Here is a 115,343-nt window from a genome sequence, read left to right as displayed (position 1 = left end):
AAAGCATTCACTCTGTTTGTTTCTGTCGCTTCAAAATGACCAATACTAAGGGCACTGTACAGTTTAGTGAAACCTTTATAAGGTTGCCTTGCCATAAAGTAACTTCCATCAAGCTCATGCGTATTTGGCATAGTTTGCTTGCCAACATCAGCAGAATACTCCCCGTACACAAGGGTTGGCAAACCGTAACTCAGTCCTGCTTCACCCGCCTGATTAGTAAAAACAATTACGCCCAAATCTTTATCTTTTGAAAAGGTAAAATTACTCGAAAAACTATCTGTATTTCCCGCATGTTCAAACACTTCAACTGTGTATAGCCCTTTCCAAAAACCATGTGCATTACGTGGTACGCCATCGTCATAAACATCACTTGTCGTCAGCATTTCATCTAATGTACGGTTATCTTGAAACAACGGGCTGTTCTCGCCGTCTGCCGGCATAAGGGCCAACATGAATTTAGCTGCATCCTCGATTGTTCCAATTGCACTTCCGGCGGGATATAAACCGATAAAGATTCGTTCATTTTTAGAAATAGTAAATTCATCTTTGCTGCTCATAATATATCCATAAATGTCATCTCTTTTTACTTTTACATTTTCGTTATCTTCCTGTGTCGGATGAATCGTTGTGTCCTTCATACCTAAAACAGAAAATATATGATCGTTTACATAATCATAAAAAGGCTGTTCTGTAAGCTGTTCCACAATAAAGCCTGCGAGTGCTACACCATAGTTTGAATAGGCAACTACACTTCCTGGTTCGCGCACCTGATAAGGCTCAGTAATTTGAAGCATTTCTTCTAAAGGCTTTATTTCGTTTGCTGACATATAGAATAGATCTGTAAATTTTTCTTCCCAGCCAGCATTATGGTGCATCAGGTTTAACATTGTGATAGGGGTATCATGCCGTATTTTTGTCAAAAATCCTTCCGGTAAATACGCACGAATATCTTCATCTAATTTCAATTTCCCTTGCTCTACAAGCTGCATCACACTGGTCCACACAAGAAGCTTCGTAACGGAACCCCATTCAAAAACAGTATCCGTTGTGACTTTTACCTGATTTTCAACATCAGCAAAGCCATATGCCGTATTCAAGAAAATTTCTCCGTCCTTTATAATCAGTACATTGGCTCCAACTGTAGAAGTCCCGATGTATTTCGAAGCATATTCATTCACACGGTCCTTTAGCTCGGTATAAGCAATCCCTGAAGGTGTAGACATAAGTTCTTTTGCAGAAACAACGGGTACAAAACTTAGCACCAGTACAACTACCGATAAAATTATTTTTCTTATTATTTCTCCCCTCCTCTTATATCAATACATACTAAACAATTGAAATATTACAATTTAAAGAAATTACCTATGTTTTTAAGCGAAGCTATCTCTATACAAATAGTAATTTTTCTAATATTCTTAATACAATATAGATGATGGGGTGAAGTTAGTGAAAACGATAAGAATCAATCAATTTGGTACTTCAGAAAATTTAGTAGTAGAGCAGGCCAAATTGGATACGCCAGCTGAAAATGAAGTACTGATAAACCTTCATGCAGCAGGTGTGAATCCAAGTGATGTTTATACTTCTACAGGTACATATGCGATAAAACCGACTCTTCCGTATACGCCAGGCCTAGACGGTGCTGGGATTGTGGAAGAGATCGGCGAGCACGTGACAAACGTAAAAGTAGGGGACCGAGTATTTATCGCGAGCTTGCCGAATGGTAAGGCGACTGGTACATTAGCACAACAGATTGTTTGTGAAAGCCGCTTTGTTCATCCGATTCCACAGCATATTTCGTTTGAACAGGGAGCAGCATTAGGAGTTCCGGCATTGACTGCATACAGAGCAGTATTTGGAAGAGCAAACGTGCAGTCAGGGCAAACAGTTTTCATTCATGGAGCTAGTGGCGCTGTAGGTTTACAGGCTGTTCAAATCGCAAAAGCTTTAGGTGCAAAAGTGATTGGTACAGCAAGCCGTGATTCCGGGAAACAACTGGTAAAGGAAGCAGGCGCGGATGTCGTGCTTGATCATATTAAAGAAGAAACAATCGAAACTGTACTTGATGCCAATGACGGCAAAGGTCCGGATGTCATTATCGAATTTCTGGCAAACGAAAATCTGCAAACTGATTTGCAGATACTTGCCAAACACGGTGTCATCGTAATTGTCGGGAACCGCGGGGAAATTGAAATTAATCCCCGTCTAGTGATGCAAAAAGAATGTGATATACGTGGGATGGTACTGTTTAATGTATCGGCAGAAGAACACCAGGAACTGATATACGGTGTGTCAAAGCTGCTTGAAACAGAACAGCTAAAACCTGTTGTAGGTTACAGTTATCCATTGGAACAGGCTGGCAAGGCATTTGATGCAGTGATCAATGGGGAGCATAACGGGAAAGTAGTTATAAAAACTCAATAATTCATTTTGGGACTAGTATTTTTACTAGTCCTTTTTATCTGACTATTCTCATAAATAAAATAAATACTTGTGATATTATTTTATTAGTTTGCAACTATTTAACAAATAGTTAACAAAAGTTGTTATGATAGTTGTATAGAAACGAGAGGGATAGGTAGCAAGTAAATGGGATTTAAAGAGGAATTTAGGCGGGAAATGCGCAATGCTCAAAATGATATTGCAAATGAGGTAGAAAAGCAATGGGTCCTGGAGTTTGAAGGTCATCAAATAGAAGTCATGAATGGCATGATGGAAGAAGTGTTAAAGGTAGATGGCCAAATAATTGCACAAAATGTACGGAAATCAATCTGGTCGCATATAATACCATTTTCAACAATGAAAGGAACTTTTCAGTCAAAAAGCGGTAAGACACATAAAGTGGATGTGAAAATAGGCGGCTTTGTTAAATTGAATATAACGGTGAAAGTGGATGGAAAACAGCTGCTCCATGAAGCGATGAAACTGCAATTTTTACCATGGGCAAATAAGGAGTTTATAGTTCCGTTCCTTGAAGAGCAATTCAAGCAAAATCAGCAGCTTATAACAAAAGATTTGCCGGATGACGGGTTTTTATATGATGAGCATCATCCGAAATTAGCGCCAGGTTTTGCAGACCAGCTTCATCAGGAGGCAGTAACACCATTTTATACAAAAAAGCTTATAAAGTTATTTTTGGAACAAGTCATAAATCCGAGTGATCGAACGCGGAAATCAACGTACGAAAAAATTAAAGATGAAAAGGTCATCAGCTATTTCCATGAATTTCTGGAGCTGTTTTCTGAAGCTGATAAAGATGAAGACCGAGTGAAAAACGAGGCGATTTGGCTGCTTGAACATGCAGCACATCGCGAAGTTGTGAAATTCGCGCTTCTCGTGTTAGGAACAGTTAAATGTGAAAAGTATAAGGAACGCTTGAAAGTGATTGCCTTGCATGAAGAATTCACCGGAGTAGCCTTATTTACGTTAACAAACGGCACAACAAACAGTAATGAAACGGTGTGGCATATTGCGCAAAATGTTTCGGACTGGGGTAAACTTGAAGCACTGAATTTCCTGGATGCCTCAAATGAAGAAATCCGACAGTGGATATTGCAAGAAGGACTGAATAATACCGTACCGGGTAATGCGTCAGCATTAATGTGTGCTGAAAAAGGAAAGCTTGATATCGAACTGCACGAGAAAATTATTTCCGGGAAAATATTTGACAGTGCAGGGTCAATAATATTAGCTCTTTTATACGAAGGGGCTTATCAAACGTTGGATGAATATGAGTATTCAGGTCAAGTACTGATGCGCTATACACATCATGCAAAAACACATTGCCTGACATTCAATCAATTTTTTGTTTTGACACAAATTAATGAGTACTTGCAATATGATGAAGAAACATGGGAAGATCGTTTTTCTTCTAACTGGAAACCGCATGAAAAGCGTACAGTAGAAGAAAACATCGAAGAAATTGCCCAAAACCCGTTATGGCTGCAGGAAGCGTTGGAAATACTGCAAAATGACCAAGTGAATGAGGAAAAAGCGTTAGCAGTAGCCAAATTTTATAAAGCAGATATTACGGACATCGTATTCGAAAAATTAAAGAATAATCCGGAAAACGTACAATATTATTATTCATTATTTGCCTCGAAGGATTCGCAAATTATCGAGCAGCTAATAGAAATTACGTATACTTTTGGAGATTTCAATGAACTGACGAACGATCAGAAAGTTGTTGTTTTATCGCTTATTGAAGAATTGGATCAGTATAATGGGGTTGGTATGGATTTCATTGGGCAAGCACTAAAAACTACTGACGACCATTTGCAGTATATGGCGATTCAGACATTGCATTCATTCGAGCGTTCACATTGGCAAGGTACGGAAATCGAACAGCTTGTTGTGCGTTATGCAAAAGAATCAAAAGATCCGGATGTGAAGGAAATCGCAAAGCAACTACTTGCAACAAATGAATAGAAAATGCTGTTTGAAAATTCGAAGTGCTACAACAGGCTTCGAATTTTTTTGCTTTAATAGTGAACTTCAAATGTTTACTGACAAGCACAGAGGGAATATTTTTAAGTAAGTCGATTTATAAAGGAGTTTGATTATGCTAAATCATACAAAACAATACATCAATGGGGAATGGATTGATTCTACTGGAACAGATACAATTGAAGTAATTAACCCTGCGACAGAGGAAGTGGTTGGTAAGATTAGCAGCGGAACTAAAGAAGATGTGAATCGAGCAGTCAAGGCGGCGAAGGAGGCATTTCCTTCCTTTTCAAAAATGTCAGTGGACGAGCGAATAAAGCTTTTGGAAGCTATTGCTGAAGAATATAAAAATCGTAAAGACGATTTAGTGAAAATAATGACCGCTGAATTAGGTGCGCCTATTACGAAATCGGAGGAAATCCATTATAAGATGGGGCTAACGCACTTTAAAGAAGCGGCAGAACAATTGAAAACATTTAAGTTTACTGAAGAACGAGAGAAGTCATATATTCAAAAAGAACCGATTGGTGTAGCGGGACTTATTACACCATGGAATTTCCCGACAAATCAAATTTCCACGAAGCTTGCCAGTGCATTGGCAGCCGGTTGTACAATGGTAGTAAAACCTGCTTCCCAAACACCATTTGCAGCAGTCATTCTGGCGGAAATTTTGGATAAAGCGGGTGTTCCAAAAGGTGTCTTTAATCTTGTCAACGGTTCGGGTTCAACAGTAGGTGAGGCAATCAGTACTCATCCGGATGTGGACATTGTATCGTTTACCGGTTCAGGTGAAGTTGGCAGCGGATTAATGAAGAATGCTGCAGAAGATATTAAAAATATTTCATTAGAACTTGGCGGCAAATCGCCTTTCGTTATTTTAAAAGATGCGGATGTAAAAGAAGCAGCGAAAACAGCATTAGGTCAAATCGCTATGAATACAGGGCAAGTATGTTCAGCTGCAACACGCATGATTGTACCGGAAGAAATGCATGATGAATTCATAGAAGCAATGAAAGGAATAGTCACGGAATTTCCGGTAGGGGATCCACAGGACGAAAATACATTTATGGGTCCTCAAGTTTCAAAAGACCAATGGGAGACCGTTCAATCCTACATTAAAAAAGGTAAAGAAGAAGGTGCAACCATTGTGATCGGAGGCCCAGGCAGACCAGATGGAATCGATAAAGGATTCTTCTCCAAAATTACGGTATTCACCAATGTGAAAAACGATATGACAATTGCACAGGAGGAAATCTTTGGTCCGGTTATGTCGGTCATCACTTATAAAGATTTAGACGAAGCAATCGATATAGCCAACGATACGATTTATGGACTTGCCGGTTATGTATTCGGAAATGATAAAGAAGAACTGAAGAAAGTCGCTTTATCTATCCGAGCAGGGCAAATCCGTATTAACAATAGTGAAACGGATCGTTCGGCACCATTTGGCGGCTTTAAACACTCTGGTATTGGCCGCGAATGGGGCGATTATGGTATCGAGGAATTTCTTGAGCCAAAAGCGATTATGGGAATGCCACTTTAATTGGAAAGCTGTCCAAGTATTAGGAACTTGGACAGCTTTTTTATGTATTGGTGGAGCGGCGCTTGGATTTTATTAGAACAATTAGGAAGTATATTAGAAAAAGTGCGCTGGTTATTTGAAGATCTGAGTGGGATTTTAGAAAAGTAGACCCTCTTATTAGAAGAAACATGAAATATATTTGAACTTCAAGAATTTATTAGAACAAATAAAAATATATTAGCAGATTTCCGGATTTATTAAAAAATCGGGACCCGACTCATTCGCCATATCGCAAAATATTATAAGTTATCCACAAGTAAGTAACCATTTTTAGAATTATTGCGCGGGAAATTTTTGAATTATCAGATATTAGATGAAAGGTTATTCGTATTTTGCAGTTCTGCATCTCTTCTATATAAAAGGCATCGAGATTATATTTCTCGATGCCTTAGCTAATTATAATACTATTCTTTTGCAGCTAAATCTTCAATGGAATCAATATCCATATATGCCGGGACAACAAAACCAAGTCGTGCACCTTTTAAGTTTTCCCCTAAATCAATAAAGTCATCTTTGTGCTTTTCATAAAAGGACTCATGTGTAATCGGCAGCCAAGGGGCTAATGAAATATCACCATTTCCTGTTGAAATAGCCTGGAACATAATCGCCGGGTCAACAGGAGTGATTTCGGCTTCATAACCATGCTGTTCCAAAATGGCTTCAATGACATGTGATGAAGCATCCTCTGTGTCCCAAGGAGTAGAAATAATACTAATTTTTTCTCCGTTACCTTTCTCAACTCCAGAAGTCCATTCTGCGATCGTTTCCGAATTTTCCTCAACCCATTTGTTTGCAGCATCACTAAAATCCGAATTTTGGGCATCTGTCATGACCGTTTCCATATCTTCGGGCTCCCAATAAAAGCGGTCCACTATTGTGTAGGCATTCGGTAAATCTTCTTTAAAACCTTTACGAACAATCGTATTAATATTTTCGATTTCACCTAATGATTTTTTAGGATCCTCTAAATATTTCAAATCATATTTTGCAAACATCCAGTGAGGGTTCCAGCCTGTAATAATAATCGGTTCTTCATTTTTAAAAGCCTTATCTAATTCACCTAACATACCGGCTGTTGAACTTTCTGTAAGGTCCCAGTTATTTAGATTTTCATAATCTTGTAAAGCATTGTTTGCCAATTCCATTGTGCCGCTTCCCGGTTCAATGCCATTGATCGTGTAATTTAATTTTTCTTCAATTGTAGCACTGCTTTCCTCCTGGCTATTACAACCAACTAAAAGTAGGCCCGTTACTGCTACTGAAAATAATCCCATTTTTTTAAAATGCATAGTACTCTCCTTTTATCTCTATTATAAAGAGACAACTCATTAAATTTTTGAAGTTGTTACTTATTTTATAAATTATTAACTAAATCTTTATTTTTGTCAATTCAACATTTACTTAAAAAGGTATTTGCATAAAAAGAATTTACACTATATTTCAAAATAGGTGTTTTTTATTCTTTTGGGAATAATTTGAAATAATCGTCTTAATAACTGCTATTGTTTTCGAAAAGAGGTAAAAGGGAGGAATTAATTTTTTATGTTATTGATAAAACGATTAGACATATGGCTGATCGGCATTGGAGATTTATAATATTAAGTTAAAATATTACATATTATGAAACTTATTGTAGTTGTAATTCGTAATATGTAAGTGTAAACAGTTGTTTTACGAAAAAGAGATAGGGGGATGAAGAGTGGTAACTTTAAAAAAGGCGGGTGCCATGTTAACTGCAACAGCGCTGTCTGTTGGGTTATTAGCACCAATTGCTAATGCTTCAACAATTGGAAATGAACGGATGGAGACATTGCCGATTCAAGTTGCACAAACGAATACAACGGTAACAAAAGATGATTTAATGAAGCGTTTCCGAGCATTATTTCCAAATGAGTTCTTACATGTATCTGAAAAAGATTTTCGTACTGGTACAGGATATTCACATCCTACAGACTCTACGGTGCGTTATGAACTTTATTTCTCAAAGAATATTGATGACCAATATGAACATGGAAGCTTTGTTTTTGCGGGAGATACGTTGGAGTTAGAACAATTCTACTATCAACCAGTAAACACAAAGGATGTTTTGTTCCCGGCAAAATATTCAAAAGAAGAAGCGCAAAAATCAGCGGATAAATTTATGGAAAAGTTCAATAAAGGCGAGGGGTATGAGCTTGTGCCAAACGCACAAGATTATTACTCACCATCTATTTTAACGCGGCCTGTTGAATACTCATTTATTTATGAGAAGAAAAATTCAGGGATTCCAATTTCAGATCAAACTATTAATATTCGTGTGTTAGGGGATGGCACAGTATCATCATTTTATAGAACAACCTCTCCAAAAAATAATTTCACGTATGATGATCCGTCCAAAAAACAAGATGAATCTTCCATTGCTAACCGCGTGCAGGATGCTTTAAAAGCACAATTGTCCTATACAATTATACCGGATTATTCAACAGGGGATCACAAGGTTAAGCTTGTTTATGAACCAAATAGCCAGATTATTTCAGGTATCCATGCACAAACAGGGGATTGGTTAACTTTGGACGGACTCTCTTCAACATTATCCGCTAAATCAATTACACCGATTGTTTCTGCACCATTAGCGGCAAAACAGCCAAACATGACAGCTGATCAGGCGCGAGCATTGGCTGAGAAATTGCTTGCAACAGATATAAAAGGTGTTCAACTGGAGATTGGAGCGGTTGAAGAAACGACATCGGAGACTGGTAAAGAAGTCTTCAACATTCAATATATGTATAACTATCGTAATGGTGGAACAGGAACTGTGCTAACAATTGATAAAGCAACAGGGGAATTCATTCATTACAGTGATATTAAAAGTCATCTTGAAGAAGATAATAATGACGCCGAGGCAGAAGTGAAATTAACACAGAAACAGGCATTGGATAAAGCGATCGCTCTTGTAAAAGAATGGATACCATCATCTGCTCATAAGTATGCATTGCCAGTTAATGAAGGCTACCACGAAACTTACAATAATAGTTATAACTTTACGTTCCCACGCATCGTGAACGGCTTATCAGTAGTGGGAGACAACATTTCAGTAGGTGTCGATGCTAAAACTGGTGCTTTATTGAGCTTGTATATGAGCGATTATGGTGATTTGGAGTGGCCAGCAGCAACTGATCTTTTATCTGAACAGGAAGCAACAAAAATGTTGAAAGATGAGTTGAAACTGAAGCTGCAATATGTGAATCATCCAAAGGTCGGGAATGAGCAGCATTACAGTTTAGCATACCAACCAGTCTTCAAAGAAGGGGCTTCCGCGGGCATTGATGCCAAAACAGGTGAATGGTTAGATTCTTATGGAATGGCCAATTCGGACAAGCCGAAAATCGAGCATCCAAAAGCTGCTGAAGAATTAAATTATTTAATTCATGCGGGTATTTTAGAAGTGAATGAAAAGTTTAACCCAGATGCCCCTATTACTAAAGAGGAAGCATTAAAAGTATTACTTAAATCGGTAACATACATGTATTATAGCTCTAGTTACAATGAGTTTGAAACGGCGGCCGAATCATTTACTGATATAACGCCAGACGATGCCTCATATGCATTTGTCACACGTGCATTACAAATGGGAATGCTTGATGCATCTACTAAAACATTTAATCCGAAGACAGCTCTTACAAATCAGGAACTGGCAAAATGGGTAATTGGTACATTAAAACTAAATAAACCTGCACAACTGAGTGATATATATGAATTGAAATACAGTGATGCCGCACTTGTGGATAAGGAATTACGTGGTCACGTGGCATTAGCATATGCAATGGGATTACTTGAAGCTGAAAATAATCAGCTGAAGCCAACTAGTGAAGTTACGTATGCACAATTAGCTCAAGTAACAATTCGTTTAGCTCATAAAATGAACGAATATCAGATTAATAATTATTAATAGCAGGTTTGTTTTTAACACATTGATTTAATGAAATATCCCTTGCCATTTAAACGGCAAGGGTTTTCATATTTAAATTTAGTTGCACGATTCATCCGTTGTGAAAACCGGATGACTAATACATAAAAGCATTTATACAAATGAAGAAGTCAAATATAACTAGGTGGCATTAAGGAATCTTATATTGAAAATAGAAAATCAGATTGTCCACCGAATTATGCAATTTGCTTAAATTTATTGTTTTACGAAAGGGGTAGTAATATGTTTCCAAAATTAGAAACCGAACGACTCGTTTTAAGAGAAATTCTACCTGCCGATGTAGAAGCGATCTATTCAATTTTTTCAAGCGATGAGGTAACAAAATACTATGGATTGGACACATTTAAAACAATGGAGCAGGCAGAAATGTTAATACAGGCATTTACTAATAATTTTCAATCTGAAAAAGGAATACGCTGGGGAATTGAGAGGAAGGGCGTTCAGGGGTTAATCGGTACAATTGGCTTTAACTCATGGTCAAAAGCACATCGACGTGCAGAAGTAGGATATGAAATTCATCCAGAATTTTGGCGTAATGGCTATGCATCAGAAGCAGTAGCTAAAATCGTTGAACATGGATTTCAAGAGATGGAGTTAACAAGAATCGGTGCCATCGTTTTTGTTGAAAATGATGGTTCCAGTCAATTATTGATGAAACAGGGATTTGAAAAGGAAGGCATTTTAAGAGAGTATATGTACCAAAATAACGAGGCTTTCGATGTAATTATGTTAGCAAAGTTTAATCGGCAAAATGGAGGAGATGAATAATGGATATTAATCGAAATGAAATTTACTTTAGAAAGTTGAAATTAGAAGACTTCAATGCTGTAGTTGATTGGAGTAGGGATGAGCATTTTTGTGAAGCAAATGGATGGCAGAAAAATAGAGATCATATGGAATTATTTAAATGGTGGGAACGTTGTGTAGCCAACCAAGAAAAAGATATGATCCGTTTGGGAATTGAATATAAAAATAGACTTATCGGTTATGCTGATTTAGCCGAAATTAAAAATAATAGTGCTGAAATTGGTATTGCTATAGGAGACAGTACTCTTTGGAATGTTGGTATTGGGACACAAATGGTAAAAAAATTAATGGATTATGCGAATGAACAATTCGGAATTACCACATTTTACGGAGAGACACACGAAACAAATCATCGCTCCAGAAAAATGATGAAGAAGATCGGATTCACTGAAGAGAGCCGTGAAGGAACTGAATTATACATAGGTAAAGAAGTTAAGTTAGTACAATATAAGTTGTTTTTGAAAGATAGATAAGTTTTTTTTCATAAAATGATTTCATGTACCGGAACAATAGCTATTTGAAAGCACCATAATACATAAGAACGAAAAAAAGGGTGGTACGAATCAAAATGCATTCGTACCACTTTTTATGTAATATCTATTTATTGTTTTCCTTCTTATTCGCTTTTGAACCCCAATATGTAGCAAGAATCGGTCCCGAAATATTGTGCCAGAAACTGAAGATCGCACTCGGAACGGCTGATACTGGGTCGAAGTGGGCCATCGCTAATTGCGCTCCTAAACCTGAATTCTGCATCCCAACTTCAATCGATACTGCTTTTTGATCATCGTATTTCAGTTTAAATAGTTTTGCTACTAAAAATCCTAGTAAGTAACCTAAACCATTATGTAAAATAACAATGGCAAAAATGATTAATCCTGTTTCTAAAATTTTATCGCGGCTTCCGCTTACTACAGCAGCAACGATCATCACGATTGCCACAACTGATACTGTAGGAAGAATATCAACACTTTTTTCTACAAGTGGTCTAAATAAGAACTGTGCAAGAATCCCTAAAATAATCGGAATTAACACAACTTTAATTACTGACATAAACATGGCCATAAATGAAACTGGTAACCATTCACTTGCTAATAAGTAGATTAGTGCAGGTGTTACAAAAGGTGCTAATAATGTTGTGCATGATGTAATCGTAACAGATAATGCCGTATTTCCTTTTGCGAGGAATGTCATAACGTTTGATGACGTACCCCCTGGACAACAACCTACTAATATAACGCCAACCGCAATTTCTGGCGGTAAATTGAAAACTTTGGCTAACGCAAATGCAAGTAACGGCATAATGACAAACTGGGAAACGATCCCGATAATAACACCTTTCGGATGTTGAAGAATTAGTTTAAAATCATCTAATTTTAATGTCATCCCCATACCAAACATGACAATTCCTAATAATATGGTGATGTAACTGCCAATCCATGTGAAATATTCAGGTATCCAAATCGCTAAACCAGCTGCAACCAGTACCCAAATCGCAAATGTATTTCCTGCAAACTTACCTATCTTCTGTAAAACTCCCATGATGATGTAACCTCAGCTTTCTATTGAATTCATGTTATTGTAATTTATTAAATTTCTAATTGCAATAATTTTCAGAATTTTAAGCAATTTCTTTATTATTCTAGTTAATAGAGTCGAAAAGTTATGGGTAAATGGGGAAAAGTAAATTTCATAAAAAATGGGTTGTGCAGCAAAATACTGCTCAACCCATTAACTAACAATTTATCTATTCTTTAATATTGCTACTTCCTCACGTACAATTGGTGCAACTTTCGTACCTAACAGTTCGATGGCATGCAGCACTTGGTCGTGTGGCATAGAACCGACCGGCACATGTAGGAAAAATCTTGAAATGCCGACATGTTCGTAAAGATAAATGATTTTCTTAGCAACCGTGTCAACATCGCCTACATAAAGAGCGCCTTCCAAGCTTCGGGCCTCATCAAATGCTTCGCGTGTGTACGGAGCCCATCCGCGTTCACGGCCAAGTTTTGTCATTGCCGCTGCTGTTGAAGGGAAAAATTGTTCTGCTGCAAGTTCTGTCGTATCCGCAATAAAACCATGTGAATGGGAAGCGACACGCAGCTTCGAAATATCATGGCCTGCTTTTTTCGCTACATCATAATACAGTTGAACGATGCGTGCGAAATACAGTGGACTTCCTCCGATAATGGCCAATGTTAACGGCAAGCCCAATGTGGCAGCACGGATGGCAGATTGTGGTGTACCGCCGCTCGCCACCCAAATCGGTAATTTTTCCTGCACAGGGCGCGGGTAGATGCCGCGTCCTGGAATAGATGGACGGAAATGGCCAGTTGATGATACAATCTCATTTTCCTGAAGATTTAATAATAGATCGAGTTTTTCTTCAAAAAGTGCATCATAATCATTCAAGTTATTGCCGAACAGCGGGAAGGACTCAATGAATGAACCGCGTCCAGCCATAATTTCGGCGCGGCCGTTCGATAGTCCGTCAAGTGTTGCGAATTGCTGGAAGACACGTACAGGATCGTCAGATGAGAGTACCGTTACAGCGCTCGTCAATCGAATTTGTTTTGTTTGCATAGCAGCTGCCGCGAGTACGACAGAAGGAACTGATGCTGCATAATCTTCGCGGTGATGCTCTCCGACACCATACACATCCAGTCCTACCGAATCCGCCAGCTTAATTTCTTCGACGATTTGTCGCAGTCGCTCGGCATGACTTACTGTTTCACCTGTTAACGCATCCGGTGTAGTTTCTGCAAAAGTTGAAATACCTATTTCCATGTGATGACCTCCAAATAATTAATGGCTCGTTTCCTTTTCTTACTATCATTACCATAAGGATTATTTTAGTGCACATCGGTTGGAAATGAAAGAATTGTATCTTTCGTAAAAAGCTTGTGAAATCAAACTTCAATTAATGCGGTATCTTTTATCTCTATAATTCTTGTAGCCACTTGCTTCACAAAATAGTCATCATGGGAGACAAAAAGAATAGTGCCGTCATAGCCTTGGATAAAGTTTGCCAATGCCTCTTTTGTAGCTATATCAAGGAAGTTGGTCGGCTCATCAAGCAGGAGAATATTATATTGACCTAAAAACAGCTGACTTAAAAGCAATCGAATCCGTTCACCGCCGCTTAAAACAGTGATCCGCTTTTGTAAATCATTCTGTTCAAACTGCATTTGATGCAAAATAGTACGAATAAACGCATCGCTGTATTCGCTTCGTGTTTTTATAAAATCCCAAACGGTCTCATGCGGTAAGTTTTGATAAGCAAGCTGTGAGAAGTGACCGATTTTTACTTTCGGTGAAAGATCTATATTTGGATGCTTTCCGATAATCGCCTGAAGCAATGTTGATTTTCCGCTGCCGTTCGGACCTGTTATAGCTATTTTTTCCTGTAGCCGAATTTGAAGTTGGCATTGATTTAAAAGGATCTTCTTTCCGATTGCTAAAGTAAGATCTTGCATCATAATCGGCACTTTATTATGAAGTTCCAGAGCTTTCGATTGTTTGAAGTGAAGTGGCGCGTTTTCTTTTACTTTTTCGACAACGGAAAGCTGTTCAATCCGTTTTTCCATTGCTTTAGCCGAGCGGTAAACCGATTTTTGACTCGTTCCTTTAGATTTTGTTTCAAACATACGATTCGCTTTGGCTTTCGTTTCTTTTTTCGACATCTTCTTTGCCTCGGTAATTTTTTCGGCCTTCTTCATTTTTTCAGCAACAGCCTTCTCCAGGTGAGCCTTTTCGCGAACATATTTTTCATGGGCAGCAGCTTGCTCCTGTTTTTCCCGTTCTTTTTGCGCTGCATAATCGGAATAATTCCCGCTATAGACCGAAACATGCCCATCATTGACTTCCCAGATTGTCGTAACAATATTATCCAGCAAGTTCCGATCATGACTGACTATAACGACTGCTCCGTAATAATAGCGGAGTTGCTCCTGCAAAAATCGGATGCCGTCCTGATCTAAATGAGTTGTCGGTTCATCAAAAAGCATTGCCTCGTAGTAATGGCTGAATGCCTGTGATAACTTCAACCTTGTTTGTTCACCACCGCTATGTGGATCGACTGCCTTCAATTTATGGCCAAGCGCGATATTAATATTGTCTTGTTTGATGACAGGGGATGTTTGTTCAAAATAGAAATAATCAACAAGTGCATTTACATTCCCTTGTTGTGGAATGAGCTGACCGGTTAATAATTTTAATAAAGTGCTTTTACCGGCACCGTTTTTACCAACAATCCCAATGCGGTCAAATTGATAAATTGCCAATTGCGGGATTGTAAGTACATCCTTATCTAAAAATTGCACGTGTATATTTTTTAGTTCAAAGCTTAAGTTTTCCATTATTGCTACCTCCGAAATATAAATTTCGTACCGATAGCTTATCGATACGAGCGGTTTGTATAATCCGCCCGTATTAAAAGAATAGAAGCATCTGCATTGTTTTAGCCCTCCAATTTATACGTGAGTCTAAAACGCAATAAAAAAGCAGACATATGTATGCCTGCGCCGAAAAAATATAGAATTCTCCCGTTTAAAGAGGAATTTCTATGGTTTCATCGTTTACAAGCATGACAAAAAAGCCCATCGAATGGGTTTGCTTTTTTATTGCCAGCTTAGCGTAAACGAAGTAAAAACATAGAAAAATCCCTCCTTCTCATAAATTAATGCCATCATAATTGATTTCCGGAAATAAATCAATAATGGAATTTACTAGGTAAATTTTAAAAGTGATTGAAGATTAATAAATATTCAAATATAATTATATTTATAAAACGGACGTAAGAAGGAATTTTTCTTGGAAGACGTGGTCGAATGAGTTTATATTTTGCGTATGTCATGATTGGCCTTGCCATTGCAATGCCCGTTGGTGCCATTACAGTCGAAATGACGAAACAGGGTTTGAAAAATGGGTTTATGCACGGTTGGGCAGTAGGGCTTGGCGGAATGACAATTGATCTAGCTTTAATCATTGCCTTGTATTTGGGGGTGGCTAAATTTTTGTCGCTGGCTTATATTCAGCTACCGCTTTGGTTAATAGGAGCCGCCTTTTTATTTATTTTGGCTTTCGATTCAATTAAAAATGCTGATAAAGATATTGCGTTAGCTGGTGAGAAAGCGAATAAATCCTTTCTGTCAACATACCGCAATGGTTTATTAGTTGCTGTTTCACCAGGTAATCTCGTTTTCTGGATTTCTGTTTTTGGAGCAGTTTTGGCCGACTCTTATGCAGGAAAAGGGGCCAATCAATTTTTGATTGTTGCACTAGGCATTTTATCGGGTATTTTACTGCATGATATTGGTCTTTTAACAATTGTTTCACTTACAAGGAAAGTCATGAACCGAGCGATGATTAAATGGACTTCCATTATTGCAGGCTTATTATTATTCGGGTTTGGCTGTTACTTTATATATGAATTTATTCATGATTTAAAAGCATTAATTTAACTATTAGAACGGGTGATTCCAGAGTACATATGGTTTTGCCTGTTTGTTTTTATATTTGCATGTATTAGGAAGAGGCCATGCTGAAAATGCTCTGACATATCGCTTTTTGCATAGACATACACTGCTATAAAATTAAAAGTTTTGCGATAGAGGCAACATTTGTGAAGAGAGGACGTTCTATTCTAAAGAAGAACATACATAATAATGGCATGTTTTCACAAATTCTATTGTGAATCAGTCAAAGTTTTTGTATGCTAAGTGAATGTAGAAGTGGACTTTGGAGTTAATATCGGTTTTTTCGATTTTAACTTTGGATATTGCAAATGATTGGAGTTGTTTTTGTTGTTAGATACAATCATTCTATCAATGATTGAGTTTTTTAAAGGGTTTGGCTATTTTGGTGTACTGTTGGCACTTTGCTTTGAGTTTATCCCAGCAGAAGTTATATTACCGATGGCAGGATTTTGGATTGCTCAAGGGGAGTATAAATATTGGTTAATGGTGCTTGCCGGAACGGTAGGCGGAACAATTGGACCGTTGACATTATATGCGGTAGGGCGTTATGGTGGTCGCCCAATCGTCCTGAAATACGGGAAGTTCTTCTTGATTAATGAAAAGCAAGTGAATGCATCGGACAAGTTTTTCGCAAAATATGGTGCGGGTGTCGCATTTTTCGGCCGCTTTATGCCGATTGTTCGTACCGCAATTTCGGTTCCGTGCGGGATGACGAAAATGAATGTATGGAAGTTTACAATCTATACATTTTTAGCGATGTTCCCAATTACTGCGCTTTATGTTTATTTAGGCATTAAGCTAGGGGAAAACTGGGAGCAGGCAGGAGAACTGTTTAAACAGTACTTGCAGCCGTTTGTCATCATCATCATTATTTTGGCAGTAATTTATGCGATTTATAAATACCGCGTAAAGTTATTAGAGCGTAAAATGAACTTACCTAATAAAAAATAAATTCAAAGGGCAGCCGTGTTTAACAGGTTGCCCTTTTTAATTTGCTCTATATTATTTAACGATTAAATTACTTTTAATTTCCTTCTCCAACATTTTCACTAGTTCTGCTTGTTCTAAATGTTGAAGTAGCGTTAAACCCTTTTCAATAAAACCTTCATCTGCTCCGTTTAAATTATTTAGGCAAACGCCTTTTCTCACGTAACAGATCGACAGGTTAATAAAAAGCTGCTCCGATTTACACTTACTGCTTGCATCATTCAACAGATGTAGTGCGGTTTCAAAGTCTTTTCCTTTAATATTAATAAGCGACAAATTGATCAGAAAGTTTATTTTTAACTTATTAATATTTTGAAATCCGTTGTACTTATCGATATGGCGAAATGCAAATTCTTTTATTTCGGTTGCAGTAGAAATCGGAAAAACAAATAAAATGGCATTCAGCAAATAAATATCAGGTAAGTACAGTGTATTTCGCTGCGAGAGATCGTTCCATATAGGAGATATTGTTTCAGAAGCCAGTACAAAATCACTGGATTTTGCCAAAACGAGCATGCCTTCCATTACAGTTTGAATATTCATGATTAAATTGTCATTCGGATTTTGCTGTAAATAAGCTGAGCATTCTTTAATCATTAGGAGCAGGGCATTTTCGGAATTATATGTTTGATTGTAAAACTTCTTCATAATCCTTTGACGGTCATGCATTTCATAATTATTGCTTATGTATTCAAACTCTTCATAGGACATTTCAAGACGCCCCAAAAATTCCTTTAATATCGAAAACTTAATTTCTCTGTTTTCTCCTTTTTCAAACTTTGAGTAGTTGCCCTGTGAGCATATTTTTTCGCTGACATACTGTTGTGAATACCCTTTACCAACCCTGATTTCTTTTATAACATGCCCGTAATTATTCATTTCATCACCTAAATTATTCTTTTAGGCATATTATACACTTTTTGTCGGAAAGTTTGTAAAATTAATACAAAGGAGGGGGCAAAATGGTAGAATTATTAATTACAACTTTAGAACTGTGGATTATTGGAACTGGTGGAGGATAAGTTAGAAAATTAAAAGATTCATATATATAGCAATCAGGCTTTGGAATAGGAACAGCGGAGGAATCAATGATGAAAAAATTTAAATTGTTAAGTTTAAGTTTATTTGCAGCAATTTCTTTAAATGTATCCGTAAATATTTCAAGTATACAAGCAGCTGAAAGTTTGACACCTGAAGTTTCTGTCACATCCGATACACTTTGGTATTCAAAAGAAGTGCCCTATACAACGACACAATCGATGTGGGTAACGGTTACTCAAAACGGTAAAACGTATTCTGGTTATTTGTATAATCGTGGCTATGCTGTAGGGAAGCCGGGGTATTCCTTCTTTTCAGGCACGCTTAAAACAGGACCATATGCACCGCTTAGTAACGCAGAGCAGGAGTAATGGGGAAATCTGAATCTGATAATTTTCATATCCTCTTTGAAAAGGATAAGCCTCCGTTTTTTGGCAAATCTGCTCAAAGAGGAATTTATATTTTCAGCATACTAACAGGGTAAGGGGGAGGAATGATGTATGAAGTGATTCGTTTTCTTGTGAAAGGCTTGTTAAAAAGCAAATATATTTTTATATTACCTGTTGCAATTATTGTACTTGTCGGGACGATATTCGTTATTAATAGTACGCAATCGGGTGCTACCAAGCATGAACTGCAGGAAACGTTCAACAATCGAAAAGATACAGTACATTTGCTGATTACAAGTACATTAACTAAAGAACGGGTTATAGGTCTCACTCCGGAAGAACAGCAATCATTGGGAAGTCTTCTATTAAAAGAACAATATATAGACGATATTTTAAAGAAATTAGACGAGAACGATTTACAGGTTGCCGACCAGCAGCTTGCCTATTTAAACGAATATGAAAACTACATAGCATTCAAAGCAATTCCTTATCTTGGTGAACATACAGTGGCAGTTGAAAGGGAGAAAGCGGAAGCCATCATTGATCATCAGTTGGGCTATACCGAACAAGATACGCCATTTAAAACAGCCTTATTTACAAAGCAATTATTCCAAATTCTATTTAGCCCCGTTACGGCCTTTCTTCTATTATTAGTTTTTTGCTATAAATATATATTTGACCGGGAAAATCGGACATTCGATTTCTTTAAAATCAATTCATTGTCCAGTACAGCCATTTATTTTGGATACTTGATTCCTTTATTGATGGTCGTCCTGTGTTACATCGTTATTGCAAGTGTTGTGTCGTTACTGCCGCCACTATTAACAGGGAATCTCAACACAATTTACTATCCTGTTGAAGTGGCATTGAGTTCCGAAATCATTTTAGTCCCAATATGGAAATGGCTTGTGTTTATCCCGATTGGCTGGGGGATTTTTAGTGCGTTATTATTGCTGCTGTTTACTTGTCTGATTAAACAGCAAGCAAAATTAGGTTTACTATTCTCGCTGATCAGTTTACCGGTTTTAATCAGCTATATGATTTCATTGAAGACCGGGTTTCAGATGTATAACCCGATTCACTTGATTGTTTCGTATGAACAGCTATTACTGGATTCGAATCGTTTTGTCCCTTATTTAATCATCATGTTAATACTAGTAGTGATAGGTACCGGAATTACTTTTGCTGTCATTAATATGAAAAATGTCAGTTTTGGAGTGCCTGAATTTACAGCATCGAAAAAACAGTATATACCAAACAGGAAATTTAAATTATTACAATTTGAGCATCTAAAGAAGAAGCGGAAAGGCCATATTCTTATAACTGTTATTTTGCTGTTTGGAATAATTGGCGGTACGGTCATTGTAGTGAATGAGCAGTACCGAACATTTCCTGACAAAGCACTGAAAATAATTGAGCGTTCCCAAAATACGATTATCCAGGATCAAACACATTGGAAACTCGTCGCAGATGAATTTGAAATGGAGCAGGAATTGCAACGACGGATGGCTGAGGAAACGGGTGAAGAGCTGGAAATGCTTGATCAAAATCCTTATCAGTCAATGATTAAACAATTAGAAATGCGATTTGAGGCGTTGGAACATCTGAAGGCTGATATTCACTCTCCTACATTTGCCGAGACATTTCGCGATGTGATGAACTCATTTGAACCTGGTACTTATAGAGAAAATGATAATACACTTTGGACATTGACTGACATGGCATCAGAAGAGCAGGAAATTATTCTGGATGGCAAAAGGTTAACCCCGTGGCCGCTTGGACATAAATGGGTATCTAATTTTGATGATCCGAGTCAGGCTTTAGATCAAGAACATTATGAACGTTTAAAGCTGTTCCAGGAACAAAATACAAAATACGGGGACAGCAGCTCGTTTGCAATCTACAGGTTCTTGGAATGGAACATGATGTGGTTCGTCCTGTTTTTATTTGTATTATTGTTATGGACAACGATGGCCGATGAATATAGGCTGAATCCATCGATGAGCTTTTTAGCAACAAAGCCAATTCGATTCTCTTCTATTTATGTATCGAAATGGATCTATAATTTAACGGTTGCCTGCAGTTTGTTGCTCATTACGGGTACTATTGTTTTCCTGATCGCTACATTTATTGGTGGAGTAGGTGACATGGATTATCCAATATTGATTTATGCAACAGAACGGCTGGAGGAGCACTTTTTCTTTTCAACTGCGAACAATGCCTATTTTTATTTTGAAAATTTGATGGCGCTGCTTGTCAAAAGTGGAGTGCTTATATTCATGCAGCTCTTCTTTTTAAATAGCTTGTTCAGCTTTATCGGGAAATTGATGAAAAATCATTATGCAGCGATTATCGTTACATCCATACTTGTCATTGCCGGGTACTTTGCAGGGAACCATTATATTAATCTAACAAGTAGTGTGTATAATCCGTTTGTCTATTTTGATACATGGAATATTGTAGATGGCTGGAAATCGATTGAGGCAAACAACGGAAAAGTGAACTTCCTGACAGGCGCGGTCATTTTACTAATCAGCGGAACCCTATTGTTCGGCATAGGGCTTCTATTTAAAAGGAAGGTGACATCATAATGGTATTGCAGGTGAACGAACTTGAAATGAAATACAAAAGTAAACAGGTGCTGGATAATATTACGTTTTCTATTGGTACAGGTGAAATAATAGGTATTGTAGGGCCGAATGGGGCAGGGAAATCTTCATTAATGCGCTCGGTATTAGGATTGGAAAAGATTAATAAGGGCACTGTCCATATAAACAATATTTCCAACAGCAACCCTGAATTCTTTAAATATATTTCCTTCTTGCCAAGTGATAATTACTTGTATATGCAGTTAACCGGTTATGATCATCTGTCGTTTGTGGCTAATATTTACCATATACAGCAAAAAGAAATAGAAGATGTCATAGAGTTGATCGGTATCCGCTCGTATTTGCATCAGCCCGTCAAATCCTATTCTTACGGGATGCGGCAGCATTTGCTGATCGCGTTAAGTATATTGACAAAGCCGCTCATTATTTTAATGGATGAACCTTTTAATGGACTGGACCCGACGAGCATTATTGAATTAAAACAATTGATTGAAGTGCTACATGCAAAAGGGATCAGTATCGTCATTTCGACGCATAACCTGGATTTACTGGAAGATTTGACGGAGACAATCTGGTTCATTAAAGAAGGAAAGCTTTACACAAATCCATTGCATTCAAATAAGGAAGTACAATACGAAATTAAGTATTCATATCATAGTGATCTTCCCCAAGTAATGAAAAAGAGCCATCTTCCTTATAAAATTAAAGGTGATTTACTCATTACAGATGCTGCATTTGCGATTGAAACCTATCTTCAATGGTTATTAAAAAATAGTGTGCAAATCCAATCTGTGAATCCGATCAACCGGAACTTGGAAGAACTGTATCGTGATTTTTATAATCTATAATAGAAACAAGCCGTTGTCATAAAGTATGACAACGGCTTTATTTTTAGTTGAAATCGATAAACTAAACAGTAAGAGAGCCTCTAAATCCTCGGGCACCATAGTACGAGTCAGCACCGTTATGATACATGAAAATTGTCTCGTATCGACGATCGCAGAAAATCGCTCCGCCAAGTTTACGGATATCCGGTGGTGTCAAAACCCAGCTTGATGTTTTTAAATCGAATTTCCCAAGTTGCTGCAATGAGCGGTATTCGACTTCCGTTAAAATTTCAATTCCCATTGAAGACGCCATATTCATTGCACTGTCTTCCGGTTTGTTCTTTTTACGCGCATCCAATGCTTCCTGGTCATAACAAATACTTCTGCGTCCTTTAGGGCTTTCAGCAGAGCAGTCCATAAATGTGTATGTGTCCGTATCATGGTTATATGCAACGACATCAGGTTCACCTTCTGTACGTTCCATTTCATTAAGAGACCACAGTTTTACCGGATTTGCTTCGAGCTTTGTCTGCACATTTTCCCAATCGATATTCGGATGACGCTCCATATGCTGTAAAAAGCGTGCTTTCAATGTTGTAAGAAGCTGTTCTTGCTGTTCGTTTGTTAATACTTTTTTAGCTGCCATAATATTGAACACCTCGTTAAGTAGTTGATGCCTTTAATGATACTTTAGTTATGAGAATAATGTCTACTAATGGTTAATTTTCATAATAAATAAATCTACTAAAAAACATAGAGTGCATCAAAATTATATTTGCACGAAAATGAATTGTTTCATATGCATAGACAAATGAATTAATATGGTATATACTAATGTTAATAAGAAATGTTACAAGACAACAATAAATTCACCTATTACAATATGTATTCGTGTTTTATTTAGTACTTATTGTAATATGTGAATTTTTTTCTTTATGAGGAATTGTGATCTTATTAAATTTAATTAAATGGAGGTCATTTAAATGACACAAGGTACAGTAAAATGGTTTAACGCAGAAAAAGGTTTTGGATTTATCGAAGTTGAAGGCGGAAACGACGTATTCGCTCACTTCTCAGCAATCCAAGGCGACGGTTTCAAATCTTTAGACGAAGGTCAAAAAGTTGAATTTGAAATCGAAGACGGTCAACGTGGCCCACAAGCTACAAACATCGTAAAACTTTAATTTTAAAGCTGCAACGATAAACTGCATCCCAAATATGGGGTGCAGTTTTTTTGTGGCTAAAATTAAGAAACAGAAAGAAGTATAGTTTACTGGTGAGTGGGATCTTTTCGTTAGGAAAGTTATACCAAAGGAGAATTTAATGGTAAACTCTAATGAAAAGGGGGGGTATTCATTTGTTTAATGAATTGAACGCTGTTATTGATCAATTAGAAGGCAAAGAACGGAAAGCCTTATTAATGCAAATCTTTTTACGGATGCAAGTAGTCGAAGAAAGAAATGGTTATTCAGAGGAGCAATTCTTTTTAGATATTAAAAATACATATAACAACCTGTTGGAGTACAAAAAGAATCAAGCAAACGTTGAGCCTGTACAATATCAAGCAACACATATTGTCTTCGGGGACTCGCCATCAGGCAGCCTGAAATTTGCTTTAAAAAAGTTAGGGCTAAGTCATCAGGAAAGGATTATTACGTTTTCCGATTTGTTTTCTATTGGTCCCATTTGGAACTTACATAACTTACATGGTATTACGAATCGATCTAAATGGTTTAGAAATCATATCATTATTGATGATGAGGATCTCTATCATCACGAAGAACATTTTAAACAAACGATTGTAGACCTTCAACAAACGCCAAATGATTACCCAATTATTATTTGGGCGGGGGAAAATGCACATGAACAAACAGGTTTACGGTTTGTACTTTATTTATTAAAAGAGAAGGCAAACGATATCCATATCATTCATACTAATGAAGCATATAAAACTTATTTTGATCGACCCGATATCGATTTTACGCCGTTAAATATGGGGGAACTGTCATCAGATCAATTAATGGAAATTTACGAAAACGAGAAAAAGGGTCATCTATTGACGCAAGCGGAACGTAAAACATTAGACGATGAATGGAAGCAGCTTTGTCAAACTAATGATGTTTTACGAATCTGGGAAAATCAAATGATAAAAAGTGTTCCTGAAAATTTTTATGATACTTACATTATCAATACAGTGAAGAAACTTCATCAAAATAAACAGAATAAGGACTTTATAAAATCAGCCAGAATTATCGGAGAAGTAATGGGTCATTTAGATCAATATATTGGTGACCATTTTTTGGAATATCGTGTCAGACGTTTAGTTGTCGATGGTGTATTTGATTTGAAAGGTGTACCAAAGGGAATGCGTTACTATAGCATAAAAATTCGGTGAAGGTACTATATGTAAATTTAGCAACACTTCAAAACATCCAGTATAAGAGCAGGGGAGTATATGAAAAAAATTAATATACCGATCATATTGAATGTAGCCGCACTTATCTTTATAATGGCGACCTTTTATTGGGGATTTGAACAATTATTTATGACGAGACTGGTGTTAATTTTCTTTGCACTTGTCTGCTTATTATTTGAAATAAAAAAGGATTACATTTCTAGAAATAAGATGTTATTTATCATTTTTAGTGTCGTTAGTCTAATCGCAATAGTGATAAGTATTCTTGCAGATAATAGCTCATTAAATCACGCAATCAATAATACGGATTATTTTATTCCTTTGTTTACGTATGTCCTGATAGTCATTATGTATAAAGAGCTGTATACGGAAAGTGGATAAAGGATCAGAGGAATAATCGATTGAAAAAGATGCTTAGCCAAATCAGGCAAAGCATCTTTTTAGATTGTTGCGGTATTTATAAAATCAAACCAAATTTAGTTTAAAAGCGCCTCACGTACCTCATCACGAAAATCTGCATCGTTCAAAAGCTTTCTTTCAAATGAATTTCGGTTATTTCTCAACAGGAAATGCTCATGAAATTTCAGGTTATTAAGTAAAATAACAAATTCGTACTGATCTCCCTTAAGGTTTTCAACATACATCGCGTTGTTTAAGACGAACAGTGTAGAGCCGCCCTTTGAGCCAATATGTGTATATTTCTTATAATTTTGTTCATTTAATTGCATCGGCCACTCCATTAGATCCCGGATTGTTTCAGCTGCATTTGATGGCAGCTCGTCATTGGAAATAAGGGCGAGCAGTTTCCCGTAATCATTTGCAGAAGCGCCAATTAACCGATCTGACCAAACTCTTTGTACGGCAGGGGATGAGTCAAATGTAGTCGCACTTACATTAATTTCTCCTGTTTTCATTTGCAGGCTTATCGATTGAGCTAACTTGCGATAGTCGTCCATTGATAACTTTTGGAGCGCCTTGATTAATTCTTTTTCGGACATCCCATCTTTTTGGATAGATTCAGGAATGAGGAGCGCACTGCCAATTGGATAAATGTCTTCGTGCTGTGTTAAGCCTAACGCTGTTTTACGCTGATTTATCGCATCAATACCGAGCAGATTAATTAAATAATCTGTATTGGCATTTGAGCTATACGTAATCATTCCTTTTGCAACATCATGCAAAGTGACTTCATTATTTTGGATGCCCCGATCTTGTTTCACAGCTTCTAACCATGCTTCATGACCGCCCCCATCAGTATTTTTCCAATAAAAACGGTTCAAGTCGCCCAAAGGTATTGACTGGTCTTTTTGAATTTTATTTTCTTCGACCTGCATGGCATATTCAACTGCAATAAGGATTTTTACTGTACTTGCTAATGGCCGTATAACAGTTGACTGGTAAGTAATGACAGGTTCGCCGTTTTCAGCAAAATAAAAGGAGCTGGATTCCGGATTTCCCTTTAAATGTTGAATAACATAATTGGGATTGTCCCGAAGTAGAGCATATGCTGCAATTCCTGTAATTAAAGTAATGACCCCATAAATCGTTAACCTCTTTTTTGTATAGGTTTTACGATCAAACAAAATCATAGCCAGAACACCAAATAGGAAAGCAATGAGGAAATTTATATTGGAAACTAAAACGGCAATAATAATTCCGGATATAATTCCAATCGTTACAATGGCTTTCTGAACTTCTTCACGAGTTCTTTGCGCCTTATTTAAAAAGGGAATTAAAGTAAAGAAAATAATACCGAGCAGACCAATCCAACCATAAATATTCATATATGACCTTTCCTCCTTCTTATCCAATCCCTAAAGCAAAGTGGGTAATTCCATAAATTGTTATTACTGTTATTTACGGAGGGAAGCAGTAAAAGTTTCATTTCTTTTTGGTTTGTCTATGTATGTAATCTCCTTGAAAAGCCAAAATGAAAAGAAAACGCTACAAATTTGTAGCGCTTCCTTCTCTTTAATTATTGTTGGTTGTTTGAATTGCCGCGTAATTGCTGCTCTGCCATTTGAACTAGGCGTTTCGTAATTTCGCCACCTACAGAGCCGTTAGCACGAGCTGAAGCGTCTGGTCCTAATTGAACACCAAACTCTTGTGCAATTTCGTACTTCATTTGGTCAACTGCTTGTTGTGCACCAGGTACACGTAATTTGTTTGAGCTATTGTTGTTTGCCATTGTTATCGCCTCCTTATGACATTAGAATGCACAGGGAAGAAAGTTTCATACCATATCAGAATTAGGTAATTTACAGTTCAATTGGTAACGTTTTTATAATATGGTGTTTTTATAATAACCAATTATCATCGATAAACACTAAATCACACAGGATAGCTCGCACCGCAACTAAAACAAATTAGAAAAATTGTCGGATTGTAACATATGGAATAAAGTGGTTTAATTGGGACATGCAGTAAAGATCCGTCATCGTTACAGAAAGGAATGACTTTTTTGAATACAATTATCGAAAACAATAAAAAAAGCTGGGATATTGTAGCAAAGCATTTTGCTGGAGGAGATGCGTTGCCAAGCTACGGACCATTAGCACAAACCGAAGAGGAACTGAATTTAATCGGAAGTGTTGCCGGCAAAACAGTGCTGGAAGTTGGATTTGGGAGCGGTCATTCTCTTTTATATATGAATAACAATGGTGCAAAGGAGCTTTGGGGGGTTGATTTTTCGAGTGCCCAAATGGACCTGGCACAGAAAACGTTATACGGCATTGAGGCAAGCTTATTTACGGCTCCAATGGAAGAAGAAATCGGTCTGCCGAAAAATTATTTTGATTTAGTATATTCCATTTATGCGATTGGCTGGTCAAGTGATCTTCCAGCAACGTTTAAGTTAATTTACAGCTACTTAAAAGAAGGAGGCGAATTTATTTTCAGCTGGGAACACCCTTTCTATAATCAAATCAAATGCCGAGATCATCAGTTTAGTTTAACGGATTCCTACCAGCGTGAAGGATATATCGAAACAACGACATTTAAAGGGGAAGATGCGCCAATGCAAATACCGAAATATAAAATGGCGACATTTATAAATGCACTTTTAAAAGTAGGCTTTGAACTTGTAGAAATTATTGAAAGTGATATTCCGGTACATGCAAAAGGTGAAGAAATTCCGTATTCCGAAAAATATTATTCTCTACATAAAGCAAGCCACTTTCCAACAACCTTTATCGTAAAAGCTCGTAAACGAACTATATAGGAGGCAACTATAATGATTCGAAAGTTAACAAACGAAGACCTTGAAACTACATTGGCACTTGTACATAAAAAGCCGGCGGAAAATTTATTTATCATCGGTGATATTGAAGCGTATGGGATGGAATCGGATATCCAGGATTTATGGGGGCAATTTGAAGGTGATCAGCTAAAAGCGATTTTACTGCGTTATGATCAAAACTATATCCCGTATAGTGAAGGAAATTATGATACCGAGGGATTTGCCAAAATCATTAGCGAAAATCGAGGTCAGATAGAACTATCAGGGCTTCAGCATTTAGTCGCTCCATTAAAGAAATGGATTGACCGCGGTATTCGTCGGGACAGCGAAACGTATTATGCAAAATGTACAGAATTGACCGTTCCCACATCTGATTTGGATTTTTCAAATGTGACGTATTTACAGCCAAGTGAATACGAAGAAAATATTGACATGCTCAGATCGATTCCGGAATTTTCAACAGGGACATTTAGTGTAGAAGGAAGAGAGCGCGCAGAAAAATTTAAAACGGGGCGTACTTATATTATTCGTGACGAACAGGGTGTGATGGTCTCTTCAGCATCAACAACAGCGGAAAATTCTCAGTCCGCGATGATTGTAGGCGTCGGAACGAGACCGGGATACGGGAAAAAAGGATATGCGACACATTGTATGTTGAAACTTTGCCGAGACCTGCTCGCTGAAAGAAAATCAATTTGTCTGTTTTATGATAATCCGGCTGCTGGACGCATTTATAAGCGGATTGGGTTTGAAGATATCGGTTATTGGACTATGGTTCGTTATGAAGAGGGGAAATAAGGGGGAGACAAATTGTGAGAACATTATTAGCAGAACAACCGATTCAAATAAACGCCTATGATATCGATGCAATGGGCATTGTTAGTAATATTGTGTATGTAAGGTGGTTTGAGGATTTACGTATGGCTTTTTTAAATGAGCATTACTCATTGGCGGAAATGATGGCAGTGCAAATCTCCCCGATCTTGATGAAAACAGAGATTGAATACAAAGCCCCTTTAACAATTTTCGATAAACCGGTCGGACGTTGCTGGATGGTGAAAATCGGGCAATCTAGTTGGGAAATGGAACTGGAAATTACAACGGAAAAGCATATCCATTGCATCGGAAAACAATCAGGATGCTTTTTCAATTTAGAAAAGAAAAGAGTTGCGAAAATTCCTGAGCCATTAAAAAAACTTTTTGAAATAGCGCAATAAAAAAGGAGCAATTTAATTGGTGATGAAAGAACATTTAGAAGGAATAGTAAATAAATCGATTAATCTGGATTTAATTGATTTTAATGAATTAATCGAATTTATGCTGAAAAATATAGGAAATACGGATGGCTATTTACGTGACAACTTAATTTATCGGGGATTTTGCGAATTAATTCTGAATGAGCAATTTACTGAAGAACAATTAGTTTTAATATTAAAAATATGTTCGGATGATGAGCACCTTTATTTAAATATTACACAGAGCAATCCTTCTGATGATGTATTTACAAGATCGTTTTCGGCACTCGTTATCACCCTCATTTTAGGGATAGATCGTGAAAAAAGAAGTTTGCCTGAAGAACTTGTTGTTGAGGCTATTCACCGAAGTATTCATTATTTATTTCTTGAGAAGGATTTCCGGGGATTCGACACTACAAAGGGCTGGGCACATGCGGTTGCACATGGAAGTGACTTATTAACAGAAGCAATTAGACATCCGTTGATGAAGGAATCTCAATTATTATGTAATGCATTACAAAGTTTAAAAAGCTGTCTTCATACTGAATATGCTTTAATTGATGAGGAAGAAGAGCGTATGTTACCGGTCATTGATGCGTTACTGGATAAGGGACTGACGGATGAGCGATTGGTAACGTGGCTAAAAGGATTGCATTACATAGAAGTAGAGGATTGGCATAAGAAATACCGGTATGAATGGAACGTAAAGAAATTTGAGGCAACATTATTAAAACATTTATTAAAATCGACCAAATGTACAAAAACAGCCGATTGGATTATTTTTGGAAATTCAACTTTTGTTTAGTAAGGAGTTGAAAAATTGAGACGTATTTTTTTAATGATACTGCCATTCATTTTATACATAACAGGCCTACTCGCATATTATTTTGATAAGATTAACGGTTATCAATTTATTATTTTTATTATAGTGGGCCTGGGTATTTCAATTTTCGGATTCTTTGTTTACCGGAACCAGAAGAAGTTGAAAGCAGCTTTTTTAGGGATTTTTTATATACTAGCCCTATTAGCTGTCTTTGAAAGCCGACTGATTGATTATGAAAAATATACTTATTTTCTTATGTCATATAACGAGCCTTTTGAAATAGTGAAAGACTCAGGAATCAATGTATTGGCAGTCGAAGTGATTGAGATCCCATATATAACGGACTTGAACTACTTAATTCATACTATGGAATTTTCAACTAATAAAGAAGTTTTGGATGCGGAAGTTGTTACGAATAAAATCCGGTAACGTTCGAAAAATGAAGAATTACTTAGTTATGTACGTCCCACGGAGAAACATTTTGAGACGATGAAGGAAAATGTCATTGCTTATTTACCAGAAAACGCTTTTGCTATTAATCAATTTTTATAAAGAGAAGATATAGAAGGTGACAGTGCAGGACTTGCCACTGTATTAAGTGCTCTTATCGAAAATGGTGACGTTAACAATAATATTCCGATTGCCGTAACTGGAGCGATTGATAGCAAAGGAAATGTGAAGGAAATCGGTTCAATAAAAGCGAAAACTTTGATTGCCGAACAAAGCGGTTTTTCTCATATAATTCTACCTGTAGAAAATGAAGAAGAGGCGAAGAGAGTAAAAAAAGATGAGCAACTTAATATAGAAATTATCGCTGTGGCATCTATAGAAAATGCTGTAACTGATATAAAAAAACTAAATGAAATAGGGTCATTAAATAAATAAAATGAAAAACAGAAAATAAACAACCTTTGTTAATTAAGATAGGAAATTAATGTGCAAAGGACCGAAATAATGAAGGAACAATGCTTTATCTTCACTGAAAAAAACTGATATCATAATAATTGTTCTATCATTTTTTAATAGACTATGTTATTTTTATAATAATTTAATAATTTGCAATTTAAATAAGTGCTTACAGAATTTTGTAAGGTAAAAGGGAAATTAGTGAAAGACTAATGCAGCCCCCGCTACTGTAATAGCTGATGAAATCACAATGAATCACTGTCGTAAAGATGGGAAGATGTGAAAGTAAAAGGAAGCTTAAGCCAGGAAACCTGCTTATTTAAACGATACTTACTTTTCGGAGGGAGAAGTATAGGCGAAACAAGTAATTGTTTTTGTGTTTTTCTATACTTTTTTAGTATTAATTTCACATGCCCGTACCTCTTTCTAACGAGAGGTGCGGGCTTTTTTTATTTCTTAGTGGATAAGCAATACTAGTTTTTAATGAAATCCACATAAGAAAAATTATCATCACGTCCTATTTGGTGCGAGATGTATTTTTCTAATAGGGAGGGTGTTTACATGCAAAAAGGAAAGATCTTTGTTGTAGGGTTCGGACCTGGTGATCGGGAACATATAACAAAACGTGCAGTCGATGCACTGCAGCAAAGTGATCACATTATGGGTTACAAAACGTATGTTGAACTGATTGAGCACTTAGTGAAGGCGAAAACTATCGTCAGTACGGGAATGACAGAAGAAGTTTCACGTGCGCAAGAAGCTGTAAAACAGGCTGAAGCCGGCCATATAGTTGCTGTTATTTCAAGTGGTGATGCAGGTGTTTACGGAATGGCGGGCCTCGTATATGAAGTATTAATCGAAAAGGGATGGACTGCAAAAGAAGGAATTGAAGTAGAAGTCGTTCCGGGTATATCAGCGATTAACTCCTGTGCAAGTTTACTTGGCGCTCCTGTTATGCATGATTCGTGCACAATTAGTTTAAGTGATCATTTAACACCATGGACGGTCATCGAAAAACGGATTGAGGCAGCGGCAATGGCAGACTTTGTCGTTGCGTTTTACAATCCTAAATCCGGCAGACGGACAAGACAAATTGTGGAAGCACAACGAATATTGCTTAAGTATCGTTCACCTGATACACCTGTCGGATTAGTAAAAGCTGCCTATCGGGATACGCAGGACATTGTGTTAACAACACTAGAAGATATGCTCGAACATGATATCGGAATGCTGACAACGGTCGTCGTTGGGAATTCCTCAACATTTTACTACGATAATAAAATCATTACACCGCGTGGTTATCAGAGAAAATATACTTTAGGGCAAGAAAAACAACTATTAAAACCGCACCAACGTTTGAAAAAAGAAGCGGAACCTTGGGCGTTGGATCAGGAAACGGGTGAAGCAAAGACCGGGTATGAAAAAATTGAAGCTATAGAGAAAAAAATAGTTGAACCAGCAGCCATTAAAACAACCGCATTACAGCTTGCAAATGAAGCATTAGCGCTCGTACATAAAGAAACGTCAGCAGTAAAAGTTGAAGAAAATCCTTTTTTAGTGCAGCAAGAAGTGGAATCCATATTTGAGTTTGCTGTATCACCAGGTGTTGCCAATAAAATGATTACACCTGCACAAATGATTACATTGGCAGAGGTTGTAGGAGAACGGGGTACGATGGAGTATACGCCTGATCACCGTCTCGTGTTGAAGGTACCAACCGATTCACCTCAAAGAATCGTAGAAACGGTAGAAAAAACGGGTTTACTTGTTCAACCTGTCGGCGACGTAGTAATCGTCAAGGCGTGTGATTTCTGTTACGGCGAAAAAGCCGAATCCATTCCATATGCTGAAGAGATTATGGAAACACTTGGTGGCATTAAAATGCCGAAAGAACTACATGTCGGTTTTAACGGTTGCGGAATGGCATGTTATCGCGCGGTTTTTGATGATATCGGCATTGTTTACCGCAAGAAAAAGTTTGATTTGTTTATCGGTTCCAAACCAGTTGGACGAACAGCACATGCAGCACAACCTGTCCTTGAAGGGATCGATCCCGAAAAATTGATTCCTTTACTAACAGAAATCGTTGCGGACTATAAAGAAAATGCACATCCGAATGAACGTTTTTTCAAATATTTTAAACGTGTAAAAAAAATCCTGAATTTCAATTATATTGATATGTCATGCAAAATTAAAGTGGAAGAGGCCCCTTGTGGAGATTAGGTGAAATGATGATTTTATTTTTAGCTGGAACAAGTGATGCAAGAGAGCTGGCTGTTCAATTAATGCAAGCGGGACAAGAATTGGTGGCGACTGTCGTGACGGAATCTGCTGCAGCGAGTCTACAGGAAGCGAATGTTCCGTACCATGTCGGTCGTTTAACAGAACAGCAAATGAAGGAACTAATTGAAGAACGGCGGGTAACAATGGTTATCGATGCCAGTCATCCATATGCGGAAGAGGCTTCCAAAACAGCGATGGCCGCTGCAAATTTAACGGGTATTCCCTATATTCGATATGAACGTCCGCAGCAAAGTTATGTACATCCGCTCGTTACGGAAGTGGAAACGTATAAAGAGGCGGCAATTGCTGCATCCGCACATTCAGGAACTATTATGCTGACAACAGGCAGTAAAACGCTTGCCGTTTTTACGGAGCAATTATTACATAGCGAAAATATTCGTCTAGTATGCCGGATGCTGCCAAATAAAGAGAATATGGATAAATGCAATACGCTTGGTGTGAAGCAGCGCGATATTATCGCAATCCAAGGACCGTTTTCTAAAGAATTGAATAAAGCGCTTTACGAACAGTTCAGCACAACACTTATTATTACAAAGGAAAGCGGGAAAGTCGGTTCGGTAGACGAAAAGATGGATGCGGCTCTGGAAATTGGTATTCCAGTAATCTTAATTAAAAGACCAGAAATACAATATGAAAACTTATGCACTTCATTTGAAGAAGTGTATGAAAAATTAGGAGGGAAATAACAATGGCAAATATGAATTTTAATACAGACTTCGTACCACTAACAGTAGACCCGGACAAAATTTATGACTATAGTTTTGCGATGATTAAAGAAGAAATGGGCGAGCATCCATTTACGGATGAACAATGGCTTGTTGTTCGCCGCGTTATCCATGCTTCAGCAGACTTCGAACTGGGCCGCAGCATGATTTTTACGGATGATGCGATTGAAGCAGGAATTCAGTCAATTTTAGCTGGACGCCATGTTGTTGCCGATGTTCAGATGATTGAAAGTGGATCAGGGCGTAAACGATTCCAAAAACATGGCGGGGATTTACATTGTTATATCGCAGATGAAGATGTATCAATCGAAGCAAAAAAACTGGGAACAACTCGTGCCATTATTTCGATGCAAAAGGCGACGCAACTACAAGAAGGAGGAATTTATGCAATTGGGAATGCTCCAACAGCTCTACTTGAATTAATTCGTCTGATTAAGGAAGGCCTTGCAAAGCCGGATTTAATTATTGGGATGCCTGTTGGGTTCGTTTCGGCAGCAGAATCGAAAGCGGAATTAGCAATTTTACAAGGAATTCCTTTTATTACGAATGTAGGAAGAAAAGGTGGCAGTACTGTAACCGTCGCAGCACTAAATGCCATCTCAATCATGGCAGATGAACGAGCAAAAGAAGCGAAATAAAAAAGATCCGTCGGAAATGCGTCACGGCTACACAACAGGAGCTTGTGCAACTGCGATGACAAAAGCTGCCTTGTACGCACTTGTGACCGGAGAAGTTCCTGAACATGTAACGATTCATTTACCTGTAGGAAAGGATGCCACATTTACGGTGGTATCTTTTGCAGTAAAGGAAAATGAAGTGATGTGTGAAACGATTAAGGATGCAGGGGATGATCCGGATGCAACACATAAAGCACGTATTCAAAGTACGGTTCGTTTTATAGAGAAAAGCGGTGTTCACTTAGATGGTGGAATCGGTGTTGGTCGTGTAACAAAAGCAGGACTGCCCGTGCCTGTCGGAGAAGCGGCAATTAACCCTGTTCCGAGAAAAATGCTTCATGGTGTTGTCGAAGAAGCGATTCAACTTTTCCAAATTGACAAAGGAATCGAAGTGATCATTTCCGTTCCGGACGGTGAGGAAATCGCGAAGAAGACATTAAATGCAAGGCTGGGAATACTGGGTGGAATTTCCATATTAGGTACGCGCGGAACGGTCGTACCCTTTTCAAGTTCTGCCTATATGGCTAGTATCGTGCAGGCAATTAGTGTTGCAAAAGAGGCAGGCTGTGACCATCTTGTCATTACAACCGGCGGACGCAGTGAAAAATATGCAATGAAGCAATATCCGCATTTACCGGAAGAAGCATTTATAGAGATGGGGGATTTCGTCGGTTTTACGTTAAAGCATATCGCCCGTAAAGAGATTCCCCAAGTGTCACTTGTGGGGATGATGGGGAAATTTTCAAAGGTAGCACAGGGTGTCATGATGGTGCATTCAAAAAGTGCGCCGATCAGTTTCCCATTTTTGGCTGAAGTTGCGAAAAAAGCCGGAGCTGATCCAAAAATAATCGAGCAAATATTACATGCGAATACGGCATCACAAGTAGGAGAAATCATGCAGGGGAATGACCAATTTTTTGAAGCGCTTTGTAAAAACTGCTGTTACTTTGCACTGGATCATATGAAAGCGAAATTACGTGTTTCCACATCGCTGTATGCAATGAACGGGGACATGCTAGGAAAGGCTGAGAATATTGAACAATTGGATGAAAATGATTGGTATCGGGGATAACGGATCAGCAAGTTTACTCCCTCAATATATCGCTTGGATTGAATCAAGTGAAGTACTAGTTGGTGGTGAGCGTCATCTAGACTTTTTCCCGGATTACACTGGCGAAAAGATCATTATAAAAGGTGGACTATCACAATTAGTGGAAAAGCTGCAAGAAGAAAAAAGAAACATCGTTATTCTAGTATCGGGTGACCCGCTATTTTACGGACTAGGCGGTGTTTTGGCGAAGAAGCTCCCGTTAGAAATTTATCCTTATGCCAGCTCTGTTCAATTAGCATTTACAAGAATGCAGGAAAGCTGGCAGGATGCCTATTTAACGAGTGTTCATGGCCGGTCAATGAAGGGGCTTGCCCAAAAAATCGATGGCCGGAAAAAAATAGCGATATTGACCGATGAAGAAAATTCACCGAATGCACTTGCCCGCTATTTAAATGCGTTCGGCATGACCGAATACGATGCGTTTGTAGCAGAAAACTTGGAAGGTCCAACTGAACGATGTCGTCATCTTTCTTTGGATGAAATGGAGAAGGCCGAATTCTCACCATTGAATGTCGTTATTTTAAAGCAGCGTGAAGCTGTTGAGCGTGCGTCAATCGGTATTGATGATGACAAGTTTATTCAGCGGAAACCTGATAAAGGGCTCATCACAAAAAAGGAGATCCGAGTTCTTTGTTTACAAGCGCTGCAATTAAAAGAAATGAGTATCGCATGGGACATTGGGACATGCACAGGCTCAGTTGCCATTGAGATGTCCAAAATTGCGCGCGAAGGTCAAGTATTTGCGATAGAAAAAAATGAAGCCGATTTAGAAAACTGTCTTCAAAACCAGCATATTCATCGTACAGATTTTACAGCTGTTTTAGGAAAAGCTCCGGAAAGATTAGAAGAATTTCCTGATCCGGACGCCATTTTCATCGGTGGCAACGGCGGTAATATGGAGCAGTTGCTGCAACTATGTGTGAATCGATTAAAGCCAAATGGCCGCATTGTTATGAACATCGCAACAATTGAGAACTTAGCAGAAGCTATGGGGCATTTTAAAAAGTTCAATTGTGATGTTTCTGTACTGCAGGCACAAATCTCAAAAAGTAAGCCAATTTTAAATTTAACGCGTTTTGAACCGTTAAATCCAATTTTTATCGTAACAGCACAGAAAGGGTTGGAATTATGACAATCGGTACATTAATCGGATTAGGTGTTGGACCAGGTGATCCGGAACTTATTACAGTAAAAGCGTTTAGAATGTTGAAAGAATGCCCGGTCATTGCGTATCCACAAAAATTGCGCGGCAGTAAATCGTATGCCCAACGAATAATCGATGTGTACGTTAATCCGGCGGAAAAAGAAATGCTAGGGCTTGTATTTCCGATGACGAAGGACGAGGAGACGTTGCAGGAAGCATGGTCAAAATCCGCAGAGAAAATCTATGCACATTTGAAAGAAGGCCGAGATGTCGCATTTGTAACGGAAGGCGATCCGATGCTTTTTAGTACATATATACACTTGATGAAATTAATGAAGGAAATGTATCCCGACGTTCCAATGAAATCGATTGCAGGGATATCTTCATTTAATGGAACTGCCAATCGTTTAGGAATCCCATTGGCAGACGGCGATGATCATGTAGCAATGATTCCGGCGACTTCGGATATGGCAGAGATGCGTCGCGTTATTGAGACCCATGACGGGATTGTGTTCATTAAAGTAGCGAAAGTATTGGATGACATGCTCGATTTACTCAAAGAGATGAACTTACTTGAAAAAACGCATGTTGTGACAAAAGTAACTTCAGATGAAGAAATTATTTGGAAAACGAATGAATTGCGTGGAGCTGAGCTCAATTATTTATCATGTATGGTGGTGCGAAAATAATGAAGAAAATTTGGATTATAGGTGCTGGCCCCGGCGACCCGGATTTAATTACCGTAAAAGGCCTTAAACTTCTTCAACAGGCGGATGTTGTCATGTATACAGATTCGTTAGTTAGTGAAACGCTAGTTGCCGAAGCCCGAGCGGATGCAGAAGTAATCCGTACAGCAGGCATGCATTTACAGGAGATGGTTGATTGCATCGTTGAACGTGTTAATGCAGGGAAAATGGTTGTGCGTTTACATACGGGTGACCCGGCCATGTACGGGGCAACAATGGAACAAGTGGCATTGTTGAAAAAACATAATATTGGCTATGACGTTATTCCAGGTGTGAGTTCCGTATTTGCTGCCGCTGCAGCCGTAGGAGCAGAACTAACGGTTCCTGATTTAACGCAAACGTTGATCTTAACACGAGCAGAAGGACGTACACCGGTACCTGAGCGTGAAAAACTGCAAGCATTGGCAAGCCATCATTGCACAATTGCGATGTTTTTAAGTGCCACATTAACGAAAAAAATTACAAAGGAACTACAGGCTGCGGGCTGGTCGGACGATACACCGGTTGCCGTTATTCAACGGGCTTCATGGCCAGATCAAAAAATCGTTCGCACGACAATTGCTGAACTGGATGAAGCGATGCGGACAAATGGCATTCGTAAACATGCGATGATTTTAGCCGGCTGGGCACTTGATCCGAACATTCATGAAAAAGATTACCGTTCAAAATTGTATGATGCTACATTTACACATGGTTTTCGTAAAGGTGTGAAAGTCGATGATTAATTTACGTGAAGGGGAAATACCGGAAGTTCGTGTGACAAAACCTTATGCACTTGTAGCCATTACAAAGCACGGTGTGGCGAATGCGCGAAAGTATGCGGAGAAGTTTCCGTATGTCGATGTATATTATATGAAGAAATTTGAGCAGGGCGATGAGGCTGAAAAAAATATTCAATTATTTGACGGGACGGTGCGCCTGTTACTACCTGCACTATTTAAAGCATATAAGTCGATGATATTGATTATTTCCCTTGGTGCAGTCGTTCGGATGATTGCCCCAATTTTAGTAGATAAAAAGAAAGATCCGGGTGTTCTTGTTGTTGATGATAAAGGACAATATGTCGTAAGTGTTTTATCCGGACATATCGGTGGTGCGAATGCCCTGACAAATGAGTTTGCACAAGCAATCGATGCGACTCCGATTGTAACTACAGCATCCGATGTTCAAAAAACAATCGCAGTTGATTTATTTGGTGCACGGTATGGATGGGTTTGGGACAGTGAAGAGAAATTAACGCCTGTCAGTGCTTCAGTAGTGAATGAGGAACAGGTTGCGATTGTTCAGGAAACCGGTGAAAAAAAATGGTGGCTGCATGAAACACCGATGCCTGATACTTTGAAAATTTACCGGACAACAGGGGAAGCAATCGCTGCAAAACCACATGCCACATTGCTCATTACTGATCGGATTATCGAAAAAGAGGAAGAAATATTACTTGAAAACGGTGTAATTTACCGACCGAAATCAATTGTTTTAGGAATGGGCTGTAATCGCGGAACATCTGCTGAAGAAATTGAACAATTAATTGATGAAACGCTTGAAGAACTAAAGCTGAGCAAAAAAAGCGTCAAAGCAATCGCCACAATCGATTTGAAAAAAGATGAACAAGGTTTCCTGCAAGTAACGGCTAGAAACAACTGGCAGTTTATAACGTATACACCCGCAGAGCTAAATGAAATGCCGCTGCAAAATCCATCGGAAACTGTTTTTAAATTTACAGGGGCATACGGTGTTAGTGAACCTGCTGCATTACGGTGTGCCAATGCGACAGACTGGCTGTTGGAAAAAAAGAAAAGCGGCAATGCAACCATTTCCATTGCCCGGATTACATTTGATGAGGAGGAAATCGAATGAATCGTTTCGTATTAGCCGGAACAGGCAGTGGCGTAGGAAAAACAACATTTACAATTGGCATTATGCGTGCACTGATGAAGCGCGGCTTAACTGTTCAAGGATTTAAATGCGGTCCGGATTATATCGATCCGACGTATCATACAGCGGTAACGAGAAGGTCTTCACGCAATATTGACAGTTTCATGATGACCGAAGATGTCGTACGCACAATTGTTGCGAGAAACAGCATTGATTCAGATGTGTCTATTATTGAAGGTGTCATGGGATTTTATGACGGGAAGTCGCCATTATCGAATGAAGGATCGGCGGCACATATTAGTGAAATTACAGACAGTCCGGTAATTTTAATTGTTAATGCAGCAAGTATGGCCCGAAGCGTCGCTGCTATAGTAAAAGGATTCCAGCAGTTGGACAAGAACGCCAATATTGTGGGGGTTATTGCCAATCAGCTTGGGAGTAAAGGTCACTTTGAAATTATTAAAACAGCGATCGAACATGAATGTAACATCCCCGTTCTCGGCTACCTGCAAAAAGGTGCGGTACCAGCGTTGCCGAGCCGTCATTTAGGTTTAGTACCGGCTATTGAACGAGGAGAGCTCGATCCATATTTCGATGAGCTTGCAGCTGCTATTGAAGCAACTGTTGATCTGGATTTATTGTTACAAGTCACAAAAGCGTCCGAATTGGAGCAAACTTCAAAGATTTTCGAAATACAAGAAAATACGCAAGAAATTCATTTGGCTGTAGCAAAAGATGCAGCATTTAACTTTTATTATGAAGAGAATTTTGAATTACTGAAAGCAAACGGTGCAAAACTCCATTTCTTCTCGCCACTTGAAAATGAACCGGTTCCTGAACTGGCACAAGGTTTGTATATTGGAGGAGGGTTCCCTGAAGAATTTGCTGAGAAACTTGCACAGAATGAACAGGCAAAAAATTCGATAAAACAAGCGATTGAAAAGGGAATCCCGACACTTGCGGAATGTGGCGGCTTCATGTATTTAACAGAAGAAATTTTCAACCGTGAAGGAAATGGCTACAAAATGCTTGGTGTCATTCCGGGAAGCGTTCGTATGCAAGATAAGTTAGCGGCGTTAGGTTACAGAGAAATTACCGGTGTGGAGGGCAACTTTTTAATTGGTAAACAGGAGCTGGCTAAAGGTCACGAATTCCATTATTCCGTATACGAAGGAAATCATGAAACACCTGCTTATTTTACAAAAGGGCGCTTTGGAGCGAAACAGGAAGGGTACTCACATGGGAATCTAGTTGCTGGATATACACATTTTCATTTCGCATCCAATCCACAACTAGTGAAAAATTGGCTTGCAGCTTGTTTGGGGGGAAGAATATGAATTATTTTCCGTTAATGGTCAATATAGATTTTAAAAAAGTGGTGATCGTTGGTGGAGGCCATGTAGCACGTCAAAAAGTGGAAGCATTATTACCTACGAATGCCCAGATTACCGTTGTCAGTCCAACAGTAACGGATAAGTTAAAAAACTATTTAAATGAAGGCAGAGCAGTCTGGAAACAAAAACTTTTTGAACCGGCTGATTTAGACGGTGCAGCCCTTATTTTTGCGGCAACGAATGATGAAGCAGTAAATGATGCTGTGGAAGAAGCAACGCAGCATTGGCAATTATTAAATCGTGCAGATGCTTTAGGTCGTATGGATTTTATGAATCCTGCGGTTGTCCGTCGTGGAGATTTTGTTGTAACGGTGTCGACAACTGGCGCAAGTCCGGCGCTTACTAGAAAAGTAAAAGCGGACTTAGAGGAACAATACGATGAAAGTTATTCGGAATATGTTGCTTTTTTAAAGGAAGCCCGTTTGCTTGTTCTTAATAATTATGAAGGCGATACAAAAAAAGCAGCGCTCGCTCAACTGCTTGAACCTGAAATACTCGATTGGATTCAGCAAAAGAATGAGGAAAAATGTGCACAGTTTTTACGTCAGATTGAAGCGGGAGAAGTCAATTGAGCGGATTTGTTTATATAGTTGGTGCTGGACCGGGTGACCCGAAATTACTGACAATACGTGCATTAGAGTGCATTCAGATAGCTGAAGTCATTTTATATGACAGATTAGTAAACCCCCAAATTTTAAAACACGCACCAGCCCATTGCGAATTAATTTATTGTGGCAAAGAACCGGGAAAGCATGGCCTCATACAAGACGAAATTCATCGTGTGCTCGTTGAAAAAGCACAGCAGAACAAGCAGGTTGTCCGTCTAAAAGGTGGCGACCCATTTGTCTTTGGACGAGGCGCAGAAGAAGCAGCTGTTCTTCGCAATGAAAATATTGAATTTGAAATTGTCCCAGGGATCACAGCAGGAATAGCGGCACCGGCATATGCAGGCATACCCGTTACACATCGTGATTATGCAACAAGCTTTGCGATTGTTACCGGGCATGGCCGTGAAGAAAAGGGTCAGGATTTTTTAAGCTGGGCAAGTCTCGCACAAATCGATACGATTGCGTTTTATATGAGTATCGGTAATATCGATCATATTACGAAAAGTCTAATCAGACACGGAAAGAAACCGACAACCCCGGTTGCAGTAATTGAATGGGGAACAACAAGTAATCAGCGTACGATTACAGGTCAATTAGAGACGATTTCCGAAAAAATTCAGCAGGAGAAAATGGTCAACCCTTCGATGATTCTAGTTGGGGATGTTGTAGGAATTCGTGAAGAAATTGCCTGGTTCAATGAAAGGATTGAGACAACATGTTAGAAGCATTAAAAAAACGACGGGCGGTTCGTCAATTTTTACCTAAGGAAGTAGAACAGGAAAAAATTGAACAATTATTGGAAGCAGCAACTTATGCACCGAATGACCGTATGCGCGAGCCTTGGCAATTTTATGTGCTGCAAGGAGATAGTTTAAAACGTTTTGAACAAGTAGCATTCAATTATTTACAGCAGCGCTTCCCGACAAAACCAAACTTAGTGGAAAGCTCCATGCAGGCCGTTACAAAAACACCGCTTATCATTGTCGTTACTTCTGCTGTAGTCGAAGGTGATGAAGGGGCGACGCTGGACAATAAATTTGCTGTCAGCAGTGCAATCATGTCGATGTGGCTGATGGCTGAAGTGCTTGGTTTAGGCATGGTGTGGCGGACACGCGGAGTCGGTCTTGTACATGAAACAGCTTTGCATGAATTTATCGGAGCGACGGATTCTGAACACCTCGTAGGTACGTTATGTATTGGCTATCCGGAGGAACCAGTTACAACGGAGAAAAAACGTACACCATTTTCAGAAAAAACTACTTGGGTATAGGGAGGTACTAACATGGCGAGAAAAGGAATGCTGCTCGTATATACGGGTGAAGGAAAAGGCAAAACAACCGCTTCATTAGGTGTAACCTTACGTGCAATTGGCCGTGGGATGACGGTGAAGTATTTTCAGTTTATTAAATCACCGGAACGTACATATGGAGAACAAATTGCACTTCGGAAATTAGGTGTTGAAACCGTTCAGCTCGGCATTGGCTTTACGTGGACAAAAACACCGGAAGAACACAGGGAAGCGTTAAGAAAGGCTTGGCAAATTGTAAAAAAGGAATTGCAGGATGAAACGACGGATTTACTAGTTTTGGATGAATTAAATAATGCATTGGCAATTTCAAAATTCCCAATCGATGATATTTTGCCTTTAGAGGAAGTACTTGAAGCAATTCGGAGTCGACCTGCCACAATGCATTTAGTCGTCACAGGACGTTCGGCACATCCGGATCTTATTGCGATGGCTGATCTGGTTTCAACCGTTGATGCAACGAAACATTATTACAGCGAGCAGGATGTCACAGCTATGAAGGGGCTGGAGTTTTAGTGCAGGCAATCATGATTCAGGGCACAGCATCCGATGTGGGAAAAAGTGTACTATGTACAGCATTATGTCGCATCTTAGTTAATGACGGTTACCGGGTTGCTCCGTTCAAATCACAAAATATGGCGCTGAATTCGTATATTACAAAAGATGGCGGAGAAATTGGGCGTGCTCAAGGGGTCCAGGCAGAAGCGGCAAAAATTGATGCAACGACAGATATGAACCCGATTTTACTGAAGCCTAAAGGGGATATGGTATCAGAAGTGATTTTGCACGGTAAACATTTTGCAAACATGGATGCGGTCAGTTATCGTGAACAATTTGTAGAAGATGTCATGCCTGAAGTACGTACATCGCTTGAACGTTTATCGGATAACTACGATGTTCTTATTTTGGAAGGTGCTGGAAGTCCTGCGGAAATTAACTTGAAAAGTCGTGATATTGCCAATATGCGAATGGCACATGAGACCGACGCATCAGTGATTTTAGTGGCGGACATTGAACGCGGTGGTGTTTTTGCTTCACTCGTCGGAACGTTAATGTTATTGGATGATGCGGAAAAAGCACGTGTAAAAGGAATTATTATTAATAAGTTTCGCGGCATGAAAGAACTGCTGACAAGTGGAATCGATTGGCTGGAGGAATATACAGGTATTCCTGTACTTGGTGTCATACCGTATTTCGATATTCAAATTGAGGCAGAAGATTCGATGGCCCTATCCAGCCTGCGCTTAAAGAAGCCACAGCAGCATGAATTTGCGGTTGATGTCACCGTTATCCGTTTACCGCGTATATCTAATTTTACTGATTTGGATCCATTGTTTGAAGAACCGGGTGTAGGCGTGCGCTTTGTCTCAATGCTTAGTGATTTAAAAAATCCGGATGTCGTAATTTTACCAGGTACTAAAAACACGGTAGAAGATTTTTTATGGCTTCAGCAAACCGGGCTGATGCAAGGTATTTTACAGTTAGCGAATCAAAATGTCCGCATTATTGGTATTTGTGGAGGTTATCAGATGCTTGGTGAGATTATCCGTGACGAACAGGCGGTTGAAAGCACTGGCGGAACGTATTTGACATTAGGTCTGCTGCCGATCGAGACAACATTTATCAATAGTAAGCAAACGGTTCAAGTTTCGGGAAGAAGCTGCACAGGTCATGAGATTGAAGGCTATGAAATTCATTTAGGCCGCAGTGTTGCGACTAAACCGTTGAAGCCTTTCATCCAATTTTATGACGGCCGGACAGACGGTGTCTATACTGACCAAGTATTTGGTACATATGTTCATGGGATTTTCCAAAATCGCCTATTTACACGCGATTATTTTAATACAATCCGTGTGGAAAAAGGAATGGAGCCAATTACAGGAGAAGTGTTATCCGATTTTGAACGTCGCGAACAAGCCTATGAAATGCTGGACCGCCATGTTCGTGGGCATTTGGATATGGAGAAGATTTATTCGTTTATTTCGGAAGCCAAGTTTGAAAAGAGGTGAAGTTGATGGCTGTTTTACATGGGCCACTTGCAATTGATTTTGAGCAGCTCTGGAAGGAAGGGATGCTGGACTGGCATGGAAATATGCCGGAACGGATGAAAAATGATGCATTGGAGGAAGCATTTTGGGCCCAATCGATGCAAAAAAAATCCTTTAAACAAACGGATGAACATGCCATTCCGATTTATGAAAAAATTCGTCAATACATACCACAGGGTGCAAGCTGTCTGGAAATGGGACCAGGTTGGGGGAATTATACATTTCCTTTAAGAGAAGATGTCGGAAAACTTACATTGGTTGATGGCTCAAAAAGTGTTTTAAACTACTTGGAGCAGTATTTCATGGAAGACGATGCGGTAAATTTTGTTCATGCGAAGTGGGAAGAAGCAGATGTTGAACAGCATGATATAGTAATCGGGGTCAATTGCTATTACCGAATATATGAGATGAATGATGCACTGCTGAAAATGAATAATTGCGCAAAGAAAAGAGCAATCATCGGTTTAACAACAGGTCCAATTCAACCACATTATGATGTTTTAGCGAAAGAATATCACTATCAGATTAAATATCCCAGGAGAGACTATATTGAAATCTTAAATATGCTGTACCAATTAGGAATTTATGCAGATTGCGAAATGCTGCCATTGGAACGTGTTTATTACTATGACAGTTATGAAGCGCTCTATGAAGCACAAAGTAAAAAAATATTATCGAATCCGTTTGATTTAGAGCATGTTAAAGAGGCACTTGCCCGATTCGTTAATGTGAAGGAAGGCAAGATTGTTTACCGTCATAAATTTTATGCAGCGATCATTAGTTGGGAGCCGGTAAACTTTTATGAATAAAAAAAAACTTTGGCTATGGATGCCTATTTTAATCATTGTGCTCGTCATATCGATTATTGGTGCAATCATGGTAGGTTCTGTAGGAATCACACCCCAGTTAATTATTGAGGTTTTACTTTTTAAAACAGGAATTTTAAGTGAAACAAACGCTTCTAAGGCGCAGCAAATAATTATTTGGGAAATCCGGGTGCCACGTGTACTATTGGCACTTCTAGTCGGAGCATCATTGGCAATATCGGGTGCCGCAATACAGGCTCTGGTAAAGAATTCCATTGCAGATCCTTACATACTCGGTGTTTCGTCGGGAGCATCTGTCGGGGCAACTTCAGTAATTTTATTCGGTGCATTTAGCTTTTTCGGAGTGTTTGCTTTATCGCTTGCCGCTTTTTTTGGTGCAATATTTGCCGTAATGATTGTATTTATGCTTGCCCGGGTGAACGGGAAAACTTCGATGATTCGATTATTGCTGTCGGGGATTGCGGTTTCCATGGTGTTAGGTGCGATGACCAACTTTATGTTGATGATTTCGAAAGAACAGGGCGGTGTTCAGGCAGTCATGTTTTGGATGCTTGGCAGTTTAGGCGGGGCAAAGTGGTCAAATCTCGGAATACCTCTAGTTACTTTTTGTATCGTATTTCCATTATTACTACTAAGCTATCGTCAACTGAACGCACTGTTACTAGGTGAAGAAACAGCATCGACTTTAGGGATCCATATTGAACGATTCAGGCTGTTCATTATTATCATTGTATCTTTACTAACCGGCGTCGTAGTTGCTGTAAGCGGGAGTATCGGATTTGTCGGTCTCATTGTCCCGCATATTGTACGGATGATTGTCGGGTCCAATTATAAAGTAGTTTTACCGCTAAGTGCGCTGCTTGGAGCCATTATTATTATTTGGGCTGATATGGGTGCACGTATTGCAATTGCACCAGAAGAGATGCCAATCGGAATTATTACCGCATTATTTGGCAGCCCTTTCTTTATTTGGATGCTTCGTCGGGAGCGCTATGCATTTGGGGAAGGAGAATGAGATGATCCAGCTACAACAAGTTGAATATTCGGTGGATGATAAGGAGATTTTGAAAAGCATTTCTCTGGAAATCGTCGAAGGGAAATTTATAGGGATTATTGGTCCAAACGGCAGTGGTAAATCAACAATGCTTAAGATTTTGTACCGTCACCTGAAACAATCATCGGGAAAAGTAACTTTGCATGAACAGGAAGTCTGGGATATTTCCCCGAAAAAACTGGCAAGACAAATGGCGGTCGTTAGTCAAGAGTCCGCTATATTATTTGATTTTACAGTAAAAGATTTGGTAATGATGGGACGCACCCCTTATAAAGGCTGGCTCAGTTCTGAAAACTCAGAAGATATGTCAATCGTGGACAGAAGCATGAAATTAGCAAATATTGCTCATTTAGCCAATCGAACATTAAGTAATTTATCAGGTGGCGAAAAAAAACGAGTAATGCTCGCACGTGCATTGGCACAGCAGGCAAGTATTCTCATATTGGATGAACCGACAAATCATTTGGATATTGAACACCAGCTCCATTTAATGGATTTAGTCAAAGATTTACCGATTACGATCATTGCGGCGTTACATGATTTAAATTTAGCTGCAGCCTATTGTGATGAGTTAATTGTTATGAACGATGGAACATTACATATTCAAGGTTCACCGGAACATGTATTGACGACCCCAATGTTAAAAGAAGTATTTCATATAGATGCAGGGATTTCTAAAAATCCGTTCACAGGGAAAATGCATCTATTTTTTTATACGAATACACGAATAGATAATATAGGAGATTAACAATGAAGATACGTAAAAGTCTATGGGCTTCGTTTGCCCTAACCTCAGCATTAATTTTAGGAGCATGTTCGGGTAATGAACAAAGTATAAAACAGGCGACAGCAGATTCGGATGAAACAGTTCAGGCAGTAACAATTGAAAATGAAGGCATGTCCATTACATATGAAGAAGCTCCAAAAAAAGCGATTTCCATAAATCAGCATGTAACAGAAGTAATGCTTGCACTCGGCTTGGAAGATTCGATGGTAGGTACAGCTTACTTGGACGACCAGATTTATCCTTCGTTACAAGAAGCGTATGACCAGGTTCCGTTACTGGCTGAACAATATCCTTCGAAAGAACAGGTTATTTCAACAGAAGCCGATTTCATTTACGGTGGCTGGGCAAGTGCCTTTAATGAGAAAAACTTAATGTCACGCGAAGAAATGGAACAATTGGGAATCGGCAGTTACCTGCAGTCTTCCTCAGTAAAAGTGGCTCCGGAGTTAGAGGATATTTACACGGATATCCGTAATATCGCAAAAATCTTTCGTGTTGAAGAGCGCGGAGAAACATTGATAGAAGAAATGAACGCTGATATTGGAAAAATTAAAGAAAAAGTTCCTACTGTGGACAAACCAATTGATGTTCTAGTATTTGATAGTGGTGATAAAGATGTATTTACAGCCACTCAAAACTTTATGAACACTCTCGTGAAAATGGCGGGAGCAAATAATATTTTTGGTGATATCGAGAAAAACTGGGCAACGGTTTCAAAAGAAGATGCTGTAGAACGTAATCCGGAAGCTATTATTGTAATTGATTATGGTTCTACTACAGCAGAAGAGAAAATTAATTTCCTGAAAAATGATCCGGCACTGAGCCAAACACCGGCAGTACAAAATGAGCGTTTTGTTGTTTTACCATTATCGGCAGCATCAGAAGGTGTTCGTGTGGCAGAAGCGCTTGAAATTATTGTAAAAGGTCTTTACCCTGATTCATTCTAATCTTTCAAAATCAAAGGGATTCCACCAGTCGACACAAGTGCGTAATTGATGAATGGGAGCGGTGTATACATGCAAGAATATGCTAAGAAAAATTTTGAAAAGGCGTTGCAGCTGCCGATGCCGAACAAGACGTTTGCAAAATTAAAAGCAACGGATGACTATGTAGCATTAATTGTACGACCAGGGTTAATAAACAAACATTTAACAAGTGATCAGCTGATTGTGTTAGCAAATCTTGAAAAATTTGGCGCTGTAAAATATTCTGCCGGCCATAGTTTTATTGTTACTGTCCATTGTTCACATATTGAGCAGGCAATGGAAAAATTAACGGAAGTGAATTTGTATGTGGCATCCCAAACACCAAGTGCTTTATTTAAATGTTGCGACTTTTGTGATGGGGATTTGTTAGACGGTTTACCACTTGCAAAGGACTTACTAGAACAAGTTGAACAAATGCCATTAAAAAATAGGGTACGCATCGGCTTTAATGCATGCACCCAAGCATGCTATAACGCGGTTCAGGATGACTTGGCACTCATTTTTCATAATGGCAAAGTTGATATTTACGGAGGTGCGATTCCAATGGGGAGACGTGCCAGTTCCGGGCATCTATTATTAAAAAAAGTACCGGAAAATCAAGTGATCGATCTTGTAAAAAATATATTAGGAAAGTACAATGCATCATCAATCGATAAGTTTTCGGCGTTCGTGCGCAAAAATAAAACTTACTTTGATCAACTACAAGAAGGAGGACTCTATGACAACTTGGAATTTAAATCAAATGCAGCGCCATCTGTTAATTTGTAATGGGGCTACCTGTATGGGTGCAGGTGCAGAAGAAGTAACAAAGCAAATCCGGGATGAAATTCGTAAAAATCGTTTAGATGAAACGATTCATACATCACGTACCCGTTGTAATGGTCGATGTAAAGATAAATGTGTTGTCATCGATTATCCGAAAGGGACATGGTATTCCGTTCAAAACGAGGAAACTTCTCGTGCAATAGTTCAGGATACTGCTGAAGAATCATCCATTATTTATTCGGTGGAACATGGGGAAAGAATCCGACGTGAAAATCGAATTAAAGGGATCGATAAATATAAAAAAGGAAGAGGACCATTGAAAAAAGCAGTATTATTTGTTGGGCATGGTAGTAGATTAGAGGCTGGAAATGAGGAAGTACGTCAGTTTGTCGAGCAGACGAAAACGTATATTGATCCAGCACTACTAGTTGAAACTTGTTTTCTGGAATTTGCTTCACCGAATATAGAAGATGGGATTCAGCTTTGTGTTGAAAGAGGCGCGGATGAAGTCCATGTAATCCCCATCATCTTATTACACGCAGGACACTCAAAAATGCACATCCCGGCCGAAATCGAACATGCAAGAGAGCATTTTCCGGATGTTCGCTTTACATATGGTCAAACAATTGGGATTCATGAAGAAATTTTCGAAATTCTTAAGTCGCGATTAACAGAAGTAGGCTTCAATCCTGATGAAAAACATGACGACACAGCTATTTTACTTATTGCTCGCGGCGGCAGTGATCCATATGCAAATGGCGATTTCTATAAAATTACCCGTTTATTATGGGAAAAACTAGACGTTCCTATAGTAGAAAGTGCATTTATGGGCGTAACGACCCCATCAGTAGAACAAGGGATTGAACGCTGTATAAGACTTGGAGCAAAAAAAATTGTGATGCTTCCATACTTCTTGTTTACAGGGGTGTTGATGGAACGAATGGCTAAAATGGTCCAGCAGTTTACAGAGCAATATGAAGATGTAGATTTTTTACTTGCAAATTATTTCGGCTACCATCCGAATTTAAAGAAAGTATTGCTCGAGCGCATGGACCAGGCTTTAGACGGTACATCAACAGGGATGATCGATTTAGAGAATTTCCGCAAATATGCAGAAGAACATGGATATGAACATCACCACCATCATTAATGTTAAAGTATATCCAGAGCATCGAATATGCTCTGGAATTTTCATTTCATATCAAACGAAAATAAAGGAGCGAGGGGCACGATATATTTTATTATTTGTGTAATCGCAGTACTCATCGATTGCATTGTTGGGGATCCGAAAAAATGGACACATCCTGTTATATATATCGGAAACATGATTTCTTTTTTCGAAAAGAAATGGAATCATGGCAGTAGAAGACGGATCAATGGATTACTAACAGTTTTTCTCACGATAAGTATTACAACGGGCTCGGTTTTCTTAATTGTCTTTCTTGCAATAAAAATACATCTTCTTCTTTGGCTTGTAGTCGAAATCTTTTTGATTAGTTTAGCTCTTGCCCAGAAATCATTAAAAGAAGCGGCGATGCTCGTTTGCGATTCCTTGAAAGCGAATGATTTACCCGAAGCAAGAAAATATTTAAGCTGGATTGTAGGCCGTGAAACGAATCATCTGGATGAACCTGAAATTGTACGGGGTGTCGTTGAAACGGTTTCAGAAAATACGAGTGACGGTGTGACGGCTCCGCTTATGTATGCGTTATGTTTTGGTGCAACCGGTGCATGGTGCTATAAAGCGATTAATACGCTGGATTCGATGATTGGGTATAAAAATGAACGGTATGCTGATTTTGGGTTTGCTGCAGCTAAATTGGATGATGTTGCGAACTATCTGCCCAGCAGAATTTCCGGGTGGTTCCTTATTATATTTACAAAATGTGAGACGGCAAAACCTTTCAAACACCGCTATAAAAACTGGCTAAAGGATGCTAAAAAACATCCAAGCCCGAATAGTGGATATTTGGAGGCCGCTACTGCTGTTCAGTTAGGAATTCGTTTAGGCGGGTTTAATCGTTATGGCGGGGTGGAATCCTTCCGTGCTTATATGGGTGAACCGTACGAAACGATGCAAAGAATACATATTAAAAAAGCGATCCGGCACATGTATGTTTGTACATGGTGTGTTGTGATAACAGGGGGAATATTGTATGCAATTGCCTGCACATGGGGCTAATGCGGCAGCATTATATAAAGCAATGAATTTAAAAATGCCGGATCAATTCATCGATGTGAGCGAAAATGTCAATCATCTGGGGGTACCGAAGCAAGTAAAGCAACAGTGGCCAAACCTGTTAGAAAAAATTACTGGCTACCCGGATGAGCAAGCAGAACCATTTCGATCGCAAGCGGCAGCTGTTCACCAAGTAGCAGCCGATCAAGTTATCGTCACAAACGGTGCGGCAGAGGGCTTAATGGCTTTGGCACAGCTTTTCAATGGACAGGAAATTGCTTTGTTACAGCCAACATTTTCGGAGTATGCGAGAACACTAAAACAGCAGAATTGTGTCATTCATTCTATTTTAGCTGACGATATTGAAACATATCGATTTAATGAGGAAATATTGGAGAAACAGCTAAAAGATGTCCATGCCTGCTATATTTGCAATCCGAATAATCCTACAGGCATATTATTGAAAAAACATTGGATTGAACAGTTGATTAAAAAGTATCCGCACTGCAATTTTGTAGTCGATGAAGCGTTTATGGACTGGACCGATGAATCGGAGAGCATTGTTTCATTGGTAAACAGCTATTCCAATTTATTTGTCGTACGATCCATGACAAAAATGTATGCACTGGCAGGGGTTCGTCTCGGTTATGTCATCGGTCAACAGGCAGAAGAAATCCGTCATTATTTGCCGCATTGGAATGTGAGCGCGATTGCAAATGAAATCGGCTGTCTCTGTTTACAGGACAAGGATTTTGTGAAGGAGTCTCGTGAAAAGAGCAGTAGATTACGAAGTCAGATGGTGAAGGACTTAAAATTAATTGGTTGTAAAGTATCTAACAGTGCAGCGAATTTCTTATTGTTTCAATTACCAAAACAATATAATCCGGATGATTTTTTTACATATTTATTAGAACGGGGTATCGTATTACGCCATACAAAAAACTATGTCGGCCTGGACGGCGCATGGTTTCGAATCGCTGTCAAAAGTGAAGAAATCTGGACTAAATGCAAGGATGAAATAATGGATTATGTCAAAAATTATTAACTACTACCGTCATGGAGAAACTGTATGGAATAAAGAAGGGCGTCTGCAAGGGTGGCTTGACTCGGAATTAACGACAAAAGGAATCGATCAGGCAACGTCCGTTAACTGGAATCCGGAGATCGTTTTCTCCAGTGACCTGAAGCGTGCAGTGCAAACAGCCCGTCTCATGTTTCCGGACCACACCATTCATAAAAACGAAAGTTTGCGTGAAATTAACTTGGGGCATTGGCAAGGCAGCTACATTAAGGACCTTCAACAGGATGAACAGTATTGTTGCTATTTGAATACACCGCATTTATTTATGAATACGACACAAGAAACCTTTGAAGACGTAACGAACCGAATGATTGCATTTCACGAGTATTTGTTACAGTTACCGTATGAGAGAATCGCTGTCGTTTCACACGGTGTTGCCATTGCCTGTCTGATGTCCGCGCTTTATAAACAGCCTTACAATGAGTTATGGGCTTATTTGTTGGATGGTGCTGGGTGTTTTTCAATAGAAGGGCACAGTGATCAATTACATAGCATTATTAAATAGAAGAAAAACGCTATACCAATGTTTGGTGTAGCGTTTTTCTTTTATCAAAATTGTAATGGGGTCAAATTAATTAAATCGATCGAACTTTATGGTAATTATCCCCTGAAGTATTTTTTTAGAAAAATTGATTAAAATTTAAAGCCAAATTACATGTACAATCGTTTTATAGTCAAGTGAGGTGAAGAAATGGAATTTGAACGACTTGTTAATACATATACGAATTATTTATTAAAGTTAAGCTTTCTCTACGTTAAAGATCGACAAGCAGCCGAAGATATTGTGCAGGATGTTTGGATAAAAGTAATGCTTTCAAAGAATGAAATAACAAGTGAAAAGAGTTATTTAGTACAAATAACGGTGAATCAATGTAAAGATTATTTGAAAAGCTGGCGTTATAGAAAAGTGCGCATAATCGATGTACTTGGTATTGAAAAAGATACTTCACAACGAGACGGAATGGTAATATCGGAAGAAAAAAGTACAATTGGCAAGGCTGTTTGGCAATTACCATTCAAGTACCGGGAAATTATTATCCTTTATTATTATGATTCACAAACTGTTCGAGATATTGCTTTTACATTAAAACTTGCGGAAGGTACGGTGAAAACTAGGTTAATTAAAGCAAGAAAGATTTTAAAGGAACAATTAAATGAAACGGACTGGGAGGTGTTGAACAGTGAAGGATGAATTAGAAAATTTAACAGGACCAATGCATGATGAAACAAAACGTGTACAGCAGAAAGCACTGGAACAATACTACGCTCATAGGAATGGCAGGAAAAAGTTCAAATGGGGCTATCCGGTTGTAATCGTTCTCTTTTTATGTATGGTAGTATTCATATTTCCACTGCAAAAACCTGAAGAAACAACAAGTAACCTTTATATAGAACCGATAGATAAACAGTTTTTTTTGCTTGCTGTTTATTCCGATCAGTATAACCAAGGTCAATTTATGACAAAATCAGATGCCATAGAGCATAATTTATTTTTTGCTATTGAACGCAGTGCGCTACTAACATATGCAAAGTACGAAAATATTAAAATCGACAAAGAGTCAGTCTTAAAAAATGCGAAACAGTCTTTTTCTTATATAGAAGGTAATCCACTGTCGAAACTTAAACATGAAAAAATGCTTCAGGCATTAGGTTTATCGAACGATGAATATAAAGATATTCTTATAAAGAATGCGACAGTTAATTCGGTGATTGAAAGCTTCATTAAAGAGCGTGGATTAAAAGGTCCAAAAGGTAAATATATAGGTCAAATTCATAAGGAGGCAAGGGAATTTTATTATAAGCATGCAGCAAGGGAAATTGAAAAGTTTGAGACAGAGCAACGATCGAAGGTTACAGAGAAGCCACCATTAATAGAAGTACAGACTCCGGATACATTTAGGTTTGCAGAAAAAGAACATTTAGCGCTGGACCTGGGTTTGAATGATCAGCAGCAATATGAGTTTATAAATGTAAATATGACGTTTGATTATATTAGAGAGACATATGGATCATTAATTTATGAGGCTGCACCAATCAAAGAATATCCGTTTCACTTTGAGCCGTTGTTTTATATGGATTATAAACGAAATATTGAACAGATGATCCTACAACCGAAATGGCGTGAAGAAGCATTGGAGGTACTTGAACTTTTAGAGATATTTGAACGCAGCTATATTGACGATTATCCATTTTTACAATAAGAAAGAATCGATATAATTTGAAACAAACGCTACGGCACAAATTGGCCATAGCGTTTTAATTTTAAAATTTAAACGTATCATCAGTAATAGGGGCCACTTTAGCAACCGCATAAGTCGCTCCTTTTTGACTGAAGAAATCATAGGTTGACCCAGTATTGGAGATCCCGTTCATCACAATAGGGTTCACTTCCTCGTCAGGGAACATCGTATCGAGCCCCAAGTTCATAAGCGCTTTATTCGCATTATAGCGCACGTATTTTTTCACTTCAGGGGAAAGACCTGTTTCTGCATATAAATCATCGGTATACTTCATTTCATTCTGATATAAATCGAGTAAATATTCATAGCCCCATAAAGTAAGCTCCTGCTGTTTTTCTGCAGTGAACGTTTTGAAAATGTTCTGCGCGAAAAAGCCGACAGCTACCCCGTGAATGGATTCGTCACGCAAGATTAAACTAATCACTTCCGCACTATTTCTTAAAACACCTTGTCCTCCTAAATAAAGAGGGTAGAAGAAGCCGGAATAGAATAAGAAGCTTTCCAGCATAACTGAAGCGAACATTGCTTTCCATAAGCTTTCCGGGTCATCTTCTTTTATAGCAGTGTATACTTCACCAATGCGGTTTGCCTTATATTGAAGAAACTCATTTTTTTGCACCCATTCGAACACTTCGTCGATTTCCGTGTTTGTGCATAATGTTGTAAAAATATACGAATAAGACTTTGCATGGATTGCTTCAAACGATCCGAAAACCGTTAATACCGCTTTCTCCTGAAAATCGGGCGTGTATTTGGCAATTTCATTCATGCCGATGTTCGTTTGTACCGTATCAAGCAAAGTTAGGCCGCCGAACACTTTTTTGTATGTATCCTGGTGCTCGAATTCCTTCCATTGTTTGACGTCTTTACTGACTGCAATTTCTTCGGGGAACCATATTTGTTTCCATTGCTGGTCCCAAAAAATACGAGCGAGTTCACTCGTCGGGGTATTCCAGTTGACCGCTTTATACGTTAAATTTGACATGCGACACACTCCTCAATTGTAAGTAAACGCTGGCGTACGTAATAAACGGTTTTAATGCCTTTCGTCCACGCATAAATATAAGCTTTTGCCAATTGTTCTGTGTTCCACTGGTCCGTCACGTATAGTGTCATGGAAATCCCCTGGTCGACATGCTTTTGCGCGGCTGCGTAAAGGTCGATCAGTTCATTCGGGTTTACTTCATAGGCTTCGGTATAAAGTTCTTGGTTATCATTCGTTAAAAACGGCATCGGATAAATTGTTCGACTATCCGCATAGTCACGTACTTCCACACGTTCCGTAACAGGGGAGATGGAAGCCGTACAGCTGCGGATGTAGGAAATACTGCCTGTCCTTAATACCCTCAGTTTCCTGATATTTAAAAGGGAGTAGACTATACAATATAGGCTTTTGCCTACCAAGTATTATAGTCGTTGAACCTTCACCTCATAGAAAGATGCTTGGCTGCTGATTACCGATTGTATTGGCACTTAGGACATAATTAGCGAGAATTAACCTCACAAAATATGCTTTTTTTCACCTTATGCTATCCAAAAATTTTTTTCTGCTTTCGCAACGTTCACGTTTATCGTTTCCAATTACGTTGTCGTATTTTTGGCTTTACGGCTTTCCAGCAATTTCACTTGTTTTGACACTGTTTTACAACAATGAAAGCCCTAGTCAGTTAAGGCGCGATTGCCAGTCGATAGCTATGGAATAATCCATATTTCTGAACTTGTTTTTTTAATTTATCCCACATATTTTGATTAATAATCGGTGTACCCCCAAGTGCTTTAATCACTTCAGGTGTAAGTTCTTTTTCTTCTTTATTTACGTAAGATTCAAAGTAAACCCCGCTCGCATAATCACTTTCCTCAAATCGATAAAACGTTTCGTTCTTCTCCTTCGCGATTTCCATTGATGCTTTTAACGAGTAATAGTTCAGTGCTTCCATAAACGCATCGATAAATTCAATCGACTCTTTGGAACCATAACGGATTCCGCTTTGTACAAGGTGTCCATGCAAGTTCATAACACCCAATCCGACAGAGTGCATCACTTTGTTGGCTTTGGATACAGAAGGGACGTTGACGATATCTGTCATCGTAGAAACATTCGTTAAAAGACGCATTGCCGTATCGACAAGCTGGCCGAAGTCCTGAACTTTCGTTGCTTCGTGAATGTCGATTGAACCTAAGTTACAAGAAACGTCGAGGCCGTATTCATTCGGCTCGTTTTGATCGGTAACAACGCTTGTTTGTTGATACTGAAGAATTTCGGTGCATAGATTCGACATCTTCACACGCCCGATTTCCTTTAATGGGTGGATGTTATTGACATTATCATCGAATATTTCGAACGGGTAACCCGATTCAAATTGCGCCTTTTTAATTTCCGTATACAATTTACGGGCGTTTAAACGTTTCAGTTTACGGATGTTTGGATTATCCAAAAATTCGTAGTACATTTCCGTAATCGAAATTTCCGACATGCGTTTGCCGTATTCTTTGAAAATATCATAAGAACTAAACAATACGATATCTTTATCGCGGCGCATTAATTCAAAGAAAATATCGGGAAGAATAATCCCTGTAGATAATGTAGCTAATCGGATTTTATCGTCGGCATTTGGTTTCTTGGAAGAGATAAACGCTTCAATATCACCGTGAAAAACATTTAGATAGACGACTCCGGAACCATTTCTTTGGCCAAGCTGATTCGAATACGAGAACGAATTTTCTAGCAGTTTCGCAACAGGCATAACCCCGCTCGCACGGTTTAAAATTCCTTTAATCGGATCTCCTAACGGACGCAGATCGGTCAAGTTTACCCCGACACCGCCGCCTAAGCGGGAAAGTTCAAGACAATAGCCGATATTCTCAGCGATTGAGTTCATCGTATCGTCCATCGTTAGTTTAAAACATGAGACTAGCTCACCGCGCGCTTTTTTCCCGCTGTTTAGGGCAGTTGGGGTTGCCGGCTGGTAGGCAGTCATTACCGCTTCGATGGCCTTTTCAGCCAATGCTTCATCGCCTTGTGCTAAATACAGGGCGATAATGACGATTCGGTCTTCATACTTTTCCAGAATTTCTTTTCCATCCCGGCTTTTCATCGCATAGCTTTCGTAGAACTTCGAAGCACTCATGAATGAAGGAAACCGGAACTTGTAGGAATAGGCTTTTTTGTACATTTGTTTAATAAAGTCCATCGAGTACAATTCCAAAAACTCTTTTTCGTAATAGCCTTCATCGACTAAATAACGCACTTTTTCCTCGATATCGATAAAGTAGCGTAAACGGACATTCACGTCTTCCAGGAAATAGCGGCGTGTTGCTTCTTTGTCTTTCGCCAGATCCAATTCACCGGTAGCACGGTAACGGTTTAGAATATCGTTATTTAATTTTAAATATTGTTTCATATCGATGCCTCTTTCCAAATGGAGTAGTAGTAATCTGTAATCGCTTCATAATTCGCCGGAGTTCCTCGCATTTCCACTTTTTCGATTAACGGAATTCCGTATTGTGCAGCTAAAAGGTCACCTGCACGGCCGAAAAAAGCATGACCAAAATTACGGTTTCCGCTTACGATAATTCCTTTGCATAGATCAGAGTTCGCAGTCATGAACTGGTCGACGATAGGGGGAACAGAGCCTAATCCATCCGTATACGTAAATAGAAGATACGGTTCATCCATTTTCTCTACTTCCGCCAGATCCTTTGCGGGCAAGCCGAGTTTTTGCACAATGGATCGTACATTACCAGTTCGTGAAGCAAATATGATCATGCGGTCATTTCAGAAATGCGATCGATAATTGACGTCGGCTCTGCGATAAATTCACCGTTGATTTCAAATAACGGCACAGACAAAAAACCTGCATCGAGTACTATTTGTTTTGCGCTCTCATCATGGTCAATATTAATAACCTCGACCTCCAAGTTGGCAGCATCGAGCTCCGATTTTACCCATAGGCATTTTGGACAAATTGTTTTCGTATAAAGTTTCATAATAGAACCCCTCGCTATTTAAATATTACTAGTAATTGTGGTGCACATGTCATGGAGAAAAAACAAAAAAAGCTATCCCGGAAAACAGGATAGCTTGAAATGGAAACGAGTAAAAGAGCGCCTCCATTTCCTATTCCCCGAAGAAATGTACGTAGTTTTAACGCGGCAGGTCTCCTGGCTTTGCTTCATCCGTCAGACATACCTTCCCATGCATTGCACAGTGGTCTATTCGTCTTCAGTCAGCATTTACAGTTGCGGGGACAGCGTTGGATTCACACCAAACTTCCCTTTTAAACTACATTTAGTAGTACCGTGATAAAAAAACACAATATATAGTTGAATTGAGTATAAGCTTTAACAACATAAAAGTAAAGAGCCTAAAGAAAGATAACATAAATCCATTAAGAATTCTAGAAAACTCCCTATTGAAAATATAGAAAAAATATGGTTTTGTTATAACTGCATGTAAATAGATTTTATTAATGAGAAAGTTGGTTGAATATGTCGATTCAATTAAAAATTAAGAAAACCCACCCGAATGCTGTATTGCCGAAACAGGCACGTGAAGGGGATGCGGGGATGGATTTAAGTGCGGTTGAAGAAAAAGTTTTACTGCCTGGGGAATACGGATTAATTAAAACCGGTCTTCAAATCGAACTGCAGGAAGGAACAGAAGCGCAAGTACGTCCTCGAAGCGGATTGGCATTGAAACATGGAATTACGGTGTTAAATAGTCCAGGTACGATTGATGCAGGCTATCGCGGTGAAATCGGGGTTATTCTAATTAATCATGGAAAAGAACCGTTTACGATTGAAAAGGGGATGCGCATTGCCCAGCTAGTCGTTCAATATGTCCCGCAAGTCTTTATTGAAGATACGGACGAACTGTCGGATTCGGAGCGCGGTGATAAGGGTTTTGGATCGAGTGGAGTGAAATAATGAAAAACGCCTGAGTCGAGATAAATGAACTCAGGCGTTTTAATCTTCTTCTTTTTTCCACTTTATATAATTGTACGAAGTTTGAATACCAAATAATACTATGAAAAAGAGGGAGAAAAATATAAAGAGATTAGTGAATCCTTCCACCCAATAAATAATGGCCAACGCTACGATACAAATGGGAATGGAATAGAGGTTGCGCAAGAATTTACGACGGTAGGAAAGGCCATGATAGGCAAATTTCAACCCTTTATCCACTTTCGGTTTTTTCCGGTAGTAGATAGATAATACAAGTGGCGTAATTAAAACCATAATTAAGATGAATGCCAAAACAATTGAAAAATCTAACTCAACCATATTAGCCTCCTTTCTCGTCTTTTGTCAGTATATCGATTTGCGTCACAAATCGGTAGATACGTTAATTCACAATGATAACGCCCATCAGGGAAGTCTTTGTAGGTACTGGACTTAATATTGTAAACTTTATCTTCAATCATCACTTCAGTCGTATCAATACTTCTCCCATGCCCGTTTACAAAAGTAATTTCACAAATCCCTCCAGCAGTTTTCTGATCGCTTGTTTGCAGATGATAAAAATCATAGCTGTAAATTCCTGAAACAATCAGCATAAAAAGCGTCAGCACGCCAAGCATAATTGTATTCAAGTTAAAGGGAGATACTTTCTTTTTTACAAACTCCCGGATAAAAAAGAAAGCAGCAATGATAAATAATAAAGTGAAAATGATAAGAGCACTGTAAAATCCGGTAAGCATGAACATTCCCCCTCTAAATTCATTACCAAATTTACGATTAAGTCGGAAAAAAGTTTCAGAATATATTGAATTCACTGATGGGATTTTTCTAACGGGTACTCAGTTTGCATATGCATAAGTGGAAACGTTTTACCATTTAGAAGGGGATCAATCGATTTTAGTCGAATTGATAACAATGGGAAATTGTAAAAATTGGATGTGAGCTAAAGGGAGGCATTGTATGCGAAGCGTGCATAGTGTGTTGTTTGAGAAGTTTTTAATACTGCGCGGAACAAAGAAGAAATTTATGGATTTACGCTTGCTCGATAATTTTATTGCAATGAAACATAATGAGAAACCGTATGAGCTGGATGCTAAATTCAAAGAGCAGCACCAAATACAAAAAGACGAACTGAATGGCATGCCCTATTACACAATCAATGAACAGCAGACACCGGAAAAGGTCATCTATTATTTTCACGGCGGTGCCTATATTAATGATCCACTGATTTTTCATTGGCGCTATTTAGTGAAGCTTGCACAGGAATCAAACTTCACGATTATCGTGCCGATTTATCCGAAGCTACCTAAACATTCACATAAAGCGTGCTTTGATGCCATTCACGATTTATATGATCATCTCGTTTTAAAATATGATGCACCATTTATTTTTATGGGGGATTCCGCAGGTGGCGGGCTGGCATTGGCGTTGGCGCAGGATGTAAAACGATATTCCAAAAAGCAGCCGCAGCATATTGTTCTACATTCCGCATGGCTCGATGTGCGGGGGGAAGATCCGCGTTACAAAGAACTTGAAAAACTTGACCCGATGCTTGGAGTAGTTGGCGCACAGGAGCTTGGCAGGTTATGGGCAGACGGATTGGATTTAACAGATTACAAAATAAGTCCCGTCCATGGAGAATTGAAAGACATCGGTCAAATTACCGCATTTGTCGGGACGGGTGAGCTACTGCTTGTCGATGCAAAAATGCTTCTCGATAAAGCAAAAGAACAAGGTGTAGCAGTCCATTACTTTGAATACCCGAAAATGAATCATGTCTTTCCGGTATTTCCCATTCCGGAAGCGAAGAAAGCAATGAAGCAATTACTCAAGATCATCAAAAATTAGCATGAATGAACTAGGAGCATTTACAGTATGAAATTATATATTATCCGACACGCCGAATCGGAGGGACAAGATCCGAAGGCTAAGTTAACAGTAGCTGGTAAAGAGGAAAGTGAGCAGCTGGCAAATTTTTTGGAACAATACCCGATTGAACTTGTCATATCAAGTCCATTTACAAGAGCATTACATACAATAGAACCATTTGTCCGGAAAAACAAAATTCCTTTCAAAATTGATCATCGGTTGAGGGAACGATTATTAAGTGACGAAAATCTTCCGGATTGGCTGGAAAAATTGAAACAAACGTATGTGGATAAGGATTTAAAATTTACTGGCGGGGAATCAAGTAATGAAGCGATACATCGTATCAATGAATTAGTAGAAGAATTAAAACAAAGTGCTCATATGTCAGTGGTAATCGTTACACACGGCAATATAATGTCTTTACTACTCAACCATTTTCAACGGCATTTTGGATTTGACGATTGGAAGCAACTGTCGAATCCGGATGTCTTTGAAATAGAGTTTAGCAATGAACAAACAGTTGTAAATCGTGTATGGCGGTAAGTAATGTAAAATAGGTTGTAGAAAAGCAGGTGCAATATGAAAAATTATTTTATTATCAGTGATATCCACGGCCAGTATAAAGCATTTGAAAAGTTATTAACGTATTGGAATCAAAAGGATAGCCTTGTTTTACTCGGAGATTTAATCGATCGGGGTCCACGGTCTTATGAGGTCGTGCAAAAAGTAATGGACTTAAAGCGGCAATACGGGGAACAGGTTATATTTTGTAAAGGGAATCATGAAATGATGCTGTTGGACTTTCTCGAAAACCCTGGGCAAAAACATGCCTTTTACTACAAATACGGTGGACGGGAAACAATGGCTTCATTTTTAAAGTATTTACCGGGTGAAGTAAGTGAACTTGACCCGATTGAACAAGCGCAAGTCGTTAAAGAGAAGTTTGCGGAGGAATTGGATTTTTTAAGTAAAGGCAAATTGTATGAAATCGTAGGGAATCTGTTATTAACACATGCAGGATTTGATTCGAGTTTTGCAACAGTTGAGGAAACGGAGGATGAAAATTTCCTATGGATTCGCCAGCATTATACAAATGAAAATAAAACACCGTATATCAATGTTTTTGGTCATACACCATTACAACATATTCATGGTTGCAATGACATTTGGATTAGTAAAGACCAAAAATATATTGGAATAGACGGTGGGTGTTATTTTACAGGTCAATTGAATGGTATCGTACTTTCGGAAGAGGGCCAAATCATTCACATATATGCCGTTACTTCGGACAAAACCGAGAACTATGATAATTGACACGTGTCGTTTAGACTGAGCAAAGTTATAATTATATAATATTTTTTCTTGAATGTATGTTTTCCCCCGATTTTTTGGTATACTACTTTTAACGATATGTAAAAGAGGTTATCCCGTTCGATTTTGTGCGGGGTAGCCTCTTTCGTGTTTAAAGAAGTTTTTCAGGGAGGAAACATTTTGGAGCAATATACAAATTTACGAGCGGGCGAAAAAGGTGCCTATTTATCGATTTTTGCCTACATATTTTTAAGCGCGCTTAAGTTAGCAGCAGGCTATTTAGGAGATTCAGAAGCGTTAAAGGCAGATGGATTAAACAATACAACAGATATTATTGCTTCAGTAGCCGTTTTGATCGGACTCAGAATTTCCCAGCGCCCGCCTGATGATGACCATCGATACGGCCATTTTCGTGCAGAAACAATCGCATCACTTGTTGCATCATTTATTATGATTTATGTCGGGATCGAAGTACTTATATCGGCGGGTGAAAAAATCGCCAATCCGATCGATCAGAATCCTTCCATTTTAACAATTATTGTAGCCGTGTTTAGTGCAGCAGTCATGTTTGCAGTATATAAATATAATTTAAACCTCTCAAAAAGAATTAACAGTTCTGCTGTTAAAGCGGCAGCCTATGACAACCGCTCTGATGCTTTTGTCAGCATCGGGACAGCAATCGGTATTACCGCAGCGATATTAGGTTTCCCGATTGTCGATACGATTACTGCCTTTATTATCGGTTTAATCATTATTAAAACAGCGATCGAAATCTTTAAAGAAGCGGTGTTCTCGTTAACGGACGGATTTGACACGGAATTGATCAGTTCGATTGAACAGCGTGTTTCAAAAATTCCGCGTGTCCGTGATGTTACTGATGTACGCGGCAGACAGCACGGCAGCTTAATTCTTGTGGATATTACAGTAAGTGTAAATCCTAATCTTAATGTACGTGATTCACATGCCATTACGGAGCAAATTGAAAATGAAGTGAAGCAGTTGAATCCTTATGCGACAACACTTGTTCATATTGAACCGTATGACCCGAAAGAGCTGGTTATTTGCGAAGATGATTTCCATTTCTAATGGATAGCCCTATAAAGATTTTACTCTTCGTAAAGTAGCAGAGGGCAATACATTAATTTGTTAAGAGTAATTGGGTATATACTTCAAGAATTTCACAGGTAGTTTTAGAATAGAACTGAATCCGCTTCTAACGATTCGATTAAGTCACACTCATTTTGAGTTGTGGCTTTTTCTTATTGCAATATTTTTTGTTTGTTGAGGCATGATATGAAGAAGAAATATTATTTACAAGGAGGAAAATAGTTGGACGTTTTATTAGGTCAAATTCGTGAAGGTCTGGATTATCTGGCTATACAAGGTAAGAAGGTAAATAAAATTAAAATGAATCCAAATTTATTTGGAAAGATGACTGACAAACATATGGACGTTGAGGTAAGTGCCGATGCTATTACTGTATTCGGAATTACGATCGAAGCTGATGAAAACATTGAAATATATGCTTTTGTAATGGATGAAGCCACTTAATTTTAAGTGGCTTTTTATTATACCCTCATTATCTGTGAATACTTGCGCACCACTTTATTTAACGGAAAATGAGAATGACATTTTACTGTGAATGAATCAAAATAACCCATCTTCTGTTAAAATGTATGTACTTACGGGCAAGCATATTAGTGGAGGTTATTATATGAAAAAAGTAGTTGCAGTCATTGCCGTTTTAATCATTGTATCAATCCCAATCTTTGAGTGGTTGTTAACGAACCCCTCCAATTCATTGGAACTGATGCTAACTTTAAGGAATTCTGAAAATCCGGAATCGCTGTTTATGGATGAAAAAAATTTCGATGCCAAGATTGTTGATTACATACAGGAAGAGTTTAGTCCAAATATGGTGCAGCAGTTTACAATACTGGAGTTTGATGAGAAAAGTTTCTTGATTCAAACAACTCCTGGTACTACTAAGTTGGATATTATTAATATAGAAGAACTGCCAGAGGAAATGAGAAATTATTTCCTTTCACAGGAATGACCGTACAATGATTCAAAATTTAAAAAAAGAAAGAGGAATACTATTGCATACTACAATCGGGATTGTCGCTCATGTTGATTCTGGAAAAACAACTTTTTGCGAACAATTGCTTTATCATACAAATGCCATTAAAAAGCGCGGACGGGTCGATCACCAAGATGCATATTTAGATAATCATGCCATTGAACGGCAGCGCGGGATTACGATTTTTGCTGAGCAGGGGCGAATCGATTATAACGGGCAAGTGTATACGCTGATCGATACACCAGGACACATCGATTTCGCACCCGAAATGGAGCGTGCGATTCATGTGATGGATGCTGCCATTGTCATTATCAGTGCGGTCGATGGAATTGAAGGGCATACGGAAACGGTTTGGCATTTGCTGCGGGAGCACCATGTTCCGACATTTATCTTCATAAATAAAGTAGATCGTGAAGGAGCAGATGTTGATGCAGTAATGGCTGCGATTAAAAAAGACTTATCCCCAAATGCATTACTGTTTAATAATGGAATTGATACTTTTGCAAAAGAGTGGATTGCGGAACGTGACGAGCAGATGATGGAAAGATACTTCGCAGACGATTTAAAGGAGCACGATTGTACCGTAAAACTGCAGCAGATGATTCAAAAGGAACAGGCATTTATTTGTATGTCGGGCTCTGCTTTAAAAGATGAAGGGGTACTGGATTTTTTCGAAACGATTACAAAACTGACTGAAACAACATTTGATGTGAACGGACCATTTGAAGGTAAGATCTATAAAATTCGTCATGACAATCAGCAGCGTCTCACATTTATGAAAGCATTATCGGGCGTTTTAAAAGTACGTGATGAATTTACATTCGGTGAAACGACAGAAAAGGTAACGGAAATCCGGCTATACAACGGCAGCAGTTTTACGACGGTTCAACAAGTGCAGGCGGGTGATATTTTTGCGGTGAAGGGACTGGCGACGCCGATTATCGGTAATGTAATTGGGGCTACGAAAACAAATCCTGCGCAATTTGAAATGATTCCAACATTGCAGGCAAAAGTGATATATGAAGGTGCGTTACATATTAAAGAACTTCACCGGATTTTTCGTGAAATTGAAGCTGAGGAACCGAGTTTACGGGTCATATGGAATGAGAAATTCCAGGAAATTTCGGTTCATGTTATGGGGACAATTCAGCTGGAAGTATTAACCGAACTGGTGAAGGACCGCTTCGGAATTGACGTGCACTTCGGCAAGCCGCAAATTCTTTATAAAGAAACGATTGCTGCCCCTGCAGTCGGCTATGGCCATTTTGAACCATTAAAGCATTATGCGGAAGTACATCTGAAAATGGAACCGAACACGCGTGGTGCAGGTAACACATTTTCGAACCAGTGTCATGCCGATGACTTATCTGTAGGGCATCAGCGGTTAATAGAAAAGCATCTATTTGAGCGGGACCATCACGGATTACTTACAGGTTTTCCGGTAACTGATATTCATTTTACGCTACTGACAGGACGGGTACATAATAAGCACACAGAAGGCGGAGATTTCCGTGAAGCATCGTTTAGAGCATTGCGGCAAGGGCTTGAACAAGTGGTAAATGTACTGTTGGAGCCTTATTACCGATTTAAGATGAAAGCGTCAAACAACCATATTGGCCGGATGATGTCAGATATCCAACAGGCAAGCGGAACATTTGAAGCACCGATTTTAACAGAAGATACCGTGACATTATACGGGCGGGCTCCAGTAGCAACTTTTATGGATTATTCCACGCAATTTGCCGCTTATACAAATGGGAAAGGTGCGTTAACAATGCAATTTGATGGCTATGATGTATGCCATAACAGCGATGAAATTATTGAACAAGTTGGCTACAATAAAAACGCCGACCCTGAATATACATCTTCCAGCATTTTTTGTACAAAGGGAAAGGGTTACAGTGTGCCTTGGCATGAAGCGAAAGACGCGATGCATTGTGAAGTAAAGGAAATCGAATAATAAAGGAAAGAAGGATTTTGCAGGAGGATAAAAGAAGTAAGTATAAGTGTTTAGAAAAAAGGAGGCACTTCTAATGGCATATATTTTACAGGTAGATTTCAAAATGGATGGTCCATTCGGCGAAGAAATGGCTGCCGGGTTTAAAGGATTGGCAGAGAGTATTAACGAAGAAGAAGGCATGCTCTGGAAAATTTGGACAGAGGATGCGGAAGCTGGCGAAGCGGGTGGTATTTACTTATTTGAAACAAAGGAAACTGCTGCAGCTTACTTGGAAATGCATTCAAAGCGTCTCAATGGCTTCGGTATTATAGCAATCAACAGCAAAATTTTTGCAGTCAACGAGTCGTTAACGAATATTAACAAAGGTCCGGTTAATGTATAAATAAAAGAGCATTATAGGTTTTGAGAGACACAATGGTGGTGTACCAAACGTAAGATCCGAGCAAATTATTAAAGCTATCAAACGATGGTTTTGGAACGTTTGGAATTTAACGTATAATATAATATACCCCAAAATTGAAGGGAGGAGGTTAGCGTTTTATGGAAACATTAGTTCCTTTATCTTTAATAGGTATTCCACTATTCTCGATCTTGCTTTGTGTCAATCTTATCAGTTTGCTAAAAATTATAATCCATAACCCAGAACAATCTGTGAAAAAACAGACTTTTCTAGTTAGTATCAGCGTTGCTTACATACTATTTTCATTTTTATGTATATTAATCGTCATTGCCGATTCAGTTTGGGGAGTGTCTATATAAACGATTCCTATTACCATATTGGAATTAAAAGCCTGATAATACCAATAAAAAACATTTATGTTATTATTATGATATATAATGATATTTTATGGGGTGAAAGGGTTGAAGAAATATATTTACATAAGTATTTTATTTGGAGTGTTTGCTTTATCAGGTTGTGCTGTTGAAGGAACTGAAAGTGAAGAAATTATAGAAGAAGTCTCACCATCTCTTTTAAATTTATCGCAAGAGCAAAAAGAAGATTATTATCAAAAATATGTAGCAGTCATAGAGGATATTAATAAAGAGCATGACACTGATCTCAAGTTAGAACCTATCACTGCATTTTCGGATGACTATTGGGTTGAGGTAGAAACATTTAAAAAGCGGACAAAAGAGCGAGCTGATATATCAGTTGTTGTTTCAGATAATAATGAACGCTATCATCCAGCTTCAGTCCCAAAGACAGTGACGTTAGAAATCGGTCCGAATAAAGAGCGCATTATATTTGAAGGAGCTTTTGATACACAATTAAACGAAAATACCTCAAAAGGAAGACAATTATTTTCTGTATTTAATGGTATTTCTTCAGAAGCAGAAAATTCTGATGGAAGTTGGACTCAAGTAGGGTACACAAATTCGTTGTTGGAAAATGGAACACTATATGTTATCGAGGTTACAGGGAAATACTCACTAAACGGTATACTTTCTACACATAACATATCTTTAGAATTTGATTGTAATAAAAATGGTGGAGTTAGTTAGAGCTATTAATGTTCCCAAACATTGAATAACTCTGACTAATAATAAAAAGACAAAAGACTTTCTATGTAAGAGTTTTTTGTCTTTTTTAACGTATACGCTCATTTAATTTTTTTTTGCTTTAACCAAAAATCAGGAGGCATATAAGAAATTAATGAATAATCAATTTCATCCCCTGATTGAGTTGTTAATTGAACAAGTAAAGGTTCTTCTTTATTAGATGGATTTATTGCCCTTGTTTTAATTGTAATCACCTGAACACCAGTTCTTATTGGGTGACCGACAACAACGACCTGATTTCCTAGTGTATAAACATCTGTAATTTCCGTCTGAAATGCAACGATATAAAGATCCAAATCATTTTCATTTTGAAACATGGGAATAGATAATCCCATGTTGTGTTCGAAATCATACCAACCAGAGATTCCAATATCATAATTAGTAAATAATCGGTGTAGGGCATAATGAACTCTACTAGGAATATAGCTCCATCTTCCGGTCGTGCTATACCAGTGCTCCTCATAAGCAGGTCTTTTATATTCTGGTTTATTTACTATTACATCAAATGAAATTTTAGTTCCATTTTTAATCACTTCTGAAATTTGGACCATATTTGATGGGAAAGGTTGCTCTTTCCAAGGAGGATCAGAAATATTTTCGGGTTTGGAAGGTTCAAGTTTCTGAAGCCGATTTTCCGCTTCTTTTAATTGTGCTTTAAGGTCTAAAATTTTTTTCTCCAAACTTTTAGCATCATTTGGTTCTTCTGCATAATAAAGCGGAGCAATACTTATATTAAACATCACTACACAAATAATAAATAAAGTAAGTCTTTTGGGAGTTACCATAGAAACACCTCAGGATTATTCTGCTCTATTGATGCAGAAATATGTTTTATAATTTTTATTTCTCTAATTACGGGTGCTTTAGTACGATAAGGATTTTAAAAGTATGCATATACGTTCCCAAATAATCGGCAGCTAAGACTAATACACTATCTTAGCTGCTTTTTACTTTAATTAGGTTACCAAACGTTACAGGGTAGTAGTTTACAGGGGGAAGTATCTATAGACAAAAACGTTATAATAACATTAGTATTAGCACACGATAAATTCGATGAAAACACCAAAAAAGAAGTACAACAGTTTGCAGCTGACGTTATTAAAAAATGTAATTTTGAAACTGAAATACAATTTAACATAACAAGTTATTATAATTCTTAAGTACTAAAAGACGAAATTATGGAAGATACTTGTTCAACTAGCGGGTATACTACTGCAACAAACCAATTTGAAATAACCCCACACGTTGCTTTGGGGACGATATAACTTTTGGTTATTAATTTGCCGTTATTTAGTTTAATATTTAATTAAAAACATATAGAAAGTGGCGTTATAATGAGCCTTTGTCGATATTTTGCTTCAAAAAACCCTTTACCAATTATTAAAAACTCTTTCGCAACTTTAGAAGATTATGCTTTAGAAACACAGTTTGAGATTCTTCCTTGTCGAAAGAATCCTCCGATTGCAGCAGCAGGACAAATCCAAAAGCCTTTTGTTTACAAGGTGAGAGGGAATGGAAAGCCTCTAGATCAACTTGTTGACTATATTAAAGAAAATGTTAAAGAACAAGATCGAGTAGAATTTTGGTCGATATGGCACAGTGAAAAAGTACCTTCGAACAATATGTATCGACTTAATCCACAACAAATAACACCTGAAGATTTACGGTTCTTGCATGACAATCAAAATTGTTGCATTAGATTTTTTCAATAAAATAAAAAGTAGCCTTCTTGAAATTCAAAATGAGGGATAGATGTTCCAAAACATCGCCTTGGTAGCTTTTTTTCTCTAAATACCGTTTTAATAATTATTTATTTCTGAAAATTAAGATATAATTAAAATAATTTTATTTTGAAAGGATTGATTAATATGAAACAGGTAACAAAGGGGATTGAAAAGTAGTCTACATACTTACTCTTTTCAATTCACAAGACGATGAAAAGAAATTTATTTGAAAAGAGGAACTATAACTTGTATAAAGATCAAAACTTAATAATCCGTCCAATAGAAGAAACGGATTTACATCGTATTTGGGAATTAGAATTTAATGAAAAAAAACCTGAATGGAAAAAATGGAATGCACCGTATTACCCGCATGAAACAAAGTCTTTCGATGAATTTTTACCTATTGGCAGAGAGTGGATGAGTCAACAAAACGTTTGGGTAGTTGAAGTAGATGGTATTTTGTGTGGAACAGTATCTTATTATTGGGAACATGAAGCCTCGAAATGGTTAGAGATGGGCATTCTTTTTTACGAAGTCGGAAAATGGGGAAAAGGGCTTGGCACTCGTACTTTAAAACTCTGGATTGATCATTTATTCAATACAATGCCGTTAGTTCGTGTTGGCTTTACTACATGGTCTGGAAATGAACGGATGATTCGTGTAGGTGAAAAATTAGGGATGCAATTAGAAGGACGCATTCGTAAAGTTCGTTATTATGAAGGGAATTACTACGATTCGATTAGAATGGGAATTTTACGAGAAGAATGGGAAATGCAGAAAGATTAATCCTTTATAGCCATGCACAAACAACTGAAATAACGTTAACAAATGAAACTTTGGGAGCCAACATCCTCTATTCTATTGAATAGAGGATGTTTCGGCTGTTTATGGACAGTAAGTCTCCAAATGAAACTTTAATTAATGGGCTTGTTTTATTAAATCTGCAATTAAATTGAAAACTTCTTTGTCTTGCATGAGATATTTGTCTGCTAATTTCTTATCAATAGCGAATACTTCTAAAATACTATTTTTAGTATTTTCATCTTGACCAACAAAAAGTATAAGATTATCCGCAACCGTTGATTCTAAATCAATAATATAGTAATCAAGTTCATTTAAATCTTTTAAATCTTTGGGTTTAATACCTGTTACCTTTGTGTTTTCTAATTGATTCAGTAAGTTTGCTATCATTTCTGTTGAAAGTGTTATTTTTTTGCCTTTTGTAATATCTTTGGGAATATAATTAATCATTCCAGTAGTATACAGCTCTTTCGAATAATTCGATTCAGCAATTTTTAATACTTCAGATACTTTAGATTCCCCATACTTAGCTGAATTAATATTATATATGTAACCTGAAATAAGTACTCCTATAATGATAAGCCAAGTCCATCTTTTCAAAAACTCACCCCCTTCTTTGTAATTATATATTACTTAATTATTCTGAAATATATTTTCGGAACTGAAATCACTCAAAATATCACAATAGGGGTATCCCATCGTCACCTATTAACATGGGTGAAACAATATGAACATAACGGTGTAGAGACCTTTCTAGAAAAATATACTATTACAAAACAAAGCGGATAAGGAAAAATAAAAAGGCATGAGCCCGATACAATATCAAACTCTTGACCAAATGGTTGCCTGAAATTATTGTGTCTAACTTTAAGGGATCACTTCAATGACACTTTGTGGGCGTTAGATTATTTCAACCATACATTTTGAAAGGTAGGTATTTAATTTGGAAAATAAAGAAATAATACTTAGCATTTTAAATGACCTTAAAAATGGACGTACACCTAGTCATACAGATTACAAATTACATTTAGATATATGGGCAGAATTTATCGAATACTTGGATGATGTTAAGTACATTAAAGAGGTTACTATCTACTGGTTTGGCGATGATGATGAATATTATGACGAAAGAGTACACTCTGTTGACCTAAGCAAAGCCAAGCTAACACATTTTGGAGAGAATTTTTTAGCCGAACAAATGAATTAAACATACATAATAAACTTGAAAAACGTTCCCAAATCAAAGTTGGGAATAAACGAAAAGCAGAAACATTGTTAAGTCAACGTTTCTGCTTTTTCTATAGGTTTATTCTTTATGCATTTATTTATCCACTTCTACTAAAAGCCAATATTGACAACGGTTTGAACGTACAAGGGGTTTGCAATGTCATCGGTTTTCTTGCATCCCATAATCAATTCAGCGATTATTTCACAAAAATATGTGCATCACAATAACAAAGACCTTTGCAGCTTGGGCAATCAACTTGATAGGGCTCGAAATAGCGCGGCATATAAATAAATGGTTCAAAACCCTGTGCTGCAAATTGCCGCTCAGCTGCCCAGCGGTTAGTATCGGATTGAACCCATCCAACCGTAACAATCGTTTTTGCAACCGGCTGTACGGCATCGAGGTAAGCACGTACTAGTTTTGTTCCAATTCCTTTTTTTCGCTCGTTTGGATGGACGACAAAATGACTTGTATAATAACTGATCCCTGATGTGACCAGTTCCTTTAACGACTGAAGCTCTTCAAGAAAATAGGGGAATTCCTTGTTGAAATCTTTTATTTCATAACCCGCAATATAACCGACAACTTCATCAAACTCATTAACGGCTATATAACGAATGCCTCCAGCCTGATCAACGGTATCGGTCGTTTCTGGTTCAAATGGTAAAAAATCATTGAGCAGTGTTGCAATTTGCACTGCATATTTCTTTTCATAAGGGTAAATATTCATCGGTGGACCTGCCTTATATTGTATATGGTTATTATTGTAACATAGTAAAGGGAAATAAGGGTATTTTTGATAATTGTAAATAGGGAACATTTGTTCTATAATGGAGTTAAGAAAGGTGGAAAGTTAATGAAAGAACAATTGCAAAAGGCATTGCAACACAATCAAATTTTGGATATTGTGTATTTCGCCAAAGACAAGTCAATAACAAAGCGTCGAATAAAGCTAATTAAAATCTCCGGAGAACATGTGCAAGCGTATTGTTTTTTCCGTCATGCAAAACGAAATTTTATTGTAGATAATATTTTAGCTGTACATCCGGTAAATAAAAAAGCGAGAGGGTTACAAGCATAGAATATATATAAGTATTATCATTTTTTTGATAATTATGTGGAATTTTCTGACTATTTGTGTTATATTAAGTTTAGGGAGGTGAATAAGTGATGCAAGCTTTAAAAAGAATGGGGGCAACAAACTTTTTTGTGAATAATGTGAAGAGTAAACCAAGATTAAACAAATTAAAAAGTATGTATTTAACAAGAAAGGAAATTTCGGATTATGTTAAAACAAAATAAATAAAACCCTCCACTTTTAATTGTGGAGGGTTATTTTTTTAGCACAGAATTAAGTATATTTCTGTGAAGGTATTCTTTAGAAGATTTTGTTTTGCCACCGGATAAAAACCAACCAGCGATTGCGATTAACACTCTAAAAAATATTAATTTCCACTCAAGGGAGTGGGCAAACTCGCTGCAATTTCTAGTCCAGATTTAGATTCAAGAAGTTTCACAAAGAAGTTTGCAGCAAACCTCATAATAATTAATCCGATTAATCCCCCTGCAAATATGACAAGGAACTTTCCGCCGTCCATGCGCTATATCCGCTAATTCAACTTTTATAACCGTACCCCAAAATCCAGATTTTTTTGTTCCTTTTCCTTTTTTGATCCTTTATTTTTAAAGTATAGTTTCCTTACAATGTGATTGATCGTTATAAATAATAGATATAGAGGACCAATAGTCTGAACCTGCCATACATCTACAAGAAACGTTATGATATATAAAGAAGCAAAACGGAAAATGAAGGCACTTTGGTGAGAGATTCATAGTAATAAGATAAGGTGGGATAGTAGTGTTAAAAAAGGGTTTTTACAAAACAAACACATAGTTCATTGGTATTCAATGAACTATGTACAAGTAATAGATCGATATTTACTCAAATTCAATTAGAAGCAAAACAATATGTAAGCCTTCTTTTTAATTAAGCGGCAATATCTGAATACTTATTAAGTAATTCATCCAGTTCCTGACTGCAATTCACGACTTCCGGATGAGTGAATCCTAAATCATTTGCTTTTTTGTACATAAGTTTTCTTTTTGTCTCAATTCGTAGTTTTAGTAGCTTTTTTAATAGTAAAAATTTCATCGATAAATTTCCCTTCAGTAGTAGTTGGTAGGTTTAAACTTTTGTTGAAATAAAATGACAACTGTTTCATCCTATCTTATTTCGGACAAGATATATGTCGAAACATGCTAAAAAAGCATAATTCAATAATTTGTAAAAAATATAAACTTTATACATAAATAGGGTGCTTTATATTTGACTTAATTTAAAATGTATGGATATTTGTTGGGTTCTTGAAAATGTCGGAAATCGGTGAAATCCAATTTTTGTACAACTGGTAATATCATTGATATAATGAGCGATGTGAATACATATAAACAGAAAGAGGTTATGAAAAATGACAAATGCTTATGATGAATATATGCGTCAAGTAACACAGCCAATGCGTACGGAACTTGAGAGTGCAGGCTTTGCACAATTAACTACGGCAGATAGTGTACACGAATTTATGGCTGAAACAAAAGGGACGGCTTTAGTTGTAATCAATTCAGTTTGTGGTTGTGCTGCAGGTCTAGCACGTCCGGCTGCTCGTGAAGCAGTAGCAGATGTAAAACCGGATCAGCTTGTAACGGTATTTGCTGGTCAAGACCCGGAAGCGACTGCAGCAATGCGCGGATACTTTGATGAAGTGCCACCAAGCTCACCATCAATGGCGATTTTAAAAGATGGTCAATTAGCTTACTTCATTCCACGTGATCAAATCGAAGGTCATCCAATGGAACAAATCCGTGATCATTTATCAGATGTGTTAAAACAAGTATGTGCCGAGTAACAATTGTCACAACTGCAGGCAGACCGGACGAGCAATCGCTTCAGTTAGCTGAATTTGCTAGTAAGGAGCTGCAGGCAAAAATTGTTCCGCGCCAAAAACGTTCGGTACGTAAGCTTTCCGAAGTGTACGATGCCAATGTCATAGTTGCGGGAAAAAATCGATTTGAATACTATGCGAAAGGTGCCGAGGCGCCTTTCTTTTTTCATCCAAATTCTGCCGCATTTCGTTTGAAACGTGTCGCTCGCGGTGAAGACGAGCCATTGCTTACTGCTTGTGCACTGCAAAAAGGGGATACGTTTTTGGATTGCACACTAGGCTTAGGGGCCGACAGCTTGTTGGCTGCTTATGTTGTAGGTGAAAAAGGCAAAGTGATTGGTGTAGAAGCAAACAAAAATGTGTCGTTTATTGTAAAAACAGGGATGAAAACTTATGATACGACTGAACTTCCATTGACGGCATCTATGCGAAATATCGAAGTGGTTCATTCTACGGCACTGGAATATTTAAAGCAGCAAGAAAATGAAAGCTTTGATGTCGTATACATGGATCCGATGTTCGAGGAAGTCATTGAAGAATCAACGAATTTTGAAGCGCTGCGCTATGCCGGAAAGCATCTGACACTAACGGATGAATGGGTAGCTGAAGCAAAACGTGTGGCGAAAAAGCGTGTCGTGTTAAAGGCCCATTATAAATCGGACTGGTTTGAAAAGTACCAGTTTCAGCGAGATGTGCGATTAACAGCCAAGTTTCACTATGGTGTGTTTGAAAAATAAAGCGTTGAAGTTCTTTTTAAGAAGAGCTTCAGCGTTTTTCTTAACGCTTTACATACCCCTCATAGGTATGGTAATCTTGAAATCAAGTAAGGGGGATTGATTGAATGATACATGAAAACGATAGTCTACTGGAAGCACATGAAGAAAGCTGTCGTAAAAGTCATCATCCTGAACCGATAAAAAAAGATTTAACGACGAGATTGAATCGGATCGAAGGGCAAATTCGCGGAATTAAGGGTATGATTGATAAAGACGTGTATTGTGATGATATTATTACACAATTATCGGCAACACAATCGGCTTTAAACAGTGTCGCGAAGATTTTGCTTGAAGGTCATTTAAAAGGCTGTGTTGTGGATCGTCTGAATGAAGGCGATACGGAAGTTTTAGACGAGCTTGTCGTAACTATTCAAAAAATGATGAAAAAATAAGGAGTGTTCAAGTATGGTAAATGTAACGTTAAATGTTAATGGTATGTCTTGCGGTCATTGTGTAAAATCTGTGGAAACTAGTGTTGGCGCATTAGCTGGTGTACAGGAAGTTAAAGTGGATCTTGCTGAGAAAAAGGTATCGGTTGCGTATAACGAAGATGCTGTTACTGTTGAGCAGATCAAAGAAACGATTGATGAACAAGGGTATGACGTTGTTTAAGTATTGTGGTATTGATTCAGGTTCTCTACTATAGAGAACCTCTCTTTTTACAAAATTTTATACCCCCTTGAGGTATAAAGAGGTGAGAATATGACGAAAGAACTTACATTGCAAGTTACAGGTATGACGTGTGCGGCATGTTCGGCAAGGATTGAAAAAGGGCTGAATCGTATGGATGGGGTCCAATCGGCGAACGTCAATCTAGCGGTTGAAAAAGCGGCGATTCGATATGATGAAACCGTTGTTAAAGCACAGGATATTGAGCAAAAGATTCAGGCACTTGGCTATGATGTCGTCAAAGAGAAAGCGGATTTCACAATTGATGGAATGACGTGCGCGGCATGTTCGGCAAGAATCGAAAAGGTGCTTGGAAAAATGGACGGGATTGCTTCGGCAAACGTGAACTTGGCGTTGGAAAAAGCGACGATAGAATTTAATCCGTCACAAGTTTCGGTGTCCGATATTATTGCGCGTATCGAAAAAATCGGTTATGGGGCTCAACCAGTAGTTGAAGGTAATCCTGTTGATCATCGGGAAAAGGCAATTCAGCGGCAAACAGTTAAATTTATCTCGGCGGCCATTTTATCATTGCCGCTTTTATGGACGATGGTTGCCCATTTTTCATTTACGAGCTTTTTATATGTGCCTGACATTCTTATGAATCCTTGGGTACAGTTAGCATTAGCAACACCTGTTCAATTTATTATTGGCTGGCAATTCTACGTGGGAGCATATAAATCATTGCGCAGTGGTGCTGCAAATATGGATGTGCTCGTTGTAATGGGAACGAGTGCGGCCTATTTTTATAGTATTTATCAAATGCTCGCACATCCTAGCGGTCATATGCCGCACCTGTATTTTGAAACGAGCGCAGTGCTTATTACACTGATTTTATTAGGGAAACTGTTTGAAGCACGTGCAAAAGGTAAATCATCCCAGGCGATCAAGCAGTTGATGGGGATGCAGGCAAAATCAGCACTAGTAATCCGTGATGGCGTCGAGCAGTCTGTTCCGCTTGAAGAAGTCCGCATTAATGATATTGTCCGAGTGAAGCCAGGTGAAAAAATTCCTGTTGATGGGGAAGTCGTTTCCGGAACTTCAGCCGTGGATGAATCAATGCTGACAGGCGAAAGTTTGCCGGTGGAAAAAAACATTGGCGATTTCGTTTACGGTGCAACACTGAATAAAAATGGTGCACTGGAAATGAAGGCATTAAAGGTTGGCAGTGAAACAGCATTGTCACAAATCATTAAAATCGTCGAGTCGGCTCAAGGTTCTAAAGCACCGATTCAGCGTCTTGCCGATAAAATTTCCAATATTTTTGTACCAATCGTTGTAGGGATTGCCGTTGTGACATTCCTTTTATGGTGGCTAATTGGCGGAGAATTTATCCAGGCATTTGAAGCGACAATTGCAGTACTTGTCATTGCATGCCCATGTGCGCTTGGCTTGGCGACACCAACGTCGATTATGGCGGGTTCAGGACGTGCGGCACAGTTTGGTATTTTATTTAAAGGCGGGGAACACCTTGAACAGACTGGTTTTGTCGATACTGTCGTTGTCGATAAAACAGGAACGGTTACAAACGGGAAACCGGTTTTGACAGATGTTGTATTGTTCAGTGATTTAGAAGAAAATAATGTCCTGCGCATTGTTGCTTCTGCAGAAAAACAGTCCGAGCATCCATTGGCAGAAGCAATTGTTGAAGGTGTATTAGAGCGCGGGATTAAGCTATCGGCTGTTTCAAGCTTCCAGGCACTACCAGGGCTTGGTATTGAAGCACAAGTGGATAATGTAGAAGTAGCTGTAGGTACGAGAAAACTGATGCGGGATCGACAAATTAGTATTGAAGAATCGATCGAACAGCAATTGATTTCATTGGAACAGCAAGGGAAAACGGCGATGCTAGTAGCAATTAACACCCAATTCGCTGCAATTATTGCCGTTGCAGATACGGTAAAAGAAACATCTGCTGAAGCGGTAAGACGTCTGCATGCACTTGGTCTGAAAGTGATTATGCTTACAGGTGATAATGAACGAACGGCAAAAGCGATTGCAGCGGAAGTAGGCATTGACGAAGTAATTGCAGAAGTGCTGCCGGAACAAAAGGCACAGCAAATCGAAAACTTAAAAGAACAAGGTCGTAATGTTGCAATGGTTGGTGACGGGATCAACGATGCACCGGCACTTGCGGTAGCTGATATCGGGATGGCAATCGGTACGGGTACAGATGTAGCGATGGAAGCAGCGGACATTACATTAATTCGCGGGGATCTGAACAGTATTGCAGATGCGATTTTAATGAGCCGTAAAACGATGAAGAACATTAAACAAAACCTGTTTTGGGCATTTGCCTATAATGTCATCGGCATTCCGATTGCCGCACTCGGTTTCCTCGCTCCATGGGTAGCAGGCGCAGCAATGGCTTTCAGTTCCGTTTCGGTTGTATTAAATGCATTAAGACTGCAGCGTGTGAAATTGTAAAACAACCGGTATTCTGGATAAAGAATGCTAATGAGTTTGACGGAAAATGCGCAAGGATGACAATCAATATTGAAGTTTAAATTTTATAAGAATATTCCAACATAGTCATACAGCATTTGTTTTAAAAATTATTGTTGTGGAAACGTACAATGGAAGTGTTAAATCGTTTAAAAAAAATAGCACTCTAATTTCTTATAATGATTGGGGCCAATAATATGAATGAAGATTCAAAGGTATATGATGTCACGATTATCGGTGGAGGTCCTGCAGGGATGTTTACGGCATTCTATGGAGGCATGCGCCAGCTTGAAGTTAAGTTAATTGAAAGTCTGCCACAATTAGGCGGGCAGCTTGCAGCACTTTATCCGGAAAAATATATTTATGATATTGCAGGATTCCCAAAAATCCGTGCACAGGAACTTGTAAATAATCTGAAAGAACAAATGTCAGCCTTTGAGCAGGAAATCGTAACTGGTCAAAGCGTTGAAGCCATTGATAAGTTGGAAGACGGAACATTTAAGCTTACAACTAACAAAGAAATACATTATTCAAAAACAATTATCATTACAGCAGGTCTTGGTGCATTCCAGCCAAGACAATTGGAAGTTGAAGGAGCCGATTATTACGAGGGTAAAAACCTTCATTATTTCATCAACAATATAAGTGAATTCAAAGGTAAAAATGTTATCATTTTCGGTGGCGGAGATTCAGCTATTGACTGGTCGCTTATGCTTGAACCGATTGCTAAGAAAGTTACGCTTGTGCATAGACGAGATCAGTTCCGGGCGCATGAGCATAGTGTTGAAAAACTGTTTAATTCAAGTGTTGAAATAAAAACGCCTTATATGCCTGATGAGTTGTATGGCGATGAAAGTGGCATTAAACAAATTGTCATCCGTAATGCAGAAGGAGAAAAGGAAACACTTGAAGTTGACGAAATCATTGTAAACTATGGATTTAAATCCTCTTTAGGACCAATTAAAGAATGGGGTTTGGAAATTGAGAGAAACTCCATTATCGTAAACCCTAAAATGGAAACCAATATCGAAGGAATCTATGCGGTTGGTGACGTCACAACATACGATGGAAAAGTGAAATTGATTGCAACGGGATTCGGTGAAGCGCCGGTCGCCATTAGTGCAGCACGGTTGTATATTGACCCAACAGCCAAGAAGCATGTACCGCACAGCACGGACCTTTTTAAAGGGGAATTGTAGCGGGTTTATCGGTATGAATGGAATATTTAACAGGGAAGTGGAGACACAATTCACATATGAATTTGTGTCTCTTTTTTTATTGCTATGTTTAAACTGATACAAATTGTTATTTCCTGTTTTAGGGACAATGGGGAATTATAGATTGTGACATTTATACTTTCACTGCGTGACAGGCAATTCTACGACAAAGTTGGTTCCGCGATTTTCAATACTGTCCACATGGATTAATCCACCATGTAAAGTAACAATGGCAGCCACTATTGATAGTCCCAGTCCTGTCCCATCAACTGAACGTGTCCGTGCGGTATCTACTCGATAAAAGCGGTCAAAAATTCTTTCTTTCTCTTTATCATTCATTCCTATACCCGTATCTTCAAAAATTACCAATACCGATTTTCCTTGTTCTTCGATTGATATTTCAATCATGCCGTTCGGTTTATTATATTTGATGGCGTTGGTTAACAGATTGTCCCAAACCGCATTTAGTAAGGACGGATCTCCGATGATTTCTACATCCGGTAATGTGAACCCGAGCGTAATCCCTTTTTCACCTATTTGCCATTGATTGTTCCGTACTAGTTCCTTAATCTGCTTTCCGATATTAACTGTTTTTCTTTTCAAAATATCCTCATCGTGATCCAAAGAAGCGAGGAGCAATAATTGTTTTGTTAATGTAGAGAGTCTTTCGATTTCCGCATTGATGATTATAATGTAATTACTTTTATCCTCAGGACTCGTTGAATCACTTTTTAATAGGTTTGTATATCCTTTAATATTGGATAGAGGTGACTGAATATCATGAGAAATGTTTGAAATAAACTCTTTTCTCATTGCATCTAATTGTTCCAGTCTACTGGCCATTCGTAAAAAACTAAGTGAAAGTTCTCCTAATTCATCATGACGGGTAGTATCAAGATCAACATTGTAATTTCCGTTTGAGAGCGTTTTAGTTGCGGATGTAAGCTTTGAGATTGGATTAACTAAATATTTTGTAATAAAAATTACCATTATAATGCTCAGCATAATCGTCAAAGCTAGCAGCCACCCGAATAAAATATGCATTTCGTTAAATAGAAGCTTAATATCCGGTCTTAGAAAGAGGGCATACTTTTCCTCGTTATGTGTCAATGGAACACCAATCGTATTCTTTAATTCGTTCGCAAAAAATCCTGTTACAAATGTTTCCTGGGGAAAATTTGATATACCATGAAAAATATTGCCATTAAGTACTTGTTCTTTAGTTGAATTGGATAAAGTATTTTCCCTGAAAGGTGCACCAAAATAAAGTTCATTTCCTGAATTGTCAACGAGGAAAATTTGATAACCTATTGAAGAAATATTTTCAAGATAATCTATAAGATTTAAATCAGCTTGATTACCGGTAAATTCAGCAATTTCCAACGCAATTTTAGTGTTTTTTTGGTCATTAAATGGTTTTAATTTTTGCTGATAATACGTATTCGAAATTAAAAAGGCAAATATACCACTAAAAATCATAATTCCAATGGTGAACACAACAAATTTCACATAAAGAGATTTCATTTGCGGTTTGCCTCCAGTGAATAGCCAACCCCACGCACAGTCTTAATATGAAAATCGTCCGTCAATTTAGAAAAACGTTCCCTTAATCTTTTTACATGAACATCTATTGTCCGCTCATCTCCTTCAAAATCTACACCCCAGATGTGTTGTATTAGTTGAGCTCGAGAAAATACTTGCATAGAATTTGTAGCCAGGAAGTACAGCAGTTCAAATTCCTTTAAGGGTAACAGAATCGTCCGTTCTCCAATCTGAACCTCATAGCTTTTTTTATTTATAGTTGTACTACCTAAATGAATAACAGTTTCATCGGATTGCTTATCATATCGTCGTAGTAAGGCTTCTATTCTAAATTGTAATTCTTTTGGTTCAAACGGCTTGACTAGATAATCATCTGTGCCAGATTTATATCCTTCTTCCTTATCTTCAATTTGATTCTTAGCCGTTAAAAGGATGACTGGAATATCATATTTCTTTCGAATAACCTTTGTTAATGCATACCCATCCATAAAAGGCATCATCACATCGATTACTGCTAAATCACATACTTCTCTATTAAGAACTGCTAATGCTTGAGTCCCGTCTTTTGCTTGAACAACTTTGAATCCTGTCTCGGCTAAATGGATTTTTACAAGCTGTAATATATTGATGTCGTCATCTACAATTAGAATTGTTGTCATTCTTGTACTCCTGTTTTATAAAAATTTTTTATCTGCTTTAAACCATATCAAATGAACAGCCATGCAATGTCCAGGCTGTTCATTAATATTCTGCTTATATTAATCCTGCTTTAAAATTTGCAGAACTTACTCTTCACTTTGCAAAACCATTCCATCGCTCATTTTTATCACATGGTCTACATATGAAAGCAATTCTTCATCATGTGTAACCATTAATGTAGCAATATTTAACGTTTTAGTTAACTCTTGAATCAATAACATAACATCTCTAGACTTCCATGAATCTAGGCTGGCTGTTGGTTCATCTGCGAAGAGAACTTTCGGTTTATGGATAATGGCTCGGGCAATGGCGATCCGTTGTTTTTCCCCACCTGATAATGAAGAGGGGTAGGCCTGTCTTCTATGATCCATTTCAACAAGTTGCAGAATCTTACGAACTTCAGCTATTTTTGATTGTTTGCTTAAGTTAGATTCAGAAACATCCAGCATCAAAATTAATTGCTCTTCAACTGTGAGAAAAGGAACAAGATGAGCAAACTGAAAGACAAACCCAAATTTACTGGCCCGTATTTTTCGAACCTGTTCAGAACTCATTGCAGTCATATTGTTTCCGTCGAAAATAACTTGCCCATTTGATGCGGGTTGTAATCCAGCAGCTATAGTAAGGAGCGTACTTTTACCGGAACCTGATGCGCCTACTAATGCTGTTATCTCTCCTTCTTTAAGAGTAAGGTTAATTCCTCTAAGTATTTCTTCTTCTATTTCCCCCGAAGTAAATGTTTTTCTTACATCTTCAATTGAAAATATTGTCATATTAAGCCTCTCCTTGTTGTATCGCATGTAATGGTTCGATTTTTTTGATTTGTATTCCAGAGAGTGTAGCTCCGATAAAACCGATGAATAGGAAAACTAAAGATAATTGTATGGTTGTTTCAAATGTTAAATGGAAAGGCATACCTTCAGGTGCAATCATATTAAATACTTGGCTGAATGAAATGGACAAAATAAGAGAAATTATCGTAATGAAAAGCATTTGTGACCACATAATTTTGAATAACCTGCTTGTTTTCATGCCAATTGCCTTTAAAATACCATATAAACCGACTTTTTGAATGTTCATCATGTAGAAAAAGATGGCAAACAACATGCCGCTAATGACAACTAAAAACCAGACAATCATATTTAAAGACATTTGTTCTGCATTATAGCTTGGAATTGTATTAAGGAAATCCTTGTTCGAAAAAGATTGCAGGCCCATGAATTGTTCTGAAGATTCTCCACCTGGTATGAATAACAATTGCATTTCCATAACTCGATAGATTTCCTTATAATTCTTCATATTTATATATGCAATAGGGGCATGACTGAATTTCTTCTGTTCAACAAAACCTTTAACTTTAAATTCACCACTAAATTGATTATTCGTTAAGACATCTCCAACCTTTATCCCTTTATCCTCCATTGACTGGTCTAATATAATCTCCCCGTCTTCAACGTTTTCAAATAGCTCTGAATCAGTGGAAGTAACAAAGGCAACGCTATGCTGTTTGTCAGTTTCGCTATTTAAAAAACCCATTTGAATTGAGAATGCCACTGCATCTTTTTGTTTATTTATTATTTCATCCTGTATATCACTGTCTATTTTTGAAAGATTGTAAGTTTCATCTCCCTCTTTATTCATATAAAATTGACCTTCTGGTAAATCTTTGATCAACGAAGCATTGTCTTGTGATAATCCATTCGCCAAACCCGATATTATAAAGGTCAATAAACTAACAAGAAAAATAATTGAACCTAAAATTAAAAATCTCACTTTGTTTTTCTTTATTTCTTTCCATGCAATATTCATTTGTAATTTCCTCCGATCTCTTCTTTACATCCATAGTTTATCGATTGAATATGAACGGGAGATGAACAGTAAATTACATTTCGAGTTCATTCGAAATATTTATAAATGAACAGTACACAATTATTAGGCACTAGATTATTTAATTTGCAGAAAGTATCAGAATGAAAAAGTAACAGAGAATGCGGAAACAACTGAATATAGTAGAGGGGATAGCAGTATTACAAACTCGGTTAAATCAACAGTCCTATCTATAACATGTCCTTACGAAGGAAAACCCGAGTTATAAAGGTATTGGGGCAAATCTTTAATCTTTTCGTACTTATTAATTTCTGAAAATTCCATACTTTGTTATAATATATTTAGTAAATAAATAGAGATACAATGGGAGTGCCTAAACTATGGAATATATCACGCTTAATAATGGAGTAAAAATGCCGATCGTTGGTACTGGTACAAATACGTATGGTAAACAAAATAATGACTATAACGGTGAATTAACAAATGAAATTCCTGAACTTGTATCAGCACTTGAGCTGGGATATCGCTCAATAGATGCAGCTATTAGTTATCGAAACGAAGCAATTGTCGGGGGAATTTTAGCAGAAAGCACAGTGCCTCGAGAAGAGTTGTTCATTACGACAAAAGTTCCTGCAAGAGAAGAATATGTTTCTTCAAAGGAATCGACAAGAGCAGCAATCGATAATAGTCTAAAAAATTTTAAAACAGACTATTTGGACCTGCTTTTGATTCATGCTCCGATCGAAGACAAAGAGCAGCTAAGAAATACTTGGGAAATTTTTGAAGAATATTATGAGGCGGGCAAACTTAAAGCAATCGGCGTTTCGAACTTTAAGAAAAATCATCTGGATGAATTGAAAGAATTCGCGAAAGTGAAGCCGGCCGTTAATCAAATTCAAATTAATTTAAAAGAAAAGAACAAAGAACTTCTTGATACATTACAAGAAGAGGGGATTACACCTGTAGCGTGGGGTCCGATGAAAACGGAAGAACATCAAAATGAAGTGTTGGATGAGATCGGTAAAGCGTATGGGAAATCTGGTGCTCAAGTTTTATTGAAATACCAAATCGAGCGCGGTGTGGTCGTCATCCCGAAATCACACAACCGTGAAAACCAAGCAGCTAATCTGGATCTTTTCGATTTCGAACTGACTGCGGCGGATGTAGAAAAAATTGAAAACCTATAGTTGGTAACTAACTGGGCGTCTCCTATTTTGGAGACGCTTGTTTAATATCTGCCTTTGTTAACAGGCCACTTATCAAAATAAAAGCACCAATGAAAAACATTGCAATAAACAATATGACCATCACGCCCATTCCTCCAGAGCCCTTTTCGGCAAAAATAGCAAAACAAATCCCAATAATAAGCCAGGAACATGATTCCCCATTATTGAGCGAAAGATTATAATTTTATGCTTATTAAAGACAAAGTGAGAAATATCAGTTTAATGTTAGTAATAGGTTGGAATAGTGAGCAGACAGAAATGAAAGCGGTGGGCTTTAATGCTTCCACAGGGGAATATAGGATTCAAGGGTGAAAGCATAATATTTATAGATTACAGATTATTTGGTAGATAGAAAGGAAGTCATCCATTGTCAAAAGGGCTTATACATCATATTGAACTATATGTTTCTGATTTAAAAAGTTCCATCAACTTTTGGGGTTGGTTTTTAGAAGAATTGGGATATGAATCTTTTCAATCGTGGGAAAGCGGACATAGTTGGAAAATCGGAGAGACCTATATCGTTTTTGTGCAAGCAGAAGAACGGTATATGGATGTACCTTATCATAGATGTAGAGTTGGTCTAAACCATTTGGCCTTCCATGCAAGCTCCCGTCAACAAGTAGATGATATGACAAGAATGTTAGAAAGGAAGGGTGTTAAGATCCTTTATACTGATAAACATCCCTATGCGGGAGGGGAAGATTATTACGCGGTATTTTTTGAAGATCCAGATAGAATTAAGGTTGAGTTGGTAGCACCATGACCTTGCCTGTTTAAATGTTTTTTCTTCTATATGAAATTAAAAATGGAACACCTAATGAATTGTAGGTGTTCCGTTACACATATTCTATACAAAAGAACCTATTCCTTCCGCATAATAAAGCTCAAATGTCTGCCTGTTGAGCGGTCTTGGCGGTGGGAGAATCCATCATCGTCCATAAATGTGCACATACGGTCAATCGTAATATTTTCATCAGGCACACCTGCAAGCATGCACTGCTTTTTCACTGTTAACTGGTTGTCGATATGAAATTTGCCCGTTTCTTCATTCCAGTACATAAATTCGTCCGCATAGCCGAGTGCTTTGAATTTTTCCTGTACATCGGCATCTACTTCAAATTTTTCCTGACTGATTGCAGGGCCGATCATTACTTTCAAATCACGTAAATCGCAATTTTCTTGTTGTTGTAAATACTGCAGTAACTTCAATGTAATTTCTTTAATCGTCCCTTGCCACCCGGAATGAACAGCCCCGATGACATTTGTTTTTTCATTATAAAATAAGACCGGTACACAATCTGCGGTAAAGCTTGAGATCACGACGTTCGGTTCATACGTATACAGTGCGTCGGTATCGGGAACTGCAGTTGCGTTGTCGGTTGCTCCTTTACCGATTTCAGATTTTTCCACACGGAAGAAGTTTGCACTATGTGTTTGATTGGCACATACAAACTTAGATAAATCCGTTTGCAGCAGTGAGGCAAGCTGTTGGCGGTTTTTGATAATAGCAGCTTCGTTTTTGCAAACATGGAGTGCCATATTATTGTCCTCGGCAAAGGCTGAATCCTTCAATGTAATGCCCAGTACATGTTTTTCATTATTTTCATAAAATTTTATTTTCATTTTATCACCCCCTGTACTATACCCGCAAAAGCGAATTTTGTATAGGCAAATGGTGTTTGGTATAATGATGAAAAATAGGGGGTATGTGATGAAGAGTTGGCAAATCATTTTAACGGGTCTTTTACCTTATGTCATGGCGGTCATTGCCTTTATCGCATTTTCATTGCCTTATGTGAATCAAATGATTACATTCGGAACTGCCGCGGCCTTTACTTTTTATGTTTTACCGATTTATTTTTTTGTCGTGATTCCCTGGTATTATGTGCTGTACTTCATGCGTAAAAATTACAGCAAACGGGCACTTTACTTAACAAGCTTTATTTTTTGTATTCTGCAGCCAATCGTATTCGGATACTTTATGAAAGCACCGATCGGCAGCGCGTATTTTTTATTTTTTGTATCACCACCGTTTATAGTTGGCATAATGGTTAGTACATTGTGTATTAACTGGTTTTATAAAGAAGATTTGAAGCAGACGACAAATGGAAGGGGAGAGCCGATTGGAATTGACGATTGAATGGCAATACATTACTAAGTCAAAGCAGGAAATCACATGGCGAAGTGAGGCAATTCCTGCAGCGCATGCCTACACGCTCGTGCTGGATATGGAAAATACGGGTCGCACAAAAAATATTGTGATGACAGATGAACATGACAGTACATGGACATTAAAAGAGCTGAAAAAATATTTGAAATCTCTTGAAACAGAACCTACCGAAGTGGAATTGTATTTCGATGGCGGATTTAATAGAGAAGAAAAGCTGGCCGGTTTAGGGATTGTCGTCTATTATAAACAGAATGGGAAAAACTATCGCTTGCGGACGAATCAGCTGGCGGAGTATTTAACATCAAACAATGAAGCGGAGTATGCGGCATTGAATCTTGCGGTCGAACAGCTTGAGGAAATGGGTGTCCATCATCAAAAAATAAAGATTTACGGCGATTCGCAAGTCGTCATTAATGAAATGAACGGCGAATGGGCAGTAACTGATAGCGTTCTGACAACGTGGGCGGATAAAATCGATGCGAAGCTCAAGAAGCTTGGCATTCGACCGGAATATCAATATATTGACCGCAAACTAAACGGAGAAGCGGATCAGCTTGCTAATCAGGCACTTCAGGATGTCGAAATATACGCGGATATAGATATACGAAAAAGTAAGAAAAAATAGATGAAGGGGGATCTTTATGATTCGTTCTGTTGGTACAGGGAGTTCAAGTTTAAATAATCAGACACGTCCCCGAAATTTACAGCAACAAACAATAGCCTTCCCGAAAATCGGAGAAGAACAAGGAGTCGCACGAGAGCAGGAAAAACTGCGAACGGATGAGGCCGAAAAAGGACCAATAATGGTTGGGGTCAAACCGAAAGCACAGCTGAAATCCATTTTTGATGAACCAAATGGTGTCGTGAAGCTTAATGCGGACGGCGACAAATTGGAAGTCAGCAAGCGTGCGATTTCACTTGCAAAAGAAGTGCTCTATACTTAAAGAAAAAAGCTCCGCCGGGAATATCTCGGCGGAGCTTTCATGTTAAATTTTATTGTTGTTTTTCAAATGCTCGTTCACCAGCAATACCTGGTTGCGTTAATTCGAATGGATTTAAAATAATATCCAGCTGCTCAAGCGTGAAATAGTTGTACATTAAGCAAAGTTCGCGTACAGATTTGCCGCTATGCAGAGCTTCACGTGCAATTTGACTTGAACGTTCATAGCCTAAATGTGGGGCAAGTGCTGTAATTACACCGATTGAACGTTCAACAAAATCATGCAGGCGTGCTTCATTTGCTTCGATATGATCCAGGCAGTATTTTGTAAATACTGTGAAGCCGTTTGTCATAATTTCAATCGACTGTAGCAGATTAAATACTAAAACTGGTTCCATTACATTCAGCTCAAATTGTCCTGCCTCTGAAGCAAGTGAGATTGTTACATCGTTACCGATAACTTGGAAAGCAATTTGGTTAATGACTTCTGGCATAACCGGATTTACTTTACCTGGCATAATTGAAGAACCTGGTTGGCGTTCAGGTAAGCGAATTTCTGCAAATCCTGCTTTTGGACCTGATGCCATTAAGCGTAAGTCATTACAGATTTTAGACATATTCATCATTGCAATTTTTAACATTGATGAAACTTCCGCATACGTATCGGTATTTTGTGTACCGTCGATTAAATTGTCCACTTTTATGAATGGGAAGCCACTGTAAACCGCGATGTTTTCTACTGCCAATTTCATATATTCAGGGTCTGCATTCAGGCCTGTACCGATCGCAGTCGCACCGATATTGATTTGCAGCATTGTTTGCTGCGCTTTTTTGATTCGGTTAATATCACGAGAAACAACGGCAGCGTAGGCACCGAATTCCTGGCCCAAACGAACAGGTACAGCATCTTGTAAATGCGTACGACCCATTTTAACGATTGAATCGAATTCTACTGATTTTCTGATAAAGCTATCACGCATCATTTCCATCGCCATAATTAAATTATTTAACGTAGAAACTGTTGCAATATGAATAGCCGATGGGAATGCATCATTTGTTGACTGCGCCATATTGACATGGCTGTTAGGACTAATGATTGAATAAGTACCTTTTTCTTCCCCTAAAATTTCCAGTGCGCGGTTTGCAATTACTTCATTGGCATTCATGTTCATTGAAGTGCCTGCTCCGCCCTGAATTGGATCTACAACGAACTGGTCATGTAATAGTCCTGAAATAATGTCATCTGATGCTTGTGCAATTGCATTGGCAATTACTGGATCCAATTTGCCGATAGCGGCATTTGCAAGTGCCGAACTTTTCTTTACGATGGCAAATGCACGAATTAATTCAGGGTGCATTGTCATTTTAGTAATCGGGAAATTTTCTAATGCACGAGTTGTTTGAACGCCGTAATAAACGTCCTTTGGAATTTCTAATGTGCCTAAAAAGTCTTTTTCAATACGTGTACTCATTTGTACAAACCCTCCAAGAGAATGGTGTAATAGTTGGATAAACAACTACATTATACGCCATATAATAATAAAAGCTTACTTGCTGAATTATTAGTTTATTTAACGTTCTCACGTAAGCTTAAATTAACCAATATTAACAAATATAATGAGTGAAATTTCGTAACTTTTTGATTTTCTATACGACTAATTAGGAAAGGGATAAAGGGATGAGGTGATTGTCGATGAAGAAATGGTTAAGTTATATGTTGGTCGTGGGAATGATCTTGCTCCTTGCAGCATGTAATACGAAAGAAAACGAAACATCAACCGATTCAACTGAACCTGTGCAGGAAGAAAATAATGAAAATAAAGTAGAATATGAATTACTGTTTCATTTAGATTCGATACCTCCTGAGGTCGGTACGAGTATTTCAATCGTGCAGGAGGAAAAGCTTTATACTACTTGGGCCGATATTTTTGGTTTTGAGTCGGTTCCATCTGTCGATTTTGAAACAGAGGAAGTGCTGTTTGTCACAGGATATTCGGATGGCTGTGGAAGGGAAATTGAGAAAATCGAAAAAGATGAGGATCTTTTAGTCATTACCTTAAACTATCCGGAAGATATTCGCAGCGAGAAAGACATCGTCTGCACAGAAATTGCATTGGACAATACGTATGTTGTCAAAATGAAAAAGACTAACACCTCAAAAGGAAAGCTGATTGATATCAATCGAACAACATATGAAGAAGATTCAACGGTTCAGGAAAAATTGCAGTAAACGAATACAGTAATACGAGGGGCTACCAATTCCTCTATATGAATATTACACTGAAAATATCGAATTTTCGGTGTAATATTTTTTTGGTCATGAATTTTCTGCAAGAAGAAAACATTATGTTGGGAATAAGGTTAAATTGCTATTTACATAATAAACGACTCCGATTGTCCATTGTAAGACGGTCAAAAAATTGGTAGTATGATTATCGTACAATAATAGTATTGAACGCGAACTATAGGAAACTGGAAGATGCCAGGGACCTATAGGCAACTAATTGCATACATATCAAGCGTTGATCGTCGTGGATAAAACTACTGACGGGAGCAGTTTCTGGAGAGAGCGCGATAATCCGCGTCGCCGAAGGGTTCACAATCTCAGGCAAAAGGACAGAAGAGTAATGAGAGACGCTTTTCTTTAACATAGGGTGTATGAACATCCATTGTTTAATGAAAAGCCCTCGATAGATGTCACAGATTTTTTTAAATCTGGGCGCGATTTTGCAGAGGCGAAATCGATTATTCTTAGACACAGGGACTGGCATATTATCAGTCCCTGTTTTTATTCCAGAAAAATTTACTTGATGGACCGCGATGAAGTACTTATTATTTTGCGCTGTGTAAACAGACAAAATACTTATCCTTTGGAGGAATCGTTTTGGAACAACAAGAATTAAAGCGCGATCTGAAAAATCGCCACGTTCAGTTAATTGCGATTGGAGGAACGATCGGAACGGGGTTGTTTTTAGGGTCAGGTAAAGCGATCTCACTTGCAGGACCTTCTATTATCTTTGCATACTTAATCGTTGGAACCGCACTATTTTTCGTCATGCGTGCACTTGGCGAATTGCTTTTATCAAAAGGCGGCTATGCATCTTTTACTGAGTTCGCTACTGAATACTTAGGGGACTGGGCAGGCTATATTACAGGCTGGACATATTGGTTTTGCTGGATTATGACGGCAATGGCGGATATTATCGCTGTCGGCATGTACACGCAGTACTGGTTTGATATCCCGCAATGGGTACCGGCTATCGCATGTTTAGTAGTTTTACTTATTTTGAATTTATTGACGGTCAAACTGTTCGGAGAGCTGGAGTTTTGGTTTGCGTTAATTAAGATCATCACAATTGTTGCGTTGATCGCAATAGGTATTGTATTGCTGATTATTGGCTTTGAAACAGATACAGGCAAGGTTGCTGTATCAAATTTATGGGAGCATGGCGGATTATTCCCGAATGGGGCATTTGGATTTTTAATGGCGTTCCAAATGGTTGTCTTTGCATTCGTTGGTGTTGAATTAGTAGGGGTAGCAGCTGCTGAAACGGCAAACCCGCAAAAGAATATCCCATCTGCAATTAATAAAATTCCCGTTCGTATTCTGCTGTTTTATGTAGGAGCATTATTCGTAATTTTAACAATCAACCCTTGGGATACACTAAGCGCGTCAAGCTCACCATTCGTTCAGGTTTTCGCATTGGTAGGTATTCCGATTGCAGCAGGTTTGATTAACTTTGTTGTGCTGACATCAGCTGCTTCTGCAGGAAATAGCGGAATGTTCTCAACGAGTCGTATGCTGTTCAGTTTAAGTAGTAATAAACAAGCACCAAAAGCTTACGGTAAATTAAACAAAAATGCAGTGCCGCAAAATGGTCTGTTATTTTCTGCGGTTGTAGTATCGATTGGTGCATTGCTTAGCTATTTCATGCCGGACGATGCATTTAGTATCGTGACAACAATTAGTGCAATTTGTTTTATTTGGGTTTGGAGCATTATTCTGATTTCGCATATTATTTACAAAAAGCGTCATCCGGAATTACATAGATCTTCAATTTTCAAAGCACCTTTAACACCATTTATCAACTATTTAATATTGGCCTTCTTCTTGTTTTTACTAATCATTATGGCCATTTCCGAGTCTACGAGAACTTCACTGCTGTTAACACCGTTATGGTTTATACTGCTGTTTGTTCTTTATAAGGTTCGTAAAAGATAATTAGGCAAATCCAACATGTTATAAAAAACGGAAAACACGCAAATTCAAAGATACCGAGAATTTGCGTGTTTTTCATATTGAAAATTATATGTTTATATTTAACTCCAGTACTGCAGAGCAAGTTGCTGTCCTTGCTGAATTTTTGCCCATTGTTCAGCTTCTGTAAGTTCATTGCCGCCATCGCAGGAAGCGAAACCGCATTGGTGTGAAATGAACAAACGGTCTTTGTCGATAATTTTAGACGCTTCATCAAGCATTTTAATAATACGATCTTCATTATCTAAAGTATTCGTTTTAGAAGATAATAATCCTAATACAATTTCTACATTTGGTTTATCTTTGAAGACAGCCAGTGCTTCAATTGAACCAGCACGGTCATCATCCCACTCTAAGAAGAAGCGGTCATAATTTAGTTGCTTTAAGAAGAGGTTAGCAATTTTAATGTAAGAACCACCACCCATATTACGTGAGTCGTAGTTACCTCGGCAATTATGTGTCCACATTTTCAAGCCTAAACGATGGCCCACTTCAATAATTTGATTATTTATCCCAATAAATTCAGTTGCTAACGCTTGAACTTCTTCTTGATTAATTTGTTCGCCAGTAAATGGTGAATTCGGATTGTCGTCAGCAAAAAGTTGCCATAAGCAATCATCAAATTGTAAAATTTCACCACCAGCTGCTGCAAACTCTTCCACAAACTCTGTATAAGCTATTGCTAACGCTTGTTTTAATTCATGTTTTGTTTTATAAAATGCAGCTGGTCCGAAATTATCCGAAAAAGATAACTCACCTAAAATATGGGAAGGTGACGGGATACATAGTTTTGTTTGGTGATCGCCAGCACTTTTTTTCAGTTTTTTGTAGATTTCGATAAAATGATGGTTTTTCCCGCTTAGTTCCCCCGTAATGCGTAAACCGATGTCTTTGCGTGTTTCATAGTGAGAGTTTCCATCGAAATCTTTGAAGAAATAACCATGATCTGCAATATAGCGATCGAATCCTTCAATACCCCAGGCAAAATCTAAATGCCATAATGATTTCGAATGCTCGCCATCTGTCACAACCGTAATGTTATTTTCGATTTCTTTTTTTACAACTTCTTGAATAGAAGCGAGTTCAACTTGTTCGTAGCCTTCAAAATCTTTATAAAAAGGGTATGTAATATCATCACGTTGTTCAATTTGTTTTTTATACGTTAATAATTCATTTTTTCTTAATAGACTGCCTACAATTTGAAATTTTTCACACATGTTCATTTCCTCCTTGGTAATTCAACTTTTTTAAGTTGGATTTATCATACCATCGTGGAGTGGGATATTTGAAACACGTAAAAAATATCAATCGGTATAGTTAAAAACTATAGCGAGAAGATATTTTTAGTTCATCTTTGATCGTTTCTTTTAAATAATTAATATAGATTGCAGCGAGTTTACTAGTAGTCACATGTTTATGGACGATATACCCGACTGTCATCGTCTCATCGACTTCCAGAGGGAGAGAGCAAATATTTTTATTCAATTCCTGACTAATGACTCCTGTTGAAATGGTATAGCCATTAAGCCCAATCAATAAATTGAAAAGTGTTGCACGGTCACTAACCTTAATATTTTTAGGGCGTGAAATGGTGCTCAATATTTCCTCTGAAAAATAAAAGGAATTAAATTCGCCCTGTTCAAAAGATAAGCATGGATAGGCATGTAAATCCTCCAACGTAACGGATTTTTGATGTGCAAGCGGGTGTCCTATATGGATAAATACATGTGGCTTCGCTTCAAATAATGGATAGAACTCTAAATTGGCTTCCCTTAAAAATTTCCGAATGACCTTTTCGTTAAAATTGTTTAAGTATAAAATTCCTATTTCGCTTTGTAAATTCTTTACATTTTCTATAATCTCATACGTTCTTGTTTCACGAAGCGTAAATTCATATTCATCGCGATCATAATTTTCAAAGAGACGTACAAATGCACTCACAACGAAGGCATAGTGTTGTGAAGAAACGGAAAAATGCTGTTGTGATGGCTGAACGTTTGCATACCGGTTTTCCAAAAGTTCAGCTTGCTCGACAACTTGCCGCGCATAGCCCAAAAATTCTGTTCCTTCAGCGGTAATAGTTATCCCTTTACTTGTCCGTAAAAAAATAGTAATGCCTAACTCTTGTTCAAGCTCTTTTAATGCGTTCGAAAGGCTAGGCTGGCTAATGAATAAGTTTTGGGCTGCTTTACTAATTGACTGGTTTTTTGCTACTTCAATTACATATTTAAGTTGTTGTAATGTCATAATAAATCCCTTTCTTTCTTCTAGAAGTAGTGTAGCAAATAGTCCACTGGATCTGCAAAAAGAATTCCATAAACATAAAAGCTATCGTAATCGGAAATCACGATAGCCTTTGAAGAGGAAATCTCAACTATTATTATGTTAGCTCCTCTTTTGAAAACAATGGTTTGTTGTTTAACAGATGGAAATAGACGATACATGCGATGACAACACCGATTAGGGCGAAGATACTTGTTGTCAGTTGAATCGTGTAGATTTCCGCCAAAAATCCGATAATCAAGGTTAGAGTGATCTGCATCACACTTTCAATCAGTCCAAGTGAACTGCCGAACCGTCCCATCAATTCAGTCGGGATTGTCTGCTGGTAAAATGTCGCGTAGCCCGCATTGCTGAACGCCATAAACAATCCGAGCAAAATAAAGGCAGCGACCGCAATCATTAAATAAGGTGAAAAGTAAAATATAAAGTAAGAAAGTAACGTACATGTAAACCCGAGGCCGATGTATGAAACGAGTGACAGCTTCTTCACGAAGCGGGCTGCCAAATAGCCACCGACAATGGCACCGATTCCTGTGATTCCTACAATGATGCCATAAACCGAATCCGTCACTTCATGGAAATCTTTCAAAAAGGACATTTCCTGGGAATCAAGTGAAAAGCAAATCATCAATGCTGTTGAATATAAGACGAAAAATTGCAGGAGCGTTTTCCGTTGCGAGATAAATTTCCATACAGTAATAAAATCATCTCGGATAACAGCAAGTGTTAGTACAGTTGATTGAGTGGACGACTTGATTTCTTGATTCGGCAGCAAATACATCATGAATGCGCTAAACAAAAGCATAAACCCATTCACCCACATCGCAGTCGCGGTACTGCTCATGGCGATAATGGCACCACCTAAAGCAGGGCCGATCATAAAGCTCCCTGAACCGAGCATGCTGTTGATGGCATTAAAACGCAAGCGATCATTTGGTGAAACAAGTTTTGTAATCATAAATGTACTGCTCGGATTGGCAAAACAGACCGCGATATTCGCCAAAAAGATCAAACCGTAAATGAGCCAAATTTCCGAAAGCAGCGGCATCAAACAAACGATACTTGCGCGGAAAACATCACAAATAATCAAGATGATTCTTTTATTGGTTCTGTCTACGATGGAGCCGGCAAAAAAACTGCACAAAATGCGGGCAATCGGACCAATAATATAGATGCCCGCGACAGCTGCCGGTGACTCGGTCAAATGCCAGACCGAAAGATTGAGCGCGATCAAGTAAATCCAACTGCCCAGTTTGGATGCGCCAAACCCGAACCACAAATAAAAATACTCTTTTCTTAACTCCAAATCATCACCCCTTAGCTGCTCATTCGCTGCCGTATTTTTTCACTTGCATACAGTGCCAGCCTAAAGCAATTGCTCGCCTGTTTATAGGCATGGAGCTGCTCGTAAAACTGTGCCCATAATGGCGCATAGAACAGAATCAGTGAATAATACTGCTGTTCGTTGAAATGCGGAAAAGCTTCATCCTCCAGTAATTTTAATCCGCGAATCGTAAATTCAGTTTCAACCGCATACGCTAGTAGTCTGCGCTGATAAATATGATGGGGTACAGTAAATTGCTGTTCTTCATAGCGTATTAACAGTGTATTCAACTGTTTAAAATCCTTTTGCGCAAAGCATGTGCGCATCCAATTAATTGCTGAATGCAGGTCTTCATCATAGTTATTTGCCAATTGATAATGTTTGGACGCTTCCGTAAAGTTTTCCTGGCATTCGTAACAATACGCGATATTGTTATGCAGTGAGCTCCACTGCATCGGTGTTTGAATTGAAGAGACATTCGCAAGTAGGTTGAGCCCTGCTTCAAACTCCTTGAGAGCTTCCTGGAATCGATGTGAATCATTGAAAATCACACCTTTCATGGAATAAAGCTTCAACTGAAACAACGGTTTATACTGATGGGTAAAAAACTGCTGTGCAAGTTCAATATGTTCCAGTGCCTTTTGTAACTTATAGCTTCTGTGATTCGCAAAAGCAATATGATAATGGTAGTTGGCCAGTTCAAATGGGTGGGTATTGGATAAAAATTGCGCCAATTGATTGTCTGCTTCTTTAATGGACAACTGTTCAAATTCCTGAAATGACAGATGACCGAAAGCGGTAATCGCAACGAACAGCTGAGTGATCCGGTCTTTTTTCCAGTTGATAAACGGCTCGATTTCATTAAGTATTGTTCTCGCCCTATCATCTTCTTTTTTCGAGTAAAGGAAACGAGCATACACAAGCTTTGCCAACAGCTGCTTTTCAAATGGCTGCTCTTCGGTTTGCATTGCGGTTAATTGTTCGATTTCACCTGCAGTAAGCTCGGCATTCGACAATAATTTTTCGTATAACAGCTCCAAAAAAGTGGTTTGGCTTTTCAGTTGTTGTTCGAGCTTATTGAAATCGATGCCTAAGTTTTCAAACAGCTGCTCATACATCGAATGTTCTGCGACAACGATTCCATTTTCAATCCGGCTTAAATACGAAGGGGTACAAATGCCGAAAGCAACGTCATCCTGTTTCTGCTTCTTTTTTTGACGATAATATTTTAATAGTTTTCCCCAAGCCTGTTCATTGTTTTCCATAAAAACACCTCATAGTTAGTTTACCAAAATACTAAACAGGAATATTGCGAATTTTCTTGAAAAAGTGCACAATTAACGTTGTGAAATTGGTAAACTTACACAAATTATTGTTGGTTTACATATTTTAATTGCATATTCGGAAATAGCTATATATGATAAGAAAATAAAAAAGGGTTTATCGTTTTAAATGGGAGCTTAGATTGGAGAGATAGTAATGTTCTTTTATGAAGTAGATAATGAAATTCAATTAAAATTAATTACACAAAATGATGCAGAAGAAATCTTTGCTTTCATTGACCGTTCACGCGATTATTTACGAGAATGGCTTGGGTGGGTAGATAATACAAAAACTGTTGAAGATACACGCGATTTTGCCGCAATGAATTTAGAAAAATTCGCAAAGCGTGAAGGTCTGGATACAGCGATTTTTTATAAAGGGCAATTTGTGGGGAAAGTCTCGATCAATACCATTAATTGGTCTCTGAAAAAATGCGAGATCGGCTACTTTTTAGATGAAGAATATCAAGGGGAAGGCATTATGACACGCGCTGTGAAAGGCATCATTGATATCGCCTTCAACGAATATAAGCTTGGAAAAGTTGAAATTCATGCTGCTGTTAATAATACGAAAAGTCGTCATATTGCGGAGCGTCTTGGTTTTATGCATGAAGGGACAATCCGTCAGGCGGAATGGCTGTACAATCACTATGTTGATCATGCAGTATATGGTCTGTTGAAAGACGAATGGGTTGGAGAATACTAATAACTGGTTTCGCCTCATCAGAAATACCTGATGAGGTTTTTTATCGCTAAATTATAAATTTAATGAAACTTTTTCCAAACTCAACCAGTATAGTAATTAGAATCTATTACATGTGAGGTCATTCATGTCACTACATAGCATCCAGGTACGCAAATAAATGCTTGTAATAGAAGAAATAGCAGAAAGCAGGTGTGGGCAATTGTCACAGCCAATTGTGGAAATTAAAAATTTGAACAAAACGATTAAAGGCAAACACATTATTAAAGACTTGAACCTGGACTTTTATCCGGGGCAAATCACCGGATTTTTGGGGCCAAATGGAGCGGGTAAAACCACGACAATCCGTATGATGACGGGGTTAATGTATCCTTCTAAAGGAGAAGTAATCATCGATGGGAAACAGCTTTCGACAAATTATGAAGAAGCGATCAGTAACATCGGTGTAATCGTTGAAAACCCGGAAATGTATAAATATATGTCAGGGTATAAAAACTTACAGCACTTTGCTCGAATGCATAAAGGTGTAACGAAACAGCGTATTGATGAAGTTGTAGCGCAAGTCGGTCTGCAAAATCGTATTCATGAAAAAGTGAAAACGTATTCGTTAGGGATGCGTCAACGCCTTGGACTGGCACAGGCGATGCTGCACCGTCCAAAGTTTTTAATTTTGGATGAGCCGACAAATGGTCTGGACCCTGCTGGGATCCGTGAATTCCGTATGTATTTGCGTAAAATTGCCGTAGAGGATAATGTCGCCATCGTTGTATCGAGTCACCTTTTATCCGAAATCGAGTTAATGGTAGACCGGATCGCGATTATTCAAAATGGTGAGCTGATTGATATTCGTGAACTGCAACATGTCGAGGCAGTACAATATTACATTGAAGTCGGCCAGCCGGATCAGCTTCAGGCGATGTTCGAAGAGCCGTTAACAAAAGAGAATGGCGGCTACGTAGTCAATCTAACAAAAGAAGAAGTGCCTGCACTTATTCGTAAACTAGTTGAATCGGGTATTGATCTATATACGATCCAGCCGATTCAAAAACGTCTTGAAGATCAATTTATCGAGATGACAGGTGGAGGTGCAATCGATGCAATACGTTAAAAATGAATGGATCAAAATGTGGTCGCAAAAAAATGCTTGGATCATGTGCGGGCTTTTAATTGTACTAATCGTATTCGTTGCAGGGATGAACAAATATTATGATGTGGATTCAAGTACAAAAGAAGCGCGCTTAGCAGCAAATGAAGAAATGATGGCCCATCCAAAAGAAATGCTTGCTTCAGAAGATTTAATGCCGGAAGATGAGCAATATTTCAAGGAAGAAATTGCAATGGCCGAATATCGTATCGCCAATGATTTACCATCATCAAATGCAATGACCTTTACGGAACATATGGACTTATCGTTAACATTGACAATTATGGTAACAAGCATCTTTACAGTTGTTATTGCTGCAGGTATTGTATCATCAGAGTTTGGTACTGGTACGATTAAAATGCTTCTTACACGACCTGTTGCAAGATGGAAAATTTTACTTTCGAAACTTGTAGCGTCTATTCTTTATGGAATTGTACTTTTTGCCGCTGGAATCGTTGTCGCATTAATTGTCGGTATGGCATTGTTCGGTACGGACAGTGCAATTGCGTTATCAGTCGTTGATGGGCAAGTTGTGCAGGAAACGGTGGAAAATACATTTGTCGAAACGACACTTTATTCGCTCGGTTCAACAATTATGACGATTATATTTGCGTTTATGATCGGTACGATTTTTGGTTCAAGTACGTTAGCGGTAAGTTTATCGCTGTTCATCTTGTTGATGGGTTCAACGGCAACAATGTTTATCGCTCAATATGATTTTGCGAAATACGTCTGGTTTGCCAATGATTTATCGTTTTATGCACCGGGAAGTATGCCGATGATTGAAGGATTAACATTTACGTTCTCGTTAGTTGTCAATATCGTGTATGCAATCGTCTTTTTAGCAATTACGTTCATTTACTTTATGAAACGTGATGTAACGGCTTAATACGGAAAGTTTTTTAATAACAATTAGATATAGCAAAAAAATATAATACATGAAATTCCCCATTCCTTCATCGGTAAAGATTTAGGAAATGGGGAATTTTTATTTTTATCATTTTTTGGAAATAATAGTGTGAAATATTATAGAAGAATCATATATTGGAAAATTCTGAAAATTTATTGTAATTATTGGAAAGTACCCCTATAATCAATTTTACAAAGTGAACTGGTACGGACGTTATGATGTGCGGACCAATGGAGGTGGGTACATTGAACTTTGAAAATCATATTCCGTTACATATTCAACTGAAGGATTTATTGAAAACTGAAATTGTTGAAGGGAAATATGTGGAGAAAATTCCGAGCGAACGTGAATTAATGGAGCGCTTTTCCGTGAGCCGATCAACAGTGAGAGAGGCGGTAAAGCATTTAGTGCATGATGGGGTACTGAAAAAAATCCATGGAAAAGGAACGTTTATTACAAAAAATAAGCCGGTACATGACTGGCTTAATTCTTTGAATAGTTTTACAGATACGGTCAGGCAAATGGGAATGAAGCCAGGAGCGAAACTGCTTTATGCGAAAAATATTGATAACTTCCCGGAAGCGAATGAAATATTAGGGCAATCCATATTATTTGGCATTTCCAGAGTACGAACAGCTGATGACCAGCCAATATCCATCGAACGGCATTTTTATCCAACTCATTTAGGGAAACAAATAGCCGCATACAATCTGAATGAAGCGACGATCTATGACATTATCGAAAAAGAGTTGAATATTACAATGGTCGAAGCTGAACAGACGATTCGATGTAGCCCAATTAGTGAAGAGGATGCGAAACTCCTCGATTTGAAGCCTTATACGAATGTTTTAAATATTGAACGGGTCATTTTGGGTGTACAAGGTGAAGTGATTGAATATTACAGTAGCCTGTTCCATCCAGAACTTTATATGTTGAAACTGAAAACGAAAAGGACAGCAGGAGGTGTAACTTCATGATCTATGAACTTTTTCTACCTAAAAAAATTGTTGCAGGTATCGATTCATTTCAACGATTATCAGTGGAAACGGCACAAAGAAAGATAAAGCGGCCATTCATCATTTACAGCAGAAGCGCAATAGCCAGTCAATTAAATATTTTAAAGCAGGAACTCCCTAATGCGCATTTTTATGAAATATCTAAAGGGGAGCCAACAACAGATGAACTGGACCGGGCTCTAGCTGAGCTTCATATAAACAGCTGTGACGGTGTTATAGCAATTGGCGGCGGGAGTGTCATTGACTTAGCGAAAGCGGTGGCTGTTTTTGTGGTGAATCCGAACTTGAGTTTAAATGATATTCCAAACCTGGCTGAATTGCACCGCTTGCCGTTTATCGCAGTTCCTACTACTGCGGGGACTGGTTCTGAAGCGACAAAAGTAACGGTGATTACAGACGAAAAGCTTCAAAAAAAGGTTAATCCTGCACACCCGAGTTTTATTCCGGATGTCGTTATTTTAGACGCAACGCTTACGGTAAATGTGCCGCCATCCATTACGAGTTTTACGGCGCTGGATGCATTAACACATGCTATCGAAGCTTTTGTTTCAACGAAGGCAAATACTATGAGTGACTTTTTTGCAAAAGAAGCGATCTCCTGTATTTCAAGAAATATTGAGACGGTTTTTGTACAACCGGACAACATGGAAGCGAGGCAGCAATTATTAATGGGTAGCTTTTATGCGGGAATTGCGTTTTCCAACTCTTCGACAAATTTGGCACATGCAACAGGTCGAGCACTCGGCGTAAAATTCCATATGCCACATGGACAGTGTGTTGCACTGATGCACCCGTTTGTCATCCAATACTCACTGGAAAGCGCGTATGAACGTTACGAGGAAATAGCAAAAATCATCGGGTTGAACAGTACTCAATTTTTAAGCGGTTATTTGGATGAGCTGAACAGAAAACAGTACATTTGGAAGAGCGCACAACAGATTGCACCTTTATTGACAGATGAAGTGATCGAGCAACTTGCGGAGCAGACGTTATCCGGCAATGGGATTCTAACAAACAGGAAAGTACCGAATATTGAGGATATTGAAGTAATTTTTAAGCAATTAAGAAAGCGTTTACAAATTGAAGGGGGAATTGTGGAATGGCAACAATGTCAGGTGGAGAAGTAGTAGCAAAAATGTTGGCAAAAGAAGGTGTGGATAACATCTTTGGAATCATTGACGGGACGTATTTCGGCTTTTATTCGAACTTGCAAAAAAATGGAATTGAGCTCATATCACCACGCCATGAAACAAGTGCGGCACATATGGCAGGTGCTTATGCGAGGGTGACAAATCGTTTAGGTGTATGTATGGCGAGTAATGGACCGGGTGTAGCTAATATTCTGCCGGGCTTAGTAGTAGAAGAAGCAGAAGGAAATCGCGTGTTGTGCATTACGAGTGCAAGACGGACAGGTATCATGTATCCAGACCGTGGCGGAACGTACCAGTGTTTTGACCAGACTTCAACAATTAAACAGTTTGCTAAATGGAGTGAAGCAGTACCTTCATTTGACCGTATCCCTGAAATGCTGCGGATGGCATTGCGCAAATGCTATGAAGGGCGTCCGGGCGTCGTTCATTTGGATATCCCGGAAAACATTATGAATACGAAAGTCAGTTGTGAACTGAATTTTTGGGAACCTTCGCAATACCGCATGCTCGAGCTGCCAAAAGCATCGAACTATCAGATTGAACGAACAGCCCAATTACTGAAGTCAGCTACATTCCCGATCATTCATGCAGGCAGCGGTGTCATTCATGCAGGCGCAAAAAAAGAACTGACTGAAGTTGCGGAAAAACTGCAGGCGATGGTTACGACGAGCTGGGCAGGGCGCGGTGCGATGAGCGAGGATAATCCGCTTATGATGCCAATGGTGCATATTGAAACAAATAATAATGTACGAAACGATGCGGATGTTGTATTAGTATTAGGGTCTCGTCTCGGTGAAACGGACTGGTGGGGGAAAGCACCTTACTGGAATGCACATCAAACGGTCATACAAGTAGATTTGGAACCTTCCATTCTTGGAGCAAATAAACCTGCTGAACTATTGATTCAGGCAGATATTAAAGCATTTTTACAAGAGCTGCTAGTTGTACTAAATCGAGATACTGAAACCGTAATTGATACAAATCGAAAACAGATGATTGAAAAACATATTGAATCGAAAAGGGCGCACCGGAAAAAATTGAATGAGCATACAACGGATAAAAATTCACCTTTAAATCCAGCACAAATCCCGCATATGGCCAATCAAATATTCCCTAAAAATACACCACTTGTCATTGACGGGGGCAATACAGCCATTTGGTCGAACTTCTATTATGAAGTGAATGATGAAATGCCGCTTTTATCGACATTTAAATTCGGTATGCTCGGTGCAGGTGTCGGTCAGGCACTCGGGGCGGCAATTGCCAAGCCGGAACAGCCGGTTTTATGTATTATCGGTGACGGGGCAATGGGCTTCCATCCGCAGGAAATCGAAACAGCTGTGCGCAACAATCTGCATGTCGTTTATATCGTGCTTTGTGATAAACAATGGGGCATGGTGAAAATGAATCAGCACTTTGCGCTAAGACCGATTAAAACTATGTTGAAAAAAACTTTGGATCCACACGAAAGCATCAATGCCGATTTAGGTGAGATTCGATTTGACCTAGTAGCGAAAGCAATGGGAGCACATGGTGAATATGTGGAAACGTTTGACCAGCTGGAACAGGCCCTTCTAACTTCTATTTCAGTAGGAAAGTGTACAGTCATTCATACAGAGGTCGACCCGGTCAAGCATATGTGGGCGCCCGGGTTACGCTATTTCAAAGATATGCACGCCGAACCGAAAGGGAAATAATATATGGGAATTGATTCTATTCAAATCAACTTTAATGAGACGGCCTTGTTAATAATGAACATCGTCATTGGATTTATCATGTTTGGCGTAGCGCTCGATCTGCAAGTTTCAGATTTTAAGAGATCGTTAAAGACCCCCAAACCGGCGTTAATCGGCCTTGCTTGTCAATTCTTCCTGTTGCCGGCGATTACATTTGTACTTGTCAGCATTATTCAGCCGATTCCTAGTATTGCGTTAGGTCTGTTTTTAGTCGCCGCTTGTCCAGGAGGAAATTTATCGAATTTTTTAACGCATTATGCAAAAGGCAATACACCACTGTCGATCAGCATGTCAGCCATTTCCACGGTTTTGGCAATTGTCATGACACCGCTGAACACGATGTTTTGGGCGTCTTTATATGGTCCAACAAAAGAGATGATGACATCGTTCAGTATTAGTGTTGTCGATATGTTCACGACAATTTTCTTTATGCTCGGTCTGCCGCTTATTATCGGGATGTATATTCGAAAAAAATTCCCGAAATTTGCAGCCCGCTTCAACCAGATAATGATGAAACTATCGATCGTCATTTTCGTGATGTTTGTTGTCATTATGGTAGCGAATAATTTTGATGCGTTTATTAATAATGTTGGAGCTGTTGTTTGGGTCGTGATCCTGCAAAATTTACTGGCGATTTGCATCGGCTATTTCTCTTCCCGTGCATTAAAAGTGAATGAGCGCGACAGAAGAGCAATCGCAATTGAGGTTGGTATTCAAAATTCGGGTCTCGGCCTCGTACTCATCTTTACCTTCTTTGGAGGTCTGGGAGGCATGGCGCTGGTTGCGGCAATGTGGGGAATCTGGCATATTATTTCCGGTTTAGCAATCGCAACTTTCTGGTCAAGGCGCGCTCCCGAAGCAATTGTCACAGTTCAACAGGAGGTCCAGGCATGAACGTTTTAATCACAGGGGCGGGCGGTTATTTAGGACAGCAGCTCGTCCTCTATTTACTGGAAACTACAAATCATTCAATAATAGCAGCTGATATTCGGAAAACGTCACCTTTTGAAGTACATCCTAATCTACAATATATCGAATTGGATGTCCGCTCAGATGAAGCACAGAAATATTTCGAACAATATAATGTTGACGTCGTTGTACATTTGGCTTCAATTGTTACACCTGGAAAGAAAAGTAACCGGGAATTTGAATATTCGGTCGATGTATTAGGAACAAAAAATATACTGGAAGCATGTGTAAAGACGAATGTTAAAAGGATTGTCGTTTCATCCAGTGGTGCGGCTTACGGCTATTATGAAAATAATGCACAATGGATAGAAGAAACAGATCCAATCCGGGGCAATGAAGCTTTTGCCTATTCCTATCATAAGCGGTTAGTAGAAGAAATGCTCGAGCAATACCGATCGCAATACCCGCAGCTCGAACAGACAATATTTAGGATCGGTACGATTTTAGGGAAGAATGTACGCAACCAAATTACAAATTTATTCGAACAGAACATGGTGCTCGGTGTTGCCAAATCAAAAAGCCCATTTGTATTTATATGGGATCAGGATGTCATTTCCTGTTTTGCTAAGGCGATTGACAGTGAGGTTACAGGCATTTTTAATTTGGCAGGAGATGGTGCGGTCACAATAGATGATCTGGGTGTTTTGCTGAATAAAAAAGTAGTGAAAATACCGGCGCCGGTCATAAAGGGAAGTTTGTTTGTGTTAAAAAGGCTGAAGTTAAGTCAATATGGAGAGGAACAGGTTGATTTCCTGCGTTACCGTCCTGTTCTGAATAATAAGAGATTGAAGGAAGTTTTCCAGTTCATTCCACGAAAATCCTCGCTCGAAGTGTTTGAATACTACTGGCAGCATCGAATGAAAGAGTTGAAATAGATTGGGTTTTATTAATAATTGTGGTTGTTCCGGAGAGTCAGATTTTTATTTGATTTTCCGGCTTTTTTATGTAGATGGCTATTTAAAAGACGAAATTTCCCCCGCATTTTATATAGAAGCGGCACGTTTTGGCGAAGATAACGATAGAAGTTTCAATTATTTTAGAACTTATAAATTAATTTGATGAATAACATGGAATTTCTCCTTATTTAATGGAATCAGCGTTTGCCCCGGAACATTATTAATGTAGTAAAATAGTATCTATAAACAATCTGCTCAGTAAAGGAGGTGGGGAAATGGCGGCGAGAGTTATTTTCCATTTAGATATGAACAGTTTTTATGCATCTGTCGAACAGGCTCATGATCCGAGTTTAAAGGGGAAACCGATTGCTGTTGCGGGAAATGCTAAAGAACGGCGCGGCATTATCGTAACAAGCTCATATGAGGCCCGTGCCAAAGGGATTTATACAACGATGACTGTTGGGGAAGCAAAGCGTAAATGTCCCGAACTGCTGTTGCTGCCCCCTGATTTCCCAAAATACCGGGCAGCAAGTGCGGCAATTTTCTCCATATTACGTAGCTATACGGATTTAGTAGAACCTGTATCGATTGATGAAGGCTATTTGGATGTAACGGAACGCTCCAAATCACAGCATCCGCTCCAATTGGCCGAGGAAATTCAGCAGCGAATTTTACATGAGCTCGATTTACCGTGCTCGATTGGTATTGCCCCTAACAAATTTCTCGCTAAAACCGCTTCAAACATGAAAAAACCGCTCGGAATTACGATTCTTAGAATTCGTGAGCTGCCGGAGCTTTTATGGCCGCAGGAAGTCGTGACAATGCACGGGGTAGGGGAGAAAACAGCGAAGAAGCTGAATGGGCTAAATATTTTTACAATCGGTGATTTGGCACAAGCGGATGAGCGACTGTTAATACGGAATTTAGGAAAAAACGGAGCTCGACTCATCAAACGTGCAAATGGCATTGATTCACGGCCGGTTGACCCGAACGCTATATTTGATACGAAAAGTGTTGGGAATTCGACGACCCTTCCAAGGGATGAGACCGAATATTATATTTTGAAGGAGACGTTTGAAAAGCTGAGTAAAAGTGTATCCGAACGTCTGAAAGTGAAATATTTGGCGGGGACAACGGTGACAATTCAAATACGCAATTTTGACTGGCAAAATGCTTCGCGCAGTAAAACATTGCGGAACGCCGTCAATCAGGCAGATGAAATATTTGAAATCGCGTGGAAGCTGTTTACCGAAAACTGGGATGAAACACCTGTTAGACTGATCGGCATTACCGTTTCCAACGTTGTCGATCAATCCGAATTAACCCAGCAGCTCAGTCTGTTTAATTTTGAACAGCATATAAAAGATGAGCCGATTTTGGAACTGGTCGAAACTATTGAAAAGAAGTTCGGAAAAGGAGCCATTAAACGTGGAGTCCGGGCGAAATCAAAAAGCTACGCCTCAAAAACAAGTTTCAGTAAGGACTTTCTGGAGGATCATACGAAGTGAATGCAAGCTGAGTTTAAGTGGAAACTTCAACACAGCTTGCAATGTTTAAATTCTCCGAAACTCGTACATAGTGTTATGAGAATAATTTTCATTTAGTTAGGTAACTACGAAAGACCCATGCTATAATAGGGTTGATATTATGCTTCAGGAGGACAATATGAGTATTCATCCGATCCGGTTTTTACGAATAATGGGCTTACTCGATGGGATTTCGCTCATTACGTTATTACTTATTTCCATGCCGCTTAAGTATTTCGCGGATTTACCGCAAGTTGTGACGGTAAACGGCAGCGTACACGGCGGTATTTTTATGGTTTATTTTCTTGCAATCGTCATCGTGCAACTGCGCATTCAATGGCATATCGGCTGGTCATTGTTAAGCGTGCTCGTCGCATTTATCCCATTTGGCAATTTTCTGCTTGATAATAAACTGAAAAAAATGCAACCATCATTACATACAAAGCCATTTCCGAAACATTGGCTCGTTTACGCCATCATTTTCTTCTCGTTTTTCGATCTGTTCGTCCAGCTGCCGATCATGAGTACATATGCACTGTCGGTCGGCGCGACAACTTTTATCGCGGGGATTGTCGTTGGTCTATATTCATTTATGAACACATTCGGCAATATCTTTTCCGGTATTTTTACTGATAAAATTGGGGCATTTCGCATTTTAGTATTCGGTCTGTTTACGTCTGCGATCTCGCTATTATGTTACCAGCTTGTCGATAATGCGACGGCACTTTTAATCGTCCGCTGTATTCACGGGTTCAGCAGCGGTTTTATTACTCCGGCTGCCTTTACATTGCTTGCGAATATGCGTGCATCCAATGAACAGGGGAGCGGAAGCGCGGTTACAGGCTCGTTTGTCGGTATTGCGGCAATTGTCGGCCCTGCTTCAAGCGGAATTTTAGCGAGTAAAATTTCGGTGCCGAATGTGCTGGGAATCGTTGCACTATATGGCATTATTCTATTGATCGGCTTATTCCTGTTTTTACGCAAATCACCGTTACCAAAACGGGATAAGCAGAAGGCAACCGAAAAGTTCAATTGGAACAGCGGTATTTTAAAAGCATATGGCGGTGCATTTTTCCTTATGTTTTCACAAGGCGTTCTCGCATATTTATTGCCGATTTACGTGCAGGATTTAGGGTATGGTTCGCGAGTATCCGGTACATTACTAAGTGTATTCGGTATTGTCGCGGTCCTGATCTTTATATTACCGACGAACAAAATTTTCGATTATTTAAATCCGCAAGTAACATTGTTTGCCGGAGTGCTACTACTCGGACTTGCTCAAATCGGCATCGGTCTGACAACGGAAATGTCATGGCTGTATGCAATACTGGCACTTTACGGAATCGGATTTGCGTTTTTATTCCCTTCTATTAATGCCCTATTAATTGAAGCAACGACTGAACAGACTCGCGGGAAAGCATACGGTTATTTTTACGCGTTCTTCTCCATTGGGGTAGTCGCAGGGTCTTCATTATTAGGCGCACTTGATCTGGTAGGAACATCCGGCTTTGTATTTACAGGGACATTATTGTTTAGTTTCTGTATCGTTGTGCTCTATTCATTTATGAAATCGGGTGCGGCATTTGTGAAGGTTCAGCATAAAGAAAAAATGCATCATTCATAAATACGAGGTTTACCGTTTTGAAAGAAATTTCTTTCTAATGCGCTTTAAACAATAGTCATGTATACTGGACTAGGTGATTTTTTAATGGGCGAATATGGAATCGAAAGGAATTATAATCATGGTACAATTACATTTAGAAGTTTTAGAACGATGCAGTAAAGAAACAGAAGATACAATTACAGCTGAAAGTAATGCATTTGCATCTACACCAATCCACTATTTAAAGGACAATCAAGGGGAATTTATTTATGTGGAATGTGCACAATTCAACGATATTCGCATCGATGCGGTAGCACTTGAATTTGATGATGCATTTAATCTGTATACGGCATTATTCGGCTTGAAACTGCAAAAGAAACATGGTGAAGTAATTCGTCAATATTTGAAAGACAATGTGAAATCTGCATTAGGAAGCAGCAGTGCAGCGTTCTCCGGACAAGAAGGCCTTTGGGAACTGAACATTGCGGTTGACTGTATCGAAGGCTTCCATGAGAAGATGACGATTACAGAAGTTTGTGAAATGCTTTACCAATTTGTTGCGCAATTATTATCGACAGTCGAGAAATAAATGACGCAAAAATACTTATATAGTTTTACTTGGCAAAGAGATGAATATGATCTTTCACGTTTGGAAATGCGCACATTTTTTAACTTTCACGTGGAAGGAAATGTTTTAATTAGCCAGGAAAAAATAGAGCCGAGTCGTAGTCCGTATATGCGTTCAAGGTTAGCTGTTTTCCATGAAGCGAATTCAATAGAGCAACTGGTAGAAATGGCGGCACAGCTGGAGCTTGGACAAAAGACTTACAAAATTCATTGTTTGAACAATAGTAGTGATGGGATTAAGCCAAAACTTAACCGGGCGATTCGAAACGACTATATGATTCGCGTTAGCTCAGCAATCAATGCCGAACCGGAACTTGTAAAGCCGGATGTAGTATTGGGTCTTGTGATTCATGAGGAGCGCTATTATTTAGGCGAGCTTACATACGGTGAAGCGGTTTGGCTGAAGCATATGCAAAAGCCTGAAATGTACTCCACGGCACTGAGTACACGGGATGCCCGTGCGATTGTCAATATCGCGGTACCGTTTCCGGACGGATTAAAGGTGATTGATCCTTGCTGCGGTATCGGTACAGTGCTTGTGGAAGCGATGAGCATGGGCATTGCGATTGAAGGGCGCGACATCAACAAACGTGTTGTATGGGGTTCCCAAATTAATCTTCGCCATTTCGGCTATGAACCGAATGTAGAGATTGGACCAATTGAAGAGGCAAGTGAAGGCTATGATGTGGCAATTATTGATATGCCGTACAATTTATTTACGCATATTACGGGTGAACTGCAGCAAAGCATCATTACAAATGCTCGTCGGATTGCAAAGCGGGTCATTATTGTGACAATCGAATCGATGGACGATAAAATCCACGAAGCCGGTTTAACAATTATCGATCGAGCCGTATTGAAAAAAGGGAAATTCGAACGCCAAGTTTTAATATGTGAATAGTAGAAACGTTTCAATTCGGTGTGAACCTGGATTGGAACGTTTTTTGTTTGACACTGCATTTTTTACATGGTATATTTATCTCGAATTAAAGATAAATGAATTCGTGATAACAGGAAGGAGGGTACTTTATGAGTAAATATGACAAACAATTAAAAGCATTTACTGTTTTACATCGGGCACAGACATCCGTTCAAGAAGCGACGAAAAAAGATATCCAGCAGCATGATCTGAATTTAACGGAATTTGCCGTGATGGAATTGCTTTATCATAAAGGAGATCAGCCTATCCAAATCATCGGTAAAAAAGTATTGATCGCAAGCAGCAGCATTACGTATGTTGTCGATAAGCTGGAGAAGAAAAATCTCGTGGCACGTGTTGCCTGTCCGACAGACCGCCGTGTTACGTTTGTTTCATTAACGGATGAAGGAAAACAGATGATTGAATCGATTTTCCCTTCACATGAAGAGAAGATTGCATCGATTTTTGATGTGCTGTCGGATGAAGAACTGCAAAACTTTACAGACTATTTAAAGCGTGTAGGGCACCATGCGAACAAATTTTAGATTGATGAGAAGCATCGGTATCGGTGCATTTTTCTTAAACTAATATCTCGATATCGAGAAAAATGGAGGCAATACAGATGAACCATATTAAAGGAATCCACCACGTAACAGCCATTACAAGCAGTGCAGAAAAAAACTATGAATTTTTCACATATGTATTAGGAATGCGACTAGTGAAAAAAACTGTCAACCAGGATGATATTCAAACATACCACCTGTTTTTCGCGGATGATAAAGGTTCTGCAGGAACAGATATGACATTCTTTGATTTCCCGGGTATCCCGAAAGGTCGTCACGGTACGGATGAAATTTACAAAACAGCTTTCCGTGTACCGAATGATGCGGCACTGGATTATTGGGTAAAACGTTTTGACCGTCTGAAGGTACAGCATGAAGGTATCAAACCATTATTCGGCAAGAAAACATTATCATTCGTCGATTTCGATGACCAGCAATATATGCTCATTTCAGATGAAAACAATGAAGGGATCGCTTCAGGTACACCTTGGCAAAAAGGTCCGATTCCATTGGAGTTTGCGATTACAGGGTTAGGTCCGATTCATGTGCGCGTTTCAAACTTCGATTATTTCAAGGAAGTACTTGAAAAAGTACTAGTAATGCGTCAAACAGGCAAAGAAGATTCGCTGCATTTATTTGAAGTAGGAGAAGGCGGTAACGGGGCATCTGTTATTGTCGAGCACAATACGGTATTACAGCCAGGCCGTCAGGGATTCGGTACAGTTCACCATGCAGCATTCCGTGTAGAAGATACAGCCGTATTGCGTGAATGGATCGGCCGTCTTGAAAGCTTCGGGTTTGGTACATCAGGCTATGTGGACCGTTTCTTCTTTGAATCGCTCTATGCACGTGTAGCACCGGGGATTTTATTTGAATGGGCAACAGATGGACCAGGATTCATGGGCGACGAGCCATACGAAACAGTAGGGGAAAACCTTTCGTTGCCGCCATTCTTAGAGAGCAAACGCGACTATATCGAAAGTGTTGTGCGTCCGATTGATACAGTACGCTCAACAAAAACAATCGAGAAGGAATACGAGTAATTCGACTATCAAATTGAGAATGGAGAATGTCCGATGAACTATATTTTTAGTAAAGGTAAAGAAGACAAGCCGGTATTTTTACTGCTTCACGGGACAGGCGGAGATGAGAACAGCCTGCTTGCACTGGCAGAAATCATTGATCCGGAAGCATCGGTTTTAAGTGTACGAGGCAATATATTGGAACACGGGATGCCGCGATTTTTCCGACGTTTAGCTGAAGGTGTTTTTGATATGGAAGATTTGGCCTTCCGTACGAAGGAACTGTATGAATTTATCGGCGAGAAAGCAAGTGAGTACGGCTTTGACCGTCAAAACATTATTGCAATCGGTTATTCAAACGGTGCCAATATCGCAGCAAACCTGTTGTTTGAATATGAAAATGCATTAAAAGGTGCGGTTCTGCATCATCCAATGGTTCCGAATCATGAGGCAGCTGTTGCGAAACAAGACGGCACACAAGTATTTATCGCAGCAGGAGTGAATGACCCGATTTGCCCGCAGCAAGAAGCGATTGATCTGGAGCGTTACTTAACGGATGCAGGAGCAAACGTGACATTAGAATGGGAATCAAACGGTCACCAGCTGACGATGAATGAAGTACAAAAAGCGAAGGCTTGGTATGAGCGTACGTTTTAATTAAAGAGATTGTTCATGTTTAAAAGACCCTTTCCGGTTTCAGGAAAGGGTCTCTTGTACTTAAGTGATTTTCTTTTTACATTTTTTATTATCCGCAAAGACGGCAATTAAGGTTCCGGATATCACCGTCATCCATAAAATAATGCTCATTTTTTCAACTCCAATCGTTTGTTTCATTACTATATGTTTAATGATAAGGAAGGATTAGTTGAATAGTCAGTTTAGCCAAGGTGGAGGTTTTTAATAAGGATTAAGGAAAGCCAACCTTAATTTTTCTGCTAATCAAGTGTTGAAGAGAGGAATTTTTATCATTCCATATGATCATTTCTTTTGCCGCCCCTTTTTTTCTTTGCATATACTTATTTGCAACCTATAATAAATACAACGATAGTAAAAAGCTTCTACATGAGGCAAACTAAACTCGTGTTAGGAGGAAATGACATGCAAATCCAATTTTTAGGCACTGGTGCAGGGATGCCGTCAAAAGAACGCAATACGAGTTCGATCGCATTCAAAATGCTGGAAGAACGGGGCTCTATTTGGCTGTTTGACTGCGGGGAAGCGACACAGCACCAGATTTTGCATACAACGGTTAAACCGCGCAAAATCGATAAAATCTTTATTACACATTTACACGGCGACCATATTTTCGGGCTGCCCGGCTTTTTAAGTTCCCGTTCCTTTTTAGGCGGGGAGGACATACTTACAATTTACGGGCCGGCGGGATTACAACAATGGATTGAACAAACATTACAATTATCTAAAACCCATTTAACATATCCGATTGAATTTGTCGAAGTAAAAGAAGGCATCGTATTTGAAGATGAGAAGTTTACGGTACGTGCACTGTCGCTTCAGCATGTTGTCCCATGTTTCGGCTACCGGATTGAACAAAAGCCGATGCAGGGCGAGCTGCTGATCGACAAGGCTTTAGCATTAGGTGTGCCAAAAGGTCCGTTATTAGGCCAATTAAAAGCAGGTCATTCAGTACAACTGGAAGATGGTACTGTTGTCAAAGGCAGTGATGTAACATCACCACCACATCAAGGATTCACTGTTGCAATTTTAGGGGATACAAAGTATTGCGAAAACAGTATCCGTTTAGCACAAAATGCGGATGTTGTCGTACACGAAGCAACCTTTGACCATTCTACAATTGAGCTGGCGGGCAAGTATGGACATGCGACGAATACGGAAGCGGCAAAAATCGCGAAAGAGGCACAAGCGAGATATTTGCTGTTGAATCATATAAGCGCCCGTTTTTTAAAGCATGATCTGATTCCGTTTTTGGAAGAAGCAAAAGCGATCTTCGAAAACAGCTACTTAGCAAATGATTTCAGTCAATATGAGTGGCGGAAAAACGAATTGCTGGAAATTGAATAGATGAATTAAATCGAGGTGTATAGTAAACGGGGTGAATGTTGACTATATGCCTCTTTACTTTTTCGAGAGAATTTTGTTCAATTACAGAAATATTCCGCTATAATGGAGGAAAGGGGGATGAATGATGCAGCAACCGACAATTTCACCGAAAGTATTACGATTGCTAGTTATTTTTCCAAATGTCATGAGCTATATTCTGTTATTTGGGGTCGTTGTGTACATAAGAACAAACTTGGAAATGCTGAAGGCGACAGACGGCTTAACGACATGGCTGATCATTGCCGCAGTATTAGGGCCAATTTCGCTCTATACGACATTCAGTATTGTGAAGCGGATTAAGAATGGATTATTGTAAAGCTTCCGGTTCGCGTAAGGGGAAAAATATTAATTGATCACATGCCAAAACACTCAGTATTTTTGAACTGAGTGTTTTTTATTATCTACTCTCTAATTAATCGAAGTACCTGCAACCCATCAGATGGATTTCCACTATATCCCGACATCCAACGAAGGTAGGGACTGAAATATGCTAATATAGGCCTAACCTTGTATAAAGGAGGATTATTTTGAATAAGTTCGGCAGAGGGATAGTAGCATTATTAGGAATTTTGCTTACTATAATTTCAAGTATTATATCAGGTGTGAATTTCTTTGATTTGAGTGGTGGTAAAGGGTTAAATACAGAAAAGATAGAAAAGAATATAGAAAAATTAAAAGGCTATTCTTGGTTTAATGAAGTATATAAAATGGAGGAGCATCAGCGTTCATTTTATTTAAGCTTA

At 38.6% G+C, this 115,343-nt stretch carries 121 protein-coding genes, 1 pseudogene and 3 riboswitches (2 of these 125 cut by a window edge); of the genes and pseudogenes, 91 read left to right on the top strand and 31 right to left on the bottom strand.

Annotation, left to right across the window (positions count from 1 at the left end; all coding sequences use genetic code 11):
• On the bottom strand, nt 1-1,262 hold the 5' portion of the coding sequence (locus ACQKN3_RS06820; protein ID WP_427710370.1) for a serine hydrolase domain-containing protein. The gene continues 553 nt to the left of window position 1, outside the view; 1,262 of the gene's 1,815 nt are visible here — the first part of the coding sequence; its start codon is at nt 1,260-1,262; the stop codon falls past the left edge of the window.
• Nucleotides 1,263-1,446: 184 nt separating this feature from the next.
• Here ACQKN3_RS06820 and ACQKN3_RS06815 point away from each other — a divergent pair, with 184 nt between their 5' ends.
• The 3 genes from ACQKN3_RS06815 to ACQKN3_RS06805 all read left to right on the top strand — a co-directional run bounded on the left by ACQKN3_RS06815 (nt 1,447) and on the right by ACQKN3_RS06805 (nt 5,989).
• Nucleotides 1,447-2,424, top strand: a complete 978-nt coding sequence (locus tag ACQKN3_RS06815) for an NADPH:quinone reductase (RefSeq protein WP_427710368.1) — start codon at nt 1,447-1,449, stop codon at nt 2,422-2,424.
• Between the two features lie 165 nt (nt 2,425-2,589).
• On the top strand, nt 2,590-4,428 hold the full coding sequence (locus ACQKN3_RS06810; protein ID WP_427710366.1) for a hypothetical protein: 1,839 nt from the start codon (nt 2,590-2,592) through the stop codon (nt 4,426-4,428).
• Nucleotides 4,429-4,561: 133 nt separating this feature from the next.
• Nucleotides 4,562-5,989: an aldehyde dehydrogenase family protein gene (locus ACQKN3_RS06805; RefSeq protein WP_427710364.1), complete on the top strand. Its 1,428-nt coding sequence runs from the start codon at nt 4,562-4,564 to the stop codon at nt 5,987-5,989.
• Between the two features lie 443 nt (nt 5,990-6,432).
• Here the strand turns inward: ACQKN3_RS06805 and ACQKN3_RS06800 are convergent, their stop codons facing one another.
• Nucleotides 6,433-7,317: a glycine betaine ABC transporter substrate-binding protein gene (locus ACQKN3_RS06800; protein ID WP_427710362.1), complete on the bottom strand. Its 885-nt coding sequence runs from the start codon at nt 7,315-7,317 to the stop codon at nt 6,433-6,435.
• Nucleotides 7,318-7,727: 410 nt separating this feature from the next.
• Between ACQKN3_RS06800 and ACQKN3_RS06795 the strand changes: the two genes are divergently transcribed.
• The 3 genes from ACQKN3_RS06795 (at nt 7,728) to ACQKN3_RS06785 (ending at nt 11,275) form a co-directional block, all read left to right on the top strand.
• A complete protein-coding gene (locus ACQKN3_RS06795) occupies nt 7,728-9,956 on the top strand; it encodes an S-layer homology domain-containing protein (RefSeq protein WP_427710360.1) in 2,229 nt (742 codons plus the stop codon).
• Nucleotides 9,957-10,217: 261 nt separating this feature from the next.
• Entirely contained in the window at nt 10,218-10,763 is a 546-nt protein-coding gene (locus ACQKN3_RS06790; RefSeq protein WP_427710358.1) for a GNAT family N-acetyltransferase, read from the top strand.
• A complete protein-coding gene (locus ACQKN3_RS06785) occupies nt 10,763-11,275 on the top strand; it encodes a GNAT family N-acetyltransferase (RefSeq protein ID WP_251688479.1) in 513 nt (170 codons plus the stop codon). Before ACQKN3_RS06790 ends, ACQKN3_RS06785 begins: the two co-directional genes overlap by 1 nt.
• Nucleotides 11,276-11,399: 124 nt before the next feature.
• On the opposite strand, the gene ACQKN3_RS06780 is transcribed toward ACQKN3_RS06785, so the two are convergent.
• The 3 genes from ACQKN3_RS06780 to abc-f form a co-directional block, all read right to left on the bottom strand.
• Nucleotides 11,400-12,344 carry a bile acid:sodium symporter family protein gene (locus tag ACQKN3_RS06780; protein ID WP_413078058.1) on the bottom strand — a complete coding sequence of 315 codons (945 nt, stop codon included), beginning with the start codon at nt 12,342-12,344 and terminating at the stop codon, nt 11,400-11,402.
• A gap of 201 nt (nt 12,345-12,545) precedes the next feature.
• A complete protein-coding gene (locus ACQKN3_RS06775) occupies nt 12,546-13,592 on the bottom strand; it encodes an LLM class flavin-dependent oxidoreductase (protein WP_427710355.1) in 1,047 nt (348 codons plus the stop codon).
• Nucleotides 13,593-13,714: 122 nt separating this feature from the next.
• A complete protein-coding gene (gene abc-f / locus ACQKN3_RS06770) occupies nt 13,715-15,163 on the bottom strand; it encodes a ribosomal protection-like ABC-F family protein (protein ID WP_427710353.1) in 1,449 nt (482 codons plus the stop codon).
• A gap of 471 nt (nt 15,164-15,634) precedes the next feature.
• On the opposite strand from abc-f, the gene ACQKN3_RS06765 reads away from it, so the two are divergent.
• Together ACQKN3_RS06765 and ACQKN3_RS06760 are read left to right on the top strand one after the other, a co-directional pair.
• Entirely contained in the window at nt 15,635-16,267 is a 633-nt protein-coding gene (locus ACQKN3_RS06765; RefSeq protein ID WP_251688469.1) for a LysE family transporter, read from the top strand.
• 366 nt (nt 16,268-16,633) lie between these two features.
• Nucleotides 16,634-17,233 (top strand): DedA family protein, encoded by a 600-nt coding sequence (locus ACQKN3_RS06760; RefSeq protein ID WP_251690025.1) that lies wholly within the window; start codon nt 16,634-16,636, stop codon nt 17,231-17,233.
• A gap of 51 nt (nt 17,234-17,284) precedes the next feature.
• On the opposite strand, the gene ACQKN3_RS06755 is transcribed toward ACQKN3_RS06760, so the two are convergent.
• The gene (locus ACQKN3_RS06755; protein WP_427710351.1) at nt 17,285-18,148 is read right to left on the bottom strand and encodes a helix-turn-helix domain-containing protein; all 864 of its coding nucleotides are present in this window, start codon (nt 18,146-18,148) and stop codon (nt 17,285-17,287) included.
• Between the two features lie 212 nt (nt 18,149-18,360).
• Between ACQKN3_RS06755 and ACQKN3_RS06750 the strand changes: the two genes are divergently transcribed.
• The 3 genes from ACQKN3_RS06750 to ACQKN3_RS06740 all read left to right on the top strand — a co-directional run bounded on the left by ACQKN3_RS06750 (nt 18,361) and on the right by ACQKN3_RS06740 (nt 22,153).
• Nucleotides 18,361-18,678 carry a hypothetical protein gene (locus ACQKN3_RS06750; RefSeq protein WP_251688463.1) on the top strand — a complete coding sequence of 106 codons (318 nt, stop codon included), beginning with the start codon at nt 18,361-18,363 and terminating at the stop codon, nt 18,676-18,678.
• A 125-nt stretch (nt 18,679-18,803) separates the two neighbouring features.
• Nucleotides 18,804-21,287, top strand: coding sequence for a hypothetical protein (locus ACQKN3_RS06745; protein ID WP_427710349.1), 2,484 nt, complete (start codon nt 18,804-18,806; stop codon nt 21,285-21,287).
• Nucleotides 21,287-22,153: an ABC transporter ATP-binding protein gene (locus ACQKN3_RS06740; protein ID WP_427710347.1), complete on the top strand. Its 867-nt coding sequence runs from the start codon at nt 21,287-21,289 to the stop codon at nt 22,151-22,153. The genes ACQKN3_RS06745 and ACQKN3_RS06740 overlap by 1 nt, the downstream gene beginning before the upstream one ends.
• Nucleotides 22,154-22,214: 61 nt before the next feature.
• Here the strand turns inward: ACQKN3_RS06740 and ACQKN3_RS06735 are convergent, their stop codons facing one another.
• Nucleotides 22,215-22,778 carry a DUF4256 domain-containing protein gene (locus ACQKN3_RS06735; RefSeq protein ID WP_427710345.1) on the bottom strand — a complete coding sequence of 188 codons (564 nt, stop codon included), beginning with the start codon at nt 22,776-22,778 and terminating at the stop codon, nt 22,215-22,217.
• A 337-nt stretch (nt 22,779-23,115) separates the two neighbouring features.
• Between ACQKN3_RS06735 and ACQKN3_RS06730 the strand changes: the two genes are divergently transcribed.
• Both ACQKN3_RS06730 and ACQKN3_RS06725 read left to right on the top strand, forming a co-directional pair.
• Entirely contained in the window at nt 23,116-23,316 is a 201-nt protein-coding gene (locus ACQKN3_RS06730) for a cold-shock protein (RefSeq protein WP_191701229.1), read from the top strand.
• A 173-nt stretch (nt 23,317-23,489) separates the two neighbouring features.
• The gene (locus tag ACQKN3_RS06725) at nt 23,490-24,527 is read left to right on the top strand and encodes a DUF1835 domain-containing protein (RefSeq protein WP_427710343.1); all 1,038 of its coding nucleotides are present in this window, start codon (nt 23,490-23,492) and stop codon (nt 24,525-24,527) included.
• Between the two features lie 497 nt (nt 24,528-25,024).
• Here ACQKN3_RS06725 and ACQKN3_RS06720 read toward each other — a convergent pair whose 3' ends face one another.
• Both ACQKN3_RS06720 and ACQKN3_RS06715 read right to left on the bottom strand, forming a co-directional pair.
• Nucleotides 25,025-26,332, bottom strand: coding sequence for a serine hydrolase (locus ACQKN3_RS06720; RefSeq protein WP_427710341.1), 1,308 nt, complete (start codon nt 26,330-26,332; stop codon nt 25,025-25,027).
• A gap of 191 nt (nt 26,333-26,523) precedes the next feature.
• Nucleotides 26,524-26,736: an alpha/beta-type small acid-soluble spore protein gene (locus ACQKN3_RS06715; protein ID WP_008406565.1), complete on the bottom strand. Its 213-nt coding sequence runs from the start codon at nt 26,734-26,736 to the stop codon at nt 26,524-26,526.
• Between the two features lie 264 nt (nt 26,737-27,000).
• On the opposite strand from ACQKN3_RS06715, the gene ACQKN3_RS06710 reads away from it, so the two are divergent.
• The 31 genes from ACQKN3_RS06710 (at nt 27,001) to ACQKN3_RS06560 (ending at nt 54,568) form a co-directional block, all read left to right on the top strand.
• Entirely contained in the window at nt 27,001-27,768 is a 768-nt protein-coding gene (locus ACQKN3_RS06710) for a class I SAM-dependent methyltransferase (RefSeq protein WP_427710339.1), read from the top strand.
• Between the two features lie 12 nt (nt 27,769-27,780).
• Nucleotides 27,781-28,584 carry a GNAT family N-acetyltransferase gene (locus tag ACQKN3_RS06705; protein ID WP_427710337.1) on the top strand — a complete coding sequence of 268 codons (804 nt, stop codon included), beginning with the start codon at nt 27,781-27,783 and terminating at the stop codon, nt 28,582-28,584.
• A gap of 14 nt (nt 28,585-28,598) precedes the next feature.
• Nucleotides 28,599-29,003: an acyl-CoA thioesterase gene (locus tag ACQKN3_RS06700; protein ID WP_427710336.1), complete on the top strand. Its 405-nt coding sequence runs from the start codon at nt 28,599-28,601 to the stop codon at nt 29,001-29,003.
• Between the two features lie 22 nt (nt 29,004-29,025).
• A complete protein-coding gene (locus tag ACQKN3_RS06695; RefSeq protein WP_427711626.1) occupies nt 29,026-29,826 on the top strand; it encodes a DUF2785 domain-containing protein in 801 nt (266 codons plus the stop codon).
• Nucleotides 29,827-29,841: 15 nt separating this feature from the next.
• Nucleotides 29,842-30,273: a hypothetical protein gene (locus ACQKN3_RS06690; RefSeq protein WP_427710335.1), complete on the top strand. Its 432-nt coding sequence runs from the start codon at nt 29,842-29,844 to the stop codon at nt 30,271-30,273.
• Nucleotides 30,274-30,405: 132 nt separating this feature from the next.
• Nucleotides 30,406-30,729 carry a S16 family serine protease gene (locus tag ACQKN3_RS06685; RefSeq protein ID WP_427711624.1) on the top strand — a complete coding sequence of 108 codons (324 nt, stop codon included), beginning with the start codon at nt 30,406-30,408 and terminating at the stop codon, nt 30,727-30,729.
• Nucleotides 30,730-30,896: 167 nt separating this feature from the next.
• Nucleotides 30,897-31,083: riboswitch (cobalamin riboswitch) on the top strand.
• Between the two features lie 228 nt (nt 31,084-31,311).
• A complete protein-coding gene (cobJ, locus tag ACQKN3_RS06680; protein WP_427710333.1) occupies nt 31,312-32,973 on the top strand; it encodes a precorrin-3B C(17)-methyltransferase in 1,662 nt (553 codons plus the stop codon).
• A gap of 8 nt (nt 32,974-32,981) precedes the next feature.
• Nucleotides 32,982-33,740 (top strand): precorrin-6A reductase, encoded by a 759-nt coding sequence (gene cobK / locus ACQKN3_RS06675; protein WP_427711622.1) that lies wholly within the window; start codon nt 32,982-32,984, stop codon nt 33,738-33,740.
• Between the two features lie 11 nt (nt 33,741-33,751).
• Nucleotides 33,752-34,417, top strand: a complete 666-nt coding sequence (locus ACQKN3_RS06670) for a precorrin-8X methylmutase (RefSeq protein ID WP_427711620.1) — start codon at nt 33,752-33,754, stop codon at nt 34,415-34,417.
• Nucleotides 34,392-35,528 carry a cobalt-precorrin-5B (C(1))-methyltransferase gene (locus ACQKN3_RS06665; protein ID WP_427711618.1) on the top strand — a complete coding sequence of 379 codons (1,137 nt, stop codon included), beginning with the start codon at nt 34,392-34,394 and terminating at the stop codon, nt 35,526-35,528. The genes ACQKN3_RS06670 and ACQKN3_RS06665 overlap by 26 nt, the downstream gene beginning before the upstream one ends.
• A complete protein-coding gene (cbiE, locus tag ACQKN3_RS06660) occupies nt 35,503-36,699 on the top strand; it encodes a precorrin-6y C5,15-methyltransferase (decarboxylating) subunit CbiE (RefSeq protein WP_427711616.1) in 1,197 nt (398 codons plus the stop codon). Before ACQKN3_RS06665 ends, cbiE begins: the two co-directional genes overlap by 26 nt.
• On the top strand, nt 36,696-37,400 hold the full coding sequence (gene cobI / locus ACQKN3_RS06655) for a precorrin-2 C(20)-methyltransferase (RefSeq protein ID WP_427710331.1): 705 nt from the start codon (nt 36,696-36,698) through the stop codon (nt 37,398-37,400). Before cbiE ends, cobI begins: the two co-directional genes overlap by 4 nt.
• A complete protein-coding gene (cobM, locus tag ACQKN3_RS06650) occupies nt 37,400-38,182 on the top strand; it encodes a precorrin-4 C(11)-methyltransferase (RefSeq protein WP_427710330.1) in 783 nt (260 codons plus the stop codon). The genes cobI and cobM overlap by 1 nt, the downstream gene beginning before the upstream one ends.
• Nucleotides 38,175-39,314, top strand: coding sequence for a cobalt-precorrin 5A hydrolase (locus ACQKN3_RS06645; RefSeq protein WP_427710328.1), 1,140 nt, complete (start codon nt 38,175-38,177; stop codon nt 39,312-39,314). The genes cobM and ACQKN3_RS06645 overlap by 8 nt, the downstream gene beginning before the upstream one ends.
• Entirely contained in the window at nt 39,311-40,669 is a 1,359-nt protein-coding gene (locus tag ACQKN3_RS06640) for a cobyrinate a,c-diamide synthase (RefSeq protein ID WP_427710326.1), read from the top strand. Before ACQKN3_RS06645 ends, ACQKN3_RS06640 begins: the two co-directional genes overlap by 4 nt.
• Nucleotides 40,666-41,298: a precorrin-2 dehydrogenase/sirohydrochlorin ferrochelatase family protein gene (locus ACQKN3_RS06635; RefSeq protein ID WP_427710324.1), complete on the top strand. Its 633-nt coding sequence runs from the start codon at nt 40,666-40,668 to the stop codon at nt 41,296-41,298. Before ACQKN3_RS06640 ends, ACQKN3_RS06635 begins: the two co-directional genes overlap by 4 nt.
• Complete coding sequence (cobA, locus tag ACQKN3_RS06630; protein ID WP_427710322.1) at nt 41,295-42,056, top strand: uroporphyrinogen-III C-methyltransferase; 762 nt, start codon at nt 41,295-41,297, stop codon at nt 42,054-42,056. Before ACQKN3_RS06635 ends, cobA begins: the two co-directional genes overlap by 4 nt.
• Nucleotides 42,050-42,604, top strand: a complete 555-nt coding sequence (locus ACQKN3_RS06625; RefSeq protein ID WP_427710320.1) for a nitroreductase family protein — start codon at nt 42,050-42,052, stop codon at nt 42,602-42,604. The genes cobA and ACQKN3_RS06625 overlap by 7 nt, the downstream gene beginning before the upstream one ends.
• A 12-nt stretch (nt 42,605-42,616) precedes the next feature.
• The gene (locus tag ACQKN3_RS06620; RefSeq protein ID WP_427710318.1) at nt 42,617-43,156 is read left to right on the top strand and encodes a cob(I)yrinic acid a,c-diamide adenosyltransferase; all 540 of its coding nucleotides are present in this window, start codon (nt 42,617-42,619) and stop codon (nt 43,154-43,156) included.
• Entirely contained in the window at nt 43,156-44,649 is a 1,494-nt protein-coding gene (locus ACQKN3_RS06615; RefSeq protein WP_427710316.1) for a cobyric acid synthase, read from the top strand. The genes ACQKN3_RS06620 and ACQKN3_RS06615 overlap by 1 nt, the downstream gene beginning before the upstream one ends.
• Nucleotides 44,650-44,654: 5 nt before the next feature.
• Nucleotides 44,655-45,497: a class I SAM-dependent methyltransferase gene (locus ACQKN3_RS06610; protein WP_427710314.1), complete on the top strand. Its 843-nt coding sequence runs from the start codon at nt 44,655-44,657 to the stop codon at nt 45,495-45,497.
• Nucleotides 45,490-46,530, top strand: a complete 1,041-nt coding sequence (locus tag ACQKN3_RS06605) for an iron ABC transporter permease (protein WP_340734967.1) — start codon at nt 45,490-45,492, stop codon at nt 46,528-46,530. Before ACQKN3_RS06610 ends, ACQKN3_RS06605 begins: the two co-directional genes overlap by 8 nt.
• Nucleotide 46,531: 1 nt before the next feature.
• Nucleotides 46,532-47,317, top strand: coding sequence for a heme ABC transporter ATP-binding protein (locus ACQKN3_RS06600; RefSeq protein WP_427710311.1), 786 nt, complete (start codon nt 46,532-46,534; stop codon nt 47,315-47,317).
• A gap of 2 nt (nt 47,318-47,319) precedes the next feature.
• The gene (locus ACQKN3_RS06595) at nt 47,320-48,303 is read left to right on the top strand and encodes an ABC transporter substrate-binding protein (protein WP_427710309.1); all 984 of its coding nucleotides are present in this window, start codon (nt 47,320-47,322) and stop codon (nt 48,301-48,303) included.
• Between the two features lie 69 nt (nt 48,304-48,372).
• Nucleotides 48,373-49,110, top strand: a complete 738-nt coding sequence (locus ACQKN3_RS06590; protein WP_427710307.1) for a sulfite reductase — start codon at nt 48,373-48,375, stop codon at nt 49,108-49,110.
• Complete coding sequence (locus ACQKN3_RS06585; RefSeq protein ID WP_427710305.1) at nt 49,061-50,257, top strand: CbiX/SirB N-terminal domain-containing protein; 1,197 nt, start codon at nt 49,061-49,063, stop codon at nt 50,255-50,257. Before ACQKN3_RS06590 ends, ACQKN3_RS06585 begins: the two co-directional genes overlap by 50 nt.
• An 81-nt stretch (nt 50,258-50,338) precedes the next feature.
• Entirely contained in the window at nt 50,339-51,289 is a 951-nt protein-coding gene (cbiB, locus tag ACQKN3_RS06580) for an adenosylcobinamide-phosphate synthase CbiB (RefSeq protein ID WP_427711614.1), read from the top strand.
• Complete coding sequence (locus ACQKN3_RS06575) at nt 51,264-52,331, top strand: pyridoxal phosphate-dependent aminotransferase (RefSeq protein WP_427710303.1); 1,068 nt, start codon at nt 51,264-51,266, stop codon at nt 52,329-52,331. The genes cbiB and ACQKN3_RS06575 overlap by 26 nt, the downstream gene beginning before the upstream one ends.
• Complete coding sequence (locus ACQKN3_RS06570) at nt 52,315-52,872, top strand: histidine phosphatase family protein (protein WP_427710302.1); 558 nt, start codon at nt 52,315-52,317, stop codon at nt 52,870-52,872. Before ACQKN3_RS06575 ends, ACQKN3_RS06570 begins: the two co-directional genes overlap by 17 nt.
• Before the next feature lie 186 nt (nt 52,873-53,058).
• Nucleotides 53,059-53,559 (top strand): sigma-70 family RNA polymerase sigma factor, encoded by a 501-nt coding sequence (locus ACQKN3_RS06565; RefSeq protein WP_427710300.1) that lies wholly within the window; start codon nt 53,059-53,061, stop codon nt 53,557-53,559.
• Nucleotides 53,549-54,568 (top strand): hypothetical protein, encoded by a 1,020-nt coding sequence (locus ACQKN3_RS06560; RefSeq protein ID WP_427710298.1) that lies wholly within the window; start codon nt 53,549-53,551, stop codon nt 54,566-54,568. Before ACQKN3_RS06565 ends, ACQKN3_RS06560 begins: the two co-directional genes overlap by 11 nt.
• Before the next feature lie 61 nt (nt 54,569-54,629).
• Here ACQKN3_RS06560 and nrdF read toward each other — a convergent pair whose 3' ends face one another.
• The 5 genes from nrdF to ACQKN3_RS06535 form a co-directional block, all read right to left on the bottom strand.
• Nucleotides 54,630-55,592 carry a class 1b ribonucleoside-diphosphate reductase subunit beta gene (nrdF, locus tag ACQKN3_RS06555; protein WP_251688399.1) on the bottom strand — a complete coding sequence of 321 codons (963 nt, stop codon included), beginning with the start codon at nt 55,590-55,592 and terminating at the stop codon, nt 54,630-54,632.
• On the bottom strand, nt 55,580-55,882 hold the full coding sequence (locus ACQKN3_RS06550) for a hypothetical protein (protein ID WP_427710296.1): 303 nt from the start codon (nt 55,880-55,882) through the stop codon (nt 55,580-55,582). The genes nrdF and ACQKN3_RS06550 overlap by 13 nt, the downstream gene beginning before the upstream one ends.
• Nucleotides 55,883-56,274: 392 nt before the next feature.
• Nucleotides 56,275-58,008, bottom strand: coding sequence for a ribonucleoside-diphosphate reductase subunit alpha (locus tag ACQKN3_RS06545; protein WP_427710294.1), 1,734 nt, complete (start codon nt 58,006-58,008; stop codon nt 56,275-56,277).
• Nucleotides 58,005-58,331, bottom strand: coding sequence for a ribonucleotide reductase stimulatory protein (locus ACQKN3_RS06540; RefSeq protein WP_427710292.1), 327 nt, complete (start codon nt 58,329-58,331; stop codon nt 58,005-58,007). Before ACQKN3_RS06540 ends, ACQKN3_RS06545 begins: the two co-directional genes overlap by 4 nt.
• Before the next feature lie 38 nt (nt 58,332-58,369).
• Nucleotides 58,370-58,594, bottom strand: a complete 225-nt coding sequence (locus tag ACQKN3_RS06535) for a glutaredoxin family protein (protein ID WP_008406611.1) — start codon at nt 58,592-58,594, stop codon at nt 58,370-58,372.
• 147 nt (nt 58,595-58,741) lie between these two features.
• Nucleotides 58,742-58,924, bottom strand: a riboswitch (cobalamin riboswitch).
• Nucleotides 58,925-59,095: 171 nt separating this feature from the next.
• On the opposite strand from ACQKN3_RS06535, the gene dut reads away from it, so the two are divergent.
• The gene (dut, locus tag ACQKN3_RS06530) at nt 59,096-59,533 is read left to right on the top strand and encodes a dUTP diphosphatase (RefSeq protein ID WP_427710290.1); all 438 of its coding nucleotides are present in this window, start codon (nt 59,096-59,098) and stop codon (nt 59,531-59,533) included.
• Between the two features lie 39 nt (nt 59,534-59,572).
• On the opposite strand, the gene ACQKN3_RS06525 is transcribed toward dut, so the two are convergent.
• Nucleotides 59,573-59,890: an ATPase gene (locus ACQKN3_RS06525; protein ID WP_427710288.1), complete on the bottom strand. Its 318-nt coding sequence runs from the start codon at nt 59,888-59,890 to the stop codon at nt 59,573-59,575.
• Complete coding sequence (locus tag ACQKN3_RS06520; RefSeq protein ID WP_427710286.1) at nt 59,878-60,306, bottom strand: cobalamin biosynthesis protein CobN; 429 nt, start codon at nt 60,304-60,306, stop codon at nt 59,878-59,880. Before ACQKN3_RS06520 ends, ACQKN3_RS06525 begins: the two co-directional genes overlap by 13 nt.
• Nucleotides 60,307-60,526: 220 nt before the next feature.
• On the opposite strand from ACQKN3_RS06520, the gene ACQKN3_RS06515 reads away from it, so the two are divergent.
• The 10 genes from ACQKN3_RS06515 to ACQKN3_RS06470 all read left to right on the top strand — a co-directional run bounded on the left by ACQKN3_RS06515 (nt 60,527) and on the right by ACQKN3_RS06470 (nt 68,289).
• Nucleotides 60,527-61,414, top strand: a complete 888-nt coding sequence (locus ACQKN3_RS06515) for an alpha/beta hydrolase fold domain-containing protein (RefSeq protein WP_251688387.1) — start codon at nt 60,527-60,529, stop codon at nt 61,412-61,414.
• Between the two features lie 27 nt (nt 61,415-61,441).
• A complete protein-coding gene (locus ACQKN3_RS06510) occupies nt 61,442-61,978 on the top strand; it encodes a histidine phosphatase family protein (protein WP_251688385.1) in 537 nt (178 codons plus the stop codon).
• Between the two features lie 36 nt (nt 61,979-62,014).
• The gene (locus ACQKN3_RS06505; RefSeq protein ID WP_427710284.1) at nt 62,015-62,749 is read left to right on the top strand and encodes a metallophosphoesterase family protein; all 735 of its coding nucleotides are present in this window, start codon (nt 62,015-62,017) and stop codon (nt 62,747-62,749) included.
• Between the two features lie 177 nt (nt 62,750-62,926).
• Nucleotides 62,927-63,832 (top strand): cation diffusion facilitator family transporter, encoded by a 906-nt coding sequence (locus ACQKN3_RS06500; protein ID WP_251688379.1) that lies wholly within the window; start codon nt 62,927-62,929, stop codon nt 63,830-63,832.
• 243 nt (nt 63,833-64,075) lie between these two features.
• The gene (locus ACQKN3_RS06495) at nt 64,076-64,297 is read left to right on the top strand and encodes a lactate dehydrogenase (protein ID WP_251688376.1); all 222 of its coding nucleotides are present in this window, start codon (nt 64,076-64,078) and stop codon (nt 64,295-64,297) included.
• Nucleotides 64,298-64,460: 163 nt separating this feature from the next.
• Complete coding sequence (locus ACQKN3_RS06490; RefSeq protein ID WP_427710282.1) at nt 64,461-64,802, top strand: hypothetical protein; 342 nt, start codon at nt 64,461-64,463, stop codon at nt 64,800-64,802.
• A gap of 43 nt (nt 64,803-64,845) precedes the next feature.
• The gene (locus tag ACQKN3_RS06485; RefSeq protein ID WP_427710280.1) at nt 64,846-66,786 is read left to right on the top strand and encodes a GTP-binding protein; all 1,941 of its coding nucleotides are present in this window, start codon (nt 64,846-64,848) and stop codon (nt 66,784-66,786) included.
• A 73-nt stretch (nt 66,787-66,859) separates the two neighbouring features.
• Nucleotides 66,860-67,168 carry a monooxygenase gene (locus ACQKN3_RS06480; protein ID WP_427710278.1) on the top strand — a complete coding sequence of 103 codons (309 nt, stop codon included), beginning with the start codon at nt 66,860-66,862 and terminating at the stop codon, nt 67,166-67,168.
• 158 nt (nt 67,169-67,326) lie between these two features.
• Complete coding sequence (locus tag ACQKN3_RS06475) at nt 67,327-67,545, top strand: hypothetical protein (protein ID WP_427710276.1); 219 nt, start codon at nt 67,327-67,329, stop codon at nt 67,543-67,545.
• Between the two features lie 102 nt (nt 67,546-67,647).
• A complete protein-coding gene (locus tag ACQKN3_RS06470; RefSeq protein ID WP_251688367.1) occupies nt 67,648-68,289 on the top strand; it encodes a hypothetical protein in 642 nt (213 codons plus the stop codon).
• A 98-nt stretch (nt 68,290-68,387) separates the two neighbouring features.
• Here the strand turns inward: ACQKN3_RS06470 and ACQKN3_RS06465 are convergent, their stop codons facing one another.
• A complete protein-coding gene (locus ACQKN3_RS06465) occupies nt 68,388-69,131 on the bottom strand; it encodes a hypothetical protein (RefSeq protein ID WP_427710274.1) in 744 nt (247 codons plus the stop codon).
• Nucleotides 69,132-69,680: 549 nt separating this feature from the next.
• Between ACQKN3_RS06465 and ACQKN3_RS06460 the strand changes: the two genes are divergently transcribed.
• Together ACQKN3_RS06460 and ACQKN3_RS06455 are read left to right on the top strand one after the other, a co-directional pair.
• Nucleotides 69,681-70,058, top strand: coding sequence for a hypothetical protein (locus ACQKN3_RS06460; protein WP_427710272.1), 378 nt, complete (start codon nt 69,681-69,683; stop codon nt 70,056-70,058).
• Between the two features lie 258 nt (nt 70,059-70,316).
• On the top strand, nt 70,317-70,856 hold the full coding sequence (locus ACQKN3_RS06455) for a GNAT family N-acetyltransferase (protein ID WP_427710270.1): 540 nt from the start codon (nt 70,317-70,319) through the stop codon (nt 70,854-70,856).
• A gap of 132 nt (nt 70,857-70,988) precedes the next feature.
• On the opposite strand, the gene ACQKN3_RS06450 is transcribed toward ACQKN3_RS06455, so the two are convergent.
• On the bottom strand, nt 70,989-71,471 hold the full coding sequence (locus tag ACQKN3_RS06450; RefSeq protein WP_427710268.1) for a hypothetical protein: 483 nt from the start codon (nt 71,469-71,471) through the stop codon (nt 70,989-70,991).
• A 343-nt stretch (nt 71,472-71,814) separates the two neighbouring features.
• Here ACQKN3_RS06450 and ACQKN3_RS06445 point away from each other — a divergent pair, with 343 nt between their 5' ends.
• Nucleotides 71,815-72,078, top strand: a complete 264-nt coding sequence (locus ACQKN3_RS06445) for a hypothetical protein (protein ID WP_427710266.1) — start codon at nt 71,815-71,817, stop codon at nt 72,076-72,078.
• Between the two features lie 217 nt (nt 72,079-72,295).
• On the opposite strand, the gene ACQKN3_RS06440 is transcribed toward ACQKN3_RS06445, so the two are convergent.
• The gene (locus tag ACQKN3_RS06440; protein ID WP_427710264.1) at nt 72,296-72,829 is read right to left on the bottom strand and encodes a GNAT family N-acetyltransferase; all 534 of its coding nucleotides are present in this window, start codon (nt 72,827-72,829) and stop codon (nt 72,296-72,298) included.
• Between the two features lie 126 nt (nt 72,830-72,955).
• Here ACQKN3_RS06440 and ACQKN3_RS06435 point away from each other — a divergent pair, with 126 nt between their 5' ends.
• Nucleotides 72,956-73,180, top strand: coding sequence for a WYL domain-containing protein (locus tag ACQKN3_RS06435; protein WP_251688356.1), 225 nt, complete (start codon nt 72,956-72,958; stop codon nt 73,178-73,180).
• A gap of 86 nt (nt 73,181-73,266) precedes the next feature.
• Entirely contained in the window at nt 73,267-73,401 is a 135-nt protein-coding gene (locus ACQKN3_RS06430; protein ID WP_285848775.1) for a hypothetical protein, read from the top strand.
• Nucleotides 73,402-73,431: 30 nt separating this feature from the next.
• Here the strand turns inward: ACQKN3_RS06430 and ACQKN3_RS06425 are convergent.
• Together ACQKN3_RS06425 and ACQKN3_RS06420 are read right to left on the bottom strand one after the other, a co-directional pair.
• Nucleotides 73,432-73,913, bottom strand: a pseudogene (locus tag ACQKN3_RS06425) (TerC family protein); the annotation flags it as partial.
• A gap of 173 nt (nt 73,914-74,086) precedes the next feature.
• Nucleotides 74,087-74,251, bottom strand: coding sequence for an aspartyl-phosphate phosphatase Spo0E family protein (locus ACQKN3_RS06420; protein ID WP_079526357.1), 165 nt, complete (start codon nt 74,249-74,251; stop codon nt 74,087-74,089).
• Nucleotides 74,252-74,567: 316 nt separating this feature from the next.
• On the opposite strand from ACQKN3_RS06420, the gene ACQKN3_RS06415 reads away from it, so the two are divergent.
• The 6 genes from ACQKN3_RS06415 to ACQKN3_RS06390 all read left to right on the top strand — a co-directional run bounded on the left by ACQKN3_RS06415 (nt 74,568) and on the right by ACQKN3_RS06390 (nt 80,127).
• On the top strand, nt 74,568-75,002 hold the full coding sequence (locus ACQKN3_RS06415; RefSeq protein WP_251688351.1) for a BrxA/BrxB family bacilliredoxin: 435 nt from the start codon (nt 74,568-74,570) through the stop codon (nt 75,000-75,002).
• Nucleotides 74,990-75,775, top strand: a complete 786-nt coding sequence (locus tag ACQKN3_RS06410; protein WP_427710261.1) for a class I SAM-dependent methyltransferase — start codon at nt 74,990-74,992, stop codon at nt 75,773-75,775. Before ACQKN3_RS06415 ends, ACQKN3_RS06410 begins: the two co-directional genes overlap by 13 nt.
• 104 nt (nt 75,776-75,879) lie before the next feature.
• The gene (locus tag ACQKN3_RS06405; protein ID WP_427710259.1) at nt 75,880-76,206 is read left to right on the top strand and encodes a metal-sensitive transcriptional regulator; all 327 of its coding nucleotides are present in this window, start codon (nt 75,880-75,882) and stop codon (nt 76,204-76,206) included.
• Nucleotides 76,207-76,219: 13 nt separating this feature from the next.
• Nucleotides 76,220-76,426 carry a copper chaperone CopZ gene (gene copZ / locus ACQKN3_RS06400; protein WP_251688345.1) on the top strand — a complete coding sequence of 69 codons (207 nt, stop codon included), beginning with the start codon at nt 76,220-76,222 and terminating at the stop codon, nt 76,424-76,426.
• A 90-nt stretch (nt 76,427-76,516) separates the two neighbouring features.
• Complete coding sequence (locus ACQKN3_RS06395; RefSeq protein WP_427710257.1) at nt 76,517-78,910, top strand: heavy metal translocating P-type ATPase; 2,394 nt, start codon at nt 76,517-76,519, stop codon at nt 78,908-78,910.
• A 215-nt stretch (nt 78,911-79,125) separates the two neighbouring features.
• Nucleotides 79,126-80,127, top strand: coding sequence for an NAD(P)/FAD-dependent oxidoreductase (locus ACQKN3_RS06390; RefSeq protein WP_427710255.1), 1,002 nt, complete (start codon nt 79,126-79,128; stop codon nt 80,125-80,127).
• A 159-nt stretch (nt 80,128-80,286) separates the two neighbouring features.
• Here the strand turns inward: ACQKN3_RS06390 and ACQKN3_RS06385 are convergent, their stop codons facing one another.
• The 4 genes from ACQKN3_RS06385 to ACQKN3_RS06370 all read right to left on the bottom strand — a co-directional run bounded on the left by ACQKN3_RS06385 (nt 80,287) and on the right by ACQKN3_RS06370 (nt 84,195).
• Nucleotides 80,287-81,669, bottom strand: coding sequence for a sensor histidine kinase (locus tag ACQKN3_RS06385; RefSeq protein ID WP_427710253.1), 1,383 nt, complete (start codon nt 81,667-81,669; stop codon nt 80,287-80,289).
• The gene (locus ACQKN3_RS06380; RefSeq protein ID WP_427710251.1) at nt 81,666-82,346 is read right to left on the bottom strand and encodes a response regulator transcription factor; all 681 of its coding nucleotides are present in this window, start codon (nt 82,344-82,346) and stop codon (nt 81,666-81,668) included. Before ACQKN3_RS06380 ends, ACQKN3_RS06385 begins: the two co-directional genes overlap by 4 nt.
• 126 nt (nt 82,347-82,472) lie before the next feature.
• A complete protein-coding gene (locus ACQKN3_RS06375; RefSeq protein WP_427710249.1) occupies nt 82,473-83,159 on the bottom strand; it encodes an ABC transporter ATP-binding protein in 687 nt (228 codons plus the stop codon).
• Between the two features lies 1 nt (nt 83,160).
• On the bottom strand, nt 83,161-84,195 hold the full coding sequence (locus ACQKN3_RS06370; protein WP_427710247.1) for an FtsX-like permease family protein: 1,035 nt from the start codon (nt 84,193-84,195) through the stop codon (nt 83,161-83,163).
• Between the two features lie 398 nt (nt 84,196-84,593).
• On the opposite strand from ACQKN3_RS06370, the gene ACQKN3_RS06365 reads away from it, so the two are divergent.
• Together ACQKN3_RS06365 and ACQKN3_RS06360 are read left to right on the top strand one after the other, a co-directional pair.
• Nucleotides 84,594-85,400, top strand: coding sequence for an aldo/keto reductase (locus tag ACQKN3_RS06365; RefSeq protein WP_427710245.1), 807 nt, complete (start codon nt 84,594-84,596; stop codon nt 85,398-85,400).
• 406 nt (nt 85,401-85,806) lie between these two features.
• Nucleotides 85,807-86,202 carry a VOC family protein gene (locus ACQKN3_RS06360; protein WP_251688328.1) on the top strand — a complete coding sequence of 132 codons (396 nt, stop codon included), beginning with the start codon at nt 85,807-85,809 and terminating at the stop codon, nt 86,200-86,202.
• A 98-nt stretch (nt 86,203-86,300) separates the two neighbouring features.
• Here the strand turns inward: ACQKN3_RS06360 and pgeF are convergent, their stop codons facing one another.
• Nucleotides 86,301-87,062, bottom strand: a complete 762-nt coding sequence (gene pgeF, locus ACQKN3_RS06355; protein ID WP_427710243.1) for a peptidoglycan editing factor PgeF — start codon at nt 87,060-87,062, stop codon at nt 86,301-86,303.
• An 88-nt stretch (nt 87,063-87,150) separates the two neighbouring features.
• Here pgeF and ACQKN3_RS06350 point away from each other — a divergent pair, with 88 nt between their 5' ends.
• From ACQKN3_RS06350 to ACQKN3_RS06340, 3 genes are read left to right on the top strand one after another with little or no spacing between them, the layout of a single operon-like run.
• Nucleotides 87,151-87,579: an ATPase gene (locus ACQKN3_RS06350; RefSeq protein WP_427710241.1), complete on the top strand. Its 429-nt coding sequence runs from the start codon at nt 87,151-87,153 to the stop codon at nt 87,577-87,579.
• Nucleotides 87,563-88,234, top strand: a complete 672-nt coding sequence (locus ACQKN3_RS06345; protein WP_427710239.1) for a DUF771 domain-containing protein — start codon at nt 87,563-87,565, stop codon at nt 88,232-88,234. Before ACQKN3_RS06350 ends, ACQKN3_RS06345 begins: the two co-directional genes overlap by 17 nt.
• A gap of 16 nt (nt 88,235-88,250) precedes the next feature.
• Nucleotides 88,251-88,553 carry a DNA primase gene (locus ACQKN3_RS06340; RefSeq protein WP_427710237.1) on the top strand — a complete coding sequence of 101 codons (303 nt, stop codon included), beginning with the start codon at nt 88,251-88,253 and terminating at the stop codon, nt 88,551-88,553.
• 49 nt (nt 88,554-88,602) lie between these two features.
• Here the strand turns inward: ACQKN3_RS06340 and aspA are convergent, their stop codons facing one another.
• Nucleotides 88,603-90,021, bottom strand: a complete 1,419-nt coding sequence (gene aspA, locus ACQKN3_RS06335) for an aspartate ammonia-lyase (protein WP_427710235.1) — start codon at nt 90,019-90,021, stop codon at nt 88,603-88,605.
• Between the two features lie 221 nt (nt 90,022-90,242).
• Here aspA and ACQKN3_RS06330 point away from each other — a divergent pair, with 221 nt between their 5' ends.
• Both ACQKN3_RS06330 and ACQKN3_RS06325 read left to right on the top strand, forming a co-directional pair.
• Entirely contained in the window at nt 90,243-90,779 is a 537-nt protein-coding gene (locus ACQKN3_RS06330) for a dehydrogenase (protein WP_427710233.1), read from the top strand.
• A gap of 320 nt (nt 90,780-91,099) precedes the next feature.
• A riboswitch (glycine riboswitch) is annotated at nt 91,100-91,179 on the top strand.
• A gap of 254 nt (nt 91,180-91,433) precedes the next feature.
• Nucleotides 91,434-92,771, top strand: coding sequence for an amino acid permease (locus ACQKN3_RS06325; RefSeq protein WP_251688314.1), 1,338 nt, complete (start codon nt 91,434-91,436; stop codon nt 92,769-92,771).
• 98 nt (nt 92,772-92,869) lie between these two features.
• On the opposite strand, the gene ACQKN3_RS06320 is transcribed toward ACQKN3_RS06325, so the two are convergent.
• The 4 genes from ACQKN3_RS06320 to ACQKN3_RS06305 form a co-directional block, all read right to left on the bottom strand.
• Complete coding sequence (locus ACQKN3_RS06320) at nt 92,870-94,024, bottom strand: cobalamin-independent methionine synthase II family protein (RefSeq protein WP_427710230.1); 1,155 nt, start codon at nt 94,022-94,024, stop codon at nt 92,870-92,872.
• Nucleotides 94,025-94,124: 100 nt separating this feature from the next.
• The gene (locus tag ACQKN3_RS06315; RefSeq protein ID WP_427710228.1) at nt 94,125-95,054 is read right to left on the bottom strand and encodes a LysR family transcriptional regulator; all 930 of its coding nucleotides are present in this window, start codon (nt 95,052-95,054) and stop codon (nt 94,125-94,127) included.
• A gap of 133 nt (nt 95,055-95,187) precedes the next feature.
• Nucleotides 95,188-96,396 carry an MFS transporter gene (locus tag ACQKN3_RS06310; RefSeq protein WP_251688308.1) on the bottom strand — a complete coding sequence of 403 codons (1,209 nt, stop codon included), beginning with the start codon at nt 96,394-96,396 and terminating at the stop codon, nt 95,188-95,190.
• Between the two features lie 11 nt (nt 96,397-96,407).
• Nucleotides 96,408-97,679 carry a helix-turn-helix domain-containing protein gene (locus ACQKN3_RS06305; RefSeq protein WP_427710226.1) on the bottom strand — a complete coding sequence of 424 codons (1,272 nt, stop codon included), beginning with the start codon at nt 97,677-97,679 and terminating at the stop codon, nt 96,408-96,410.
• Between the two features lie 214 nt (nt 97,680-97,893).
• Here ACQKN3_RS06305 and ACQKN3_RS06300 point away from each other — a divergent pair, with 214 nt between their 5' ends.
• The 18 genes from ACQKN3_RS06300 to ACQKN3_RS06215 form a co-directional block, all read left to right on the top strand.
• A complete protein-coding gene (locus tag ACQKN3_RS06300; protein WP_251688304.1) occupies nt 97,894-98,442 on the top strand; it encodes a GNAT family N-acetyltransferase in 549 nt (182 codons plus the stop codon).
• Nucleotides 98,443-98,641: 199 nt separating this feature from the next.
• Entirely contained in the window at nt 98,642-99,547 is a 906-nt protein-coding gene (locus tag ACQKN3_RS06295) for an ABC transporter ATP-binding protein (protein ID WP_427710223.1), read from the top strand.
• A complete protein-coding gene (locus ACQKN3_RS06290) occupies nt 99,534-100,472 on the top strand; it encodes an ABC transporter permease (protein ID WP_251688300.1) in 939 nt (312 codons plus the stop codon). The genes ACQKN3_RS06295 and ACQKN3_RS06290 overlap by 14 nt, the downstream gene beginning before the upstream one ends.
• Nucleotides 100,473-100,738: 266 nt before the next feature.
• Nucleotides 100,739-101,470, top strand: a complete 732-nt coding sequence (locus ACQKN3_RS06285) for a GntR family transcriptional regulator (RefSeq protein WP_427710220.1) — start codon at nt 100,739-100,741, stop codon at nt 101,468-101,470.
• A complete protein-coding gene (locus tag ACQKN3_RS06280; RefSeq protein ID WP_427710218.1) occupies nt 101,467-102,636 on the top strand; it encodes an iron-containing alcohol dehydrogenase in 1,170 nt (389 codons plus the stop codon). The genes ACQKN3_RS06285 and ACQKN3_RS06280 overlap by 4 nt, the downstream gene beginning before the upstream one ends.
• Nucleotides 102,609-104,357 carry a thiamine pyrophosphate-binding protein gene (locus ACQKN3_RS06275; protein ID WP_427710216.1) on the top strand — a complete coding sequence of 583 codons (1,749 nt, stop codon included), beginning with the start codon at nt 102,609-102,611 and terminating at the stop codon, nt 104,355-104,357. The genes ACQKN3_RS06280 and ACQKN3_RS06275 overlap by 28 nt, the downstream gene beginning before the upstream one ends.
• 3 nt (nt 104,358-104,360) lie before the next feature.
• Nucleotides 104,361-105,290 (top strand): bile acid:sodium symporter family protein, encoded by a 930-nt coding sequence (locus ACQKN3_RS06270; RefSeq protein ID WP_427710214.1) that lies wholly within the window; start codon nt 104,361-104,363, stop codon nt 105,288-105,290.
• Complete coding sequence (locus ACQKN3_RS06265) at nt 105,287-106,240, top strand: SDR family oxidoreductase (RefSeq protein WP_427710212.1); 954 nt, start codon at nt 105,287-105,289, stop codon at nt 106,238-106,240. Before ACQKN3_RS06270 ends, ACQKN3_RS06265 begins: the two co-directional genes overlap by 4 nt.
• Nucleotides 106,241-106,536: 296 nt before the next feature.
• On the top strand, nt 106,537-107,769 hold the full coding sequence (locus tag ACQKN3_RS06260) for a DNA polymerase IV (RefSeq protein ID WP_427710210.1): 1,233 nt from the start codon (nt 106,537-106,539) through the stop codon (nt 107,767-107,769).
• A gap of 157 nt (nt 107,770-107,926) precedes the next feature.
• Nucleotides 107,927-109,411, top strand: a complete 1,485-nt coding sequence (locus tag ACQKN3_RS06255; protein WP_427710208.1) for an MFS transporter — start codon at nt 107,927-107,929, stop codon at nt 109,409-109,411.
• Nucleotides 109,412-109,529: 118 nt separating this feature from the next.
• Entirely contained in the window at nt 109,530-109,979 is a 450-nt protein-coding gene (locus ACQKN3_RS06250) for a protoporphyrinogen oxidase (protein WP_251688286.1), read from the top strand.
• A complete protein-coding gene (locus tag ACQKN3_RS06245) occupies nt 109,980-110,918 on the top strand; it encodes a TRM11 family SAM-dependent methyltransferase (RefSeq protein ID WP_427710206.1) in 939 nt (312 codons plus the stop codon).
• A gap of 128 nt (nt 110,919-111,046) precedes the next feature.
• A complete protein-coding gene (locus ACQKN3_RS06240) occupies nt 111,047-111,481 on the top strand; it encodes a MarR family winged helix-turn-helix transcriptional regulator (RefSeq protein ID WP_251688284.1) in 435 nt (144 codons plus the stop codon).
• A 77-nt stretch (nt 111,482-111,558) separates the two neighbouring features.
• The gene (locus tag ACQKN3_RS06235) at nt 111,559-112,542 is read left to right on the top strand and encodes a ring-cleaving dioxygenase (protein WP_427710203.1); all 984 of its coding nucleotides are present in this window, start codon (nt 111,559-111,561) and stop codon (nt 112,540-112,542) included.
• Between the two features lie 33 nt (nt 112,543-112,575).
• On the top strand, nt 112,576-113,178 hold the full coding sequence (locus ACQKN3_RS06230; protein ID WP_427710201.1) for an alpha/beta hydrolase: 603 nt from the start codon (nt 112,576-112,578) through the stop codon (nt 113,176-113,178).
• 441 nt (nt 113,179-113,619) lie between these two features.
• A complete protein-coding gene (gene rnz, locus ACQKN3_RS06225) occupies nt 113,620-114,561 on the top strand; it encodes a ribonuclease Z (protein ID WP_427710199.1) in 942 nt (313 codons plus the stop codon).
• Between the two features lie 124 nt (nt 114,562-114,685).
• Nucleotides 114,686-114,916: an acyl-phosphate glycerol 3-phosphate acyltransferase gene (locus ACQKN3_RS06220; protein WP_251688276.1), complete on the top strand. Its 231-nt coding sequence runs from the start codon at nt 114,686-114,688 to the stop codon at nt 114,914-114,916.
• 211 nt (nt 114,917-115,127) lie between these two features.
• A protein-coding gene (locus ACQKN3_RS06215) for a nitrite reductase (protein ID WP_340735011.1) crosses the window boundary here: on the top strand, nt 115,128-115,343 show its 5' portion. Its footprint extends 117 nt past the window's final position; only the first 216 of its 333 coding nucleotides appear in the window; the start codon lies at nt 115,128-115,130; the stop codon falls past the right edge of the window.

This window comes from Solibacillus sp. NPDC093137 (assembly GCF_050280445.1).
GTDB lineage: Bacteria > Bacillota > Bacilli > Bacillales_A > Planococcaceae > Solibacillus > Solibacillus isronensis_B.
Note: the sequence above shows the minus strand (reverse complement) of the source record. Positions and strands in the feature narration are given on the sequence as shown.

Bases quoted from the DNA above. Each gene is read 5' to 3' on its own strand.
- ACQKN3_RS06810 (WP_427710366.1), top strand. From the start codon at position 2,590: ATGGGATTTAAAGAGGAATTTAGGCGGGAAATGCGCAATGCTCAAAAT.
- ACQKN3_RS06805 (WP_427710364.1), top strand. From the start codon at position 4,562: ATGCTAAATCATACAAAACAATACATCAATGGGGAATGGATTGATTCT.
- ACQKN3_RS06800 (WP_427710362.1), bottom strand. From the start codon at position 7,317: ATGCATTTTAAAAAAATGGGATTATTTTCAGTAGCAGTAACGGGCCTA.
- ACQKN3_RS06790 (WP_427710358.1), top strand. From the start codon at position 10,218: ATGTTTCCAAAATTAGAAACCGAACGACTCGTTTTAAGAGAAATTCTA.
- ACQKN3_RS06785 (WP_251688479.1), top strand. From the start codon at position 10,763: ATGGATATTAATCGAAATGAAATTTACTTTAGAAAGTTGAAATTAGAA.
- ACQKN3_RS06780 (WP_413078058.1), bottom strand. From the start codon at position 12,344: ATGGGAGTTTTACAGAAGATAGGTAAGTTTGCAGGAAATACATTTGCG.
- ACQKN3_RS06775 (WP_427710355.1), bottom strand. From the start codon at position 13,592: ATGGAAATAGGTATTTCAACTTTTGCAGAAACTACACCGGATGCGTTA.
- abc-f (WP_427710353.1), bottom strand. From the start codon at position 15,163: ATGGAAAACTTAAGCTTTGAACTAAAAAATATACACGTGCAATTTTTA.
- ACQKN3_RS06765 (WP_251688469.1), top strand. From the start codon at position 15,635: ATGAGTTTATATTTTGCGTATGTCATGATTGGCCTTGCCATTGCAATG.
- ACQKN3_RS06760 (WP_251690025.1), top strand. From the start codon at position 16,634: ATGATTGAGTTTTTTAAAGGGTTTGGCTATTTTGGTGTACTGTTGGCA.
- ACQKN3_RS06755 (WP_427710351.1), bottom strand. From the start codon at position 18,148: ATGAATAATTACGGGCATGTTATAAAAGAAATCAGGGTTGGTAAAGGG.
- ACQKN3_RS06750 (WP_251688463.1), top strand. From the start codon at position 18,361: ATGAAAAAATTTAAATTGTTAAGTTTAAGTTTATTTGCAGCAATTTCT.
- ACQKN3_RS06745 (WP_427710349.1), top strand. From the start codon at position 18,804: ATGTATGAAGTGATTCGTTTTCTTGTGAAAGGCTTGTTAAAAAGCAAA.
- ACQKN3_RS06740 (WP_427710347.1), top strand. From the start codon at position 21,287: ATGGTATTGCAGGTGAACGAACTTGAAATGAAATACAAAAGTAAACAG.
- ACQKN3_RS06735 (WP_427710345.1), bottom strand. From the start codon at position 22,778: ATGGCAGCTAAAAAAGTATTAACAAACGAACAGCAAGAACAGCTTCTT.
- ACQKN3_RS06730 (WP_191701229.1), top strand. From the start codon at position 23,116: ATGACACAAGGTACAGTAAAATGGTTTAACGCAGAAAAAGGTTTTGGA.
- ACQKN3_RS06720 (WP_427710341.1), bottom strand. From the start codon at position 26,332: ATGAATATTTATGGTTGGATTGGTCTGCTCGGTATTATTTTCTTTACT.
- ACQKN3_RS06715 (WP_008406565.1), bottom strand. From the start codon at position 26,736: ATGGCAAACAACAATAGCTCAAACAAATTACGTGTACCTGGTGCACAA.
- ACQKN3_RS06710 (WP_427710339.1), top strand. From the start codon at position 27,001: ATGACTTTTTTGAATACAATTATCGAAAACAATAAAAAAAGCTGGGAT.
- ACQKN3_RS06705 (WP_427710337.1), top strand. From the start codon at position 27,781: ATGATTCGAAAGTTAACAAACGAAGACCTTGAAACTACATTGGCACTT.
- ACQKN3_RS06695 (WP_427711626.1), top strand. From the start codon at position 29,026: ATGAAAGAACATTTAGAAGGAATAGTAAATAAATCGATTAATCTGGAT.
- cobJ (WP_427710333.1), top strand. From the start codon at position 31,312: ATGCAAAAAGGAAAGATCTTTGTTGTAGGGTTCGGACCTGGTGATCGG.
- cobK (WP_427711622.1), top strand. From the start codon at position 32,982: ATGATTTTATTTTTAGCTGGAACAAGTGATGCAAGAGAGCTGGCTGTT.
- ACQKN3_RS06670 (WP_427711620.1), top strand. From the start codon at position 33,752: ATGAATTTTAATACAGACTTCGTACCACTAACAGTAGACCCGGACAAA.
- ACQKN3_RS06665 (WP_427711618.1), top strand. From the start codon at position 34,392: ATGAACGAGCAAAAGAAGCGAAATAAAAAAGATCCGTCGGAAATGCGT.
- cbiE (WP_427711616.1), top strand. From the start codon at position 35,503: ATGAAAATGATTGGTATCGGGGATAACGGATCAGCAAGTTTACTCCCT.
- cobI (WP_427710331.1), top strand. From the start codon at position 36,696: ATGACAATCGGTACATTAATCGGATTAGGTGTTGGACCAGGTGATCCG.
- cobM (WP_427710330.1), top strand. From the start codon at position 37,400: ATGAAGAAAATTTGGATTATAGGTGCTGGCCCCGGCGACCCGGATTTA.
- ACQKN3_RS06645 (WP_427710328.1), top strand. From the start codon at position 38,175: ATGATTAATTTACGTGAAGGGGAAATACCGGAAGTTCGTGTGACAAAA.
- ACQKN3_RS06640 (WP_427710326.1), top strand. From the start codon at position 39,311: ATGAATCGTTTCGTATTAGCCGGAACAGGCAGTGGCGTAGGAAAAACA.
- ACQKN3_RS06635 (WP_427710324.1), top strand. From the start codon at position 40,666: ATGAATTATTTTCCGTTAATGGTCAATATAGATTTTAAAAAAGTGGTG.
- ACQKN3_RS06625 (WP_427710320.1), top strand. From the start codon at position 42,050: ATGTTAGAAGCATTAAAAAAACGACGGGCGGTTCGTCAATTTTTACCT.
- ACQKN3_RS06620 (WP_427710318.1), top strand. From the start codon at position 42,617: ATGGCGAGAAAAGGAATGCTGCTCGTATATACGGGTGAAGGAAAAGGC.
- ACQKN3_RS06610 (WP_427710314.1), top strand. From the start codon at position 44,655: ATGGCTGTTTTACATGGGCCACTTGCAATTGATTTTGAGCAGCTCTGG.
- ACQKN3_RS06605 (WP_340734967.1), top strand. From the start codon at position 45,490: ATGAATAAAAAAAAACTTTGGCTATGGATGCCTATTTTAATCATTGTG.
- ACQKN3_RS06600 (WP_427710311.1), top strand. From the start codon at position 46,532: ATGATCCAGCTACAACAAGTTGAATATTCGGTGGATGATAAGGAGATT.
- ACQKN3_RS06595 (WP_427710309.1), top strand. From the start codon at position 47,320: ATGAAGATACGTAAAAGTCTATGGGCTTCGTTTGCCCTAACCTCAGCA.
- ACQKN3_RS06590 (WP_427710307.1), top strand. From the start codon at position 48,373: ATGCAAGAATATGCTAAGAAAAATTTTGAAAAGGCGTTGCAGCTGCCG.
- ACQKN3_RS06585 (WP_427710305.1), top strand. From the start codon at position 49,061: ATGACAACTTGGAATTTAAATCAAATGCAGCGCCATCTGTTAATTTGT.
- ACQKN3_RS06575 (WP_427710303.1), top strand. From the start codon at position 51,264: ATGCAATTGCCTGCACATGGGGCTAATGCGGCAGCATTATATAAAGCA.
- ACQKN3_RS06570 (WP_427710302.1), top strand. From the start codon at position 52,315: ATGTCAAAAATTATTAACTACTACCGTCATGGAGAAACTGTATGGAAT.
- ACQKN3_RS06565 (WP_427710300.1), top strand. From the start codon at position 53,059: ATGGAATTTGAACGACTTGTTAATACATATACGAATTATTTATTAAAG.
- nrdF (WP_251688399.1), bottom strand. From the start codon at position 55,592: ATGTCAAATTTAACGTATAAAGCGGTCAACTGGAATACCCCGACGAGT.
- ACQKN3_RS06545 (WP_427710294.1), bottom strand. From the start codon at position 58,008: ATGAAACAATATTTAAAATTAAATAACGATATTCTAAACCGTTACCGT.
- ACQKN3_RS06535 (WP_008406611.1), bottom strand. From the start codon at position 58,594: ATGAAACTTTATACGAAAACAATTTGTCCAAAATGCCTATGGGTAAAA.
- dut (WP_427710290.1), top strand. From the start codon at position 59,096: ATGTCGATTCAATTAAAAATTAAGAAAACCCACCCGAATGCTGTATTG.
- ACQKN3_RS06525 (WP_427710288.1), bottom strand. From the start codon at position 59,890: ATGGTTGAGTTAGATTTTTCAATTGTTTTGGCATTCATCTTAATTATG.
- ACQKN3_RS06520 (WP_427710286.1), bottom strand. From the start codon at position 60,306: ATGCTTACCGGATTTTACAGTGCTCTTATCATTTTCACTTTATTATTT.
- ACQKN3_RS06515 (WP_251688387.1), top strand. From the start codon at position 60,527: ATGCGAAGCGTGCATAGTGTGTTGTTTGAGAAGTTTTTAATACTGCGC.
- ACQKN3_RS06510 (WP_251688385.1), top strand. From the start codon at position 61,442: ATGAAATTATATATTATCCGACACGCCGAATCGGAGGGACAAGATCCG.
- ACQKN3_RS06505 (WP_427710284.1), top strand. From the start codon at position 62,015: ATGAAAAATTATTTTATTATCAGTGATATCCACGGCCAGTATAAAGCA.
- ACQKN3_RS06490 (WP_427710282.1), top strand. From the start codon at position 64,461: ATGAAAAAAGTAGTTGCAGTCATTGCCGTTTTAATCATTGTATCAATC.
- ACQKN3_RS06480 (WP_427710278.1), top strand. From the start codon at position 66,860: ATGGCATATATTTTACAGGTAGATTTCAAAATGGATGGTCCATTCGGC.
- ACQKN3_RS06475 (WP_427710276.1), top strand. From the start codon at position 67,327: ATGGAAACATTAGTTCCTTTATCTTTAATAGGTATTCCACTATTCTCG.
- ACQKN3_RS06465 (WP_427710274.1), bottom strand. From the start codon at position 69,131: ATGGTAACTCCCAAAAGACTTACTTTATTTATTATTTGTGTAGTGATG.
- ACQKN3_RS06460 (WP_427710272.1), top strand. From the start codon at position 69,681: ATGAGCCTTTGTCGATATTTTGCTTCAAAAAACCCTTTACCAATTATT.
- ACQKN3_RS06440 (WP_427710264.1), bottom strand. From the start codon at position 72,829: ATGAATATTTACCCTTATGAAAAGAAATATGCAGTGCAAATTGCAACA.
- ACQKN3_RS06435 (WP_251688356.1), top strand. From the start codon at position 72,956: ATGAAAGAACAATTGCAAAAGGCATTGCAACACAATCAAATTTTGGAT.
- ACQKN3_RS06420 (WP_079526357.1), bottom strand. From the start codon at position 74,251: ATGAAATTTTTACTATTAAAAAAGCTACTAAAACTACGAATTGAGACA.
- ACQKN3_RS06415 (WP_251688351.1), top strand. From the start codon at position 74,568: ATGACAAATGCTTATGATGAATATATGCGTCAAGTAACACAGCCAATG.
- ACQKN3_RS06410 (WP_427710261.1), top strand. From the start codon at position 74,990: ATGTGCCGAGTAACAATTGTCACAACTGCAGGCAGACCGGACGAGCAA.
- ACQKN3_RS06405 (WP_427710259.1), top strand. From the start codon at position 75,880: ATGATACATGAAAACGATAGTCTACTGGAAGCACATGAAGAAAGCTGT.
- copZ (WP_251688345.1), top strand. From the start codon at position 76,220: ATGGTAAATGTAACGTTAAATGTTAATGGTATGTCTTGCGGTCATTGT.
- ACQKN3_RS06395 (WP_427710257.1), top strand. From the start codon at position 76,517: ATGACGAAAGAACTTACATTGCAAGTTACAGGTATGACGTGTGCGGCA.
- ACQKN3_RS06390 (WP_427710255.1), top strand. From the start codon at position 79,126: ATGAATGAAGATTCAAAGGTATATGATGTCACGATTATCGGTGGAGGT.
- ACQKN3_RS06385 (WP_427710253.1), bottom strand. From the start codon at position 81,669: ATGAAATCTCTTTATGTGAAATTTGTTGTGTTCACCATTGGAATTATG.
- ACQKN3_RS06380 (WP_427710251.1), bottom strand. From the start codon at position 82,346: ATGACAACAATTCTAATTGTAGATGACGACATCAATATATTACAGCTT.
- ACQKN3_RS06375 (WP_427710249.1), bottom strand. From the start codon at position 83,159: ATGACAATATTTTCAATTGAAGATGTAAGAAAAACATTTACTTCGGGG.
- ACQKN3_RS06370 (WP_427710247.1), bottom strand. From the start codon at position 84,195: ATGAATATTGCATGGAAAGAAATAAAGAAAAACAAAGTGAGATTTTTA.
- ACQKN3_RS06365 (WP_427710245.1), top strand. From the start codon at position 84,594: ATGGAATATATCACGCTTAATAATGGAGTAAAAATGCCGATCGTTGGT.
- pgeF (WP_427710243.1), bottom strand. From the start codon at position 87,062: ATGAAAATAAAATTTTATGAAAATAATGAAAAACATGTACTGGGCATT.
- ACQKN3_RS06350 (WP_427710241.1), top strand. From the start codon at position 87,151: ATGAAGAGTTGGCAAATCATTTTAACGGGTCTTTTACCTTATGTCATG.
- ACQKN3_RS06340 (WP_427710237.1), top strand. From the start codon at position 88,251: ATGATTCGTTCTGTTGGTACAGGGAGTTCAAGTTTAAATAATCAGACA.
- aspA (WP_427710235.1), bottom strand. From the start codon at position 90,021: ATGAGTACACGTATTGAAAAAGACTTTTTAGGCACATTAGAAATTCCA.
- ACQKN3_RS06330 (WP_427710233.1), top strand. From the start codon at position 90,243: ATGAAGAAATGGTTAAGTTATATGTTGGTCGTGGGAATGATCTTGCTC.
- ACQKN3_RS06320 (WP_427710230.1), bottom strand. From the start codon at position 94,024: ATGTGTGAAAAATTTCAAATTGTAGGCAGTCTATTAAGAAAAAATGAA.
- ACQKN3_RS06315 (WP_427710228.1), bottom strand. From the start codon at position 95,054: ATGACATTACAACAACTTAAATATGTAATTGAAGTAGCAAAAAACCAG.
- ACQKN3_RS06305 (WP_427710226.1), bottom strand. From the start codon at position 97,679: ATGGAAAACAATGAACAGGCTTGGGGAAAACTATTAAAATATTATCGT.
- ACQKN3_RS06300 (WP_251688304.1), top strand. From the start codon at position 97,894: ATGTTCTTTTATGAAGTAGATAATGAAATTCAATTAAAATTAATTACA.
- ACQKN3_RS06290 (WP_251688300.1), top strand. From the start codon at position 99,534: ATGCAATACGTTAAAAATGAATGGATCAAAATGTGGTCGCAAAAAAAT.
- ACQKN3_RS06280 (WP_427710218.1), top strand. From the start codon at position 101,467: ATGATCTATGAACTTTTTCTACCTAAAAAAATTGTTGCAGGTATCGAT.
- ACQKN3_RS06275 (WP_427710216.1), top strand. From the start codon at position 102,609: ATGGCAACAATGTCAGGTGGAGAAGTAGTAGCAAAAATGTTGGCAAAA.
- ACQKN3_RS06270 (WP_427710214.1), top strand. From the start codon at position 104,361: ATGGGAATTGATTCTATTCAAATCAACTTTAATGAGACGGCCTTGTTA.
- ACQKN3_RS06265 (WP_427710212.1), top strand. From the start codon at position 105,287: ATGAACGTTTTAATCACAGGGGCGGGCGGTTATTTAGGACAGCAGCTC.
- ACQKN3_RS06260 (WP_427710210.1), top strand. From the start codon at position 106,537: ATGGCGGCGAGAGTTATTTTCCATTTAGATATGAACAGTTTTTATGCA.
- ACQKN3_RS06255 (WP_427710208.1), top strand. From the start codon at position 107,927: ATGAGTATTCATCCGATCCGGTTTTTACGAATAATGGGCTTACTCGAT.
- ACQKN3_RS06250 (WP_251688286.1), top strand. From the start codon at position 109,530: ATGGTACAATTACATTTAGAAGTTTTAGAACGATGCAGTAAAGAAACA.
- ACQKN3_RS06245 (WP_427710206.1), top strand. From the start codon at position 109,980: ATGACGCAAAAATACTTATATAGTTTTACTTGGCAAAGAGATGAATAT.
- ACQKN3_RS06240 (WP_251688284.1), top strand. From the start codon at position 111,047: ATGAGTAAATATGACAAACAATTAAAAGCATTTACTGTTTTACATCGG.
- ACQKN3_RS06235 (WP_427710203.1), top strand. From the start codon at position 111,559: ATGAACCATATTAAAGGAATCCACCACGTAACAGCCATTACAAGCAGT.
- ACQKN3_RS06230 (WP_427710201.1), top strand. From the start codon at position 112,576: ATGAACTATATTTTTAGTAAAGGTAAAGAAGACAAGCCGGTATTTTTA.
- rnz (WP_427710199.1), top strand. From the start codon at position 113,620: ATGCAAATCCAATTTTTAGGCACTGGTGCAGGGATGCCGTCAAAAGAA.
- ACQKN3_RS06220 (WP_251688276.1), top strand. From the start codon at position 114,686: ATGCAGCAACCGACAATTTCACCGAAAGTATTACGATTGCTAGTTATT.